This is a genomic window from Paenibacillus sp. XY044, from assembly GCF_002257645.1.
Classification (GTDB): Bacteria; Bacillota; Bacilli; order Paenibacillales; family Paenibacillaceae; genus Paenibacillus_AQ.
In genome coordinates this window covers 173014-287390 of the sequence record NZ_NQMO01000008.1, presented here as the reverse complement: position 1 = coordinate 287390, position 114377 = coordinate 173014, and the positions used below count along the sequence as shown (strand labels likewise).

Annotated in this window: 114 protein-coding genes, 5 tRNA genes and 2 other annotated features (2 of these 121 only partly in view); of the genes, 26 read left to right on the top strand and 93 right to left on the bottom strand. The window is 53.4% G+C overall.

The annotated features are described in order from the left end of the window. The 13 genes from rlmN to CJP46_RS27725 all read right to left on the bottom strand — a co-directional run. Positions 1-616: the 5' portion of a dual-specificity RNA methyltransferase RlmN gene (gene rlmN, locus CJP46_RS27785; RefSeq protein ID WP_094598958.1), read on the bottom strand. The gene continues 425 nt to the left of window position 1, outside the view; only the first 616 of its 1041 coding nucleotides appear in the window; it begins with the start codon at positions 614-616; the stop codon falls past the left edge of the window. A gap of 155 nt (positions 617-771) precedes the next feature. Further along, positions 772-2097: a 16S rRNA (cytosine(967)-C(5))-methyltransferase RsmB gene (gene rsmB, locus CJP46_RS27780; RefSeq protein WP_094598957.1), complete on the bottom strand. Its 1326-nt coding sequence runs from the start codon at positions 2095-2097 to the stop codon at positions 772-774. 56 nt (positions 2098-2153) lie between these two features. Next, complete coding sequence (gene fmt, locus CJP46_RS27775; RefSeq protein ID WP_094598868.1) at positions 2154-3086, bottom strand: methionyl-tRNA formyltransferase; 933 nt, start codon at positions 3084-3086, stop codon at positions 2154-2156. Between the two features lie 6 nt (positions 3087-3092). After that, entirely contained in the window at positions 3093-3575 is a 483-nt protein-coding gene (gene def / locus CJP46_RS27770; protein WP_094598867.1) for a peptide deformylase, read from the bottom strand. Between the two features lie 87 nt (positions 3576-3662). After that, positions 3663-6200, bottom strand: coding sequence for a primosomal protein N' (gene priA / locus CJP46_RS27765; protein ID WP_094598956.1), 2538 nt, complete (start codon positions 6198-6200; stop codon positions 3663-3665). Between the two features lie 5 nt (positions 6201-6205). Further along, the gene (coaBC, locus tag CJP46_RS27760; RefSeq protein ID WP_094598866.1) at positions 6206-7432 is read right to left on the bottom strand and encodes a bifunctional phosphopantothenoylcysteine decarboxylase/phosphopantothenate--cysteine ligase CoaBC; all 1227 of its coding nucleotides are present in this window, start codon (positions 7430-7432) and stop codon (positions 6206-6208) included. Between the two features lie 162 nt (positions 7433-7594). Then, on the bottom strand, positions 7595-7819 hold the full coding sequence (rpoZ, locus tag CJP46_RS27755) for a DNA-directed RNA polymerase subunit omega (RefSeq protein ID WP_094598865.1): 225 nt from the start codon (positions 7817-7819) through the stop codon (positions 7595-7597). 48 nt (positions 7820-7867) lie between these two features. Continuing rightward, the gene (gene gmk / locus CJP46_RS27750; RefSeq protein ID WP_094598864.1) at positions 7868-8440 is read right to left on the bottom strand and encodes a guanylate kinase; all 573 of its coding nucleotides are present in this window, start codon (positions 8438-8440) and stop codon (positions 7868-7870) included. Between the two features lie 16 nt (positions 8441-8456). After that, complete coding sequence (remA, locus tag CJP46_RS27745) at positions 8457-8717, bottom strand: extracellular matrix/biofilm regulator RemA (RefSeq protein ID WP_006209218.1); 261 nt, start codon at positions 8715-8717, stop codon at positions 8457-8459. A 56-nt stretch (positions 8718-8773) separates the two neighbouring features. Beyond that, the gene (locus tag CJP46_RS27740; RefSeq protein ID WP_094598863.1) at positions 8774-9670 is read right to left on the bottom strand and encodes a YicC/YloC family endoribonuclease; all 897 of its coding nucleotides are present in this window, start codon (positions 9668-9670) and stop codon (positions 8774-8776) included. 35 nt (positions 9671-9705) lie between these two features. After that, the gene (locus CJP46_RS27735) at positions 9706-11586 is read right to left on the bottom strand and encodes a bifunctional homocysteine S-methyltransferase/methylenetetrahydrofolate reductase (RefSeq protein WP_094598862.1); all 1881 of its coding nucleotides are present in this window, start codon (positions 11584-11586) and stop codon (positions 9706-9708) included. A 208-nt stretch (positions 11587-11794) separates the two neighbouring features. Further along, positions 11795-12634: a diaminopimelate epimerase gene (gene dapF / locus CJP46_RS27730; RefSeq protein ID WP_094598861.1), complete on the bottom strand. Its 840-nt coding sequence runs from the start codon at positions 12632-12634 to the stop codon at positions 11795-11797. 78 nt (positions 12635-12712) lie between these two features. Beyond that, positions 12713-15508 (bottom strand): calcium-translocating P-type ATPase, SERCA-type, encoded by a 2796-nt coding sequence (locus CJP46_RS27725; RefSeq protein ID WP_094598860.1) that lies wholly within the window; start codon positions 15506-15508, stop codon positions 12713-12715. 190 nt (positions 15509-15698) lie between these two features. On the opposite strand from CJP46_RS27725, the gene CJP46_RS27720 reads away from it, so the two are divergent. Then, a complete protein-coding gene (locus CJP46_RS27720; protein ID WP_094598859.1) occupies positions 15699-17456 on the top strand; it encodes an Rqc2 family fibronectin-binding protein in 1758 nt (585 codons plus the stop codon). 82 nt (positions 17457-17538) lie between these two features. On the opposite strand, the gene thrS is transcribed toward CJP46_RS27720, so the two are convergent. The 9 genes from thrS to CJP46_RS27675 all read right to left on the bottom strand — a co-directional run bounded on the left by thrS (position 17539) and on the right by CJP46_RS27675 (position 28622). Continuing rightward, the gene (gene thrS, locus CJP46_RS27715; RefSeq protein ID WP_094598858.1) at positions 17539-19467 is read right to left on the bottom strand and encodes a threonine--tRNA ligase; all 1929 of its coding nucleotides are present in this window, start codon (positions 19465-19467) and stop codon (positions 17539-17541) included. Positions 19468-19988: 521 nt separating this feature from the next. Continuing rightward, on the bottom strand, positions 19989-20849 hold the full coding sequence (locus CJP46_RS27710; RefSeq protein ID WP_373558042.1) for a PHP domain-containing protein: 861 nt from the start codon (positions 20847-20849) through the stop codon (positions 19989-19991). 63 nt (positions 20850-20912) lie between these two features. Then, complete coding sequence (locus CJP46_RS27705; RefSeq protein WP_094598856.1) at positions 20913-21818, bottom strand: selenium metabolism-associated LysR family transcriptional regulator; 906 nt, start codon at positions 21816-21818, stop codon at positions 20913-20915. Between the two features lie 171 nt (positions 21819-21989). Continuing rightward, a complete protein-coding gene (locus CJP46_RS27700) occupies positions 21990-22427 on the bottom strand; it encodes a hypothetical protein (protein ID WP_076169925.1) in 438 nt (145 codons plus the stop codon). 314 nt (positions 22428-22741) lie between these two features. Then, on the bottom strand, positions 22742-23005 hold the full coding sequence (locus CJP46_RS27695) for a YlbG family protein (protein ID WP_094598855.1): 264 nt from the start codon (positions 23003-23005) through the stop codon (positions 22742-22744). A 39-nt stretch (positions 23006-23044) separates the two neighbouring features. Then, positions 23045-23482, bottom strand: a complete 438-nt coding sequence (locus CJP46_RS27690; RefSeq protein WP_094598955.1) for a YlbF/YmcA family competence regulator — start codon at positions 23480-23482, stop codon at positions 23045-23047. 114 nt (positions 23483-23596) lie between these two features. Further along, positions 23597-25507 (bottom strand): helicase-associated domain-containing protein, encoded by a 1911-nt coding sequence (locus CJP46_RS27685; RefSeq protein WP_094598854.1) that lies wholly within the window; start codon positions 25505-25507, stop codon positions 23597-23599. Between the two features lie 2 nt (positions 25508-25509). Beyond that, a complete protein-coding gene (locus tag CJP46_RS27680; protein WP_094598853.1) occupies positions 25510-27264 on the bottom strand; it encodes a DNA repair helicase XPB in 1755 nt (584 codons plus the stop codon). A 182-nt stretch (positions 27265-27446) separates the two neighbouring features. Further along, entirely contained in the window at positions 27447-28622 is a 1176-nt protein-coding gene (locus CJP46_RS27675) for a M20 family metallopeptidase (RefSeq protein WP_094598852.1), read from the bottom strand. A 207-nt stretch (positions 28623-28829) separates the two neighbouring features. Between CJP46_RS27675 and CJP46_RS27670 the strand changes: the two genes are divergently transcribed. Beyond that, positions 28830-29177: a YugN family protein gene (locus CJP46_RS27670; RefSeq protein WP_094598851.1), complete on the top strand. Its 348-nt coding sequence runs from the start codon at positions 28830-28832 to the stop codon at positions 29175-29177. 11 nt (positions 29178-29188) lie between these two features. Beyond that, entirely contained in the window at positions 29189-30448 is a 1260-nt protein-coding gene (ftsW, locus tag CJP46_RS27665) for a putative lipid II flippase FtsW (RefSeq protein ID WP_094598850.1), read from the top strand. Between the two features lie 73 nt (positions 30449-30521). On the opposite strand, the gene CJP46_RS27660 is transcribed toward ftsW, so the two are convergent. After that, positions 30522-30908, bottom strand: a complete 387-nt coding sequence (locus tag CJP46_RS27660) for an Asp23/Gls24 family envelope stress response protein (RefSeq protein WP_094598849.1) — start codon at positions 30906-30908, stop codon at positions 30522-30524. 152 nt (positions 30909-31060) lie between these two features. On the opposite strand from CJP46_RS27660, the gene cax reads away from it, so the two are divergent. Beyond that, a complete protein-coding gene (gene cax, locus CJP46_RS27655; RefSeq protein WP_094598848.1) occupies positions 31061-32134 on the top strand; it encodes a calcium/proton exchanger in 1074 nt (357 codons plus the stop codon). A 225-nt stretch (positions 32135-32359) separates the two neighbouring features. Here the strand turns inward: cax and CJP46_RS27650 are convergent, their stop codons facing one another. From CJP46_RS27650 to CJP46_RS27630, 5 genes are all read right to left on the bottom strand, one after another. After that, the gene (locus tag CJP46_RS27650; RefSeq protein ID WP_076169917.1) at positions 32360-32650 is read right to left on the bottom strand and encodes an Fpa/YlaN family protein; all 291 of its coding nucleotides are present in this window, start codon (positions 32648-32650) and stop codon (positions 32360-32362) included. A 351-nt stretch (positions 32651-33001) separates the two neighbouring features. Then, positions 33002-33247 (bottom strand): HPr family phosphocarrier protein, encoded by a 246-nt coding sequence (locus tag CJP46_RS27645; RefSeq protein ID WP_094598847.1) that lies wholly within the window; start codon positions 33245-33247, stop codon positions 33002-33004. Positions 33248-33389: 142 nt separating this feature from the next. Next, entirely contained in the window at positions 33390-34505 is a 1116-nt protein-coding gene (locus CJP46_RS27640; RefSeq protein WP_094598846.1) for an aminopeptidase, read from the bottom strand. Positions 34506-34655: 150 nt separating this feature from the next. Then, the gene (locus CJP46_RS27635) at positions 34656-35477 is read right to left on the bottom strand and encodes a hypothetical protein (protein ID WP_143813041.1); all 822 of its coding nucleotides are present in this window, start codon (positions 35475-35477) and stop codon (positions 34656-34658) included. Positions 35478-35611: 134 nt separating this feature from the next. Beyond that, entirely contained in the window at positions 35612-37597 is a 1986-nt protein-coding gene (locus CJP46_RS27630) for a sensor domain-containing diguanylate cyclase (RefSeq protein WP_094598844.1), read from the bottom strand. Positions 37598-38074: 477 nt separating this feature from the next. On the opposite strand from CJP46_RS27630, the gene rpsD reads away from it, so the two are divergent. Continuing rightward, positions 38075-38674, top strand: coding sequence for a 30S ribosomal protein S4 (gene rpsD / locus CJP46_RS27625; protein ID WP_094598843.1), 600 nt, complete (start codon positions 38075-38077; stop codon positions 38672-38674). A gap of 164 nt (positions 38675-38838) precedes the next feature. On the opposite strand, the gene tyrS is transcribed toward rpsD, so the two are convergent. Beyond that, complete coding sequence (tyrS, locus tag CJP46_RS27620; protein ID WP_094598954.1) at positions 38839-40092, bottom strand: tyrosine--tRNA ligase; 1254 nt, start codon at positions 40090-40092, stop codon at positions 38839-38841. Between the two features lie 58 nt (positions 40093-40150). Next, positions 40151-40415 (bottom strand) — a binding site (T-box leader). Between the two features lie 148 nt (positions 40416-40563). Here tyrS and CJP46_RS27615 point away from each other — a divergent pair. Next, positions 40564-43680: a penicillin-binding protein 1A gene (locus CJP46_RS27615; RefSeq protein ID WP_094598842.1), complete on the top strand. Its 3117-nt coding sequence runs from the start codon at positions 40564-40566 to the stop codon at positions 43678-43680. Positions 43681-43840: 160 nt separating this feature from the next. On the opposite strand, the gene acsA is transcribed toward CJP46_RS27615, so the two are convergent. Then, positions 43841-45565: an acetate--CoA ligase gene (gene acsA / locus CJP46_RS27610; RefSeq protein ID WP_094598841.1), complete on the bottom strand. Its 1725-nt coding sequence runs from the start codon at positions 45563-45565 to the stop codon at positions 43841-43843. A gap of 283 nt (positions 45566-45848) precedes the next feature. Between acsA and CJP46_RS27605 the strand changes: the two genes are divergently transcribed. Continuing rightward, positions 45849-46481 carry a GNAT family N-acetyltransferase gene (locus CJP46_RS27605; protein ID WP_094598840.1) on the top strand — a complete coding sequence of 211 codons (633 nt, stop codon included), beginning with the start codon at positions 45849-45851 and terminating at the stop codon, positions 46479-46481. 176 nt (positions 46482-46657) lie between these two features. Here CJP46_RS27605 and CJP46_RS27600 read toward each other — a convergent pair whose 3' ends face one another. From CJP46_RS27600 to CJP46_RS27585, 4 genes are all read right to left on the bottom strand, one after another. Continuing rightward, the gene (locus CJP46_RS27600; RefSeq protein ID WP_094598839.1) at positions 46658-47356 is read right to left on the bottom strand and encodes a 5'-methylthioadenosine/adenosylhomocysteine nucleosidase; all 699 of its coding nucleotides are present in this window, start codon (positions 47354-47356) and stop codon (positions 46658-46660) included. A gap of 202 nt (positions 47357-47558) precedes the next feature. Then, entirely contained in the window at positions 47559-48572 is a 1014-nt protein-coding gene (ccpA, locus tag CJP46_RS27595; RefSeq protein ID WP_094598838.1) for a catabolite control protein A, read from the bottom strand. A 90-nt stretch (positions 48573-48662) separates the two neighbouring features. Beyond that, positions 48663-49010 (bottom strand): bacillithiol system redox-active protein YtxJ, encoded by a 348-nt coding sequence (ytxJ, locus tag CJP46_RS27590; protein ID WP_094598837.1) that lies wholly within the window; start codon positions 49008-49010, stop codon positions 48663-48665. Positions 49011-49122: 112 nt separating this feature from the next. Further along, positions 49123-49428, bottom strand: coding sequence for a hypothetical protein (locus tag CJP46_RS27585; protein ID WP_094598836.1), 306 nt, complete (start codon positions 49426-49428; stop codon positions 49123-49125). Positions 49429-49781: 353 nt separating this feature from the next. Here CJP46_RS27585 and CJP46_RS27580 point away from each other — a divergent pair, with 353 nt between their 5' ends. Further along, entirely contained in the window at positions 49782-50306 is a 525-nt protein-coding gene (locus CJP46_RS27580; protein WP_094598953.1) for a type 1 glutamine amidotransferase domain-containing protein, read from the top strand. A gap of 84 nt (positions 50307-50390) precedes the next feature. On the opposite strand, the gene ptsP is transcribed toward CJP46_RS27580, so the two are convergent. The 4 genes from ptsP to aroA all read right to left on the bottom strand — a co-directional run bounded on the left by ptsP (position 50391) and on the right by aroA (position 55975). Next, positions 50391-52169 carry a phosphoenolpyruvate--protein phosphotransferase gene (gene ptsP / locus CJP46_RS27575; protein WP_094598835.1) on the bottom strand — a complete coding sequence of 593 codons (1779 nt, stop codon included), beginning with the start codon at positions 52167-52169 and terminating at the stop codon, positions 50391-50393. Then, the gene (locus CJP46_RS27570) at positions 52166-54052 is read right to left on the bottom strand and encodes a glucose PTS transporter subunit IIA (protein ID WP_094598834.1); all 1887 of its coding nucleotides are present in this window, start codon (positions 54050-54052) and stop codon (positions 52166-52168) included. The genes ptsP and CJP46_RS27570 overlap by 4 nt, the downstream gene beginning before the upstream one ends. 130 nt (positions 54053-54182) lie before the next feature. After that, positions 54183-54626: a CoA-binding protein gene (locus tag CJP46_RS27565; protein ID WP_094598833.1), complete on the bottom strand. Its 444-nt coding sequence runs from the start codon at positions 54624-54626 to the stop codon at positions 54183-54185. 56 nt (positions 54627-54682) lie between these two features. After that, positions 54683-55975: a 3-phosphoshikimate 1-carboxyvinyltransferase gene (aroA, locus tag CJP46_RS27560; protein WP_094598832.1), complete on the bottom strand. Its 1293-nt coding sequence runs from the start codon at positions 55973-55975 to the stop codon at positions 54683-54685. A 93-nt stretch (positions 55976-56068) separates the two neighbouring features. On the opposite strand from aroA, the gene CJP46_RS27555 reads away from it, so the two are divergent. After that, a complete protein-coding gene (locus CJP46_RS27555) occupies positions 56069-56413 on the top strand; it encodes a rhodanese-like domain-containing protein (RefSeq protein ID WP_373558047.1) in 345 nt (114 codons plus the stop codon). Between the two features lie 190 nt (positions 56414-56603). On the opposite strand, the gene CJP46_RS27550 is transcribed toward CJP46_RS27555, so the two are convergent. Then, positions 56604-57119 carry a shikimate kinase gene (locus CJP46_RS27550; RefSeq protein ID WP_256992552.1) on the bottom strand — a complete coding sequence of 172 codons (516 nt, stop codon included), beginning with the start codon at positions 57117-57119 and terminating at the stop codon, positions 56604-56606. Positions 57120-57347: 228 nt separating this feature from the next. On the opposite strand from CJP46_RS27550, the gene CJP46_RS27545 reads away from it, so the two are divergent. Beyond that, entirely contained in the window at positions 57348-57641 is a 294-nt protein-coding gene (locus CJP46_RS27545; protein WP_256992551.1) for a hypothetical protein, read from the top strand. Here CJP46_RS27545 and gndA read toward each other — a convergent pair. Further along, positions 57632-59044, bottom strand: a complete 1413-nt coding sequence (gndA, locus tag CJP46_RS27540; RefSeq protein WP_094598829.1) for an NADP-dependent phosphogluconate dehydrogenase — start codon at positions 59042-59044, stop codon at positions 57632-57634. The two genes, CJP46_RS27545 and gndA, sit on opposite strands and share 10 nt — an antisense overlap. Before the next feature lie 181 nt (positions 59045-59225). Continuing rightward, the gene (locus tag CJP46_RS27535; RefSeq protein WP_094598828.1) at positions 59226-59822 is read right to left on the bottom strand and encodes a hypothetical protein; all 597 of its coding nucleotides are present in this window, start codon (positions 59820-59822) and stop codon (positions 59226-59228) included. A 306-nt stretch (positions 59823-60128) separates the two neighbouring features. On the opposite strand from CJP46_RS27535, the gene CJP46_RS27530 reads away from it, so the two are divergent. Beyond that, complete coding sequence (locus CJP46_RS27530; RefSeq protein WP_094598827.1) at positions 60129-60755, top strand: YktB family protein; 627 nt, start codon at positions 60129-60131, stop codon at positions 60753-60755. 80 nt (positions 60756-60835) lie between these two features. On the opposite strand, the gene CJP46_RS27525 is transcribed toward CJP46_RS27530, so the two are convergent. Further along, positions 60836-62119 carry an MFS transporter gene (locus tag CJP46_RS27525; protein WP_373558041.1) on the bottom strand — a complete coding sequence of 428 codons (1284 nt, stop codon included), beginning with the start codon at positions 62117-62119 and terminating at the stop codon, positions 60836-60838. A gap of 181 nt (positions 62120-62300) precedes the next feature. On the opposite strand from CJP46_RS27525, the gene CJP46_RS27520 reads away from it, so the two are divergent. Next, entirely contained in the window at positions 62301-63776 is a 1476-nt protein-coding gene (locus tag CJP46_RS27520; protein ID WP_094598826.1) for an aminotransferase class I/II-fold pyridoxal phosphate-dependent enzyme, read from the top strand. A gap of 95 nt (positions 63777-63871) precedes the next feature. Here the strand turns inward: CJP46_RS27520 and CJP46_RS27515 are convergent, their stop codons facing one another. Then, complete coding sequence (locus CJP46_RS27515) at positions 63872-64189, bottom strand: DUF1292 domain-containing protein (RefSeq protein WP_076169893.1); 318 nt, start codon at positions 64187-64189, stop codon at positions 63872-63874. Positions 64190-64282: 93 nt separating this feature from the next. Further along, entirely contained in the window at positions 64283-64834 is a 552-nt protein-coding gene (locus tag CJP46_RS27510; RefSeq protein WP_094598950.1) for a copper amine oxidase, read from the bottom strand. Here CJP46_RS27510 and CJP46_RS37450 point away from each other — a divergent pair. Both CJP46_RS37450 and CJP46_RS27500 read left to right on the top strand, forming a co-directional pair. Then, positions 64815-65345: a hypothetical protein gene (locus CJP46_RS37450; protein WP_179281358.1), complete on the top strand. Its 531-nt coding sequence runs from the start codon at positions 64815-64817 to the stop codon at positions 65343-65345. The genes CJP46_RS27510 and CJP46_RS37450 overlap by 20 nt on opposite strands. A gap of 4 nt (positions 65346-65349) precedes the next feature. Further along, a complete protein-coding gene (locus CJP46_RS27500; RefSeq protein WP_094598824.1) occupies positions 65350-66087 on the top strand; it encodes an MBL fold metallo-hydrolase in 738 nt (245 codons plus the stop codon). Between the two features lie 108 nt (positions 66088-66195). Here CJP46_RS27500 and CJP46_RS27495 read toward each other — a convergent pair whose 3' ends face one another. The 3 genes from CJP46_RS27495 to CJP46_RS27485 form a co-directional block, all read right to left on the bottom strand. Further along, positions 66196-66435 carry a DUF3892 domain-containing protein gene (locus CJP46_RS27495; RefSeq protein WP_094598823.1) on the bottom strand — a complete coding sequence of 80 codons (240 nt, stop codon included), beginning with the start codon at positions 66433-66435 and terminating at the stop codon, positions 66196-66198. A gap of 88 nt (positions 66436-66523) precedes the next feature. Then, positions 66524-66967 (bottom strand): GNAT family N-acetyltransferase, encoded by a 444-nt coding sequence (locus CJP46_RS27490; protein ID WP_094598822.1) that lies wholly within the window; start codon positions 66965-66967, stop codon positions 66524-66526. 276 nt (positions 66968-67243) lie between these two features. After that, the gene (locus CJP46_RS27485) at positions 67244-67435 is read right to left on the bottom strand and encodes a hypothetical protein (RefSeq protein WP_094598821.1); all 192 of its coding nucleotides are present in this window, start codon (positions 67433-67435) and stop codon (positions 67244-67246) included. A 161-nt stretch (positions 67436-67596) separates the two neighbouring features. On the opposite strand from CJP46_RS27485, the gene CJP46_RS27480 reads away from it, so the two are divergent. Next, positions 67597-67669, top strand: a tRNA-Val gene (locus tag CJP46_RS27480). A gap of 752 nt (positions 67670-68421) precedes the next feature. Here the strand turns inward: CJP46_RS27480 and CJP46_RS27470 are convergent. Then, positions 68422-68658, bottom strand: coding sequence for a hypothetical protein (locus CJP46_RS27470; protein WP_094598820.1), 237 nt, complete (start codon positions 68656-68658; stop codon positions 68422-68424). A gap of 211 nt (positions 68659-68869) precedes the next feature. After that, positions 68870-68986: a sporulation protein YjcZ gene (yjcZ, locus tag CJP46_RS36295; RefSeq protein ID WP_143813040.1), complete on the bottom strand. Its 117-nt coding sequence runs from the start codon at positions 68984-68986 to the stop codon at positions 68870-68872. Positions 68987-69534: 548 nt separating this feature from the next. Here yjcZ and CJP46_RS27465 point away from each other — a divergent pair. Further along, positions 69535-70101, top strand: a complete 567-nt coding sequence (locus CJP46_RS27465; RefSeq protein WP_094598819.1) for a TetR/AcrR family transcriptional regulator — start codon at positions 69535-69537, stop codon at positions 70099-70101. Between the two features lie 56 nt (positions 70102-70157). After that, positions 70158-70889, top strand: a complete 732-nt coding sequence (locus CJP46_RS27460; protein WP_094598818.1) for an SDR family oxidoreductase — start codon at positions 70158-70160, stop codon at positions 70887-70889. A 475-nt stretch (positions 70890-71364) separates the two neighbouring features. Here CJP46_RS27460 and CJP46_RS36290 read toward each other — a convergent pair whose 3' ends face one another. The 4 genes from CJP46_RS36290 to CJP46_RS27450 form a co-directional block, all read right to left on the bottom strand. Next, on the bottom strand, positions 71365-71481 hold the full coding sequence (locus CJP46_RS36290) for a sporulation protein YjcZ (RefSeq protein ID WP_143813029.1): 117 nt from the start codon (positions 71479-71481) through the stop codon (positions 71365-71367). Between the two features lie 185 nt (positions 71482-71666). Next, a complete protein-coding gene (locus tag CJP46_RS36890) occupies positions 71667-71786 on the bottom strand; it encodes a YjcZ family sporulation protein (RefSeq protein WP_218831059.1) in 120 nt (39 codons plus the stop codon). 540 nt (positions 71787-72326) lie between these two features. Then, positions 72327-72497 carry a hypothetical protein gene (locus tag CJP46_RS36700; RefSeq protein ID WP_179281357.1) on the bottom strand — a complete coding sequence of 57 codons (171 nt, stop codon included), beginning with the start codon at positions 72495-72497 and terminating at the stop codon, positions 72327-72329. Positions 72498-72780: 283 nt separating this feature from the next. Further along, the gene (locus CJP46_RS27450) at positions 72781-73095 is read right to left on the bottom strand and encodes a hypothetical protein (RefSeq protein ID WP_094598816.1); all 315 of its coding nucleotides are present in this window, start codon (positions 73093-73095) and stop codon (positions 72781-72783) included. A gap of 175 nt (positions 73096-73270) precedes the next feature. Here CJP46_RS27450 and CJP46_RS27445 point away from each other — a divergent pair, with 175 nt between their 5' ends. The 3 genes from CJP46_RS27445 (at position 73271) to CJP46_RS27435 (ending at position 74185) form a co-directional block, all read left to right on the top strand. Next, on the top strand, positions 73271-73450 hold the full coding sequence (locus CJP46_RS27445; protein WP_256992550.1) for a YjfB family protein: 180 nt from the start codon (positions 73271-73273) through the stop codon (positions 73448-73450). Positions 73451-73652: 202 nt separating this feature from the next. Further along, positions 73653-73847 carry a hypothetical protein gene (locus tag CJP46_RS27440; RefSeq protein WP_094598814.1) on the top strand — a complete coding sequence of 65 codons (195 nt, stop codon included), beginning with the start codon at positions 73653-73655 and terminating at the stop codon, positions 73845-73847. Positions 73848-74011: 164 nt separating this feature from the next. Beyond that, entirely contained in the window at positions 74012-74185 is a 174-nt protein-coding gene (locus CJP46_RS27435; protein WP_179281356.1) for a hypothetical protein, read from the top strand. A gap of 78 nt (positions 74186-74263) precedes the next feature. Here the strand turns inward: CJP46_RS27435 and CJP46_RS27430 are convergent, their stop codons facing one another. Continuing rightward, complete coding sequence (locus CJP46_RS27430; RefSeq protein WP_094598812.1) at positions 74264-75004, bottom strand: glycerophosphodiester phosphodiesterase; 741 nt, start codon at positions 75002-75004, stop codon at positions 74264-74266. Between the two features lie 172 nt (positions 75005-75176). Here CJP46_RS27430 and CJP46_RS27425 point away from each other — a divergent pair, with 172 nt between their 5' ends. Next, the gene (locus CJP46_RS27425) at positions 75177-75338 is read left to right on the top strand and encodes a mechanosensitive ion channel protein MscL (protein WP_094598811.1); all 162 of its coding nucleotides are present in this window, start codon (positions 75177-75179) and stop codon (positions 75336-75338) included. Between the two features lie 137 nt (positions 75339-75475). On the opposite strand, the gene CJP46_RS27420 is transcribed toward CJP46_RS27425, so the two are convergent. Beyond that, entirely contained in the window at positions 75476-75946 is a 471-nt protein-coding gene (locus CJP46_RS27420; RefSeq protein WP_094598810.1) for a hypothetical protein, read from the bottom strand. Positions 75947-76174: 228 nt separating this feature from the next. Here CJP46_RS27420 and CJP46_RS27415 point away from each other — a divergent pair, with 228 nt between their 5' ends. Continuing rightward, a complete protein-coding gene (locus tag CJP46_RS27415; RefSeq protein WP_094598809.1) occupies positions 76175-77257 on the top strand; it encodes an AI-2E family transporter in 1083 nt (360 codons plus the stop codon). 36 nt (positions 77258-77293) lie between these two features. On the opposite strand, the gene CJP46_RS27410 is transcribed toward CJP46_RS27415, so the two are convergent. The 7 genes from CJP46_RS27410 to CJP46_RS36695 form a co-directional block, all read right to left on the bottom strand. Beyond that, on the bottom strand, positions 77294-77704 hold the full coding sequence (locus CJP46_RS27410; protein WP_094598808.1) for a hypothetical protein: 411 nt from the start codon (positions 77702-77704) through the stop codon (positions 77294-77296). Positions 77705-77736: 32 nt separating this feature from the next. Then, positions 77737-78405 (bottom strand): uracil-DNA glycosylase, encoded by a 669-nt coding sequence (locus CJP46_RS27405; protein WP_094598949.1) that lies wholly within the window; start codon positions 78403-78405, stop codon positions 77737-77739. A 146-nt stretch (positions 78406-78551) separates the two neighbouring features. Then, positions 78552-78637, bottom strand: a tRNA-Leu gene (locus CJP46_RS27400). Positions 78638-78787: 150 nt separating this feature from the next. Beyond that, positions 78788-78873, bottom strand: a tRNA-Leu gene (locus CJP46_RS27395). A 22-nt stretch (positions 78874-78895) separates the two neighbouring features. Beyond that, a tRNA-Ile gene (locus tag CJP46_RS27390) sits at positions 78896-78972 on the bottom strand. A gap of 38 nt (positions 78973-79010) precedes the next feature. Further along, positions 79011-79087, bottom strand: a tRNA-Met gene (locus tag CJP46_RS27385). A 109-nt stretch (positions 79088-79196) separates the two neighbouring features. Next, positions 79197-79361, bottom strand: a complete 165-nt coding sequence (locus CJP46_RS36695; RefSeq protein ID WP_179281354.1) for a hypothetical protein — start codon at positions 79359-79361, stop codon at positions 79197-79199. Between the two features lie 210 nt (positions 79362-79571). Here CJP46_RS36695 and CJP46_RS27380 point away from each other — a divergent pair, with 210 nt between their 5' ends. Then, positions 79572-80438: a YitT family protein gene (locus CJP46_RS27380; RefSeq protein ID WP_094598807.1), complete on the top strand. Its 867-nt coding sequence runs from the start codon at positions 79572-79574 to the stop codon at positions 80436-80438. A gap of 135 nt (positions 80439-80573) precedes the next feature. On the opposite strand, the gene pyrE is transcribed toward CJP46_RS27380, so the two are convergent. From pyrE to CJP46_RS27330, 10 genes are all read right to left on the bottom strand, one after another. Then, positions 80574-81215: an orotate phosphoribosyltransferase gene (gene pyrE / locus CJP46_RS27375; RefSeq protein WP_094598806.1), complete on the bottom strand. Its 642-nt coding sequence runs from the start codon at positions 81213-81215 to the stop codon at positions 80574-80576. Continuing rightward, positions 81212-81949: an orotidine-5'-phosphate decarboxylase gene (gene pyrF, locus CJP46_RS27370; RefSeq protein WP_094598805.1), complete on the bottom strand. Its 738-nt coding sequence runs from the start codon at positions 81947-81949 to the stop codon at positions 81212-81214. The genes pyrE and pyrF overlap by 4 nt, the downstream gene beginning before the upstream one ends. A gap of 19 nt (positions 81950-81968) precedes the next feature. Then, entirely contained in the window at positions 81969-85181 is a 3213-nt protein-coding gene (carB, locus tag CJP46_RS27365) for a carbamoyl-phosphate synthase large subunit (RefSeq protein ID WP_094598804.1), read from the bottom strand. A 1-nt stretch (position 85182) separates the two neighbouring features. Continuing rightward, on the bottom strand, positions 85183-86313 hold the full coding sequence (locus CJP46_RS27360; RefSeq protein ID WP_094598803.1) for a carbamoyl phosphate synthase small subunit: 1131 nt from the start codon (positions 86311-86313) through the stop codon (positions 85183-85185). A gap of 151 nt (positions 86314-86464) precedes the next feature. Beyond that, positions 86465-87748, bottom strand: coding sequence for a dihydroorotase (locus tag CJP46_RS27355; protein ID WP_094598802.1), 1284 nt, complete (start codon positions 87746-87748; stop codon positions 86465-86467). Between the two features lie 111 nt (positions 87749-87859). Further along, positions 87860-88768 (bottom strand): aspartate carbamoyltransferase catalytic subunit, encoded by a 909-nt coding sequence (locus CJP46_RS27350; protein WP_094598801.1) that lies wholly within the window; start codon positions 88766-88768, stop codon positions 87860-87862. Between the two features lies 1 nt (position 88769). Then, positions 88770-89324, bottom strand: a complete 555-nt coding sequence (pyrR, locus tag CJP46_RS27345) for a bifunctional pyr operon transcriptional regulator/uracil phosphoribosyltransferase PyrR (protein ID WP_094598800.1) — start codon at positions 89322-89324, stop codon at positions 88770-88772. 393 nt (positions 89325-89717) lie between these two features. Then, positions 89718-89975: a twin-arginine translocase TatA/TatE family subunit gene (locus CJP46_RS27340; protein WP_094598799.1), complete on the bottom strand. Its 258-nt coding sequence runs from the start codon at positions 89973-89975 to the stop codon at positions 89718-89720. 85 nt (positions 89976-90060) lie between these two features. Beyond that, positions 90061-90828, bottom strand: a complete 768-nt coding sequence (gene tatC / locus CJP46_RS27335) for a twin-arginine translocase subunit TatC (RefSeq protein ID WP_094598798.1) — start codon at positions 90826-90828, stop codon at positions 90061-90063. 87 nt (positions 90829-90915) lie between these two features. Beyond that, positions 90916-91602 carry a helix-turn-helix domain-containing protein gene (locus CJP46_RS27330; RefSeq protein WP_094598797.1) on the bottom strand — a complete coding sequence of 229 codons (687 nt, stop codon included), beginning with the start codon at positions 91600-91602 and terminating at the stop codon, positions 90916-90918. Positions 91603-91770: 168 nt separating this feature from the next. Here CJP46_RS27330 and ytaF point away from each other — a divergent pair, with 168 nt between their 5' ends. Beyond that, a complete protein-coding gene (gene ytaF, locus CJP46_RS27325) occupies positions 91771-92382 on the top strand; it encodes a sporulation membrane protein YtaF (protein ID WP_094598796.1) in 612 nt (203 codons plus the stop codon). Positions 92383-92443: 61 nt separating this feature from the next. Here the strand turns inward: ytaF and CJP46_RS27320 are convergent, their stop codons facing one another. The 3 genes from CJP46_RS27320 to lspA all read right to left on the bottom strand — a co-directional run bounded on the left by CJP46_RS27320 (position 92444) and on the right by lspA (position 95247). Next, entirely contained in the window at positions 92444-93697 is a 1254-nt protein-coding gene (locus tag CJP46_RS27320) for an LL-diaminopimelate aminotransferase (protein WP_094598795.1), read from the bottom strand. Between the two features lie 96 nt (positions 93698-93793). Beyond that, the gene (locus CJP46_RS27315; protein ID WP_373558046.1) at positions 93794-94702 is read right to left on the bottom strand and encodes an RluA family pseudouridine synthase; all 909 of its coding nucleotides are present in this window, start codon (positions 94700-94702) and stop codon (positions 93794-93796) included. A 47-nt stretch (positions 94703-94749) separates the two neighbouring features. After that, positions 94750-95247: a signal peptidase II gene (lspA, locus tag CJP46_RS27310; protein WP_076170153.1), complete on the bottom strand. Its 498-nt coding sequence runs from the start codon at positions 95245-95247 to the stop codon at positions 94750-94752. A 232-nt stretch (positions 95248-95479) separates the two neighbouring features. On the opposite strand from lspA, the gene CJP46_RS27305 reads away from it, so the two are divergent. Continuing rightward, positions 95480-96217 carry a TraR/DksA C4-type zinc finger protein gene (locus tag CJP46_RS27305; protein WP_094598793.1) on the top strand — a complete coding sequence of 246 codons (738 nt, stop codon included), beginning with the start codon at positions 95480-95482 and terminating at the stop codon, positions 96215-96217. Here the strand turns inward: CJP46_RS27305 and CJP46_RS27300 are convergent. Beyond that, entirely contained in the window at positions 96214-96525 is a 312-nt protein-coding gene (locus CJP46_RS27300; protein ID WP_373558045.1) for a DUF5665 domain-containing protein, read from the bottom strand. The genes CJP46_RS27305 and CJP46_RS27300 overlap by 4 nt on opposite strands. 198 nt (positions 96526-96723) lie before the next feature. Then, on the bottom strand, positions 96724-99816 hold the full coding sequence (gene ileS / locus CJP46_RS27295; protein WP_094598948.1) for an isoleucine--tRNA ligase: 3093 nt from the start codon (positions 99814-99816) through the stop codon (positions 96724-96726). Positions 99817-99947: 131 nt separating this feature from the next. Here ileS and CJP46_RS37230 point away from each other — a divergent pair, with 131 nt between their 5' ends. Continuing rightward, on the top strand, positions 99948-100073 hold the full coding sequence (locus CJP46_RS37230; protein ID WP_256992549.1) for a hypothetical protein: 126 nt from the start codon (positions 99948-99950) through the stop codon (positions 100071-100073). A 334-nt stretch (positions 100074-100407) separates the two neighbouring features. Then, positions 100408-100703: a binding site (T-box leader), on the bottom strand. A 94-nt stretch (positions 100704-100797) separates the two neighbouring features. Here CJP46_RS37230 and CJP46_RS27290 read toward each other — a convergent pair. From CJP46_RS27290 to murG, 16 genes are all read right to left on the bottom strand, one after another. Continuing rightward, a complete protein-coding gene (locus CJP46_RS27290; RefSeq protein WP_076169866.1) occupies positions 100798-101289 on the bottom strand; it encodes a DivIVA domain-containing protein in 492 nt (163 codons plus the stop codon). Positions 101290-101437: 148 nt separating this feature from the next. Continuing rightward, positions 101438-102220, bottom strand: a complete 783-nt coding sequence (locus CJP46_RS27285) for a YlmH family RNA-binding protein (protein WP_094598791.1) — start codon at positions 102218-102220, stop codon at positions 101438-101440. A gap of 9 nt (positions 102221-102229) precedes the next feature. After that, a complete protein-coding gene (locus CJP46_RS27280; RefSeq protein WP_076169864.1) occupies positions 102230-102502 on the bottom strand; it encodes a YggT family protein in 273 nt (90 codons plus the stop codon). A gap of 7 nt (positions 102503-102509) precedes the next feature. Continuing rightward, positions 102510-102956, bottom strand: coding sequence for a cell division protein SepF (locus CJP46_RS27275; RefSeq protein WP_076169863.1), 447 nt, complete (start codon positions 102954-102956; stop codon positions 102510-102512). Next, positions 102956-103648, bottom strand: coding sequence for a YggS family pyridoxal phosphate-dependent enzyme (locus CJP46_RS27270; protein WP_094598790.1), 693 nt, complete (start codon positions 103646-103648; stop codon positions 102956-102958). The genes CJP46_RS27275 and CJP46_RS27270 overlap by 1 nt, the downstream gene beginning before the upstream one ends. Positions 103649-103655: 7 nt before the next feature. Then, positions 103656-104513, bottom strand: a complete 858-nt coding sequence (gene pgeF, locus CJP46_RS27265) for a peptidoglycan editing factor PgeF (RefSeq protein ID WP_373558044.1) — start codon at positions 104511-104513, stop codon at positions 103656-103658. A gap of 87 nt (positions 104514-104600) precedes the next feature. Further along, entirely contained in the window at positions 104601-104918 is a 318-nt protein-coding gene (locus CJP46_RS27260) for a YlmC/YmxH family sporulation protein (protein WP_094598946.1), read from the bottom strand. 260 nt (positions 104919-105178) lie between these two features. Further along, entirely contained in the window at positions 105179-105961 is a 783-nt protein-coding gene (gene sigG / locus CJP46_RS27255) for an RNA polymerase sporulation sigma factor SigG (RefSeq protein WP_076169861.1), read from the bottom strand. A 77-nt stretch (positions 105962-106038) separates the two neighbouring features. Continuing rightward, a complete protein-coding gene (gene sigE, locus CJP46_RS27250; protein WP_076169860.1) occupies positions 106039-106761 on the bottom strand; it encodes an RNA polymerase sporulation sigma factor SigE in 723 nt (240 codons plus the stop codon). 146 nt (positions 106762-106907) lie between these two features. After that, a complete protein-coding gene (spoIIGA, locus tag CJP46_RS27245) occupies positions 106908-107873 on the bottom strand; it encodes a sigma-E processing peptidase SpoIIGA (RefSeq protein WP_094598789.1) in 966 nt (321 codons plus the stop codon). Between the two features lie 476 nt (positions 107874-108349). Continuing rightward, positions 108350-109480 (bottom strand): cell division protein FtsZ, encoded by a 1131-nt coding sequence (ftsZ, locus tag CJP46_RS27240; protein ID WP_094598788.1) that lies wholly within the window; start codon positions 109478-109480, stop codon positions 108350-108352. 61 nt (positions 109481-109541) lie between these two features. Then, entirely contained in the window at positions 109542-110822 is a 1281-nt protein-coding gene (gene ftsA / locus CJP46_RS27235; protein WP_094598787.1) for a cell division protein FtsA, read from the bottom strand. A gap of 195 nt (positions 110823-111017) precedes the next feature. Next, on the bottom strand, positions 111018-111785 hold the full coding sequence (locus CJP46_RS27230) for a cell division protein FtsQ/DivIB (protein ID WP_094598786.1): 768 nt from the start codon (positions 111783-111785) through the stop codon (positions 111018-111020). 61 nt (positions 111786-111846) lie between these two features. Next, the gene (murA, locus tag CJP46_RS27225; protein ID WP_094598785.1) at positions 111847-113130 is read right to left on the bottom strand and encodes a UDP-N-acetylglucosamine 1-carboxyvinyltransferase; all 1284 of its coding nucleotides are present in this window, start codon (positions 113128-113130) and stop codon (positions 111847-111849) included. A gap of 16 nt (positions 113131-113146) precedes the next feature. Further along, on the bottom strand, positions 113147-114052 hold the full coding sequence (gene murB / locus CJP46_RS27220) for a UDP-N-acetylmuramate dehydrogenase (protein WP_094598784.1): 906 nt from the start codon (positions 114050-114052) through the stop codon (positions 113147-113149). A gap of 162 nt (positions 114053-114214) precedes the next feature. Then, positions 114215-114377 carry the 3' portion of an undecaprenyldiphospho-muramoylpentapeptide beta-N-acetylglucosaminyltransferase gene (murG, locus tag CJP46_RS27215; RefSeq protein ID WP_094598783.1) on the bottom strand. 947 nt of this gene lie beyond the right edge of the window, so the window shows 163 of its 1110 coding nt (coding positions 948-1110); its start codon lies beyond the right edge, outside the window — the gene reads right to left on this strand; it ends in the stop codon at positions 114215-114217.

Below are 114377 nucleotides of genomic sequence, written 5' to 3'. Positions count from 1 at the left end.
TCGCGAATTTATATATGTTCGGCACGATTCCGCTCGTGGAGACGGTAATATGCCGCTGCCCGATGTTCAGTCCTTTTTCATGAATCATGATGCGCAGGAACTTCATCGTCGCCTCATAGTTTTCAAAAGGCTCGCCAGAGCCCATGATGACGATGCTGCTGACGCGTTCCCCTTTCTCGTCCAGAATCTTCTGGGCCTGAACGACCTGGGCCACGATTTCCCCGGCCGTCAGGTTCCGCTTCAGACCGCCCAGCGTCGAGGCGCAGAAGGTGCAGCCGATGCGGCAGCCGACCTGGGTCGTTACGCAGATGCTGTTGCCGTAGCTATGCTTCATGATGACCGTTTCTATCGCATGGTCGTCATGCAGGCCGAACAGAAACTTGACGGTTCCGTCCTTGGATTCCAGCTTCGTAATTTCCTGCAGCGTCACAAACTGGAACTGATCGTCCAGCTTTTTGCGGAGCTCCTTGGAGAGGTTCGTCATTTCGTCAAAGCTGTTGACCCGTTTGACATAGAGCCAGTCAAAAATCTGGCCGGCGCGGAATGCGGGCTCGCTGTTTTCCTTCACCCATTCTTGCAGGTCTTCCAAATTCAAATCATATATAAAAGGTTTCATCTTCACCACACCTGTCTTTTTCATTCATATGCTTATTGTTTCTCATTCTTCCTATTTTAACACAAATAAAAGTAGCGGTAAAAGAGAAAACCCGCCAAGCTCGCGCCCGGCGGGTTACAGGAAGCAGCAGCTGCCCGTGCGGGCGATCCGCTAGTTTAGGAGAATCTCTGAATCCGTGCAATGTAAAATCCGTCGCTATGAAAATGCTGGGGCAAAATCTGTACGCCGCCGCCCCGCGGCAGTGCCGTTTCAAGCAGCCGTTCCCAGGCGGGAGACGTATCCGGGGCTATGCCGAACTCCGGATGGTTCCGCAGGAACCGCTCTACGTTCTCTTCGTTTTCCCTCGGCTCGATCGTACAGGTGCTGTATACGAGAATGCCGCCGGGCCGGAGCAGGGCCGACGCCGATTCCAGAAGCCGGTACTGCAGGGCGGCGATCTCCTCGATGTCTCCCGGGGTCTTGGCCCATTTCAGGTCCGGCTTCCGCCGGATGACGCCAAGGCCGGAGCATGGGGCATCCAGCAGGATGCGGTCGAAGGACGCCGCCGGATACCGCCCGGCCAGCTCCAGCGCATCGCCGGTCACCGGCTCGATCGCACCCAGCCCGAGCCGCTCCGCCTGCTCGCGGATCAGTTTCTGCTTGTGCTCGTGCAGATCGTTGGCGATGATCCGCCCCTCATCCCGCATCAGCTCGGCCATATGCGCCGTCTTGCCCCCGGGCGCGGCGCAGCAGTCGAGCACCCTCATGCCGGGCTCAGGGCCTACCGCATCCCCGACAAGCATCGAACTCTCGTCCTGCACGGACAGCTGTCCGTCCCGGTACCAGCCGGTCAGGGCCATGTTGCCCCCGCTGCGGACGAGAATACCTTCCGGCGTCAGCGGCGACGGCACGGCGTCCATGCCTTTCGCCTCCATCTCCCGGAGCAGGCCGTCGCGGCTGATCATCGTCGTGTTCACCCGAACGCTGACGGCGGGCGGCTCGTTGTTCGCCCGGCAAATCGCCTCGGCCGCCTCTTCCCCGTACTGCGCAATCCAGCGCTGAACCAGCCATTCGGGATGGGAGTGCTCCAGCCCGATCCGTTCGGCCGGTCCGAGGCTTTCCGGCAGGACAAGCTTGTCGGGGCTGCGCAGCACGCTGCGAAGCACGCCGTTCACCATGCCTGAAATGCCCTGGTGGCCGCGGCGCTTGGCCAAGTTCACGGCTTCATTAACGACGGCATGGGAAGGAATGCGGTCCAGATACATGATCTGGTACAGGCTGAGCCGCAGCAGGCTGCGAACCCACGGCTGCAGCTTGTTTACGCCTTTGCTGACAAAACGGTCCAGAAAATAGTCCAGCGTATTCATCCGGGAGATCGGACCGTACACGAGCTCGGTTGCAAGGCCGGCATCCTCCCTGGACAAGTTCGCGCGCTGCAGCGCAGCGTTCAGCTGCAGGTTGCTGTAGGCGCCTTCCTGCTCCACGCGCGTAAGAATATCCATCGCCAGCTCGCGCGCCGAGGGCTGACGGCTCTGCCGTTCATGGGTTCCGCGGCCGCTCACTTCAGCACCGTCCCGGGCGTCATGCTGGTTCCCCGGATAAACTGCCCGGCATCCATCGCCTTCTTGCCGCTCGGCTGGATTTCGGTCAGCCACAAGGCACCGTCCCCGGTTTTCACCTCAATGCCTTCCTGGGCAAGCTGAAGCACCGTTCCCGGAGCCGCTTCCTTGGAAGCCTTCTCTCCTTTGCGGGAAGCCCAAACCTTGAACACATCGTCGTTCCAGAACGTAAACGCCCCGGAGAAAGGCACCAGTCCGCGAATTTGATTGTAAATTTCGCGTGTGGACTTGCTCCAGTCGATTTTCTCGTCCTCACGCTTCAGATTCGGAGCATATGTAGCCTGCGAGTCATCCTGCACCGTCACCGGGACGCCGCCTTCCAGCAGCCTCGGCATCTGCTCCTTCAAGAGCACCGCCCCAGCGGCGCTCAGCTTCTCGAACAGCGTTCCCGAGGTATCCTCCTCGGTGATAGGAACCTCCGATTGGGCGATCATATCGCCTGTGTCCAAACCTTCGGCCATGTACATCAGCGTAATGCCCGTCACGGTCTCGCCATTGATGATGCAGCGCTGAATTGGCGCGCCGCCTCTGTATTTAGGCAGCAGCGAGCCATGAACATTGACGCAGCCCTTGGCCGGCAAATCCAGCACCGCTTTCGGCAAAATCTGCCCGTAAGCGGCCGTAACGATCAGGTCGGGCTTGTAGGCCGCAAGCTCGCTTACGGCCTCGGGATTGCGCATGCGCTGCGGCTGCAGCACCGGCAGACCGTGCTCAAGCGCCACTTCCTTGACCGGCGTCGGCATCAGCACCTTCTTCCGCCCCTGCGGACGGTCCGGCTGGGTGACGACGGCCACGACGTTGTAGCCCTCCTCAAGCAGCATGCGGAGACTGGGAACGGCAAACGCGGGCGTCCCCATAAAAACGATATTCATCAGGCATTACTCCTTTCCGGCGCGTTCCGGCGTATACTCATACACTCTTTCTGCAATGTCGGTAAACAGCACGCCGTCCAAATGATCGATTTCATGCTGAAAGCAGCGGGCAAGCAAACCAGTGCCCGTAATCGTCAATTCCTTGCCGTTCTCGTCCAGCCCTTTCACCGTAACCTGCTCGGCACGGCGCACGTCCCCGTTTAATCCAGGTATGCTCAGGCAGCCCTCAGGGCCGAACTGTTCGCCTTCCTTGGCTACGATTTCCGGATTGGCCATCTTGATCAAGCCGTGCTCATCGCCGACATCGACAACGATCAGCCTCTTCAAAATGCCGACCTGCGGCGCAGCAAGGCCGACGCCCTCCGCGTCGTACATCGTGTCCGCCATGTCATTCAGCAGCTTTTTGACGTTGGGGGTGATTTCTTTAACTTCTTTTGCGGTTTTATGCAAAACCTCATCCGGTTCTTTCACAATAATTCGGATCGCCATGCTGACACCTTCCTTATCGGGTTCAAATATTCATTGTTGGTTATTCATCCATGATTTCATATGATGCCGGTACGACGCTTGGAGCCGCTACATCAGCATTTGCGGGTCCACATCGATACTGATTTGAAGCTTCGGATTCTGGGCGGTATCCTCGAGTTGCTCGGCCGCTTCCCTGACCAGGCCGACAGCGTCGATGGCCCCACGCCATTTTATCATACATTGAAATCTGTATCTATTTTTTATCCGGGGCACAGGGGATGCCACGGGTCCCAGTACGTCAAAAGCGTCCGAGGTCAGCCGGTCCAGACTGCCGTACCAGCCCTTCTGCCGGGCTTTGCCCTGGAGGACGGACACCATGTTCTCCGCCATCCGGACGAGAAACGGCAGCTGCTCATGCGACAGCGTGACCAGAATAAGCCGGCAGTATGGCGGATAATGCAGGTTCCGCCGGTGCTTCAGCTCCTCCCGAACGAACGAATCGTAATCATGCCCGCTGGCGTGAATGATCGAATAATGATCCGGCGTATAAGACTGGATCATCACCTCGCCGGGCAGCTGATGGCGGCCGGCGCGGCCGGCGACCTGGGTCAGCAGCTGAAATGTCTTCTCGGCTGCGCGAAAATCCGGCAGGTTGAGTGCCGAATCGGCCGTAATGACGCCGACCAGCGTCACGTCTGGAAAATCGAGCCCTTTGGCCACCATCTGAGTGCCCAGCAGCACGTCCGCCTTCTTGTCCCGGAACTGCTTCAGCAGTTTTTCGTGCGATCCCTTCTCCGTCGTGGTATCCACGTCCATCCGGATCACCCGGATCCCGGGGAACAGCTTCGCGAGTTCCTCCTCGACGCGCTGCGTACCGGTGCCGAAATAGCGGATATGCTCGCTTCCGCAATCCGGGCACACGGACGGTGCCGGCTCGGCATAGCCGCAGTAATGGCAGCGGAGATTGTTCGATTTCTGATGATAGGTCAGCGAAATGTCGCATTCGGGACAGCCCGCCACGTAGCCGCAGCTGCGGCACATGACGAACGTGGAGTAGCCGCGCCGGTTGAGCAGCAGCACTGTCTGCTCCTTGCGTTCCAGCCGGGCTTGTAACGCTTGATGCAGCGCACGGCTGAACATGGAGCGGTTGCCTTCTTTTAATTCCTCCCGCATATCGATGATTTGTACTCCCGGCAGCTCGTTGCCAAGCGCCCGGGCTTTCATCTCAAGGAGCATCGGGGCGAACTCGTCGTTCGCCTGCGCTCTCGCGGCGTGGTAGCTTTCGAGCGAAGGCGTCGCCGAGCCCAGAATAACCGCAGCGCCGTGCTGCATCGCCCGCCGGACCGCCACGTCCCGGGCATGGTATTTCGGGCTTTCCTCCTGCTTGTACGAAGTCTCGTGCTCCTCGTCCATAATGATAAGCCCGATCTTGGCAAACGGCGCGAATACCGCCGATCTGGCGCCGATGGCAACGGCGGCCCTGCCTTCACGGATTTTGCGCCATTCGTCGTAGCGCTCCCCGCCCGAAAGGCGGCTGTGCATCACGGCGACCTGATCGCCAAAGCGCCCCTTGAACCGTTCCACCATCTGCGGCGTCAGCGAAATTTCCGGCACGAGCACGATCGCCTGCCGGCCCTGCGCGATGCAGCGCTGGATACTCTGCAGGTAGATTTCGGTCTTTCCGCTGCCCGTAACGCCATGCAGCAGGAACACCCCATGCTGCTTCAAATCAAGCACCGAGGTAATACGGTCATAAGCGTTCTGCTGCTCCGTGGTCAGCGGCAGCGGATCGCTTGGCTTAAACCAGCGTCCCCGGTAAGGATCCCTGAACGCTTCTTTATCCTCGATCGTAATGTAACCTTTATCCGCCAGACCTTTCACCGTTGCCGCGGACACCTGCAGCGTCGTCAGGACATCCTTCAGCGCAAGCGGAAGCATCTCTTTCATTTCCAAAATAAACTGCAGCACCTCACGCTGACGCTGCGCTTTCGGCGCAAACGATTCCAGGGCGGCGGCCGCTTCGTCGGGCGTAACCGCCAGATCCACCGCTTTCAGCGTTTTGATCTGCAGCTTGTCCTTAATCGACTGGTTTTCCTGCAGCACGCCCCGGCGCAGCAGCGATTTGATCACCGGCGCGCTGCCTTGAAACTGCCGGCTCAGCTGCTTAGAGGTTATTTCGCCCTTTTTTCCGACGAAATCGAGAATCGTCCGCTCGTCGCCGGAAGACTCGGGCTCCAGTTCGAACAAGCCGCCGGAATACAAGTCTTCAGACTCCCTCGGCTCCGAAGTTCCCAATGAGATGAACCGTTCGGCCTTGCCCTTAAGGGCTGTAGGCACCATCACCTGAAGCGCCGTAATCATCCGGCAGGCATACCTGCGGCTCATCCATCCGGCCAATTCCACCAGCTCTTCGGACAGCGGCGGAATGACGTCCAGCACTTCCTGGATGGCCTTAAGCTTCATGCCGGCAGCAGCCTGCTCCGGCTCAAGCCCGACAACGAATCCCTGGACCGTCCGGTGGCCGAACGGCACGCCGACCCGGCTTCCCACCTCGATCCATGCCCGCATGGATTCGGGAATGAGATAGTCAAAGGGACGGTCGGTATCACGCACCGGGACGTCGACGATCACCTTTGCCACACGCATTTCCATCAGGACAGAACCCCGTTCATCCGCGCCGCAGCGATCGTCAGCAGGCGCCGGGCGACTTCGTCTTTGGTCATTACGGGCATTTGTTCGACCAGTCCGCCGGCATCGTAAACCTGAACGATATTGGTATCCGATCTGAAGCCGGCTCCCTCCGCCGTCACGTCATTGGCCACGATCAGGTCGGCATTTTTCCGTTTTAGCTTATCCTTGGCGTACTTCTCCACATCATTCGTTTCGGCCGCGAAGCCGATCAAAAACTGCTTCGTTTTCACTTTGCCGAGCTCCTCCAGAATGTCCACCGTTTTGACGAGCTCGAGCGTCATCGTATCTCCGGACTTTTTCATTTTGCTGACGGCCGTTACCTTCGGACGGTAATCCGCGACGGCTGCCGCCTTGATGACCAGGTCGCTGTCCTCCCAATGCTCCAGCACCGCCCGGTACATATCCTCGGCTGACTGAACCTTCACCGCGTCTACGCCTGCTGGAGGCTCGACGTCAGTGTGGCCGTAGATGACATGCACGTCCGCGCCCATGTCTTTGGCGGCTTTGGCGATGGCAAATCCCATTTTTCCGGAAGAATCATTGGTGATATAACGTACCGGGTCGATCCGCTCGACCGTTCCGCCCGAGGTCACGATGACCTTTTTTCCGCGAAGCAGTCCCTGCCCCTGCACGGATTGTTTTTCAGCCGCAAAAAAGCGTTCCACCACCTGGACGATCGTTTCGGGTTCTTCCAGCCGTCCCTTGCCTACATAGCCGCAGGCAAGAAGCCCTTCGCCGGGCTCAATCATCATGACGCCCCTGGATTCGAGCAGACGCATGTTGGCTTGAACCGCCGGATGAGCATACATATGCACGTTCATGGCCGGTGCGAGCATGACAGGCGCTTCGGTGGCCAGCAGCGTCGTCGACAGCATGTCGTCCGCCAGGCCATGGGCCATTTTAGCGATCATATTGGCTGTAGCCGGGGCGATGAGCACCAGGTCGGCCTCGTCCGCCAAATGAATATGGGAAACGACGGATGGATCGCGTTCATCGAACGTGTCACTGTAAACCGGATTTTTGGACAGATTCTGAAAGGTCAGCTCCGTAATAAACTGCTTCGCCGATTCCGTCATGATCACGTGGACATCTGCGCCCTTTTGCACCAGCTTGCTGCACAGGCTGGCCGCCTTGAATGCCGCGATTCCCCCTGTAACGCCGAGCACGATGGTTTTGCCGGTTAACATACGATTTCCCCGCTTTCCGTTTATTTTATAGAGAAAAAAATACAACCTTGCGGTTGTATCTGGAAGACGTCTATACGTTCTTGCTGCAAACGAAATCAATGAGTTCTTGTTAAGACCTGCCGCATAACAGCAGAAAAAGCCCCGTCCCGGGAGGAACAGGCTTTACGCCTTTTCCTCATCCCGCTCGGCGACCGGTTCTGGAATGACGCGGATTATATCCCCGTAAATTTCCTCAAGCGCCACGCCCACGTATTTGTGGGATCTTGGATGTTTCAGTTCGGTCTTTGCGCCCTCGCGCAGCTGTCTCGCACGGCGGGAGGCCGCGACGACCAGCGAATATTTACTGTCGACTTTATTCATCATTTCATCGATCGATGGGTACAACACTTGGCGACACCTCTTTTTTTATTCTCATATGGCTGCTGTCTTCTTCGTTTATTTCCTGATTTTACAATGTTCGGCGATAATGATCGATTCTATTCGTTCGCAGGCGCAATCAATCTGATCGTTGACCACGGCATAGTCATAATGCTGCATCAAATTGATTTCGTCAACCGCCACCGTCATGCGGTGGTCGATCGTTGCCTGGTTCTCCGTACCGCGCCCGATAATCCGGTCCTTAAGTTCGTCCAGGGATGGCGGCAGCAGGAAAATAAATACCCCCTCGGGGAACTTCTGTTTGACCTGCAGGGCACCTTGTACTTCAATTTCCAAAATAATATCGTTTCCGCTCTCCAGCGTCTTCTCCACGAAATCACGCGGCGTTCCGTAATAGTTCCCCACGTACTCCGCATACTCCAGAAGCTGGTCATTCTGCATCATATCCAGAAACTGCTCACGGGTTTTGAAAAAATAATTGACCCCGTTCACTTCTCCCTGGCGCGGACTCCGTGTCGTCGCCGATACCGAATAGACCAAATCGGGAAGCTTTCCGCGCAGCGCGCTGCATACGGTCCCTTTTCCGACACCGGAAGGTCCTGACAATACAAACAATATTCCTTTTGACATATTACTCTCCATCTTGTTATTCGTCATTATCGTCATCTTTGCTGGACAGACGATGAGCCACGGTCTCCGGCTGCACCGCCGACAAGATGACATGGTCGCTATCCGTAATGATTACGGCGCGTGTCCTGCGTCCATAGGTAGCATCGATCAGCATGTGGCGATCTCTTGCTTCCTGAATAATTCGCTTAATAGGCGCCGATTCGGGGCTTACAATCGAAATGATACGGTTAGCCGATACGATGTTCCCGAAGCCGATGTTAATGAGTTTGATTGCCATAATCAGGTTCTTCCCCCTATTCATTTGACTCTTGCCTGTTTTCTGTCGAAATTGCCTTACTCTATATTGGCCAGTTGCTCTCTAATTTTTTCCAGCTCCGCTTTCATTTCGACAACACGGTTTACCAGAGTCAGATGATTGGCCTTGGATCCAATCGTATTGACTTCCCTGTTCATTTCCTGAATCAGAAAATCCAGTTTTCTTCCGACCGGTTCATCCGCACGAAGTAATCCTTTGCATTGCTCAAAATGGCTGTGCAGACGTATCAATTCCTCATCGATATTGCAGCGGTCTGCAAAAATAGCAATCTCCATGCCAAATTTATGTTCATCAAAGGCAAACGAACCGTCATTCAGTTCAGACAGCCTTTGTCTGAGCTTGTTGCGGTATTCTTCGACTACGCTGGGTGCCAGCTGTACCATTTCACCGTGGAGCTTCTCCAGTCGGTTCAGGCGCTGCTCCACATCACGGGCAAGGAAGCTTCCTTCGGAAGACCTCATCAGGGTGAGTCCTTCCATGGCCCGGACAAGACCCTCTTCAAGCACGCGTCCCCATTCTTCAGGGTCAGGCTCCTGAACCGTCCCGACTTCCTCGGGAGACAGAAACACGCCCGGCAGGGACAGCAGATCTCTTACCGTCAATTCGCCGTTCAGGCCGTGTCTCTCGGAAACCTCCCGCGCCGCCTCCATATAAGTATTGACGGCTTTATGATTTAACAAAACAGACGGAGCGTTATTCTCTTCCGCCTCCTTGTTAATAAAGACATCGATCCGGCCGCGCTTGACAAACCGCTGTACCGTTCTTCTCAAAGGGTCCTCAAAGCGTGTCCATTCACGCGGCAGGCGTATGACCACTTCGCAATATCGGTGGTTCACGGATTTCACTTCAATTTCCACTTTATACCCTCCGAAATGAAGGGCGGATTGACCGTAACCGGTCATGCTGAAAGACATCGGCACCACATCCATTACACTATTGTAATTGATAACTATCTGTGAAACAAGGGGGGCTGCTGGCGTCCGGATTTCTCCCATACATGGCTAATGAGCTGGGCGCTCATTTCATACAACATAAACGGTGTCATTAAGTAAATTCCGTTAAAATGCTCCATCGCCACATCGAGCAGCTCTTTGGCAATGGCAACCCCCATGGCTCTTCCTTCTTCGCCTTCCAGGCCGCTCATCCGGCTGCGAACTTCGTCCGAGAGCTGGATTCCCGGCACCTCATTGTGCAGGTACTCCGCATTTCGTCCGCTTGCCAGCGGCATGATGCCGAGGAAGATCGGAATATCGAGGTGGCTCGTCGCTTCCTTCAGCGCGCGGATCAGCTCAGGATCGTACACCGGCTGGGTCATGATATAGTCGGCGCCGGCAGCGATTTTACGCTCAAGCCGCAGCACGGCTTTGTCGAGATGCTTCCCGTGCGGGTTGAACGCCGCGCCGACGACGAAGTTCGCCGTTTGCTTGAGCGGCTTGCCGGAGAAGGCGATTCCCTCATTTAACTGCTTGATCATTCGTATAATTTCAAAAGAAGTCAAATCGTATACGGAGCTTGATCCCGGCAAATCTCCGAAGCGTGCGGGATCGCCCGTTACGGCCAGCACGTGGTCGATGCCAAGGGCGTCAAAGCCCATCAGGTGCGACTGTGTTCCGATCAGGTTGCGGTCCCGGCAGGCGATGTGCACGAGCGGGCGCAATCCGGTCTGCGCCTGCACCAAATGGCCCAGGGCCATGTTGCTCATCCGCGTGACCGCAAGCGAGTTGTCGGCGAGTGTCAGCGCGTCTGCCCCGGCATCCTTCAGCGCCTGCGCACCCTTCATAAATTTCGCAATATCCAAATCACGCGGAGGGTCCAGCTCCACGATCACGGTGTGGCGTTCTTTGACCAGGTCGACCAGGTTCGGTTTGCTGCCTTCGCCCTCTCCTTCACCTAAAGCGAGATGCTCATGGATTTCGATCGGGGCAGGTGCGATCGCAATCGGCTCGTACGTAATCGGCTGCGGCTTGTAATTCTGAAGCGCGGACGAAATAGCCTCGATATGGGCCGGCGTCGTCCCGCAGCAGCCGCCGATGATCCGGGCGCCGAGATCGGCAAATTTCACCGCCATCTGGCCGAAATAGTCCGGTTTGGCTCCGTATTGATATTCCCCATCCACATAATCGGCGACACCGGCATTCGGATACACCGACATCGGCACGGACAAATGGCCGCCGAGGGTCTTCATTGCGCTCATGATGCCGTTAGGACCCGTGCGGCAGTTAAAACCGATCACGTCCGCACCCTGCTGCTGCATCATCCGGAACGCTTCCGGCATCGTATAGCCGTCCAAGGTCCGCGCCACATCCTCAACCGCGAACTGGCAGATGACCGGCAGCGGACTGAGCTTGCGCACAATGGATAAGGCCAGATACATTTCTTCCACATCGTAGAAAGTTTCGAGCAGGATGCCGTCCACTCCTTCTTGAAGAAGGGCCTGGATCTGCTGCTCAAAATACTTTTTAAGCTCGGTCGTCGAGACGTTGGTCCGCTTGCCGCCGCGGATGGAACCGATGGCGCCGACCACATAGCCGGTAGGACCCGCTACTTCCCGCGCAATCCGGACACCCGCCCGGTTGATATCTTCTACCTTCGACTCCAGGCCGTATTTGGACAACTTGTCAAAGTTGGCCGAAAACGTATTGGTCTCAATGAGCTGAGCCCCCGCTTCTACATAACGCCGGTGAACATCTTTGATGACCTCCGGTGAGGTCAGGTTCAGTTCTTCATAGGAAATCCCCACGGGAAAGCCCATTTGATATAGAAAAGTGCCCATCGCTCCATCGCCGACCAGCACCTGTTGATCCCACGCTTGACGCAAATCCGGTTTCATTTTGGCTCCTCCACCCCGAAAAAGTAGTTTCACATTAATGTATCATAAATCGGCGCTTAAGATAAGTCATAGATTCCTCCAGTTATTTAACTAGAGTCGATCATAGCCCGCCGCTCCTTCCGGAACAGCAAAGCCCGGCAGATCCATATCAACCGATACGGTCCCCGGGCTATTGCGGTGTAAACGCAAGTTTTTCAAATCCTGGCGATTAGACGCCCTGGATGCTTCCCGTATACACGACAGCCGCCGGGCCAGTCATATATACATGGTTATCTTCCTCGCTCCACTCAATGAACAGGTCTCCGCCCTTCAGCCGGATCGACGCCGCCCGGTCGGTCAAACCGTTCAGCACGGAGGACACCAGCGTCGCGCAGGCCCCGGTTCCGCATGCCAGCGTCGGACCGGCGCCGCGCTCCCAGACGCGCATGTCCACGGTTCCGCGGTCCTTCACGGTCGCGAATTCGACGTTCACCTTTTTCGGGAATACCGGATGCACTTCCAGCTTCGGTCCCCAGGTGGCAAGGTCAAAGCTCACCGCATCGTCCACATAGATGACGCAGTGCGGGTTGCCCATCGATACCGCCGTAAACTGGAACTGCCGGCCGTCAGCCTCGATCGGTGCGTCCACAACCGGGTTCGCATCCATCGTCGTCGGTACGCTCAATCCGTCAAGCACGGGCTCGCCCATATCCACCGTAACGGTGGCGGCCAGGCCGTTTTCCACATGGATCGTTACCGGCTGCACGCCGGCTCCAAGCGTTTCGATCGTAATTTGCTCCCGGCTGACATAGCCATGGTCAAACACGTATTTTGCTACGCAGCGAATCGCGTTGCCGCACTGCTCCGCTTCCGAGCCGTCCGAGTTGATAATCCGCATGCGGAAATCCGCCTTCTCCGACGGCAAAATATATACCAGTCCGTCCGCCCCGATGCCGAAATAGCGGTCGCACCATTTCAAGGCGAGCTCTGCCGCGTTGTCCGGCAGAGCCTTCTCGCCGTAAATGACGATAAAATCGTTCCCGAGTCCGTGCATTTTCGTAAATTCCATGGATGGTGCCACTCCTTTGATATGCTAGCTTTTACTGTCCACTAGCATACCGCAAAAGACCGGGGCGTTCTATTGACTTTATGCAGAAATGTTTGTACTTTTCGCCACGAGGCGGCCGCTTCCCCGCCGCTTGTTGCGTCTTCCGCCCCATACGCTGCCGATGCCCATCAGGAAGGTCGGCACGCCGGCGCCGACGATCGCAATACACCATTCGCGGAAACCGAGCGGCATAGTTTTGAAGATCGGCTGCATCGGCTCGATGTACATGACGCCGAGCATGAGGATAACCGAGGACAGCACCGCCAGCACCAGGTACTTGTTTTGCAACGGATTGCGGTGGAAAATCGAACGGGAGCTTCGGCAGTCGAATACGTGAATAAGCTGGGCCAAGACGAGCGTGGCGAATGCCACGGATTGGGCTTTGGTGATCTGGGCGGCATTGTGCGGATCCACGCGCAGGGTGAGCCAGAACGCGCCGAGCGTGCACAAGCCGATCAAGAAGCCGCGGCTGATAATCTTCCATCCCAGTCGGCGGGCGAATATATTTTCCTTGGCGCCGCGCGGCTTGTGCTCCATGAGATCTTTCTCCGGCTGATCCACGCCCAGAGCCATCGCCGGCAGACCGTCGGTCACGAGGTTGACCCACAGAATCTGGATCGGCAGCAGCGGAAGCGGCAGGGCGAGCATCATCGCAAAGAACATCGTCAAAATTTCGCCGACATTGGAGGCAAGCAAGTACCGGATGAATTTGCGGATATTTTCATAGATGCTCCGGCCTTCCTCGATCGCCGCTACGATCGTCGAGAAGTTGTCGTCGCTGAGGACGAGCGCCGATGCTTCCTTGGTGACGTCGGTGCCGGTAATGCCCATGGCTATACCGATATCGGACGCCTTGATGGCCGGCGCATCGTTGACGCCGTCGCCGGTCATGGCGACGACATGGCCTTTGCGCTGCAGCGATTTGACGATCCGGAGCTTATGCTCAGGCGACACGCGCGAGTACACGTACACGTTGTCCACCTTCGTATCGAGCTCCTGGTCGTCGATCCGCGACAGCTCCTGGCCGGTCATGGCCACGCCTCCGCGCGGCATAATGCCGAGCTGCTGGGCGATCGCCTCGGCGGTCGTACCGTGGTCGCCGGTGATCATCACCGTCTTGATGCCCGCGCGGCGGCAGGTGCTGATCGCATCACGCACTTCGCGGCGAGGCGGATCGATCATGCCGGCCAGACCGACGAAGACGAGCTGGCTCTCGGCGTCCGCTTCACTGTCCATGGAATCATGCGGACGCAGGTCGCGGTATGCCGTCCCCAGCACGCGAAGCGCGGAGGTGGCCATCTCCTCGTTGGCGGCAAGCACCTTCTGCCGGAGCGTGCCAGTAAATGGAACCACATTGCCTTCCCACATAATATAAGTGCACTGGTTCAACAGCACGTCGGGCGCACCCTTGGTGCACAGTATTTTGCCGCCCTGGTGGTTCACCACGACCGACATCAGCTTGCGCTCGGAATCAAACGGGAATTCCTTATCCCGCTGGTATAGCGCCGACAAGGACTGCGTCGTCATCCCCATCTTGGAAGCGAGGGTGATAAGCGCCCCTTCGGTCGGATCTCCCTTCAGCTCCCACACCGGGCCCTGGGGCTCCTCCTTGCCTTTGCGCTTGCCGCGGGAATCCGGAGCGTTCGTCTCGTAAATTTCCGCATTGTTGCACAACGCGCTGATCTGGAGCAGCCTGCGCAGCCCCTGATCGTTCTTCAAGTCGACCGGCTTCTTCTCCTCGAGGATTTGTCCGGTCGGCGCGTATCCGTCCCCGGTGACCTCCAGGCTTCTCCCCCCGACCCATACGCGGGTTACGGTCATTTTGTTCTGTGTCAGCGTTCCGGTTTTGTCGGAGCAGATGACGGAAGCGCAGCCCAGCGTTTCGACCGACGGCAGTTTGCGTACAATCGCCTTCCGCTTGATCATCCGCTGCACACCGAGCGCCAGCGCGACGGTGACGATCGCAGGCAGTCCTTCAGGGATGGCCGCTACTGCCAGGCTCACACCGGCCAGGAACATGCCGACGGCAGGCTGTCCATGCAAAATTCCGGCAACGACGACCATAACCGTAAGTGCCAACGACAGTAAAATGAGCATTTTGCCAAGCTGTTCAAGGCGGTGCTGCAGCGGCGTTTCCTGCGAGTCCGTATTTTGGATCAGATCGGCGATTTTGCCCATTTCCGTTTCCATTCCGGTGCGGACGACGATGCCTTTGGCGGTTCCCCGCGTCATCATGGTCCCCATGAAACCCGTGTTCTTCTGGTCGCCTAGGGGCACGTCCGCTTCTTGAATAGCCTGTGCATGCTTGCCTACCGGCACCGATTCCCCGGTCAGCGCGGATTCTTCAATGTAACAGCTGCTCGTTTCCAGCCATCGGACATCCGCAGGCACCCGGTCTCCGCTTTCCAGCTGGACGACGTCCCCGGGGACGAGCATTTTGGCCGGCAATTGAACTACCTTGCCTCCCCGAATGACCTTCGCTCCTGGAGCGGACAGCTGCTTCAGCGCGCGCAGGGAGCGTTCCGCCTTGAACTCCTGAATGAAGCCGAGGACTCCGTTCAGCAGAATGATGGCGATAATGGTGATGGCGTCCAGGTATTCGCCGAGGAGGCCCGAGACCAGCGTCGCCCCCATCAGCACCAGCACCATGAAATCTTTAAATTGGTTCAAAAATAACACCAAAGGAGAAATACGCTTTCCTTCCGAAAGCTCGTTCCATCCGTTCTTCTTCCGTCTTTCCTCCGCCTCTTCTTCCGAAAGACCCTGATGCGGGTGAACGCCAAGGACTTGCTGCAGTTCGTCCACGTTCATCTGATGCCATTTTTTTTGTTCCATAGCTTCCCTTTCCCTCCCGGTCTTTATGCGCTGCGGGTATTCAACAGCTTTTCCACCTGCTCTATCGTAAATGTATTCGGACAGGGCCTAAAATATCACAAGCCCGGCCTCTTAAGTTTTTGGCCAAACTATGGCATCATAGAATGGAGGCAATCGTAACCAAGTACAGCGTAAAGATGGGAGATACACTATGGCATTAGACGGAATCGTAACGCGGGCCCTTGTCCATGAGCTGCAGAGCCTTCAGGGCGCCCGCATCAGTAAAATATACCAGCCCAATGATCACGACCTGCTCTTTCATCTTCGAACCCGGGAGGGCAACGCCAAGCTGCTGCTGTCGGCCAATCCGACGTATCCGCGGGCGCACTTCACCGAGCGCAGCTTTCTGAATCCGCAGGAGGCGCCCATGTTCTGCATGCTGATGCGCAAGCACTGCGAAGGGGGCATTATCGAAGACATCCGGCAGGTGGGGATGGAGCGGATCATTTATATCGCGGTCAGGCAGCGGGATGAGCTGGGGGACGTTTCCTCGAAGCAGCTCATTATCGAACTGATGGGCCGGCACAGCAACATTATTTTGTCAGACCCGGCGAGCGGGACCATGCTGGACGGCATCCATCATGTCACTCCGAGCATCAGCAGCTACCGGGTCGTCATGCCGGGCTTTTCCTATACGGAGCCTCCGCAGCAGCACAAGCTCAATCCCCTTGAGGTTTCAAGTGAGCAATTCGCGAAGAAATATACGGAGTCGGCGGATGCCGAACCGATTTCGTGGATCGTGGATACGTTCAGCGGCGTGAGCCCGCTGGTTGCGCAGGAAATCGTCCATCGAGCCGGCCTGCAGGCTCACTCGGAAGGAGAACCCGATCTTGGTGAAGCACGGCGCATCGCATTGTGGTCCGCCTTTTCCGGACTGATGGACAATGTCAGGCAGCAGGCGTTCCAACCGATGTCAGGCGCGAATGCCAAAGGAAAAATGGTGTTCTCCGCCATCGATCTGACGATGATCCAGGAAGAGGTCAAGCGCTATGAATCCATCAGCACCTGCATGGAGGATTATTACGGCGAAAAAGCCGAGCGCGACACCGTCAAGCAAAAGACGAGCGATCTGCTTCGTTTCCTGCACAATGAACGCGCCAAAAACATTAAAAAGCTGGACCACCTGCACGCCGACCTGGAGGAAGCAGCCGATGCAGACCAGTACCGGATTTACGGCGAGCTGCTGTTTGCCTCCCTGCATACGATTGCGAAAGGGGACAAAGAGGCGGTCCTGACCAACTTCTACGACGAAGACCAGAAGGACGTGGCGATTCCACTGGACCCTCTGCTTGGCCCTAGCGATAACGCCCAGCGGTATTTCAAGAAATATAATAAGTACAAAAACAGTCTGGCCGTCATCGATGAGCAGCTAGCCAAAACGCAAGAAGAAATCCGCTACATGGACGATCTGCTTCAGCAGCTTGCCCATGCATCCCTGAACGATATCGATGAAATCCGCGAGGAGCTTGTTCAGCAGGGATATCTCCGCGACCGCAGCAAAAAAACGCGCAAGAAGAAGAAAAACGACCGTCCGACACTCCATGTGTTCACATCGTCTGAGGGCGTCGAGATTTACGTCGGCAAAAACAACCTGCAAAACGAGTACGTGACCAACAAATTGGCCAGCGGAAGCGATACGTGGCTGCACACTAAAGATATTCCCGGTTCCCACGTCGTCATTCGCAGCAGCCAGTTCGGGGACCAGACCCTGGAGGAAGCCGCCCAACTGGCCGCTTACTTCAGCCAGGCTAAGGAATCCAGCAGCGTACCGGTCGACTGTACCCTGATCCGTCACGTGCACAAACCGAACGGCGCCAAACCGGGCTTTGTCATTTATGATCACCAGCGGACCCTAATCGTTACGCCCGACGCGGAACTGATCAAGTCGCTTCCTAGCGTCATTAAATAGAGCGTCTATTCAATAAAAAAAGCTGTATCCTCCGTTCTTATGAACGGGTGGGATACAGCCTTCTTTTTGCTGTCAGCCTGCCTTATTTTCCTGTATATTTATCCCGGATTTCCCGGTTTAAGCGCTCGATGATGTCCGGCAGCTGCTGCATGCCCAGATCCCCTTCGCCACGCTTGCGGACTGCGGCTGCACCCGCCTCCTGCTCGCTCTTGCCGACGACGAGCACGTACGGTACTTTTTCCAGCTCGGCTTCGCGGATTTTATAGCCCAGCTTCTCGTTTTTGGCACTGACCTCAACCCGAATGCCCGCTTTCGCAAGGGACTGCTTAACCTGATAAGCATAATCCAGATCGTTTTCGGAAACCGGGACGACCTTGGCCTGGACCGACGCCAGCCACAACGGAAAAGCTCCCGAGTAGTGCTCCGTTATAATGCCGATAAAACGGTCGATGGAGCCGTATACGGCGCGATGAATGACGACCGGGCGATGCTTCTGGTTGTATTCACCGACATAGCTGAGACCGAACTTCTCCGGCATTTGAAAATCGAGCTGGATCGTCCCGCACTGCCAGCTGCGCTTCAGGGCATCGAGAATATGAAAATCGATTTTCGGTCCGTAGAAAGCTCCGTCCCCCTCGTTCAGGCGGTATTCGATCCCACGCCGTTCCAGCACGCTGCGCAGCGACTGCTCCGCCTGCTCCCACAGCTCATCCGAGCCCATGGAATCCTCCGGCCGCGTCGACAGTTCAATCCGGTACGAGAAGCCGAATATGGCGTACATGTGGTCGATCAGATCGATGACGCCGGCGATTTCCTCCTCGATTTGGTCAGGTCTGACAAACAGGTGAGCGTCATCCTGGCAAAACGTCCGCACGCGCATCATGCCGCTCAGCGCTCCCGAATACTCGTGGCGGTGAACTTGTCCGAACTCGGCCAGCCGGATCGGAAGCTCGCGGTATGAGCGAAGGTCGCTTTTGAAAATCAGCATATGTCCTGGGCAGTTCATCGGCTTCAGCGCATATTCCGTCTCGTCCACCTGGGTAAAGTACATGTTGTCCTTGTAGTGATCCCAGTGCCCGGATTCCTCCCACATCCGCTTGTTCATCATAAGCGGGGTGCGCACCTCTTCATATCCTCTTGTGGCATGCAGCTCGCGCTCCAGCTTCTCCAGCTCGTTCCGGATGATCATGCCTTTAGGAAGGTAAAACGGCATGCCCGGCGCTTCCTCCGAGAACATGAACAGTCCCTGTTCCTTGCCCAGCTTGCGATGGTCGCGCTTCTTCGCTTCCTCGAGCATGTGAAGATGCTCGTCAAGCTGCGCCTTCTTGGGGAAGGCGGTGCCGTAAATCCGCTGCAGCATTTTGTTGTCCGAGTTTCCGCGCCAATAGGCTCCGGCCACGCTCAGCAGCTTGAACGCCTTGATTTTCCCCGTGGAAGGAAGATGCGGCCCTCTGCACAAGTCCACAAACTCTCCCTGCTCGTAAATCGAAATTTCGGCATCTTCGGGCAGGTCCCGAATAAGCTCGAGCTTTAGCGGCTCCTGCAGCTGCGCGAACAGATCCAGCGCTTCCTTCCGGCTGACCGCCTTCCGCCGAATCGGCAGATCCTCCTCCGCGATCCGCTTCATTTCCCGTTCGATCCGGGACAAATCATCGCTCGTCAGCGGGCTTGGAAGGTCCATATCGTAATAAAAGCCGTCCTCGATAACCGGGCCGATCCCCAGCTTGACGGATGATGCTCCGAATAAACGCTTCACGGCCTGCGCCAATAGATGCGCCGTGCTGTGCCGGTACACCTCGATCCCCTCCGGACTGTCCACCGTCACGATTTCAATGCTGCAGTCCTGTTCGACCGGCGTACTGAGATCCACCAGGATCCCGTCGATTTTACCTGCTGCGGCATTTTTCCCGAGGCTGCTGCTGATCGCTTCGGCGATTCTCTCCAACCGGACGCCTTGCTCGAATGCTCTTACCGAGCCGTCCGGCAGCTTGACTTGTATTTCCTTGTTCATGTTCTTCCCTCCGTCAATTTCGGTCTACTTGGTGAACGCAAAAAAACGCATCTCATCCCAAGGGACGAGTGCGTTCAGCTCGTGGTTCCACCCTAATTCGACCTGCATCCGACGGTTCGATCCGAACACGTACATCTGCAAAGCCCTTATTAAGAATCCGCTATCGGGGATTAACCGGTTCCTTCTACTGCCGAGACTTGGGGCCGCAGGTTCGAAGGGACGGCTGCAAAGGGGTAATTTCTGAACCGGTGTCAGGAGAAGCTTGCACCACTCACCTCTCTCTCTGGGCAGTCCTGGATCGAAATCATGTCTTTGGTCATCGCCTGATTAATTTATGCTTGTTGCTTGGTTCAACATTGTAGCACGGCCAGAAAGCACGGCGCAAGCCCAATCTTCCAATTTTTCAAAAAAAGGATGGGAATGATCAAGACTTGGATCTCTTTCGAACCATTCGATTGAAGTCTACATGTGGATTGCAGCTTTAATCAATAAATGTAGCCTGGATCAGCGGCCAGCCTGTTTTATTTTGTTCCTTGCCGGAGCTGTTCCAATACGGTAACCGGGATCGTACGGCTGCCGATATCCCCATGGAATATGACGCCCTGCCGTTCCCCGTGAAAATCGGATCCCGCCGTGACGATCAGCCCATGCTGCCTAGCCATCTTCTGGTACCGTTCCTCGTCGGCCGGGCCGTGATCGGAATGGTATACTTCGATTCCGGCAGGTTTCGCTTCCTGCAAAATCCGCTCCACCAGCGCATCATCACCGTAGATCCCCGGATGGGCCAGCACCGGCGTCCCGCCGGCTTCCCGGACCCATGCGCAGGCATCCGCCGGCGTAATCCGCGGAACAGATACATAGGCAGGCGCATCCTCGCCCAAATAGCGGTTAAAGGCGTCCCGCATGTCCGAGGCATATCCCTTCTTGACCAATACGTCGGCCATATGCGGCCGCCCGATGCTCTCATCCGGCTTCAGTTCGCGCCCCAGCCCGGCAATGACTTCCTCAAGCGTAATGGAAATTCCAAGCTCCTGCAGCTTGGTGATCATCTGATCGTTGCGCCGTTCCCGGGTTTGTCTCAGCTCGGCCAGATGGTTCAAAAACGGATCATTCGTAATGTCGATATAATATCCTAGTACATGAATATCTTTGCCGCCGGCACGCGTGCTGATCTCAACGCCGGGAACGACCGTAATGCCGAGCCGCTGCCCGGCTTCCAATGCTTCCGGAATGCCCCCCACGGTATCATGGTCGGTTATCGCCACGGCCGCGAGTCCCTTCTCATGAGCAATTCGAACGTTCTCCGCCGGCGGCTGCATACCGTCGGAAGCCGTCGTATGCGTATGCAGGTCGCAGCTATTCTGATCTTTGGACATGTCCATTCCTCCTCTAATTGGTTCAGCGTTCTTCGCAGCAGCTTATTCTTTATAACTGGCTGGCTAACCTTATCCCTCCTGCCGTTCCTGCTGCTGTTTGAGAAAGTTCAGAAAGGTCACGGCAGACAGCGGGAGCAGGGTGGACTTCAAATGAATGGCATAAAACTGCCGCTTAAATTCGGCGTCCCGGATCGGAATGATTCTAACCAAATTCAATGCGGTTTCATGCTTGACCGAAGCCGGCGACAGCATCGTGATGCCGAATCCGGCCTCGACGGCGGATTTCACCGCCCCCGTGCTCCCCAGCTCCATCGCGGTCTGCAGGGTTTGTGGATCGATCCCCTTATGGATCAGAACGCTTTCCATGACCTGGCGCGTGCCCGAACCTTTTTCCCGTAGCACGAACGGATAGGCAAGCACTTCCTCCAGCTCGACCGAATCCCGTTCCGCCAGCGGATGGCCGATGGGCACGATCAGCTTCAGCTCGTCCTGCATGACAGGATCAATGACCATATCCGGATGATGGATCGTCGCCTCGATCAGACCGAAATTCAGCTGATGCTTCGTAATCTCTTCGATGATCTGCGTGGTGTTCATCACTTTCATCATGATGCTGATGTGCGGATACTGCTGCCCAAACGGTCCGAGCAGCCGCGGCAGGAAGTATTCACCGATCGTGAGGCTGGAACCGAGCTGAAGCCGGTCCTGCAGCATATGGGTATGCGATGCCATCGCATTGTCCGTTTCCTTGACCAGGGCGATGCTTTTTGCCGCATACGGCAAAAGGGTGATTCCCGCTTCGGTCAGCTCGATCTTCTTGGTGGAGCGGATCAGCAGGCGTGTCCCGAAATATTCCTCCAGGGACTGAATTTGCATCGTAACGGCCGGCTGGGTCATATGCAGAGCGCTGGCCGCCGCCGAGAAGCTCCCGCGATCCGCCACGGTATAAAAAATGTGGAGCTGGTGAAAATTCATGGCATGCTCTCCCCCTCGTCGTTCTTATATTGTATCCGATTCGGCCGTGAACCACCAACGCGGAGCAACATTTCCGCTGCGGGATAAGTCTGTTGCAGCCGGAACATGATTCAACAAAAATGAGCATGGCTTCCCGGAGAGGGAATCCATGCTCACGCTTACAAAACGCGGTTATTTCCGCTTGCGAGTATTTTTAATCAACGTCATTCTCCGTGAATGGCGCAGCCATGAATAATAGGACTTCAAGTCCCTCAGCTCAATCGTCTCCGACATCTTGCCCAGGAACGTCACGATAATCATCTTGTGCAGCGGATTTCCGCTGATGTCGGTTTCCCCTTCGATTTCCGCAAATTCCGCGACGACGACAAGATCCTCGTCAATCAGGTAAACGTCCTTCTCATTCCGGTAGTAGGGAGCGATCCGGCCCTGCTTCAGGCACTCCCACATCCATGCGGCTATATCATCAATACTATGGATATCACTATGAATCCGGTCGTTGTACCTTGTCTTCGCATGATGGGTAATGACGATGTCGGCCACCCGCTTATCCCCTAAGGTCACAAAAAAAGGTTCATAGGTGCTCCATCTTTCCATTCCTTTGTCGCGCATGGACTATCACTCTCCACTACATAGGACTTTGTATCTATGTATTTATGCCTATTATATTACATCATTACCACGTTCTTCACAAGCTCCAAACTACGTATTCCCGGCATATTTTCATATATATAAAGGATAATCGACGCATCTGCCTCACAACGTCCTATGCCAGCCGGTTTTTTCTGGCGGATTTACAAGCTCCGTCGGCACTGATGCCGTATCCTCTGATCTAAAAAAAGAAGCAGCCAAATCCGGCTGCTTCCTGACTATACGATGACCTTCCAGGTGGGATTAAAACTTATGACAGGCAGATGAACCTCCTACTACAAGCCATAAAATCTGGTCTTATCCGGTACGTCGCTCGAATATTCCGTTTTGATCTCGTTTCGGTAGGAGCGTTCAATTTTACGCACATAGGAAAGGCGCCGGATATTTTTGGCTACTTCCTCGGCCCGGTCCGCATTCACATACATGACGACATAGTGCATCCGGCGAGATATATAGTGAACGGTCCCGTACTTCTCCAAATTCCGCGCTGCCTTAATATCGCTTACCCAAATGATATACCCCGTCCGCTCTGCAAACATCATTTTCCCACCTCACTTATACTTGAGCCTTCTATATTTTTATCCGCCGCAGGAGCATTTACCCCCGCCGCCGCAACCCCTCGGATGCGGATCGTTGCTCGGTACCTTGATCGTTTCCGAAACGGAAAAAGCGATCATTTCTGACATTTGGTGCAGCATGTCATCCAGATTCTGCTCGGCCAGCTTGAAGCGTCTCACTTCCTCGAACTGTTCCAGCTGGTTCTCCACGCCCTTGACCTCATCCTTCGCACTGTGGTAGTTCGGATGAAAATGGCCGAAACGCTGGGTCTCTTCAAAGAGGTCCTTCTTCTTCGCCAGAAGCCGGACAAGCTCCTGTATGGCCGGATTATTGTTAACCTGCTGCTTCCAATATAAATAATCGGACACCTCAACCGACTGATTGATCAAATCGCCTAATTCATAGGCGTTCATCAGTACGGCTGCCATGTCGACCGTGTTGATCTCTGATACGCTCATGAACTTCATCCCAATTCTATAAGAATGTTCCCTCCAAACTGGAGTAGACTCTTTTATCATATCATAACCTTTGGCCCATAAGAAGAGGTTTGAATGCACTTCCTGCTGCGATCATCAGGTGAAAGAAGGCACAATCAGCCGGATTTGCTCCCAATCCCCCGGCGAGAGTAGGGTCTCTTCAACACCGTCCCGTTCCGAATTCATGAGGGTTCCTTCCACGGCCCAGGGGTGGTTCCGAACCGCCCGCGGTATGAATTCCAAACGGTTTCCATCGCGGGAAATCAGCACTCTGGTTTGCCATTCTACCGCCTGCTCCATAATGTGCTGTGACGTCGTACCGTGGTAATTCCGGAAGTCCTGGGTCCACATCTTCGGGACCTGCCCATATCCGGGGAACAAGGACTCCGGCTCCGGAATATCCGGATCCGGCTCGAAATAATAGATATTCCGGCCGCTGTACACCAGACCGCCGGCAGCGTTTATCTCGGTTTGGCGTAACCTTTCTTCATGGCGCCGATGTTCCGCGCGGTCCGAAGCGGAATGATGGATCAGCGGATATGCGGAAACCGCCCCGCCGGATCCGGCGACGGCCTTTAAGGGTGAGAGGCCTGACGACTCCAATATTTTCCGGACTTCCGCTACCGCGTCCCGGTTCATGAGAAAATGCTTCGGTCCAATGCGCTGCAAATGGGATTTCAGCTTCGGATGCGCTTCGATCCGATCCCCATCCTCTTCGGCCGAACACGACAGCAGCATGGCTTCCTCAAAACGGGTCCGGCCGATTTCCCGGCCCCATTGCTCCAAAGCGAGCCTAACGTTCTCCGGAACGCCGCCGCTTGAGAATGTGTCCAGCAGCTCCGTCATTTCGGCCACACCCATGCCGTTCTCCACCGCACGGGCCGTGCTGCCGCGGGTCAAACGATATACCGACATCCTTTCGCTCTGCACCCGTTCCGAGCAGGCCAGCAGCTTCCATCGGATGCGGTACGACACATCCGGCGGGACGATCACGTCAAAATCCGGCTGAACATAGAAGCGCCCGTCTTCCACCTCCTCGGGATCTTCTCCGCCCGAAACCAGCACGGTGGCCGGATCCACGGTCCACCGGAAACAGCAGCGCCCGCTGCCGTCCTCACCGGCTTCGCCCCAGCCAAATCCCGCCATCGCTGTCATCCATGCCCGGGCGCCGGTTTCCGAAGCGGGTCGGGTGAGCATGTCTTCCCGCTCCATCCAATCCAGCATGTCCGCCATGTCGTACCAAACGCCTTGTTGGAAGGAAGGATGGCAAAGAAGGTGCCGGAAATGCTGCAGCGCCGGGCTGTTCAGGCCGTATCGCTCCAATGCCGCCGGGAGCAGCACCCCGTTCATCTCCCGCTCAGACAGGCTCAGCCACTCGCCGAGCCTATCCTCTTCGAGGAGAATGCCCTGGCTCTCTTTCACCGCAAGGCCGAGGCACAGCATCAAGTCGAGCAGCACAGCAGCCGCAATCGAATAGGTTTCGGCATGCGCGTACTGGAGCTGGAGTGCTGCGAGGTCGGAATCTTTCAGGTGCACAGCCTCCAGCAGCTTCTGCGTATTTTTTTTATGGACCGTTCCTTTCGCCGTAAGAGGAAGCCCGTGCTCGGCGGCAGCCGCAAGCGCATGCAGCAGGTCCAGGGCGAGGCCCGGCTTGGCTTCGCTAATCATAAGCACATTCGAATCCGGAACGGCTTCCGCTTCGGGTGTAAAGAACTGACGGTACAGCAGGCCCAGACTTTCCAGTGGAATATAGTAGAGTTTTTCTCCCCAAGCTTTTTTCACCGCTTGGATGAGGCCTGCTCTTCTCAAACGGATAAAAGACAGCTGGAGCTCCGCACCGCTTCGGCTGCTGCTCGTCACCGCGGTCCGGACGTCATCACTGAACGGCTGGCCGGCAAACCGGACGATCAGCCGCCTAAGCAGCTCGGCATCCTCCGGAGCCAATGTCCGCAGGATAGACCGGAAGGCTGACTCCTGCGGCAGGTCTTCGTTCATTTCTGTACTCATGATCAGGATGAAGCCTCCTTTTTGGCTGGAATGGCCCGGTCCCCGTCCGGGCGGGAAGTTAACTCATGACCGGACTCACGGCTAAACAGCCCGGGATCCGAATCATACCGCACGGAATATTCGTAACCCTGTTCGACCAGGAAAAGTTGGCGCCGGATGGCAAACTCCTCTTCTTTGCTATCCTGGGACACCAAGGCGTAAAAATACGCCCGGTTGTTTCCGGCTTTAGGCCGCAAAATCCGCCCCAAACGCTGGGCCTCCTCCTGCCTGGATCCGAAACTGCCCGAAATTTCAATTGCCACGGAAGCGTCCGGCAGGTCGACGGCGAAGTTGGCTACCTTGGAAACGGCCAGCACTCTTGTTTCTCCCCGTCTAAAAGACTCATAGAGCCTTCCCCTGTCCTTGTGCGCCATTCGCCCCGAAATCAGCGGAACGCCCAGCGACTCGGATAGTTGCTTCAGCTGATCAATATATTGGCCAATAATGAGGACGCTCTCTTCCGGATGCTTGTCCAGCAGCCTTCGGACGACCTCCAGCTTGCCGGGATTTTCGGCGGCGATCCGGAATTTCTCCTTCCCTTCCGCGTATGCGTAGGCTTCGCGCAGTTCGGACGCCATCGCCACCCGGACCTCGGTGCATTCGACGCGCGCAATCCACCCCATCGACTCTAGCTCTTTCCAGGGCATTTCGTAGCGCTTCGGACCGATCAGCGAAAAAACATCCTGCTCGCAGCCGTCCTCCCGCACCAGCGTAGCGGTCAGCCCGAGGCGGCGGGTCGCCTGGATATCGGCCGTCGCCCGGAACACCGGAGCCGGCAGCAGATGCACCTCATCATAAATGATGAGTCCCCAGTTGCGCTCGTTAAACAGGCGCATATGCTCAAACTCATCCTCTTTGGACCGGCGATGCGTCAGGATTTGATAGGTGGCAACCGTGACCGGGCGCACCTCCTTCTTTTGCCCCGTATACTCCCCGATCTGGGAAGAATCCAGCGTCGTCTTGTCCGTCAGCTCCGCAATCCACTGCCCGACGGAGGTTGCATTCGAAGTCAGAATCAGACACTCGCACTCATGCTTTTCCAGCACGCCGAGCCCGATGACGGTTTTCCCGGCGCCGCAGGGGAGAACCAGCACCCCGCTGCCCCCGCTGCCGGCCACCCCTTCAAAAGCGTCTGCCGCCGCCTGCTGGTAGTCCCTGAGTGCAAAAGAGCCGCCCTGCGTTCTCCAGCCGATCTGCAGCGGCTGCCCCTCATGGTAGCCGGCCAAGTCCAGGATGGGATATCCCAGCCGCGTCAGCTCCTGCTTGATCCGTCCGCGGCGCAGGGCATCAAGCTCCGCCTGGCCCGGAGTCACGCGCCGCAGCCCGCTGGCCTGAACGGCGGGTATCGCCAGCACTTCATCCAGCAGCTGCGGATCGGAGGAGGTCAGGCTGAGCTTCCCGGCTTCCGCCTTCCCGGCCTCGATCCGGAGCTTCCCGTATCTGCCCACCAGGCTGCGGATGTCCCGGGTCAGCGAGGAGGGAACCTCCCATCTGGAGACCGACGCCAGCGCGTCGACGATCTCTCCGGCGGTCCATCCCAACGAGGCGGCATTCCACAGCGATAACGGAGTAATCCGGTACGTATGAAACGCAGAAGGACTCTTGACCAGCTCTGCAAAATGGGCCAGCTTCCCGCGGGCTTCCTCAAACCCCGGGTGTCCGCATTCCAGCAGGATGGTCCGGTCCCGCTGCACGATGCACGCTTTTGTATCGCTCATCAAATCCCCTTCTTTCTGTTCGAGTTCTTCTTCCAGGCTGCAAACATATGAAAAAGTTCATCTCCTAGAGCGGAAATGAACTTTTCCTCTGCCATTTCAAGTTTTTCCCACCGTCCGCCAAAACATTCGTGCAACTAAACCTTCCGGCCGATGAATCGGGAGACTCATCCTATCAAGCCTGCCTATTCCCAGTCCTGATACGATTGAGTCATCGTCACCAGCAGCTTGGCTGCGCTCAGCATGGCCGACTCGTCAAAGTCAAACCTTGGGTGATGATGCGGATAGACGGCCTGAAGCTCTTCATTACCTGCTCCCACGAACATAAAGCACCCGGGAATTTCCTGCAAATAATAAGCGAAATCCTCGGCAGGCATAATCTTCTCGCAGCGCTGCACCTTGGAGTCACCGAACACCTTCGGCGCTTCGGAGAAAAATCTCTCCGTCTCCGCCTCATCGTTCACAAGCGGCGGGTACCCCATCAAATATTGAATTTTCGACTCGGCTCCGTACGTCTGCGCCGTAAGCCGGGTCATTTCTTCGATCCGTCCGCGGATATATTGGCGCGTCTCGTCGTCAAACGTCCGTACGGTTCCGGTAATCCGGCACGATTCGGCGATGACGTTCTGCGCGCTTCCCCCCTGGATCGTTCCGATCGTAACGACCGCCGGCCGTAGTGGGTTCACCGAGCGGCTGACGATGCTCTGCAGCTGCATGACCAGCGCCGATCCGGCCACTACGCTGTCCACCGTCACATGCGGCATGCCCCCGTGACCGCCCTTGCCGATGATATCGATAAAGAACTCATCCGCCGCGGCCATCATCGGCCCCGGTGTGCTGGCCGCGGTTCCTGCCGGGAACGGCGTCCATAAGTGCACGCCATATACCACGTCGGCCCCATCCAGAACGCCCGCCTCAATCATCCCCTTGGCACCGCCCGGGCATACCTCCTCAGCCGGCTGGAATACGAACCGGATCTCTCCGGGCAGATCCTCCTTCCGGGCGCTGAAATACGAAGCAACTGCCAGCAGGATCGACGTATGACCGTCGTGACCGCAAGCATGCATGACACCAGGCACTTCGGAAGAATAGTCACACGACTTTTCATCCTGAATCGGAAGCGCGTCCATGTCCGCCCGCAGAACGACCGTCTTCCCCGGCTTGCTTCCTTTTAATACGCCGACCACTCCATATCCGCCGCCGAACCGCGTCCGCACGTCGATCCCCAGCTCCCGCAGCCTGTCAGCCACGAACGCGGACGTCTGCTCCTCATGGTAAGACAGCTCCGGATGCCGGTGCAGATACCGCCTCCACTCCACCATTTGCGGCTCCAGCTTGCTCAGCAATGCCTCTTCTCTCATATGTATCCGTCCTCTCGCCATAGAATGGAAGTTAAGTTGCTGATATGTCATCCCACATCGCGGTGGTTGAACCCTTTTTTCTATTGTAGCAGAAACGCCTCGGATGGGGTATCGCCCCAATATTGCCAAGGCTTGCACAAGTGTTTAAAACATAATATCATGAGTAAAGAACTTTACAGGCAACCAATAGAGGAGGATTTAGTAACCATGATTTTTGAAAATACAGGACTCGACGGCATCAAAGCCGACTTGGCATTTATGGACGAAGTAGCCGATAAAGTAGGCTTTGTCCGTTGGCAGTGGGAATACTATCGCGCTACATATGACTATAAAATCGAAGATAATAACACCAAATCGGAATACTTCGTACGGATCAACACGCGTGCGGTAGAAGGAAAGCTGGAAAAGCCGGACACTGTGCTGCAAATTGAAGCCGTGTATATGGGCAAGGCAACCTTCCCTCACGGGCTGGAATACGAATCTCCGGTTCCGTCGTCCATCTTAGGGATTGCAACCAAGAAGCTCCAGCAGTTTAAAGCCGCTCTGGAAGCCTAAGCAGGTCTCTTATGAGAGAAGAAAAACCCCAACAATCCAAGAGAGGGACGCCGGATTTCCAACTGCTCATCCTCACCTTGCTGTTGGTTGGTTTTGGGCTGGTCATGGTATTCAGCGCCAGTTCGAGCTTGGCCATCGCTAGCAAGGATTTTCACTATGACTCGCTGTATTTTACGAAAAGACAGTTCATGTGGGCCGCGCTGGGCACGATCGCAATGTTCGTCGCGATGAACATTCCTTACACCAAGTACAAAAAGCTGTTTGCCCCGCTGTTTATCGTGACAGTCATCATGCTAGTGCTGGTTCTTCTGGTCGGATCAGTCAGAAACGGCGCCCGAAGCTGGTTCGGCGTCGGATCTCTCGGCATCCAGCCGACGGAAATCGCGAAGATCGCGATCATTCTGTACCTATCTGCTTTGATCAGTAAAAAAGGGGAGCGCTTCCGCGACCTGCGGACAGGCTATATCCCGGTTATGGTCATCGTCGGCTTTGTCGCCGGGCTCATCATGATGCAGCCGGACCTCGGCTCCTGCCTCATTCTGGTGGCCACGAGCGCCCTGATCATCTATGCCGGCGGCGCGAGCCTCAAGCATATGATAGGGTCAGCCCTGCTGCTGATCCTGGGTGCGAGCCTCGTGCTCGGAGCCAACGCCCTGATCAAGTCGGTATCCCATAGCGGGGATCAGACGGTACAATCGAGCAACTATAAGCTCGGCCGGATTAACGCCTTCTTGGACCCGTTCAAGGATCCGCAGGGGGAGGGCTACAATCTGCTGCAGTCGCTGACTGCCATCGGTGAAGGGCAAATGACCGGAGCCGGCTTCGGTAAAAGCGTTCAGAAGCTTCATTATTTGCCCAACCCCTATAACGACTTCATCTTCTCCGTCATCGGCGAAGAGTTCGGGTTTATCGGAACGTCGATCTTCCTGATCGTCTATATCTACTTCATCTGGCGCGGCATTATTATCGCGCTGAGGTGCCCCGACCCGTTCGGAACGCTTGTCGGCATCGGAATCATGGGCTTGATCGCCATCCAGGCGTTCATCAATATCGGGGGCGTCACCCAGACGATTCCGCTTACCGGGGTAACCCTGCCGTTTATCAGTTACGGCGGCACTTCCCTTCTGATTATGATGGCCAGCATGGGCATCATGCTCAGCATCTCGCGGATCAGCAGCCTTCCAGCGAAGCATGAGCAGGTGAAGTCGGTAACCGTCAAGAAACCGTCGGTCGCCGTCTCCACCCGCAATCAGACACGCCGCTTTAACTGACCCTTCGAGGGTACTAAAAAAGACTAGAGGACGTTTACGTCCACTAGTCTTTTTTTCTTCTAGTCATGCGGCTTTATTTGGTGCGCATTGGCACCTCTTCGATCATGTCATCCTTGAAGGCGACGCCTTCCACTTTTACGTTAACTTCGACCACACGCAGACCGGTCATGCTTTCGACGGCTTCGCGCACGTTTTGTTGAAGCATGCGGGATACTTCGTGAATCGGGGTTTCATACAGCACGATGATCCGCAGGTCGATGGCCGCTTCAAGCTGCCCAACCTCCACCGTGACACCCTTCTGCACGTTTTTTCCGCTCAGGCGCTTGGCCCATCCTTCCGACAAACCACCCGACATGGCTGCGATCCCTGGTGTTTCAAGTGCTGCCAATCCGGCGATTTTCGCTACGACATCATCTGCAATCCGTATGGTTCCATTCTCTAGTTGGAGTTGTTCCGACATGCTCCATCCTCCTTTACATCCATTATCCGTTATTGTAAATCCTAACAGGCCCAAAAAGCAAATTCCGGGCCCCGCCGATTTGTTTACAACGATATGCAATTTGGGTATATTGAATAAGAATCGAACTTACATATGGCAAGAGGTGTCAAAAATTGAAAAAATGGATCAGCCCCATCCTGCTTATCGCCTTCTTTATTCTTAGTGCTGTGGGACATTTCGCAGGCTGGGATGCAACGCTGCAGTTCATTCTGTCCGCGATATCCGTCGTCTTTGTCGCCGGATTTTTGGGCAAAGCGACGGAGAGCGTATCGCATTATGCCGGGCAGCGTCTTGGCGGCTTTTTGAACGCCACCTTCGGTAACGCGGCGGAGCTGATTATCGCAATCTTTCTGGTCAAGGAAGGCCTGTTCGACATGGTCAAAGCCAGTTTGACCGGTTCGGTGATCGGGAACTTGCTTCTGGTCCTGGGACTCAGCATTTTTGCCGGAGGACTGAAGTTTAAAGTTCAGAGCTTTAACGTATCGCTGGCCGGAATGAACGGCTCGCTGATGCTGGTTGCGGTGATCGCTTTGATTGTGCCTGCGGTATTTCTGCGCAGTCATTCTATTACCGGGAGCGATACCCAGCTGCTGAGCCTGATTGTGGCTTGTATCCTGATCGTGGCTTACCTCGCTTGGCTTGTCTTCTCGATGATTACGCACAAGAAATATTTGGCGGATGTCACCGACGATGAGGACGAAGAACTGCCGCATGAACGCGAGCCTGAATGGTCCAAAGGGAAATCGGTCCTGTATCTCCTTCTGGCGACCGTTATGGTAGCTTTCGTGAGTGAATGGCTGGTAGATACGCTGGAGACCTTCACGACGCGATTCGGGCTTAGTGAGCTGTTTGTAGGTGCATTCCTCGTGGCCATTATCGGCAACGCGGCGGAGCACAGTGCGGCCGTCATGCTGGCCATGAAGAACAAGATCGGCGCAGCGGTTGAAATCGCCGTAGGCAGCAGCCTGCAGATCGCCTTGTTCGTCGCTCCTGTGCTCATTTTGGTCAGTTATTTCTTCGGGCCCACCACGATGGACCTGGTGTTTACGACCATTGAGCTGCTCGCGATCGGCGTGTCGGTATTTATCGCCAAATCCATCATCCAGGATGGTAAAACGAACTGGTATGAAGGTCTGCTGCTGCTTGTCGTTTACGTCATTCTCGGCGTATCGTTTTTCTTGGTATAGACAGCAGACAGCGAGACAAAGTTCCTTGTGTTCCAGAGCAGGCAGGGTAACGACAAAAAAGGCATGTTCTCCAGCGGAGAGCATGCCTTTTTATACGTATAAATTTATAAATCTCGGGACCTCCGAAGTGAAGGCCAAGCTGCAACTGCTCATCATCGATTGACACGGGATCCGGTCGCCTGAACCCTGCATCTTATGTAAGCCTGCTTGCGACAGGCTGATGATTTATGCTTCCCTGTTGTTCAGGGCTTCATAGAGGTTGGCCAGATTCTTCTCCAGCTCACTGACCAGCTGTTTGCCTGTAAGTTCGGGCACAAGACCGGCGCGTACGGCAAAATCAACCTCACGTGAAAATCCGTACATCTGGGTGTCCAGCACTTCCTCATAGAGAGGGCAATAGCGTGTGGCCAGATTCTCCATTTGTACTTCAATAAGCTTCTCTATTTTCTCTGCATCATCTTTCAGCAGATTAATCGCCTTAATATTCAACTGCTCCTGCAGCTCAGATGAAGTCATGCATCTTCCCCCCTATGTCCAAAATCCTACATTTACACCCTTGTATTCTATTCTTAATATTAGACGAAATTGAACACCAATACAAGAACCTGGCCCAGAAAAACGTCCCTGGGAAGCCTAGGGAGGGGGAAATTCCGGTCCATCGTCCGCAAAGACCCCGGTTTTATGCCAAGCTCAGCAGTAGGAGACTCTAAGGGGAAGGCTGACGGCGGTGAAGGTTCTAAAATAACCCCACAAAGTGAGGGTTGGGCTTCGATGCTATCTCAGATGCGGGGACCCCGGAAAATATAAATTTTAAGCTTTAAAAAAAGCGCCCTTACTGTTGCCAGCAGGAGCGCTCTTCTTCATCCATTACTCAGAGACCACGTTGACGTTCAGGCCGTGTTTGGCAAACACTTCCTTCATCGCCGCTTTAGCCTCGTCCGCATCCGGTCCATGAACATGAAGCTCATAGCTTTGGCTGCTTACAAGCGTCGTAAACAAACCGAGGATACTTTTGACATCGATGTACTTGTTCTCCGCTTGAAGTACGATCGAAGAGGTAAATTGGCTTGCCGTTTGGGCGATTTCCACAACAGCTGCGTTGTTACTGGACATAGGATCCCTCCGTAGCTTTTGATATCAAGTATACTATGATTTTACCACTTTTATGATACATTGAATCCGCTTTCTCGCGCAAGGAATTTCTGAAAGGCGCTTGGCCGAGATATAACAGATCCGGTTTCTAATGCAGTTATTCCTACTTCAAATTCTCTGGGTTCAACCCCTGCAGTTCCGGAATGACGAAAATGCCGTCTTTGCGGATCAGCACGTCGTCGAAGTAAATTTCCCCGCCGCCGTAGTCTTCACGCTGAATCAGCACGATGTCCCAGTGGATGGATGAACGGTTGCCGTTATCCGTTACTTCATAGGCTTGACCCGGGGTAAAGTGGATGCTTCCGGCAATTTTTTCGTCGAACAGAATGTCCTTCATCGGGTGTAAAATGTACGGGTTAAACCCGATCGCGAATTCGCCGATATAGCGCGCCCCTTCATCCGAGTCCAAAATGTTGTTCAGGCGCTTGGTATCGTTGCTCGTCGCTTCCACGATTTTTCCATCCTTGAAGGTAAACTTGATATTTTCGAACGAGATGCCGTTATATACCGTGCCGGTGTTGTAGCTGATCGTGCCGTTGACGGAATCGCGCACCGGTGCGCTGTAAACCTCGCCGTCCGGAATGTTTTTCTCGCCAGCGCATTTTTCGGCGCCGATCCCCTTAATAGAAAAGCTGAGGTCGGTGCCCGGACCGACGATGCGGACCTTGTCCGTCTTTCTCATCAGCTCGGCAAGTGGATCCTGCGCCTTGTCCATCTTGGCGTAATCGAGGTTGCATACGTCAAAATAGAAGTCCTCAAAAGCTTCCGTGCTCATATTGGCCAACTGGGCCATGCTTGGGTTCGGATAACGCAGTACCACCCATTTGGTGTGGTTTACGCGCTGTCCGCTATGTACCGGATGATTGTAAAGCGAATTGAACAGTTTCACCTTTTCGTCAGGGACGTCGGCCAGATCATTGACGTTCTCTCCGGCGCGGATGCCGATATAGCAGTCCATCTGCTTCATCCGGTTCAAGTCGATGTCCGCCCAAGTCTTGAGCATTTCTTCCGTCGCGTTCATCAGCATCGTACGCTGCACGGATTTGTCGGTAATTTGCACGAACGGGCGTCCTCCCCGCTTGCCGACTTCATCAATGACGGCCTTCAGCAGGTTGCGCTCCGAGCCGATCATCTCGACAAGGACGTTCTCCCCCGGCTGTACGTTCACGGAATAACCGACCAGGTTTTCCGCCAGTTTTTGGATTCTAGGATCACGCATTACTTATTTCCTCCCCTTGACATAACCTCTATGCTATTTATTTGAACAAAGGTTAATTCATTCAGACTTATTGTAGCACGCATGGCAAGTCCCGTCAGCATGGAGCTGCGGGAGCAGGCGTAAAAACCGATGCCCACCGGTATGATGGGGCTACGGCTGGAATGAAACATCGTTCACCATCGACTCCCGTGTCTTTGCGCCGTTCAGGTTGATATAGTCGATTGCGCTCTCCGAGGTCAAACGAACCGGAAATCCCGACTTGCGGTTAATCGTCAAATGATAGACCGTGCTTACCTGGGCGTCGTTCAGCATTTGCCGCAGCTGCTTGTCCCCTTGACTCCAGAGACTCTGCAGCTTCTGCTTTTCCCGGGACTGTGCACGGGTATATCCGGGCTGCTTGCGGAGACCCTCCATCTCTGACTCGAGCTGCTTCGCCAAAAAACTTTTCGCGCTCGAGCTTTCCAATTCGATCCGCAGCACTTTGGTCCCCCGGGCGCCACTGGACTCTACTTTGATGTTTTTGGGAAGATCATGTATGCCGTCCAGCTGCTGCAGAGGGTTAAACCGGGTTAACGAAGGAGAGGTATCCTCGGGATCCGCTTCGCTCGACAGCCTCACCCATCCCCCGTCCTGCCTGCGGAAATTCGTCACCTTCACGGTTTTCCCGGTGATTCCCCTTGCCTGGAGTCCCTTGGCGTTAACCGCCTCTTGGGTAGGGATCACGCTCTCCATGGTGAGCTGGTCGTGGCCCGTGAGCCTGCCGGTGTAAGCAAAATTCTGCGCCTGCCCCTGATCCTGCGCACGCACCGCAGCCTGACCAATAAATGAGAACGAGTCTTTGCCGGCCAGTCCGGTAATCGTCTGGGAAAACCATTCCTCCGGCGATTTCGAGTCCTGAAACATGCCGCAGCCTGTCAAACCGCCGCATAGGCTAAGCAGCAGCAAGGCGGGAAGTACCATTTTTTTTATCATGGAATACTGCCTTTCCGGACGGAATGAACCAAGGTTCATTCTCCTGACATAGGTCCTTTTTGCTTATAGGCTGTCCCCCGCCTGACCAGTTCATGCAAAAATAAGGCGCCCCCACTCGAAAGTGAGGCCGCCCTTTACATATCGTTCACGTCTTCCATTTGAATCTGGTTGCGTCCGCTGTTCTTTGCCCTGTAGAGGGCCATATCCGCTCTGTAGAACAAGCTGTCTACACTCACCTGTGGATCCGTCCAGCACCATTCAGCGATTCCGCTTGAAATTGTAACGGGGGGGCTCGTCTCCCGGGCGACCCGGCTTCGGATCACTTCAGCGACTTTGACCGCCTGGTGCACCCCCAGCTGCGGCAGATACACGGCCAGCTCCTCCCCGCCCCAGCGTGCAGGCACATCTTCCTCCCGAATGGAGGATTTCACGATATCGCTGACCTGCCGAAGGATATCGTCACCTTTCTGATGACCGTATGTATCGTTAACCTGTTTGAATTCATCAATGTCCACCACGATCAGGGACCCGCAAAAATCGCTCACTTGATACTGCTGAATCATCTTGTCGAGGTAGTGGCGGGCGTACATGTCGGTCAGCATGTCCCGGTTGGCCATCCGTCTCAGCTCAGCGTGAAGCAGCGCATTGCTCACTGAAAGGCCGATGTGGCTGGACAAGGTTTGCAGAAGCCGATAATTATCATAGGAAAAATAATGAGGATTGCGGTGCGTCAGCAGAATGGCCCCCATCACCTTGCCGTTTACCGTCAGCGGTGAAGCGATGAGGGATTGCGAATGCGTGACATCCATCAGCTTCGAGGGGACCTTGCCGCTCAGCGAATAGTCCGAAAGAATGACAGGTTCCTTTTTATGAAATACATGTCCGCCAAAGCCGTACTCCGCATCAAAGGACGGGGCAAGACCAGGAACGTTGGACGCCATCACCTCCAGAACGCCTCGTTCCTCATTGTACTGCAAGAAGCAGCAGTAATCCGCCTGGAAAATATCCAGCATCTCCTCGCTGGCAAACTTGTAAATATCCCCAAGCTTGAGGCTCTGGTTCAGCCGCTGGGTCAATTCGTTAATGAGGCGCAGCTCATGAATCAGCAGGTTCGACTGCTCGTAGAGCTTCGCATTTTCAAAAGCATTCCCCGCCGTGTCGACCACCATGCCGATCAGCTGCAGGTCCAGATCTTCCTGAAGCTCCCTGGACATCACCAGATGAAGCACCCCATAGACGCCCTGCTTGCCGCCGAGCGGTATGGCGATTTCGACCTGGTTCTCCATCCCCCCGTCCCTGCAGTCCTGCATCATGAGCCTTCCATCCATAAAAGACCTGACGCAGATATCCTCGCCCCAGGGATGAAAGACGAGCGGCTTCACCCGCGGATTGCGGCTCTGATGGTCCTGGGACATAAGCAGTCTCGCGCGGATGGTGGGGTACAGAACTTCGAGGCTGTCCAATACCTCTGTCAGCACGGTATCCACATCGATCTGGTCATGCATCCGCTGCATGATTTGAAACAGAATGGACCGGCGGTTAGCCTCCCGTTCCGTACTTTCCTGCGCCTTCAGAATGTCCGACACAAGGGCGAACTTAAAACTTTTGTACAGGCAAGAACGATAGTGGAGCGCCATGGCGGCAACGGTGTCCCGGGCTCCTTCACCAAAAAGGTGCGCGGGAATTCCACAGACCAGAAGGCAGACCAGCGCGTGCTCCCGGCGAGTAAACACCGGAATAACCGTAGTAACCCAGGAGCTATGGCGATCCGCCGGATCATCGGGAAGGATCCAGAACTGTTCCCCGGACTCCAGGCAACGGCCGATCTCTCCCGCCAAACCGTTGAAAGGCTCCGCAAGAAGAGCTTCATCGCCATCGATCCACCGCCCCTGAAAATTCGTTACAGCCCACAAGGCTTGTCCACTCAGCGGCAGTGTCTGCGCTTCGGCCCGCCAATTAAAAAAAGCTCCTTGGATCACGTGATCCACATAGGGCAAATCATGAACGGACAAGTCGATCTCCTGCAGCCAGGAAGTAGCCGACTCCGAAGGAAACGCCAGATCGGCATTCGTCTGAAAAAGGCTTTGATGCTTCGTTGTTTCTCGTTGGTGTTCTGACATAGACAGGCGCTCCTTTACACCGTGCCAAAGGGTGTCTTTCACGGCACCATAAAATCGCAATCAATATACATTGTCACCCTTGCAATATGAAAAAGTCCGCTATAAAGTCGGGTCATGTCGGATGTGTTATAATAAACATTCTACTCTGTTCCAAGCAATTTTGCACTCATATTTCAGATATTCGTCCTACTTTTTTAGGACTATAGCCCTATCGACAAAATTAGACTTTTCCAGCACATTGTCAGGCCTTGACTTTTACCTACTCTATAATATAAAATCTATTGTTGAAAAAGACTGCAATATAGTCTTGATTTGGGCGTAACGTTGTGTCACCCTCACGTCATTTGTTGCTGATAGGACAGCGGCTGAACTTTCCCGTCAGTTGTGCGGTTCGCTATAGAACGCACAGGTAAACAAATACGGCGCAAATAGAGCCCTACTGTAAATTATTCGAACAATAAAGGAGTCTACTATAACATGGCACGTTACACAGGTCCAAAGTTTAAATTGAGCCGTCGTCTGGGAATTTCCCTGAGCGGTACTGGTAAAGAATTGAAACGCCCTTTTCCTCCGGGACAACACGGTCCTAACCAACGGAGAAAAATGAGCAACTACGGTATGCAGCTCCAAGAAAAACAAAAATTGCGCCACATGTACGGTTTGGGTGAAAAGCAATTCCGCACGCTGTTCGACAGAGCGCAAAAAATGCAGGGTATTGCCGGTGAAAACTTCATGTTCTTGCTGGAAAGCCGCTTGGACAACCTCGTTTACCGTCTTGGTTTCGCTAACTCCCGTGCAGGAGCGCGCCAATTGGTCGCTCACGGTCACGTGACTGTTAACGGCAAGAAAGTAAACGTTGCTTCCTACCAAGTTATCACAGGCGACGTAATCAGTCTTCGCGAAAGAAGCCGCAGCCTCTCTTCTATTAAAGAAGCGCTGGAGAACCGTTCGCATCTGCCAGGCTACCTGGAATACAACGATGGAGCTTTGGAAGGTAAATACATCCGTTTCCCAGAGCGCGCCGAACTTTCCCAAGACATCGACGAAAGACAAATCGTCGAATTCTACAACCGTTAATATTTCGCTGCAACCAAGCCTGGAACGTTATGTTCCGGGCTTTTTTGTTATTATGAAAAAATAGGACTGACTGGCAGCCCTATTTTTTGCGGTCATGCACATGGCTTCATTAATCCATGCAATCTTCTTAAACACATCAAGCTTCTATAGAATATCCACGGCTTCTATACGATCCGGAGCTTGGCGAATTTGCGTTTCCCCGCTTGAACGATATCGCCGTCCCGGACCGTGACATCCGCATTCGGGTCTTCGATTTTAACTTCATTCAGCTTGACCGCCCCCTGCTGTATGCTCCTTCTGGCCTCGCTGTTGGAAACCGCAAATCCCAGGAGGGTCAGCAGCCGGACCAACCGAATAGCCCCTCCCTGCAGCTCGTCTTCGGGAATATCGCGCAGCTCAATTTCCTCGGGAAGCGCACGCTGCTGAAAGACGGTAACGAAATGCCGCCGGGCCGCCTCGGCTGCCTCCCGCCCATGGTACATCCGGACAAAGGCAGCCGCCAAGCTCATTTTGGCATCCCGCGGGTGGAGGCTCCCGCCGCTCAAATCTTCACTCAGAACCTCAAGCTCCTCATTCGTCATATCCGTGGCCAGCTCATAGTATTTCACCATCAGCTCATCCGGCACCGACATCGTTTTGCCGAACATTTCGTTCGGGGTGTCATCGATCCCGATATAGTTGCCGAGGCTTTTGCTCATCTTCTGTATCCCATCCAGCCCTTCCAAGAGCGGAAGCGTGATCGCCACCTGTGGTTCTGCCCCGTATTCCTTTTGCAGGGTGCGGCCCATCATGAGGTTAAATGTCTGATCCGTACCGCCGAGCTCGATGTCGGTCTCCAGCGACACTGAATCCATCCCTTGCATCAGCGGATAGAAAAACTCGTGAATACTGATCGGGAGTCCGCCGGCGTAGCGTTTGGAGAAGTCGTCGCGCTCCAGCATCCGGGCCACCGTCACTTTGGAACCCAGCCCGATCACATCGGCAAAGGTCATCGGACCGAGCCATTCGGAGTTGTAATATACCTTCGTCTTGTCTGGGCTTAATATTTTGAACACCTGCTTCTGGTACGTTTCCGCATTCCGCTTCACGTCCTCTTCCGTCAGCTGCCTGCGGGTTTCCGACTTCCCCGTCGGGTCGCCGATCCGGCCCGTGAAATCCCCGATGATCAGCTGCACCTCATGTCCCAGCTCCTGGAACTGCCGCAGCTTGTGCAGGACGACGGTGTGGCCCACATGAATGTCCGGAGCCGACGGATCAAGACCCAGCTTCACCTTGAGCGGCCGTCCTTGCACAACCGACCGGATTACTTTTCGCTCCAGCTCCTCTTCAGGTAAAATATCGACCGTTCCCCGCTTGATGACGGCCAGTTGGCGTTCAACCTCTTCCTTCTGGTCCGGCATGAGCTTTTCCCAATTCATCGTCATCAACCTTTCCACCATCCGTTTAGTAAGTACAGCAAAAAGGCTCCTTCATGTCCCAAGGGACGAGAAGGAGCCTGCTCGCGTTACCACCCTAATTAAAGCAGCGTTTTAGGGACAATGCCCTTCCATCCACTGCTTTCACTTCATTACGGATAACGGACTGTCAGTCCGGTGCCAGACTACTGGCGCGTCCTGGTGACGCGCGTTCCTCGGGACGGCTCAAGACGGTAATTCAAAGGGGCAGGCTGCCGGTTCGCACCATCCACCGGCTCTCTGATCAGCGCATGCACCCTTCTACTGATGTCTTTCTTTGCCTTTTCACGATATGTGCTTTTTGGATTAACCATATTTATACCACACAACCGAAAAAAGTCAATCGTTTCCACCCTTTCAGCCACGATTCGATCTCTGCATTCAAAATACGCAATTTATGCTATAATAGTTCCGTTAAAAGGAGGATAGCCACGAATGGTTGAAGATAACAAACAAAAGCCGGAAGGGCAGACCGCTCCGAAAAAACGGTCCTACGGCCGCATTATCGGCCTTACCGCGATGTGGATGCTGGTCGTTATCGTAATGGGAGTGCTGTTCGCCGGCGGCACGGCAGCCGGATACCTCACTTCCATCGTGAAGGATGATCCGGTCCGTTCCAGGGCATTGATTGACCAGAAGATGAGCGAGAACTCCATTACGGGATTCGCCTACTTCCGTGACGGCACCCCCATCGGGCAGCTTCGGACCGATGAGGACAGACGCCCCGTGGAGTATAAACAGATTCCGTCCATCGTCATCGACGCCGTCGTATCGATTGAGGACAACAACTTTTTTACACATAAGGGTGTGGACGTCAATGGCACGCTCCGTGCCGTCAAGCAGAAGCTTCTGCACGAATCCGTGCAGACCGGCGGAAGCACGCTCACCCAGCAGCTGGCCAGACGCGTATTCCTGAATCTGGACAAAACGGAAGACCGGAAGTTCAAGGAAATTCTGCTCTCCCTCCGGCTGGAACGATTTATGACCAAAGAAGAAATTATAACGGCATATTTAAACAAGGTTCCTTTCGGGAACGGATCCAGCGGCTATAACCTGTACGGTATTCAGGCCGCAGCCAAAGGCATTTTTAATATTAGTGATCTCAGCAAATTGAACATCGCCGAGGCGGCTTATTTGGCCGGTCTGCCTCAGCTGCCTTCCAGATATTCGGCATTTAACGGCAAAGGCGAATTTAACGAAGCCAACTTTAATCGCGCCATCGACCGGCAGCATCTGGTGCTCCGGCGGATGCTGGAGGAGAACAAAATCACGGAAGCGCAGTACAAGGAAGCGCTGGCTTTCGACATCCACAAGCAGCTGGCTCCCCATGTGGAGAAGGCTTACGCCACCTTCCCTTATCTGATGATGGAAACGGAGCGCCAAGGCGCCCAGATCATCATGCAGCTCAATGAGCAGGCGGAAGGCAAGACTCCAGGAGACGATGCGAAGCAGGACAGCGACCTGCTTGAAGAAGCCCGGCAGCAGCTCAGCACGGGCGGGTATCGAATCTACACCACGATCGATAAGAAGGTGTACAATTCGATGCATAAAATCGCTGAGGATGACAGCAATTTCTCCCCTGACAGCACAACCAAGGGGGCCGAGCAAACGGCGGCCATGATGATCGACAACAAGACCGGCGCCATTCTCGGCATGATTGAAGGCCGTGATTTCAACAAAGAACAAATGAACTATGCCACCCAGATGATCCGCCAGCCGGGATCGACGATGAAGCCCATCGCGGCATACCTGCCGGCGATTGAATCCGGGGCCGTTCAGCCGGCAAGCGTGGTTGACGATTCGCCGATCATTTTGCCGGACGGACAGAAAGGGTATCATATTCCCAAAAACTCAACTACGGGATATAAAGGATTGATGACGGCGCGCTCCGCGCTCAACAATTCCGTGAATACAGTCGCGCTGAAACTGTACAATAACGTTGTCGGAATCCAGAACGCCTGGAGCTTTGCCAAGAAGCTCGGGATCACCACCCTGGAACCGCGGGACTATACCGCGAGGACCGGCGTGTTGGGCGGTCTCATTCGCGGCGTGACGGTTGAAGAGCTGACCAATGCCTACAGCTCCATTGCCAACAACGGCCAGTTTAACGATGCCTACATGATCGAGAAAATTACCGATTCCAAGGGCAACATCGTCTATCAGCACGAAGCCAAGCCGGTGCAGGCTTATTCCAAGCAAACGGCTTATCTGATGACCGACATGCTGCGGACCGTCATCACTGAAGGAACCGGCGATGTCGTCCGTAAAAATTACAAGCATTTTAAGAACGTGCCGATCGTCGGCAAGACGGGAACAACCCAGAATTACGGCGACGTCTGGTTTATGGGCTACTCCCCTGACGTGACGCTTGGGGTCTGGGCAGGCTACAAGGAACAAAAGAACACGCTGACCACCAAGGCGGCGAAGAAACGCGCTCAGTCGATCTGGACCCTCGTCATGAACGAGGTCATCGACCGGGAGCCCGAGCTGTTCAAGACTTCGAAGTTTGATAAACCGGACGGCATCGTGACCAAGACGGTGTCCGCCTACAGCGGCAAGCTGCCGACATCGCTGACGGACCGGTTCGTGACCGACATTTTCAACAGCAAGTTCGTTCCGACGGAAAGCGACGATGGCATCGCCAAAGAGAAGTACATTACCTACAATGGCGTAAACTATATCCCGCAGGATGGTACGCCGGACGACATGCTCAAAGAGAAGGTCGTCGTCAAACGGGAACAACCGATTTCCGAGCTGATCAAGGAGCTGGAAAACGCGTTCGCCAAAATGAAAGGCGGCCACAATGCGCTGTCTTACTACATCCCTAAAGATGCCAGCACCGACATGCCGACCAAGATCGATCCGCGCGTAGATGACGGCGCCGCACCGGCTGCCCCTTCAAACGCTTCGATCTCGTGGAACGGCAGCAAGGCGGTGATCTCCTTCAGTCCTACCGGACAATCCGATGTCGTCGGATACCGGCTGTACCGTTCGGATAATGGAGGTTCACACCGCAGGCAGGCCAGCCTCATCGTCGGAGACGGGTCATCCTTTACCAGCGCCGCGAGCGGCGGATCCAGCTTCTATGTCACGGCCGTAGACGTGGCCGGCAAAGAATCCGCACCGAGCATGACGGTCGGTCTGGGCGGCGGATTGACCAATATTATCGGAGGTACGGACGATCCGACTGGGGAACAAGGACAAAATGGCGGGCAGGACAATCCGGACGGTTCCGTAACGCCTGGAGATACGTCAGGTACGGAACAAGCGCCACAGGCCGCTCCAGCCGCTCCTAGCGGGCTTACGATGGCCGCTACGGAGACCGGGATCCAATTCCAATGGGCCGCGGCAGGAGCCCAGGAGATGGTCACGGAGTACGATGTTTACTACAGCGCGAATCCAAATGGGCCGTATGTCAAATTAGGCACCAGCTCGGAGCCTGCCTTATCGTACTCAACTTCGACACCGATCAAAGGTTACTTCTTCGTATCTGCGGTAAACAGCGCAGGCGAATCGCCTAAATCGCCTGGCGCCTATTTTGAGAAAAAGTAATCGACCTGGCAGCAGCTAAACATCAAGAGAGGCAATCCCGAGCATGGGATTGCCTCTCTAATTGTATAGAGATAGTTTTGCTCAGAGAACCGAACAAATAAAAAACAGCCGGCCTCAGGGGTGACCTGATGCCGGCTGTTCCTTGTTCAGTATTCTACGCTTAGTCTTCAATCGTGGACAAATCGCCCGTTGGGAGGTTTAACTCCCATGCTTTCAATACGCGCCGCATAATTTTGCCGGAACGTGTCTTCGGCAGTTTATCCTTGAACTCAATCTCGCGCGGTGCGGCATGAGCCGACAATCCCTCTTTGACAAAGCGGTAGATTTCGTCCTTAAGCTCCTGCGACTCGGTGTAGCCTTCGCGAAGCGAAATAAACGCCTTGATGATTTCGCCTCTCGTCGCATCCGGCTTGCCGATGACACCGGCTTCCGCAACCGCCGGATGCTCGACGAGCTTGCTCTCGACCTCAAACGGTCCGATCCGCTCGCCGGACGAGTTGATCACATCGTCGATCCGGCCTTGGAACCAGAAGTAACCTTCTTCGTCCATGTATGCCGAGTCCCCGGAAATATACCAGCCCGAAATTCTGAAATACTCCTGATACTTCGTCGGATTGTTCCAAATCTGGTTCATCATCGACGGCCAAGGGGCCTTGATGGCCAGGTTACCCATCGTATAAGGCGCCACTTCCTTGCCGTTATCATCCAGGATAGCGGCCTCGATACCCGGAAGCGGACGTCCCATGGAGCCCGGCTTGATGTCCATAGAAGGATAGTTACAGATCAGCTGCCCGCCCGTTTCGGTCATCCACCATGTGTCGTGGATGCGCTGTCCGTAGACCTTCTCGCCCCAACGAACGACTTCGGGGTTCAACGGCTCGCCCACAGACAGAACGTGGCGGAGGCTGCTGAGGTTAAATTGGGAGATCACATCGCCCCCGGCCCCCATCAGCATCCGGAAAGCGGTCGGCGCGCTGTACCACACCGTTACTTTGTATTTATCAATCGTGCCATACCAATCCTGCGGGCTAAATCGTCCGCCGCGGATTACATTGGTCACCCCGTTCAGCCATGGGGCAAAAATGCCGTACGACGTTCCCGTGACCCAGCCCGGGTCAGCCGTACACCAGTATATATCGTCTTCCCGAAGATCGAGGACGATCCGGCCTGTGTAGTAATGCTGAATCATCGCATTCTGAACATGGTATACGCCTTTCGGCTTGCCGGTGGAACCGGAAGTATAATGAATGATCAATCCGTCGCTGCGGTCCAGCCATTCGATCTGCAGATCCGCCGACGCTTCGCTCATTTCCTGTTTATAATCAATAATGCTGTCGTCCGTTTGCACATTGTCGCCAACGACGAAAATATGTTTCAAATCGGGAAGCTCATCCTTCTTGACGCGTCCAAGCAATTGCGGCGTCGTAATCAGGGCGACTGCTCCGCTGTCTTCGAGACGGTCCTTAACGGCCGTTTCCATAAATGCTTCAAAGAGCGGTCCGACGACAGCCCCCACTTTTAGAATCCCCATGAGGGAGAAATACAGCTCCGGACTCCGCGGCATAAAAATAAACACCCGGTCCCCTTTGCCGACTCCGTATTTGCGCAGCACGTTGCCGAATTTGTCGGATTGCTCCTTCATCTCTGCAAAGGTATAAGACTCGTCGCGGGAAGCATCGCTGTACAGGAGCGCCGTCTTCGATCCGCGTCCTTCCGCCACATGGCGGTCAATTGCCTCGTAAGCCATATTTACCTTGCCTGTGTCATACCAGGTGAAATGTTTCTCCACATCTTCCCATTGAAACTCGGAACGAGCCTGTTCATAATCGCCCATATTGGATGATGAAACCACGCTCGGCAAGATTTCGTTGTGAATTTGATCCATACTTTCATCCTCCCTCTGTTCTCCCATGTTAGGGCAGCGCTTACAATCTTGTATGAGTTCATGCCAATAGATTGACACCATACACTTCATGACTTGATTACGAGAGTTTTGAATGATTGCTGAAAGGGTATAGCATACAGGTTAAGCAGTTGCGAACACAGCAAAAAAATGTGACTAATTTATGTCAGAAATATTATAGCACAGGATGTATGCCCCTGCCATTCCCTTTTCATTTATTTGTTTTTTTGCTATAAGTAGGTTAGAAGCAGAAAGGAGCGTCCAGATGGAACACCTCAAACTGTATCATGTCCATCCGCTGTCCCGCGAGGACCGCTGCCTGATTGTCGAAGGTCCCGTTCCCCCGGAAAGGCTCGCTGAGCTTACGATGCATCCGGATCTTGACGCTTTCCGCCGGCCGGCCGAGCAGCACAAGGCGTTAATAGAAATCGCCGGCCTTACGGAAGGGAGAATCATCATTACCCGGGAAGAAAACATGATCGTGGGCTACGTCACCTTCCACTACCCGGACGAGCAGGAACGCTGGTCACAGGGCCATATGGCCGATCTGATCGAGCTGGGGGCGATTGAGGTGGCCAATAGCTACCGTTCCCTGGGGCTCGGCCAGAGAATGATCACAACCGCCTTTGAAGGCGGACAGATGGAGCCCTATATCGTTTTTACGACCGAATACTATTGGCATTGGGACCTCAAATCCAGCGGCCTCAGCGTATGGGACTATCGCAAAATGATGGAGCGGCTGATGAAAGTCGTGGACATGGTATGGTACGCCACTGACGATCCGGAGATCTGTTCCCATCCGGCCAACTGCCTCATGGTCCGGATCGGCCGGGACGTTCCGCTGTCCTCCAAGGAACAGTTTGACCGGATCCGGTTCCAGCAGCGATTTATGTATTGAGAATATAACGAAAGTTCAGGCGATTGCCTGTCGATTTGACGGACGAGCCGAAAAAATCCCCAGTCTCTAGAAAGGGCGCCGAATCGAGCCACTTATCGCGCGGTTCCATTCTCCCTACCCGAGACCGGGGATTTTCAAGTACGTATCATTCCTATCGGTGCGACCCGAGCCGCTGACTATAAGCGCTGCACCATGTAATCCAGAATCGCATGAGAGCGGCGGGACGACGCTACCGTAAACTCGGCAAAATTGGCATGAGCCGACCCGTCGGCCTTGTCGGACATCGACCGGATCACGACAAACGGCACTCCGTTCATATAGCAGGCCTGGGCTACGGCGGAACCTTCCATTTCGACGCATGCCCCGTCCATATGTTCATAGAACCAGGACACCTGATCGACGCTTGCGATAAACTGGTCCCCCGAAAGAACCCGGCCCACTTTGCAGTTCACCTCTCCGAGCGTCTGGCAAGCATCCTGCGCCAAAGCAATGAGGCCCGTATCGGCCTTGAACTCCGATACTTCCTGATAAGGAATGACGCCCCGTGCGTATCCGAGCGGGCTGACATCCATATCATGCTGCACGCAGTCCGACGAAATAACGATGTCGCCGATGTTCAGATCCGGATGAACGGCCCCGGCCACGCCGGTAAACAGCACTTTGCCGACGCCAAACTGGTCGATCAAAATTTGTGTCGTTACCGCTGCATTGACTTTCCCCACTCCGGATTTGCAGACGATAACCGGCTTGCCCCTGTATGTACCCCGAACATATTTGACGCCCGCTTTGGTGACTGTCTCTGCTTCTTCCATCCCTGCAAGAAGCAGTTCCACTTCCTCATCCATGGCTCCAATGATTCCTATCATTTCTGGCATGTCATCTCCAATCCTTTCAAGCGGTCCATTCTCGTTGATGCTTTTTGTAAAAATAGGATTCCGGACAATAAGCTCTTTTCGCTATGAAAACAACAAACGCATGGCTGCAACAAACACTTAGTAGCTGTACATCCCAAAAAAAGCTCCCGAAAGGAGCTTTTTTCACGAATATTCAACCTTTTTCATATTTGGGTATGTCTATTTATTCCTCGTTCACATGACTTACGGAGAGCCGCAAAATCGTTTCATGAGGAAGAATGACCCGAGGGTTGTCCACATTTTCTTTCTTCATCAGCTTCGTCAAGAGACGCATAGCTACAGCGCCCAAGTCATACATCGGCTGCGCCACGGTCGTCAGCAGCGGACGAACCATCGAGGCCATGCGGATGTTATCCACACTGATGATCGAGAAATCATCGGGAACTTTCAGCCCTTCGTCTTGGATACTGTGAATGGCGCCGATCGCCATTTCGTCGGTGGCCGCAAAGATCGCCGTTGGCTTCTTCTTGAGCCCGAGGAAATACTTCATCGCTTCCACGCCAGACTCGTAACGATAATTACCGATGCGAACCAGGTCTTCCTGGTATTCGATGCCGGCTGCTTCCAGTGCTCTCTTGTAACCTTGGAAACGGGCATAGCCGTTCGCCGGATCCTGGAGCGTTCCGCTGATCATCGCAATGTCACGGTGGCCGTGACGAATCAGGGTATTCACCGCGTCAAAGGCAGCCGCCTCATGATCGATATCCACGGAAGGATAAATTCCATTCTCGTCGCGCGTCGCGCAGAGCACGATCGGCACGGCCGAAGTCTGGAAGGCTTGAATATGCTCGTCCGTTACGGTTCCGCCCATGAAGAGCAGCCCGTCCACCTGCTTCTCAAGCAGCGTGTTGATGACGCGAATTTCCTTGTCTTTTCTCTTGTCAGCGTTACACAAAATGATATTGTAGTGGTACATGTTGGCGATATCTTCAATACCCCGGGCGATCTCCGCAAAAATGGAGTTGGATATGTCCGGAATCACGACACCCACGGTTGTCGTTTTCTTGCTGGCAAGTCCTCTTGCCACCGCGTTCGGACGATATCCTAAACGTTCAATTGCTTCATATACTTTCTTCCGGGTCTGAGGCTTCACGTTGGGATTGTTGTTGACAACCCGCGATACCGTGGCCATCGATACGCCTGCTTCACGCGCCACATCGTAAATGGTTACCGTCAAATTCCTTCTCTCCATTGCAAATAAATTTTCATTCGTCAACCCATTAAACTCAATGATACGACAAAATTTTGCATTGTGCAATGATAACACTTACAGCTGTTGCAAATGCTCCTTGATCACTTCAGAGGTAATATGATAATGAGACGTATGCCAGATGGGCGCCTGATTTTGCACCAGAATAACTTGAGGCGATTCATGCTGCACCCCAAGACGATCCGCAGCTTCCATCGATACCGGACGGTCTTCGACAACATGGATCAGACCATACTGTACGGCTTCATTCGGCTGATCTTCCAAGTAAGACATCATTTCCCGATACGCACCGGCACTGATCGGGCATCGTGTACTGTGCTTAAACAGCAGCAGAGGCTTATCTGTGGAGGCTTCCAATGCGGATTGCAGCTGATCGCTAGTAGTCAGTTTAGTCATTGTCGCCATTTGATATACATCCCCTTCATTCGATTCAAATCCTTATTCTATCGTATCAAAAAGCTCGTGAAAAATCCAACATACCTAGCGAAAAACCCGAAAAAATGCAGTAAAACGTAAATTAGGCGTAAAATTGGTTCAATTCAGGCAGCATCGCCGACAGCTGGGACAGACGCTGCCGGATATCTTCGACCCATTCGTGATCCTCTGTTTGTTCGGCAAAGCCGTATAAGTCCAGAAGCAGGTTGATGCGATCCCTCACCTCGGATTCGATCTGTACCTCCAGGTCGTCACGGGACAGACTGTCGGGACGCAGGAATACCTCGCGAACCATCCCTGCCAGTTCGTGATGGTCTGCCAAAGAAAAGCTTCGACGGGAAGGACGCTCTCCGAGCATCTCGACGCAATTCTTCAGCACCGGTCTCATGCAGGGCAGCAGCTCATAATTCGAACAATCGTCACAAGCTAGAACCGGAACATGCCGTATGATTACATTACGGGTATACATCACTGTGCGAAGGTCAAGTCTCAGGACTTGCCCGCATTTACATTTTGATCCCATATTTCCACCCCATATATCTTTCACATCTTTATATAGTCATTGTAAAAATAGTTGTTCCCCAATCGTATTCGCCTCTCCAGCGCTTGATTCCTTCCTCTAACCCCCACCTGTTTTATTTACCAAACGGCCCATCCCTTTCTTGTAAAGCATGATTGTTCTATTCATTTTTGTTACACTGGAAACATAGGGACATTTACTCAGGAGGGAGCATGCTGAACATGAGATTAACGGGTAAAAAGGTCATCGCGCTTGTCGATGATCAGTTTGAAGACTTGGAGCTGTGGTATCCCGTGTACCGGGTAAGGGAAGAAGGCGCCGAGGTGCACTTGGTGGGGGACAAAAAGGGACATACCTACATCGGCAAATATGGTGTCCCCGCCGTTTCGGACTATTCGTTTGATGAAGTGGACAGCCGGGATTACGCCGGCATTTTGGTGCCGGGAGGCTGGGCGCCCGACAAGCTGCGCCGCTATGGGAAGGTGCTGCAGCTGGTGCGGGAAATGCACGAGGACCGCAAGCCGATCGGCCAAATCTGCCATGCGGGCTGGGTGCTGGTCTCGGCTAAAATATTGCAAGGGGTCACCGTGACCTCCACACCCGGCATCCGGGACGACATGGAGAACGCCGGCGCGATCTGGAAAGACGAGGCGGTCGTCACGGACGGACATATCGTGTCCGCCCGCCGTCCGCCGGATCTTCCGCCTTATGGCAAAGCCTTCTGCGATGCGCTTGCAGGCCAATAGGCAGCAGGGCAAAGAAAAGAGCCTGACCGTCCACTTGGTGGATCGGCCGGCTCCTTTTTTGTATCTTTGCGCTATGGCAGGCAATCAGGAAGCGTTGCTGCCCTTTTCGCCCCGAGGCTGATTCACGCTCTCGTTTTTCGCACAGGCAGGCTCGGCAAAATCGGTCAGCAGGCGTTCGATTTCAACGCTGCTCTTCATCTGGTAGCATGTCTGGGCAATCCGTTTCGCTTCGGAAGCCGTCGTATTTAATACCCGGTGCTTCAGCTTCAGCAGCGACTGGATCGACATGCTCAGGTGGTCCACGCCCAGCTCCAGCCAGATCGGAACCGAGCGTTCATCGCCGGCCATTTCGCCGCACACGCTGACGGGAATGCCCGCCCGATGCGCCGCTTCCACCGTCGTGCGCAGCATCCGCAGGATCGCCGGATGGAAGGGATGATACATATGGGCGATCTGCTCGTTCATCCGGTCTACGGCCAGCACGTACTGCACGAGATCGTTGGTGCCGATGCTGAAGAAGTTGCATTCTTCCGCGAGCAGATCCGCGATAATGACCGCGGCGGGAATCTCGATCATGATGCCGACCGGAATGTCCTTATCATAAGCGATACCTCTCTCGTCCAGATCGGCCATCGCCCGGCGCAGCACCTCGTTGGCTTGTCTGATTTCGTCGACTGATGAAATCATCGGGTACATAATTTTCACACTGCCGAACGCGCTCGCCCGAAGAATTGCGGTCAGCTGCGTCTGAAAAAGCTCCTGGCGGTCGAGGCTGATTCGAATTGCCCGGTAACCTAGAACAGGGTTATCCTCATCCGGCAGCGCAAAATAATCCAGCTGCTTGTCGCCGCCGATGTCGAGCGTGCGGATCACGGCGCCAAGCTCACCCACCTGCTGGGCTACCTGGCGGTACACCTCAAACTGTTCCTCTTCACTAGGAAACGTGCTGCGGTCCATGTACAGAAATTCCGTCCGGAACAGCCCTACGCCATTGGCGCCGTATTTCATGGCCGTTTCCACTTCTTTGGCCGAGCTGATGTTCGCGGCAAGGTGAAGCTCGCAGCCATCCTTCGTAATTGCCTCGACGGCGGCCAGCAGCTCCAGCTGCTCTTTTTTCGCCAGCTGGCGCTCCCGGACCCGTACATATTCTTCCACGAGCTGTTCGTCCGGGTTGAGATGCAGCGCCCCGGCGTCCCCGTCGATGACCAGCAAATCTCCGGTCTGGATCGGATCCTTCAGCTTGTTCTCCAGCCCTGCGACGAGCGGAATACCGAGGGCCCGCGCCATAATGGCCGAATGGGATGTCTTCCCGCCGACCATCGTCACGATGCCGAGCACGTGGGAAGGATTCAAATGCGCCAGCTGGGACGGAGACAGCTCCTTGGCCACGAGGATATACGGCTGGGTATCCGCGGGCAGCGTAATTTCCGGCGCGCCGAGCAGATGCTTGAGCAGGCGGTTGCCGACATCCTTAATGTCCATCGCCCGCTCTTTCATGTATTCGTCGTCCAGCAGGTCGAACATCGTGACGAAATGATCGATCGCCTCTTTTACCGCGACCTCGGCCGCTTTATACTGACGCTCGATGACGCCCTGGATTTCATTCATAAACACCGGATCGTCCAGGATGGCCAAATGAGCGTCAAAGATGCTCGATTCCTCTTCCCCCACCATATCCCTGAATTCGTTTTTTATAAACTCGATCTCATTTTTGGAGGTGCGTATCCCCTCATACAGCCGTTCAAATTCGTTGGCCAGATCTACTGCGTCGATCCCGGTCTCGGGCAGGTCCCATTCCCAGTTCGGCAGTACAAATGCTTTTCCAATCGCTACCCCGGCAGATGCACCGATGCCTTGTATCATGATTCCAAACCTCCAACATTTCTGTCGTGTAATACTACGGACATAACCGACGTCTGTCCCTTCTTGACGGCTTTGAACGGAGCGAAGCTCCATGACTTAACGCGGTCCGGGTTGGTGATCACCATCGGCGTGGCAAGCGATGAAGCATGACTTCGGATATAGTTGATATCAAATTTAACCAGCAGCTGGCCGGGCTCGACCGTGTCTCCCTCCTGAACGACCGCGGTAAAATGCCCGCCCTTGAGCTGGGACGTATCGATGCCGATATGAAGCAGCACCTCGAGCCCTTCCGGCGTCGAAATCCCGATGGCATGCATCGTCGGGTACAAGTGCATGATTGTCCCAAATACCGGAGACACCAATTCCCCTTTATCCGGCATGAACGCCACACCATCTCCCACCAGCTTGGCGGCGAAAATATGATCGGGCACCTCTTCGATCGGGATCATTTTCCCTTGGACCGGCGCACTGAACAGCACCTGCGGCAAGTCCCGGTGGAGCAGTTTGTTCACTTCCTCGCGGATCAGCTCCGAATAGGTGCCGAACACCACTTGGACGTTGCCTCCGCCGAGCTTGATCAGACCCGCGGAGCCAAGCAGCTTCAGCGCGTTGCTGTCGATCATGCGATCGTTCTTGACCGTCAGCCGAAGCCGGGTAATGCAGGATTCCACCTGCACGATATTGTCCTTGCCTCCGAGCGCTTCCAGAATGAGCGGCGCCTGATAAGGGATGTTGCCTGCCCAGTCTTCCAGCGTCGAGCCTTCCTCGCGGCCCGGCGTCGGAATCTGAAACCGCCGAATGGCCCAGCGGAACAAAAAATAGTACACGAGGCCGTATCCGAGGCCGATCGGAATGAGCAGAAGCGCATTATGCGACAGATGGAAGTTCAGCAGGTAATCGATCGCACCTGCGGAATAGGAAAAGCCGTGATGAATATCGAGCGCATACGTAATCCACATTGCGATCCCCGACAGAATCGAATGCAGGATGAACAAATAAGGCGCTGCAAACAAAAAGGCAAACTCGATCTGTTCCGACACCCCTGTCAAAAAGCAGACCAGCGCTGCCGTCAAAAACGTCTTTTTAACCTTCGGCTTCAGGTCTTCCCGCGCCTCCTGGATGATCGCCAAGGCGATGCCCGGCAGTGCGAACATCATAATGGGGAACAGTCCGGCCATGAACGTGCCGGCGGTCGGATCCCCTGCAAAATAACGCGGCAGATCCCCCTGCACAATGCTGCCTGACGGGGTTTTGTAGGTTCCCAGCTGGAACCAGAAAATATTGTTGAGCAAATGGTGCAGGCCGAAAGCCGTCAGGATCCGGTACAAAATGCCGTATAAAAACAGACCGAATCCGCCCATGTGGGCCATGATCATGGTGAGCTCGTTCAGCACCTTCTGCAGCAGCGGAGCGATAAAAACCATCACCCAGGAAAACAGGGCGGAGAACAGCCCCATAAACAAAAGCACGAAGCGCGAGCCGCCAAAAAACTGGACTACCTCCGGCAGCTTGATATGTTTATAACGGTTATAGGCAGAACCCGCGATCATGCCGAAAATGATGCCGATCAGCGTGGAAGGCTGAATGCCTCCATTGCCCATATGCCTCGTAATCTGATCATAGATAAACATCCCGGCCAGAGCCCCAAGGCCAGCTGGTCCCGCCTGGTTCGCCAGTCCCCAGGCAACGCCTACCGCAAACAAATACGGGAGGAAATAAAAAATACCCTGTCCTGCCCAAGTGCACACCTCTGCGACGCCCGGCAGCCCCCAGGCTGCCCATGGCAGACTGCCGACACACAGCAGTATGGCGGCCGACGGCAGAACCATCGTAGGCAGCATCACTGCTCTGCCGAGCTGCTGCAGCGATCCAAGCCAGTTCAAGACATGCACTCTCCTCTCAACACACACATATTTAAAATGGTACGCGTTGTTCAACTTTTTGTCAAAAAGAAAAAAGGACCTGCAGATCGCTCTGCACGGCCCTTTCTTAAACTCCTATTCGCTGACGGCATTATCCGTTCTTTTGGCCGGAACGGTCCGGCCGGGTTACGGAGTCCTCCACCTTGATGCAGCGGTCCATAATGACCCTCATGCCGTTCTCTTCGCCGATGCTGGCGGCTTCATCATTGACGATGCCGAGCTGCAGCCACAGCACCCGCGCGCCGATGTCGGCAGCCTCTCTGGCGACGTCCGCACAGTATTCGCTGCGCCGGAACACGTTGACGATATCGACTGGTTCGGGAATGTCTTTCAGCGATGCGTAGACGGTTTCGCCAAGGATGGTCCCCTGAACGGTCGGGTTCACGGGAATGATCCGGTAGCCGCGCAGCTGCATTGCTTCCGCAATCATGTAAGAAGTGCGGTCCGGCTTGTCGGACAGGCCGACTACCGCAATGTTGCCGGCCTGCTCCAAAATTTTCTTGATTTCTTCCCGGGTCGGATTTTCGAATGACATCGTTCATCCCGCCTTTGCTCTTTTTTCCTAAAGATCGGATTACCTGCACTTATGAGTTACTTTACCCATTCCACCTGGGCGCCAAGCGCCTTCATATGGTCGAAGAATTGTGGATAGGATTTGGCGACATGGTGCGCGTCCTTGATCCGCAGCGGCTGCTTGGAACGCAAACCGACGATGGTCAGCGCCATAATGACCCGATGGTCGTAATGGGCGTTGATCTCTACGCCTCCCTCGACCCCTTCCGGCCGCCCGTGCACGATGATCTCCGCCTGGCGTTCCTCCACGTTCGCCCCGGCTTTGCGAAGCTCAGCCAAGTAATCGGTGATGCGGTCGCACTCCTTGTAGCGAAGGTTCTCCACGTTATAGAAACGGGAGGTGCCTTCCGCAAACACGGCGGCAGCCACCATGGCCAGCACGGCATCCGTGGCGGCGTCCCCGTCGAACTCGACGGCCTTGAGCTTGCCGTTGCCGCGGACATGGACTTCGTCGTTCTCATGCGTCAGGGGAGCCTGCATCATCTGAAGCACGTCGACGACGGCGCGCTCACCCTGCTTGCTCTGTACCGGCAGGCGCTTGACCAGCACGTCCGATTCCGTGACCGCCGCCGCAGCCAGCACTGCCGCCGATCCGGGATAGTCTCCCTGCACGGTGTAGGTTTTCGCCAGATAGGACTGGTTGCCGGGAACGCGGAAATGCGTATAGTCGTCGCTGGCGTGAATGACGATCCCCGCCTGCTCCAGCACTTCCAGCGTCTGCCCGATGACGACTTTGGATTTCAGATCACCCGTCACTTCAATCTCGCTGTCTTCCGCCAGCAGCGGCGTCAGGAACAGCAGAGAGCTCAGGTACTGCGAGCTAACCTCGCCCGATACCGTAATTCGGCCGCCTTTCGCCTGCCCGCCGCGGATGGTGATCGGCAGGCGTCCGTTGTTGTGCTCGACCTGCACGCCGATTTGCGTAAGCGCGGTGATCAGGTCGTCATGCGGGCGCTTGCCCAGCGAGTCCGGATACGTGTTGACGAACGTCACGTCCTCGCAGAGGGCTGCGGTTCCCATCAGGAAGCGCAGCACCGCGCCGGCATTGCCGACGTTCAGCTCCTTCACCTCACGCGGATGCTTGCCAAAGCCTGTGATGACGGCCTTTTCATCGTCTTCGACGAGCGTGGCGCCGAGGTCCTGGATGCAGCGGCGCATCGCGTCGCTGTCCTCACTGTGAGCCGGGAAGTATACCGTGCTCGTTCCTTCGGCCAGCGCTGCCACGAGCAGGTAGCGGGTAGTATAGTTTTTGGATGAGAGAGCTCCGATTTCCCCGCTCAGCCGGGGAGTCGGATGTACGATCATGTCCATGTGTAATCTCCTTTGCAACTAGTCGGTAGTATGGCTCTTCCCGCGGATCTGTCCTGATTGACAGCCGATTTACTGCTTGGTTATCATAAGGTGATGAACCAGTATGATTACAGTCGAAAAGAGGTTTTAATATTGTCAACGATTCGTGAAATAGAGCCGTCCGAGCTGAGACGCCGCCTGCTTGCCGGCGAATCCCTGCAAATGATCGACGTCCGCGAAGACGAGGAAGTGGCCCAGGGCATGATCAGCGGCGCCAAGCATATCCCGCTGGGCGAAATTCCCGCCCGTCTGGACGAAATCCCGAAAGACGGCGAAGTCATCATGATCTGCCGCAGCGGAGGCCGCAGCATGCGCGCCTGTCAGTACCTGTCGCAGCACGGCATCGACTGCGTCAACATGGTCGGCGGCATGCTTCAATGGAACGAAGAAGAAGTGTAAAATATCCCCACAAAGTGGAGCCATGACTTGGATGTTTATCCAGATACTTTGCGGGGACCCCGAATCACATCCCCACGAAGTGGAGCTATGGCTCCGGCGCCCGTCCGGTTACTTGACCGGACCGCGACATAAGCTACTGAACAGCAGCTTGACCCCGGTCAGGCTGCTGTTGTTTTTCACAGAGATAAGCTTAGACGCGGTAATGCGCTAAAATTGCACGCGCGACTTCTTCCGCCGAAAGGCCCGACGTGTTTACCGTGCAATGGGCAAAGCGATACGCGTCTCTCCGCTCCTCAAGCAGCTTCTTCACCCGCTCCTCCGCATTGCCCGCGAGCAGCGGCCGGTTTTGGTCCCCCTGGACCCTAGCGATAATATGCTCCGCTTCCGCCGTGAGCGCCACGACCAAGCCGCCCTGCAGCATAAGCTCGCAGTTGTCCGGGCGAAGCACCGCGCCGCCTCCCGTGGCGACGATCACTCCCTCCCCGGAGGCTAGCACCTGCCGCAGCGTCTCGTTCTCAAGCTCGCGGAAATGCGGCTCGCCATGCCGTTCGAAAATCTCCGGAATCGGCAGGCCGGCCATCTCCACGACGGCGGCATCCAGATCGATCAGCCTGTACCCGAGCTCCGCGGCCAGCAGATCGCCGACGGTAGACTTCCCCGTGCCCATCATACCGATCAGGATAATATTTTGTTTAGTCCGGTTCAATAGAACACCCCTTTTTTGCACTTGCTGCTGCCCATGCCGTTACTTGCTTCATATCATAACACAGGCCAAAAACTTTCGACAATGCCGTCCTTCTCCCGCTTCTTCCGAGTCTATTTACAGGAACTCTATCATATAGATAGATCGACTTGATAACCAGTAGAATATGAGGAGTGGTTGGAAGGAGCCATGCATGAATCCCACGGTCCTTTGCTAGGAAGCCCCAAACGGTTGGATCAAATCTTCGATCCCAAGCACATTTTGTGCCGGGACGATCTGCTCTGGGTGCTTCATTACGTCCAAAAAAAAGTGGCCCAGAAAGATCCAGCCCTGCTGGAGCTTCCCACGCCACGTCTGATGCGCAATTTTCAATATTTCGGCGAGGCCGCCGTCCTGCTTCTCAGCAGATCATCCGCCCAGGGGCTCGACAACGAAAGGATTCGCGTCTGCCTCCTGGAGGCCATGCACGGTCTTGTCCAAGACAGCGAAACCGAGGCGGCGCCCCGCAGGAACGATTACTCCTGAATCCAGTTGTGGTGGAAGACGCCTTCCTTGTCCACGCGCTTGAACGTGTGGGCCCCGAAGTAATCGCGCTGCGCCTGAAGCAGGTTCGCCGGCAGCCGCTCCGTGCGGTAGCTGTCGAAATATGCCAGGGCGCTGGCAAAGCCGGGAACCGGAACGCCATGAGCCACGGCCGTGGCTACCGTCGTGCGCCAAGCCTCCTGGTAGTTCTCGATGATGTCCTTGAAGAACGGATCCAGAAGCAGGTTTTTGAGGCCTGGATCTTTTTCGTAGGCATCGGTGATGTTCTGCAGGAAGCGGGAGCGGATGATGCAGCCGCCGCGCCAAATTTTCGCCAGGTTGCCGTACTGCAGATCCCAGCCGTACTCGTCGGAAGCGACGCGCAGCTGCGCGAAGCCTTGGGCGTAGGATACGATTTTACTTGCAAACAGCGCCTTGCGGACGTTCTCGATAAACTCGGCTTTATCCCCTTGGAACGGCGCTTTTTTCGGGCCGCTCAAAATTTTGCTCGCTTCTACGCGTTCTTCCTTCATGGCTGACAGGAAGCGGGAGAACACGGACTCCGTAATCATGGACAGCGGAACGCCCAAATCCAGCGAGCTCTGGCTTGTCCATTTACCCGTACCTTTTTGCCCGGCGGCGTCCAAAATAACGTCCACCATCGGTTTGCCCGTCTCCGGATCCTTTTGCGCGAAAATATCGGCCGTGATCTCGATCAGGTAGCTGTCGAGCTCGCCTTTGTTCCAGTCGGAGAAAATTTCATGCAGCTCTTCTGCGCTCAAATCCAGCGTGTCCTTCAGAAGCTGGTAAGCCTCGCAGATCAGCTGCATGTCGCCGTATTCGATGCCGTTATGCACCATTTTTACGTAATGTCCGGCACCGTCCGGTCCGATATATGTACAGCAAGGCTCCCCGTTCACTTTGGCGGAAATCGCCGTCAGAATCGGTTCTACCAGTTCGTAGGCGCTTCTTTGTCCCCCTGGCATAATGGAAGGTCCCTTCAGAGCCCCCTCTTCCCCGCCGGATACGCCTGTCCCGATAAAGCGCAGCCCTTTGGCTTCCAGCTCAGCACTGCGGCGCTGTGTATCCGGGAAGTAAGCGTTGCCCCCGTCGATGATGATGTCCCCTTCGTCTAAATGAGGCACCAGCTGCTCGATCGTGGCGTCGGTCGCCTTGCCGGCTTGTACCATAATTAAAATTTTTCGCGGTGTTTCCAGCGAGTTCACAAATTCTTCAATCGAGAAAGCCCCCGTCAGATTCTTTCCTTCGGCTTCCTTCAAAAGATCATGCGTTTTTTCTGGAGAGCGGTTAAACACGGAAACGGTGAAGCCTCTGCTCTCAATGTTGAGTGCCAAATTTTTGCCCATGACAGCAAGGCCGATGACACCAATTTGTTGTTTCGACATATGTTTTTTCTCCATTCTTTGCGATTTTTTGATGAAAATTTTAGAACAAGCCTATTTTAACGTGTTTACGCGTGAAAGTGAAGTCCGGGTTCGGCAGGCAGCTGCCCGTGATAAAACACCCCGCAGCGCATCCGAGGTGTTTATGAACGATCTTCCATTCTATTGTAGTACAAAAGGTAAGTTACCATTCAAGCATCATTAAATCCTTTGACAGGGCGGCGAGCTTCTCCTTGCACTTCTCCGCTTTTTCGGCATCTCCGGCCCGCATCGCCTCGTACAGGCGCTCCAGCTCGTCGTCCAGCTCAAGCCTCAGGAGCTGCAGCCGCAAGTCACCTTCCTTGGAGAAATACATCTTGGAAATTTCCTGCTCCGTCATATAAGGACCCTTCTGATACAATACTTTTTGCTGATAGCCTGAAATTTCGACAAGCCGGATCACCTCGCCGAACAGAATGCTCTCGATCAGAATCTGGCGGTCCTTGAACCGCTTGACGATCGCGTGACCGCGCGTATCCTCGATCAGCTTCTCCATCCATTCCGCCAGCTTGGCGTCCCGGATCGTGTAATCCCCAACCATCTTATAACCGTTTTTCGTCCGGTTAAACCGCAGCTTGACGAGTTTGCGTCCCGTTCGGACGGAGATGATGAACAGGGTTTCGTTTTCGCTCCAGTACAACGAATAGCCGTCTTGAATCAAATCCTTGATCAGGTCCTGAATATGCCGCCGGTTAAACCGAAGCTCCAAATTGCAGTATTCCACTTCATAGCTCTTGTTCACGGCACTCCCTCCTTCAAAATTGGACCGCCTTTGGCTTTTTCCTTGTTCCGCTTCTTGAAACCGGCGGGCCGGAATCGGCCGGTGATTCTTCAGCTTCGTTATCAAGCTGATGGCTAAACAGCTTTGCTATATTTTATACTTTATCCTATGTAACGGTAACTTGGTTTATTGACTATTTTTACCCGGCAGGGTGCAGCATCAAACTGGAATACCCGGCCCGAAGCCCCGCCATTTAAAGATCCGCCGCGGATTATGGTATAATGGGACAAAAATTCAACACGCATTTGGATAGAGGAGGCAGCAAGGATGCCGTTTGCAGGATTTAACGCGCAGGATTTTGAAGTGTTTGACGTGGAGGGACTGGAGCCCAGAATGGAAGCGCTTATTGAACGGGTTCGTCCCAAACTTGAAATATTAGGCAGTGAAATCGTTCCGTTCTTGTCCGCGCTCTGCGGAGAGGAAATGTTCGTTCACGTGGCCAAGCATGCCCGCCGTACCGTGAACCCGCCGAACGATACCTGGGTGGCTTGGGCAGCGAACAAACGCGGCTATAAGGCACTCCCCCATTTTCAGGTGGGTATGTTCGGCACGCATCTGTTTATCATTTTTGCGATCATCTACGAGAGCACGAACAAGACGGTATTCGCCGAGCATTTGGAAGCTAAGAAGGGAAGCGCCGCCGTCAAGAAGCTCCCGAAAACGTTCTATTGGTCGATGGACCATATGGACCCTGGCTTCACCCCGCAGTTTGAGATGACGGCCGCAGACTTTGCCAAGATAGCGGACAAGCTGAAGAACGTCAAAAAATCCGAGGTGCTGTGCGGACTCCGGATTGAAAAAGGGGACCCTGTGCTCCGGGACGGAGACAAGCTGGTTTCCGTCATTCACTCCACCTTTGAACAGCTGCTTCCGCTGTATAAAATGGCGTTTTAATCGCCGCCCCCGGTACAGACAACATAAAAGGATAGAGCAGCCGGCACGCATGTGCGCTGACGCTCTATCCTTTTTGTTTGTCACAGCTCCTCGGCCCGCTTCTTGCGCGACAAAACGAGGTGAATCACAAACAGCAGGGCCATGACGATGCTGCTGGCGACAAAAGGCACCGAGTGGCCGAGCCGGTCCCACAGCTGCCCCGAGACGATCGGCCCGACAACCATGCCCGAGCCTTGGAGCGTGAGGAAGAAACCCCAAACCGCTCCCCGCTCGCCCTTCGGCACATGGGTCGACACGAAGGTATTCCAGGCCGGCAGGATCATGGCGTAGCTGATGCCGACCACGCCTACGATGGCGAACACGACCGGAAGCGAACGCGCCGCCGAGAAAATGCAGAGGGAAACCGCGGCCAGCAGAAACCCGGCATTTAAAAAGGGGGTGGTTCCGAACCGGTCGACCAGCTTCCCGCACGGAATAATCGCCAGCACCGTAATGCCCCCGCCTGCGATCAGCAGCATGCTGTACAAATTCGGCGAAAAGTGCAGCTCATTCTGAACGTACAGCGTGATCACCGGGCTCAGCAGTCCGATGACGAAGGATTGAAGAAAAAGCGCCGGAAATACCATCCAGCTAACCTTCAGGTTATGCCTGATTTCGTACAGCGTCTTCCGGATGCTGGCGAATAGATGCTTCACTTTGCCCAGCAGCTGGGGAAAGATTCCGCTCTGGCCCTCCGCCCTTCCTGCCGTACCCTGCCCGACAGCCTTAACCCTTCCCGGGAGGAGCAGCGCAACCAGAACCACGATGATGCAGCAGCCGATAAGTATGAAAAATAACGTCTGATAGTTTCTATTCGTACGGTCCATCAAAAAGTTCATAATGACCGGTCCTGAGCCGGTTCCGCCAAGCGAAGCGATTTCGAGCATGCCGATCATCTGTCCGCTGCTGCCCCTCGGACCTGAAATGGCCGTGGTCCCGGTCATGGCGCAGGGCCACAGCGGCGAGGTGCCGACCCCAAGAATAAAGCAGGCCAGCGACAGCCAGCCCGCGCCGGAGGAGAAGGCAATCATCCCGACCGCGATGATAGTCAACGCCAGCGCCCCTGTCAGCGTTCTGCGGTACCCCAGCCGTTCAGCGATCCAGCCCGCCGGGCTCCGGAACAGATTATCCCCGATATATTGAAGCGAAAAGGCGAGACCGATCGTATGGGCGCCAAGACCGAGCGAATTTTTCATATAAACCGGTAAAATGGCCACCAGAAGCGACCCTTTCATAAACTCCACAAGAAATAGAATTGTAAGCAGCCCGATGAAAAAAGGCGAAATCAGCCGGCGGGCTGCCGCCGCTCCCGTCATTTGCGACACGCGTTTCACCACTTCCCTATTTTGGTATGGGGCGAATCCTTCCAACAGTATGGTCTATACTAATAGTGTACCCCATATGGGGGTGAGATTTTCACAGGGTTAAAAAGCTGCTTGCATTCGCCCCCCGATTTGCTATACTGAGCTTTGTAATTTTAACAGATGAAAGGTTGTGACAGCATACATGGACCATAGCCGTACCCCTTTATTTACAGCACTCAGACAGCACGCGGCAAAAAATCCCGTTCAGTTCCATATTCCCGGCCACAAAAAGGGAATGGGGACCGATACCGAATTCAGAGAATTTATCGGCGATAACGCCCTCTCTATAGATCTGATCAATATTGCCCCGTTGGACGACCTTCACCAGCCGACCGGCGTCATCGAGGAAGCCCAGACGCTGGCCGCGGACGCCTTCGGCGCCGATTACACGTATTTCAGCGTACAGGGAACCAGCGGCGCGATCATGACCATGATTCTGACGATGTGCTCTCCCGGCGACAAAATCATCGTTCCCCGGAACGTACATAAGTCGATCATGTCCGCGATTATTTTTTCCGGCGCCAAGCCCGTCTTCGTCTCGCCGGCACGCGATGAGAATTTGGGGATCGACCACGGCATTACCGTGCGCTCCGTGCAGCGCGCCCTGGACCGTCATCCGGATGCCAAAGCGGTTCTCGTCATTAATCCGACGTACTTCGGTGTCTCCGCCAATCTGAAGGAAATCGTGGACCTCGCCCACAGCCGGCATGTGCCCGTCCTCGTGGACGAAGCCCACGGCGTACTGACCCATTTCCATCCGGAGCTGCCGATGTCGGCCATGGATGCCGGAGCGGATATGGCCGCGACGAGCGTGCATAAGCTGGGCGGCTCCATGACGCAGAGCTCCGTGCTGAACCTGAACACGAAGAACGGCTATGTCAATCCGCAGCGCGTGCAGACGATCATCAGTATGCTGACCACGACGTCAACTTCGTATATTTTGCTCGCCTCGCTGGATACTTCCAGACGGAACCTGGCGCTGAACGGATATGCCATGGCCCAAAGCGCCATCGACATGGCGCAGTCCGCCCGGAAGCAAATCAACGAAATCGAAGGTCTCTACTGCTTCGGCAAGGAAATCCTTGGCGGGGAAGCGACTTACGATTATGATCCGACCAAGCTGACCATCCATGTCCGTCACCTGGGCATCACCGGTTACGAGACCGAAAACTGGCTCCGCGAGAAGTATAATATCGAAGTGGAGCTCAGCGACATGTACAACATCCTGTGCCTTATTACGCCGGGCGACAACGAGGAGACCATCTCCATCCTGGTGAACGCGCTCCGCGAGCTGGCGCAGACCTACTATAATGTAAACACGGCCAACGAGCTCGTCGTTAAAATTCCGGAAATTCCGCAGCTGTCCCTCATTCCGAGAGACGCCTTTTACGGGGATACGGAAGTCATTCCGTTCAAGGAATCGGCCGGACGCATCATTGCCGAGTTCATTTATGTGTATCCGCCGGGCATCCCCATTCTTCTTCCGGGCGAGGTCATCTCTCAGGATAATATCGACTACATCGTCGACCATGTGGACGTCGGGCTGCCGGTAAAAGGACCGGAAGACCGGTATATCCAAAACGTCAAGGTCATTGTGGAAACCGATCCGATTTTCTAATACGTGCGGCTGCTTGCCGCCTGCACCAAAAAAACCCCCGATGCCGCTTCGCTGCGGTTCGGGGGTTTCTTGCTTAGGGCTTTCGCCTTGACGGATTACTCTTGGTCCAACTGGGCAACCAGCTCGTTATAAGCGGCTTCCACCTTGTTCCATTCTTCTTCGTCTTCAATATTGTAAAGCATCATTTCTTCGTCTTCTTCCTCGACGCGAAGGATGATGCCGTCCGCTTCAGGATTTTCACGTTCCAGCAGCAGTGCATAGACGTTCTCGCCCACATCGAATGTTTCGACAAGAACCATTTCCACGTCTTTGCCGTTCTCGTCTGTCAGCGTCAGAACAAATTCCTCATGCTCGTGATCATGGTCATGATCATGATTGCAGGCTTCACCGTGTTCATGCTTGTGATCGCTCATTTTTACAAAAACCTCACTTATGGTTGGAATGGATCATACCACCGTATCGTATCACGTCCGCATGATCTGGTCAATTTATCCTCCCGCTTGAAATCAGTTCAGCGCGGTAATCACTTTTTGCGACACGAGGACGTAATCGCTGCTCTTGGTGGCTTTAATATAGAACCCCACTTTATATTTGCCTGCACTGCTGAAATCATACGTAAAATCGTAGGTACGGAACCAGAAATTATCCTTCTGGCTGCCGCTCACGTCCTGGGACTGGATATCCTTGACCTTCCCCGAAGGGTCCGTAATGGCCACTTTTACGCTCGCCACATCGTCCGATAGACTGTCCACCTGGCAGAATACGTTGAACTTGAGTTTTCCTTTATTGACATTGCCGAAAACGGTATCTCCATTAAACAGAAATATATGTACGTTTGGCTTAATGAATTCAACCTTGTTCGTATCTGAATTAAATTTTACAACCCCGTCAAACTCCCGGATGGGGACATAGGTTTTACCGTCGATAATATAACCGCCGTCCTGGATTTCTTTGCCGTTCATCCACACTCTGACCTTCTGGGTAATTGAATCCGCAAACACCGAGCCTCCCATCAGGGAAAAGGCGAACACGCATACCATGACTTTCTTCCAATTCATCTTCTTCATTTCCCTCCATTTCCATCGTGATGTTGTATGTATATACGAAAAGTACAAACGCAAGTTGCGCTGTCAACGCGGGCAAAACTCACATTTTTTCCCCAAGGCAATGGAAATCTATTCCAGGAGTGCAAAAAAAAGCCCCACATGGTGGGACTCGGGCTCGATTCATAAATCAGTTCCTTGTTTCGGTCATTATTTCTTGGTTAAAATGCAGGGCACCCCTTTGCCGACCGCACCCGGTACTCTCATCCGTGCAGCATACGCCATTCCCCGGGCACAGGGTGTTTTACAGGCCTCACATACGTCGGAGGTAACGAGCCTCATGCCGCGGATGACCTTTTCTCCTTTGGGTGCCGGTTTTTTGCTTTTTCCCTTCGCCATGACAAAACCCCATTTCGCGCGTTTACAGCATACTATGGGGGTAGATGGAAATTGGGAACTGTGGTGTATAATGAAAGAAGAAAAAACGAACGGCATGCTCGGCGTGCCGGTTTTCACAGGAGGATAAACCGATGAGCTTGCAGCTTCAAATGCTGGGGACAGGCAGCGCCTTTGCCAAAAAGTATTTCAACAATAATGCTCTGCTCGGGGACGGGTCTTTCACCTTGCTGATCGACTGCGGAATTACGGCGCCCCTCGCCCTTCACCAACTGGGCAAAACGTTTAACGACTTGGATGCCGTGCTAATCACCCATATCCATGGCGATCATGTCGGCGGTCTGGAGGAGCTTGCCTTCCAAATGAAATATGCGTTTCACCGCAAAATGAAGCTTTATATCGCGGAGTCTTTGCGTGAGGTGCTGTGGGAGCACACACTCAAAGGCGGTCTGTCCCAGCCCGGCGAGATCACCTGCCTTGAGGACGCCTTTGACGTACATACGCTTCAGCCGGGGGTTCCCTGCCGCTTGTCGGAGCATATCGAGCTGGAGCTGATACCGAACCGCCACATTCCGGGCAAGGACAGTTTCTCCCTCTATATTAACGGCCGGATTTTCTACAGCGCGGACATGACGTTCGACCCCAGGCTGCTGGACAAGCTCGTGCGGGATCGCGGCTGTGATACGATCTTCCATGAGTGCCAGCTGGAAGGGCCGGGAGAGGTGCATACGACGCTCAGCGAGCTGCTCTCGCTGCCGGAGCCTGTCCGGCGCATGACCCGCTTGATGCACTATGCCGATAACAAAGACGAATTTGTAGGAAAAACCGGAGAAATGTCCTTCCTGGAGCAAGGACAGGTATATTCGCTATAGCCCTTGCGGATGAATCCGAACATAAGCAAAAAAAGAAAACAGCCGGCTGCAGAAAGAATAAACTTTACTGCAGCCGGCTGTTTATTATGAAAACACCAAGCGCGCCTCTTATTCGAAGATCGGCAGATTATCGAGATTATTCGATGGATCGCCGTCGGCGTCCCCGCGGATGTACATCTCCCCGTCACGGCCTTTAAAGACGTTTACGCCCGCAATAGCGCCAGCCTTCACTTCCTGCAGCGCCTGCTCGTAATCAAGCACCCGGCCCGACGACGTTTGAAAAGCCGTTAAGTCGCCGTCACCGTTCTTTTGCACTGCGATAAATTGTTCCCTTCCCGGGTTTCCCATCGATATCCACTCCTTAAGTTGTGATGATACACCAAGGTGACATATGGATACCATTCCCTAGAAACAGGGATTTATGCGAAAATGAAGCCTACAGCGTTTTCTTCATGCGGACATGCGGGATGCCGGCGTCATCGAACGGCTCCTTGGAAATAACCTCGTAGCCCTGTTTGGCATAGAACTGTTCAGCCTGGCACTGCGCGTCCAAAATGGAATAGGCCAGCCCGAGTTCCCTCGCCCGCTCTTCCATTGCCATCAGCAGGATGCGGCCAAACCCATGGCTGCGAAGCTCGAGGCGAACGGCGATTCTCTGCATCTTCGCGGTGTCGCTGTTATAAAAAATGATCCGGCCGGTGGCCACATACTGATCCTTGTCCTGAATGAGAATATGATGAACATTCTCGCTGATCACATCGTATTCGTCGATCTCCAGATCGGCGGGTACGTTTTGTTCTTTGACGAATACCTCCTGGCGGATGTCCAGCGCATGCTTCAGCAGCTCGGGGGTCGTCACGTATACTATTTCTGCAGGCATCGGTTACCCTCTCTTTCACGCGATCATGATAAAAGACATAGCTGAATCATTATACAAAAAAATGATTTTCCTGTATAGTTGACTCATGAGAGCTCTATGGAAGGGAGACCATGGATTGTTATGGGCATGACCATCGCGCTGATCGTCATTCTATCGGCCATCTTGATCTATTCATTCATTTATGTCATCCAAAAAGGATACTCGCGCAAATGGGATGATGAATAAAAACATAGGGCCAGTGCAGTCGGAGCACGGGCCCTATGTTTTTTAGGGGAATCAGGGCGGCGTAATGGGGCCCTTGGAATACATATCCTCGCTGACCGATTTGCCGTACACATCCACCATAATCGGCGAATCAGCCATCGTGGAGTCAGACTCGATCGGCTCCCGCGCATCCGAAAGCTCACCCACGGTGGAGCATCCGGCAAGCAGCAGGCACAACCCTGCCGCGAGCACTTTACTCGGCATACCGCGAACACTCCTTCTGTATCGATATACTTTAGTTTTCGCCCGATTGAAGTGCTCCTAATCATGGGACGGCAAAGAAATTGTTCAGACCATTTACGTGAATAAAAAAAGATTGACAGCTAACTACTTCACTGTTAATATATTAGATATCTGATTTATACGATCTGCTAGCTCAGCTGGGAGAGCACCATCTTGACAGGGTGGGGGTCAGTGGTTCGAGCCCACTGCAGATCATCTATAGAAAACCCTTGAAGCCTTATGCTTCAAGGGTTTTCTTTTTGTTCACCAGCAAATACATTTTTACTTAGTTGGGGGCCATTTGGGGTCCACTTAAAAAGTCACTGAAAACTGGCATATACTCTGTCCGATTTAATTATGTAATCCAACGACTCATATGCAGCCTTCCTTTTCCCATCCTCCCAGACTTTCCATTAACGTATATTCTTAGCTCATAAACGCCAATATCCGCATCATTAAAATTAGTTGTAACTAGGATGTTCTCCTTTAACCGCTTTTCTTCAATAACAATGAAAACTTCGGAATTAGGAAACACGACCCTGACCGCCCCATTCGGCATTATTAGACCAGATCGAAGCGCCCAGCTTCGACAGCGTGATGACCAAACTCAATTTACCACCATTATCCCTTTTTATGAAAATAACTTTCTTCTATATGAAAGAATTTACGGCTTGCTCGATATCAAATCGTATTTTTCATAATGTTCACTCCCAAATGGTGTAATGTGTACATATATAAAGTATAAAACAAACATTTGTCGCCGGTCGGACGCATGGCAAAAGGTTATTAACTGGTCGTATGCTGAGGTATTTATCACTGGATATCGTAAAGAGGAATTTGGCTGGCTTACTGCTGTTCTAGATTGGTCCGGCAAGCTCCGGCCAACTGGAATCATTGAGCACGGTCCTGGTCCGAAGGAAAAATTATATGGGTCAAAAAAATCTCCTCGTAGTGAGGAGATCGTCACATTAGATTAGAGCAATCGCGAGCAGCGTGAACAGGCTTAACGTCAAAATGGTGTTGCGTGCCCTGAATCCGAAGGGGAAGAAAGCGGAGGTCGTTACAGGTCCGTCTCTTCGATCTGTCTCCAAGTACACGTTATCACGATCCACTCTTACGATTCTTCCTTCGTGAACACAACCGTCTCTTGTAACAATGCGGACTCTCCGGTTCATGTATCGCGTGCAGCTATAATAGGCTTCCATCTCATCGCCCTTTCTTTGACAAACCATCATATGAACGCGTTGGACAACAGGTCACGGCAGTTATACCATCTACAATGAACTAGATCGAAGTTTACCGATAGTAATGATAGATTCCGCTAGTTTACGAAATTTTGAGAAAAGGACTTTAAAGAGCACTTTAAAACCCTTAAAAAAGATTCAGGAATAAAATTAAACCTTTCATGTTATTTGTTTAGAAAAAGAAAGATCCAGTTATGATAACCAGCAATATGAAAAGAACTAAGATAGCTGCAGTACTGGTACCAAGACCACCATGACCATAACCTGTTCCGCCTACAACTTCACTCATCTCATTCTACCTCCTTTGATTTAGAGTACATTGTATTTTATGTATTAGGTAGGATTAGGTAAGGGCAAAGAGGTATACACGGAACCCCAATTTATGAAAGTGCATAAATTCCCAACCACAGATGTAGGTAGGATTCTAAACGAATTGATGAGCGAACCCTACCTTAAAAACAAAGTAAAAGGCTCCCCGCAAAATGCAGGCGAGCCTTTTTCCGATACTTTCGGATCACAATGGCGCGTCCGTATATGTTGTAATGATATTACAACAGTCATGTTGATTAACCACTAAATGGTAGCAAAAGAGTCGTCAACTCGGTAAAATGTTTGTACCCCTAGAAACCAACTGTCCAAAGAAAATAAATGTTGGACTAAAAAGACTGCCACATCCCATTAAGCTAAACGGGAAGTCCATTTCCGTTAATATAACAAAGGGGTGAAACACGGTATAGCTCGGGAATTGCTCTTTGTCCATCGCCATAATGACTTGACTAGGATAGAGGAATATTTTATGCTTGGTTGGTCAACCAAATATGTTAGAAGGGAGAAAGTATGATTACAGAGCCGCTAAATAATCGGGATCTCATTATCGCCAAGACGCATGATCTGTTGATTGAGTGTGGTATTAAAAATACTTCGATGAAACGTGTTGCACAAGCTGCTGGTGTCGCACCAGGCTTGATTCATTATTATTTCAAAAGCAAGGAAGAGCTTATTTTGGCTGTGCTGGAGGAAGCTAAGGGCCAATGCCTTCAGGATTGGGATGAAATTCTCCAGCAAGCAAAGGACAACCGGCAAATCGAACACGTTTTAAAGTTGGGTAAGGAACGGTTATTTGCGGATTTAGAGCTTTACCGGCTACGGTTCGAACTTTATTCCAACGGTCTAAATAATTCGAACCTCAAGTCGCATGTGAATGCACTATTACAGGAAGAACAACGAAAAATTGCCGAACTCTCCACTCATCTTGTCAGAAAAGAAGGCGTTAATCACGAAGCTATCGCAGCTACTTTGACCGCCGCGTTTGATGGGCTGGCTCTGCGCAAACTGACTGACGAGAGCTTCGATTTGGATGCGGCGTATGAAACATTAAGTGAAATGTATCTTTCGTTCACTTAATGCTTCATTTTTTATAATTATTGGTTGGTCGACCAAACACTATGGAGGAATAATAAATGGATACACTACATGAAAAAAAAGTCGTGATTGTTGGAGGTAGTTCAGGTATTGGATTGGCAACTGCCGGTCACTTACTTGAAGCAGGGGCTAGGGTTGTTATTGCTGGACGATCTCAGACAAAGCTAGACCTTGCGCGAGAACGCTTCGCTCATTATGGTGAGAATGTAGAGGATTATGTTCTGGATATGATGGATGAACAGCAGGTAAAACAATTTTTCAAACAGCGGATCAAGCAGTTCGATCATCTCGTGATTAGCGCTTCAGAAACTTCCTTGGTCGATTTTAAAGAGTCCCAGATGCAAACCGTGAAGGAATTATTCGCCAGCAAATTTTTCGGTCCCTACCAGTTGGTTAAACATGCAGCGCCTTGGCTATCGAACGAAGGCTCGGTTACGCTGTTTTCGGGAGCGGCAGCATTCAAGCCGGCCAAAGAAACGGTGGTTCTCGGCTCGGTGAATGCGGCGGTTACCTTTTTGGGTCAAGCTCTGGCACTCGAGCTCTCTCCTATTCGGGTCAACGTGGTTTCTCCAGGCACTATCGACACACCAGCTCACAGCAGTATGGACGTTACTACCCGCAATCAGTTTTTCCAACATGTGGCCTCTGGTCTCCCTATAAATCGGATCGGGACCGCTGAGGATGTCGCCGAAAGTGTGCTCTATCTCATCCGTAACGGATTTAGCACGGGCAGCGTTTTGCATGTGGATGGAGGGCAATCCATTGTGTAGTTAAGGATAAAAGAGAATAGCGAAGTAATCGACTTTGAACTGATCGAGGAGGCAACGAATCCGGCGATTGGACACTGGCAAGAGATATTCCGTATGCCCGACAGGATTCATAGTTTTCCCGATTTACGTGACGGGAATGAAGCTATTCATACATCCGTACAATGTATCATATGAATTAATCAGGATTGGGTATGAGCAAAGCGGTATATAGATAATGGCTCATTCCACGTTTGTAGGATGAGCCATAATTGAAGTTCTACGAATGAGCGGAGTGCTAAACCCTCTACATATTTATGATTACAGGATAATTAGAATATCCCATCCTACAGATACGGGATGGGATATTTCGGACGGATGTAAATAGAGAAGTGCAAGTAATCGCGGCGGCAAATCAATATATGCAGAGGTTATTCAAAATGCTCCAAAAACAATTAAACCCTGCCAGCACAAGCTGACAGGGTTTAATGATGTTCACTTAGAAAAAGAAAGATTTAGTTATGATAACCAGCAAGATGAATAGGACTAAGATAGCTGCAGTGCTGGTACCAAGACCACCATAACCATAACCTGCTCCGCCTACAACTTCACTCATGAGTAAGCCCTCCTTTAGTTAAGAGTACATCATATCTTATGGATAAATGAGCATTTGGGAAGGGCAAACTTCTCAAGGGCAAACACTCATTTTTTACGTTTCGGACTATAAATTAGAATGAATCAAAAAAACAACCCTGCCAGCTGATAGCCAACAGGGTTTTCGTCACTACTCGTTCCCATTCTTTATCTCCAACAAAATGCCGACAAGATAATTACCAACAGAATAAAAAGCACAAGGATAGCACCAACATTGTTATGCAAGCCGTATCCGTAACCTACGCCACCAACAACACCATCGCTCATACATGTACCTCCTTTGCCAGAAGTTAATAACACAATATGTATGTTCCATTATTTGGTATAGGTAAACACACCTGATATGTGATTTTTTTTCTTCTTGGAGTTCTTTTTATTAACTCTAAGGGTGCCCCTTGTTTTGTTTTCAAACAGAACAAAATGCTTTCAAAATAATTACTAACAGAATAAAGAGCACCAAGATACCACCTATATTATTAGGGCAGCACCCATATCCAATACTTCTGACGAAGCTCATGATAGCCCCCCCACTTAGGCGCTTGTGTATTTTAAAATTTTTCCCTAATGAAAATGCCCGCTTCGAAAGCGGGCTGCACCTTAATTCATCAAAGAGATTTCATGAGCTACTATACTATATGCCCCTATAGATAATTGGTTCTTACATACAACAAAAAACATAATCAACAGGGTCTTCATCATTCCTGACTCTTGTCCTTATCAGGAAGACTATGCTCGCCTCCGGATTGCTCACGAGACACCTAGAGTCCGTAGTTCTACTTGCTATTCATTGGCATTCGCCCACCTGGTTCAAATCAATCCGTTTTTTACGCTACGATCGAACAGGCCCAGGTTGTTAAGGATTTGAATGCACAACAGCTCTGCCTGTGATTTGTCGTTAGAAGTCTTGATAGCGCCTACGGCCATGGCCGCCTCAAGCGCCTTGTGAGCCCATACTGGCGGCGTTTGATTGCCGCTCATATTTATGCGTTTCTCCAGCTCCTCGATCCGTTTCTCAAGATCCTCAATCCTTGCGTCACAGTATGAGGTCCCTCCTTTAGAAGATGAAACAGATAACAACTTTGATTCTATCCTTATTGCTATCCAACGACGAATCGGGCATGCCCACCTTTGGGATCAGTGGTCCGAGCCCACTGCAGATCATCGATTAAAGAACCTTGAGTTCTTATGGATCAAGGTTTTTTTGTTATTTTCACAGTATACTGGAGAGTTGTTGGCCCCCGAGCACCGTTAAGATGATCATCTATTTTGTTCCCATCTGGACCTTCGCCGTGTTTGCGAAAGAAACCGTTACATACGATATCTCAGGTTTCACATTTTCCAACAAAGGTGGGGTAACCAAATGGGTAAATTTTTCCATGACCATGATCACCGTCGTAACTGTCATGTACGCAGACCAAAACCGGTCGTCCTTAAAAAAGAGATCAAGAAAACCATTTTCATCAAAGTCGACTGGGAGCCTGTAATCAAAAAGGTCCACAAAGAAAAACATGTGTCCTGCCATAAGATTCACAAGAATCGCCACCACTTCAAAAAGCGCCACCATAGAGACTGCCACTGTCGCGACCACTTCCGTGGAGACATGATGTATTAATTCCGGATCTTTCGGATGACATCAAGCATGTTCCCCCTGATCACCGCCCAGGAACCTCGGTTCCTGGGCGGCATTATTTTATAAAACACACCGAAAATCCGATAACATAGATGTTACCCATTTTACATAGAGGAGGCATATGATGGATATCCCTGCTTTATCGATGGCCATGAGCCAGTCCCGGCTTGCCCAAAATGTGAGCATCCAGGTGCTCAAAATCGCAAAGGATCAAGCCTCACAGGACGGTCAGTCCCTGGTCAAAATGCTGGACAGCAGCGCCGTACCCCATTTAGGAAATCGTCTAGATGTCCGGATTTAGAACATGCTTTCTTTTCTGCCCCTCCAGACGGAGGGCTTTTTTTCTTTTTCAGCGGAAAAGTTCAAATGAAATTCAAATTTTAGGTCCATATCCCCACCAATCAAACACCTGTTCTCTATCCATTAAACGAAAATTATCTTATGATAAAGATAGTTATTGATACAAAAGTCTTACCCGTTTGTGGAGACAGGAGAATAGTCTCATGGAAAAGGAAATCGAAATGGCGATCCGCCGCGGCCACCATTTATTCGTTCAAAATTTGGAAGGTGAATCTATTACCGGGATCCCCGAGAAATCAGAAGATCCGGGCACATTAAAAATGCGGACTGTATACGGTTCCATGTGGATTCCGCTGGACGAAGTCGGCCACTTGTCATGTCTCATTCATATCCGTTAGTATTCGCTGCCCTTCCGGGGCAGCTTTATTTTTTATATAAAGATGAACGATCCGGATCGTACGGCGCAGGAAAAGTGGTTCATCGCCTCTCAGAACGGTTTATCCTTACATATAAGGAACACACTATGGAAGTACCGACGATTTTACGGGAAGGACGTGTCGCGATGAATAAGCCGAACGAAGAAGATCGTTTCCCCGGGGTTGACCCCATTCCGGATCCCGATCATGAAACGCCGTCATCTACGGACATGATTGAAGATGTCCTGGAAGAAGGATCCCGGGAAGTAAAGGAAGGTAAGCATAAATCGAGCGGGGATTCGCCAGACCACCAGGGTTGACGCGTTCCCCCATCGTTCTCGAGACGATTACGGGCACAAAATAACCCGATGCCGCCCTGGCATCGGGTTATCTGTGTTTTAAGAGCGCACCGAAGCGCTCAGCAGCGCAGCCAGCTTATCCGGGTAGTCGGTGATGATACCGGCTGCCCCGGCATCGATGAGCCGCTGCATCTCCTTCTCTTCGTTGACCGTCCATGGATGGTATACCTTTCCTGCCGCCTTTGCTCCCACTACAAATTCAGGCAGGACCGCAAAATGGTAGGCATGCAGGGCATCTGCCTGAACGCTGCGGGCGTACTCCCACGGCTCATACAGTCCCTCCATGTATAGAATGCCGGTACGAATTTCAGGCGCGAGCTGCTTGCAAAGCAGCAGGGAATAATGATTGAAGCTTGAGATGACGATCCGTTCGCTCATGTTATAGCGTCTTACCATGTCGATGACCTTCTCTTCAAGCCCTGCATACGGTACCTTGGTATTTTTCAACTCGATGTTGATGACGGTCCCGGTGTTCTGAACCAGTTCCAGCAGCTCTTCCAGCAGCGGAAGGCGCTCCTCAGCAAAATCAGGATGGAACCAGCTTCCGGCATCCAGCTTGCGCAGCTCTTCTAAGTCATGATCTTGGACCCACCCACTCCCGTTTGTGGTCCGTGACAGTGTTTCGTCGTGAATCAGGATGAGCCGGCCGTCCCTGGACAACTGAACATCGGTTTCAATCCCCGTGGCTCCCAGCTCCAAACTGCGGGCAAAAGCGGCTATCGTATTTTCAGGACATACCGCTGATGCGCCCCGGTGGGCGAAATTAATAATAGAATCCAACTCTTTCAACCTCCCGACTGGTTTTCTCACAAACCTTGCCAACCTATCGTACCCGTCTTATGTAATGCGAGTATAAACCGTAGAGTTTACAAACCGCTCCATCCAAATTGATTCCTCTCTGATGGTTGTATTTTATCATGGATTTATCACGCATATAAGGAGGTATTCATGGATGATCGTATTTGACGTCATCGTTCACGGAGAAGTCAAAGAAACCATCTGGCCGGTCAGCCAGCGGCTGCAGCATATCCTCGCCTACGTCACCGAAGAAGCCAAGATCCTCAGCAAGAAATACGGAACAGCCGTCAACTTAAGCCGCAGAATCATTTATTGACCGAAAGGGGATCGGTACTCGATCGCCTTTTTTTATTAGATATTAGTCAGTATAAGCTTCAGAGACTCGGGCTTCCTTATATCGCAAGAAAAACTACCGTTAAATACGTTCCGGCTTCTTTGAAATTACGTCATCGATTATTTCGTCTCGACGCATTTATGGTCCTCAAGAACATGCTGCGCCTCGATGCTTCGCTCCTTGCTGCACTCTACGATGACCATAAAGTTCCCCTGAATAAGCAGCTTCTCATAGTTCTCTGCATCCTGTACAGGGACCCCGATCCCCACCAGGCTGACCACCAGTCCGTCATTCTTCCCTCCGACTTCCGCTCCCCCGAGTTTGGCCGCTGCCGGTCCCGATGCCCAGGTGATTTGATCCCGCATCGTCAGGCTGGAGGTTAGATCCCGGATTTCGCCGAATAATCCGCTGGTGCCATGCCTGGATACAGGTTCTTTCAAGCCGGTATCCCGGCATATGATAGATAGCTGTCTCTTGTCAAGGGCAAGCAGCGAAACATCCTTTTTGTCAAAACGACGCTCCCAAAGCGCGCTGATCGCCAGCGCCGCATCCTGCCTCGTCCGGAACAATGCGATCACGAGTTGTTTCATACCCAATCCCTCCCAGGTTAAATATCTGTATGTAAATAGGTAAACTTCCGCACGCGCAAAAAAACATCCCGGCCAGATATAACGCCAGGATGTTCAAACTAAACTGTGAAGTCTTCTGGGGCAATGGCAGCAGCTCCCTGAATCATTCTCCTCACATTTGGTTAATGGGTTGTAAAAGAGGAAACGGGCCGTTTCATAGGCTGGTTCATGAGAGCTGGGGGGATTTGGTTGCTGCAGAGCAAATATTTTCGTACATGTCTGGGAATTATCGCGGCGCTTTTGATTATCTATTTAGGCGCCAAAGTAAAATTTATTTTCAATCCGATCGTGCTGCTGTTCCGGCTGCTCCTGGTCCCGGTCATGCTGGCCGGTTTTATGTATTATTTGCTGAGGCCCATTGTGAATTACTTGGAGAAGCACCGCTGGAAAAGATCGCTATCGATCCTGTTGATCTATCTCGTGTTTGTAGGCCTGATCGCCCTGTTCTCGGTGCTGGTATGGCCAACCCTGCGCGAGCAGCTGATCACTTTTGCGGACAACGCGCCTTATTTCGTGGAAGATTTGCAGAAGCAGTTTGATGCTCTTCAGAAAAACAGTTTTTTCGGCAAAGCGCTGCCAAGCGAGTCGGAAATCTATGCCCGAGTGAGTGAATACCTTAATGGGCTGATTATGGCCGTTACGAATTCGATTTCCAATTTTATATCCGTCGTATCGAACGTCGTGGTCATTATCGCTACCGTTCCGATCGTGCTGTACTACATGCTGAAAGAGAGCAGCAAGCTTCCGCCTAAAATTTTGCATATGCTGCCGCGGAAATACCGGAAGGATGGTAAGGAAGTACTGCGTGAAATCGATACGGCGCTCAGCAATTTCATCGTCGGCAGGGTTGTGCTGAACCTCATTCTCGGCGTCTTGATGTACATCGGCTTTCTCATTATCGGGCTACCGTACTCTCTCCTGCTCGCGCTGATATCGATCGTGCTGAACCTGATTCCTTATGTCGGAGCGATCATCGCCGCCATTCCGGTGGTCATCATCGGTTTCATCGACTCGCCGTCCGTTGCCATATGGTCCCTCGTCGTCATCATCATCTCCCAACAAATTCAGGATAATTTGTTGACCCCGATTATCTACGGCAAGCAGCTGGATATTCACCCGATGACGGCGATCGTCCTGCTGCTGATCGGCGGGGACGTATCCGGGATTGTCGGTGTTATTCTGGCCATCCCCGTCTATATGATCGCCAAGATCATTATCGTCCGGGTGTATGCGCTGTTTTTGGCGGAAAAGGTAGATGAAATGAAAGAATAAACATGCTATGAAGCAAAACCGCGTTTAGCGGATGACTCAAAGGATGCCCCGCAATGACCGGACGACGCACGTGCACTCCGCTTTCCGAAATGTGCGGCCGTCCGACAGGGTCAGCGTCTCCACATTATGCGAGCTCAGGGTGGCCCTGTATGCTTCCAGGCGGTCATTCCGCCAGATCATGACCTCAGATCCGAACAACACGGCGTTATCATACTGCCGCTTATGCTTTAGGGTATATCCAACCGAATGAGGCGCGGCGTCAGGGGCATTTTTCCCATCGGGAAGGAGCCGGATTGTACAAACCTCGCCAAACGGCAGCTTCATGTCGTGTGGACCGAGCACGAGATATTCGTTATGTTCATCCCACTTGCGAAGCGTCCCTTTGACCCGGGAATGCAGCTTGTCATTACACATAATGGTGACCCGCCTGCCGATCCATTCCTTCATGGCCCCTTCGCCTCCTTTCGCATTTAAAATGACTATCTGTCAGGAATCGCCCAATCGACCGGTTCGATCCCATGGGATATCAGAAACGCGTTGGCCTTGGAAAACGGCCTGCTTCCAAAAAATCCACGGTGCACCGACAGCGGACTCGGGTGAACCGACTGGATCACCAGATGCTTTTTCCGGTTGATAAAAGCTCCTTTTTTCTGCGCATGGCTTCCCCACAGAATGAAAACAACCGGCTTGTCCCGCTCATTCAGCTTCTCAATGACAGCATCGGTAAATCGCTCCCATCCTAATCCTTTATGCGAGTTTGCCTCTCCATCCCGGACGGTCAGGACTGTATTGAGCAGCAGCACTCCTTGCTCGGCCCAATGCACCAGCGTCCCATGGTTTGGAATCGGCACTCCCAGATCGCTGTGCAGCTCTTTGTAAATGTTTACCAGGGACGGCGGAATCCGCACGCCGGGTTCGACCGAAAAGCTGAGTCCGTGGGCCTGCCCGGGTCCGTGATAAGGGTCCTGTCCCAAAATCACCACTTTGGTATCTTGGTATGGGGTCAGCTTGAGCGCTTTGAAAAGGTCCTCTTTCGGCGGGTACACTTTGTGAAGCTTGTATTCTCTAGCCAGCTTATAGCGAAGTTCCTGAAAATAGTCCTTATCGGTCTCTTCCTTCAGCTGCTCGTCCCAATCATTATTAAATATCATGAAGCATTTCTCCTCTCTCGTAAATATATAAACCTATTTTAAAAGAAAAACATCTATCCACGCACAACCATCTTCTTTTAGCTAAAAAAATAAGCCGGCCCCGATCCGGACCAGCTTACCCTGTTCAACTTGTTTCAACCAAATGCCGAGAACCGGGCTCGAACCGGTACGGTAGTCACCTACCGCAGGATTTTAAGTCCTGTGCGTCTGCCAATTCCGCCATCCCGGCTTGTCCATCACTTTTGTGACGACAAAAATTAATATAGCATGTTTTGCCTATACCGGCAATCCTTTTATTCCCATTGCTCTTACCGGCCATGGATTAAAAAAGCCGGCTCAGTCAAAGACTGAACCGGCTTCCTGCGATTGTTCGCCTGTATGCCGAGGACCGGGCTCGAACCGGTACGGTAGTCACCTACCGCAGGATTTTAAGTCCTGTGCGTCTGCCTATTCCGCCACCCCGGCATGCTGCTTACGATTGCTTATATGGTGGGCCCTGAGGGACTCGAACCCCCGACCAGTCGGTTATGAGCCGACCGCTCTAACCAACTGAGCTAAGGGCCCTGATCAAGTATATACCGTACAGATAATGGCTGTTAAATTGGTTGCGGGGGCAGGATTTGAACCTGCGGCCTTCGGGTTATGAGCCCGACGAGCTACCGGACTGCTCCACCCCGCGTCATTAACCATATCAAATAGCGACAAGAATTAATATACAGCATATGTACCCACTGCGTCAAGTATTTATTTATGGAATTGTCGTTAGGACACGCTGAAAGCCTGCCACGTCACGGCAAGAAGCGGACGCCGTATCTGCCTCTCCGTGAACGGAATATTTCAACGATCCGCGGCTCTTCATAGCCGTAAATCCAGCTGTCCTGCTCCAGTCGTTTGGCCAGGCACCCTGCCTGAAATTTTGTCCGGTAAAGCTTACTGAAATACACCCATCGCATTGCCGCTGCCTTCCTTTCATAGATGAGCTGTTTTGATGCCTATTGTTACCGCAAACGCCAGGGTTCATTCATGAGCAGCAGAAATATCAGCTAGCAAAATGTCGAAAACGTTCGAAAAAAAGCGAGATTGCTTTGTGCTCAGCGAAAAAATCGTTTATACTGATAACTAAGTTGTTTAACATTTTAATTTTCAAGAAAGTGGGAATGTCCATGGCAAAAGCGCATAAAAAACTGTCTTTTATGGATCTGCTCAAAAAATTTGTTTTCATCACGGTGGGGGCCGTTCTCATGGCCGTCGCGCTCGAAGTATTTCTCGTTCCCAATGAAATAATCGACGGAGGCATCACCGGGATTTCGATCGTCCTATCCAAAGTTACGGCTTTCCCGCTCGGTATTTTCCTGTTCATTATCAACCTTCCGTTTTTATTTCTGGGCTATAAGCAAATCGGAAAAACGTTTGCTTTCTCCACCCTTTACGGCATCGCCGTCATGTCTGTGACTACACAGCTTCTGCATCACGTAAGCCCTTTTACCAATGAGAAAATATTGGCGGTCCTGTTCGGCGGGCTTATTCTGGGCCTCGGGGTCGGACTCGTCATCCGTTACGGCGGATCGCTGGACGGAACCGAAATTGTCGCGATTTTGTTATCCAAAAAGCTGCGCATGCCGGTCGGCCAGATCATCATGATCATGAACGTGTTCATTTTCATTGTCGCCGGATTCGTTTTCGGTTGGGACTCCGCGATGTATTCCATATTTACATACTATATGGCCTCCAAAGTGATGGATATCGTGGTCGAGGGCTTGAACGAATCCAAGTCGGTTACCATCATTTCGAACGAATACGAGGAAATTTCCCAAACGATCCAGGATCGCCTGGGACGCAGCACGACCTTCATGTACGCCAGAGGCGGTTACTCGAAGGAAGACACTCAAGTGATCTATTGCGTCGTCACCCGGCTCGAGCTGGCGAAGCTGAAGGCGCTCGTGCAGGAGATCGATCCCAAAGCCTTTATTGCCATTGAGCATGTGTCCGATGTTCTCGGCGGCAATTTTGAGAAAAACGCCATCCACTAATCACGAATGAATCGAAAGCTGAAGACGGGATGGTCCATAACCAATGTAAACAACTTAAAAAGGCAGCCCTGGGGGCTGCCTTTGCTGTATCATGATAAAACCATTTCAGAAAAGTTCACTTAAGCGTCGCTCAACTTAGTTGCCAAAGGAAGACGGGTCTTCTCTCCACGCTTTGAGCGCTTCGACATCCTCCTGCTGAATGGCTCCCTTCTCCAGGGCAACCTCCATCAGTGCGGTGTAGTTGGACAACGTTTGCAGCGGAATACCTGCTTCGGCAAAAGCTTGTACCCCTTTATCGAGCTGATAGCTGAAAATGGCGAGCACGGATAGCGGCTCGGCACCCGCTTCTTTCACGGCCACTGCCGCTTTGAGCGAGCTGCCGCCGGTCGAGATCAAGTCTTCGATGACGACGACTTTTTGCCCCGGCTTAATGATGCCCTCGATCAGGTTCTCCTTGCCATGCCCCTTCGCCTTATCGCGGATATAGGCCATCGGCAGATTCAGCTTCTGGGCTACCCATGCCGCATGAGGGATACCGGCTGTCGCCGTTCCCGCAATGACTTCCGCGTCCGGATACTGCGCCCGGATGATCGCGGCGAACGATTCAGCGATAAGCTCCCGGATTTCCGGATAGGACATCGTCAGACGGTTATCGCAGTAGATGGGCGACTTGATGCCCGAGGTCCAAGTAAACGGTTGTTTCGGCCGGAGCGCGACCGCTCCGATCTCAAGCAAGTGGGATGCGATACGTGCTGGAATTTCTGCTAGGGTAGTCAAGCTTCGATCATCTCCTTGATAATGTGTTCGGCAGCTTCACACGGGTTTTCCACCGCTGTAATCGGGCGTCCAACGACGATGTAATGGCTGCCTTGGCGAATGGCCTCGCCCGGCGTCAGGACACGGGATTGGTCCCCGATTGCGGAGCCCGCAGGCCGGATACCCGGCGTAACGGTAATAAACTTGTGGCCGCAAGCCTCGCGGATCAGCGCCGATTCTTGGGCTGAGGCGACGACGCCGCCCAGTCCAGCCGCCTGCGTCAGCTTGGCGTAGTGGATCACCGCTTCTTGGACACTGCCTTGAATTCCGATCTCGCTGTTGAGCGTCTCCTGGCTGGTGCTGGTCAGTTGGGTAACCGCGATGATCACCGGCTTGCGCAGCCCCGGATCGGCCGCAAGGGCGGATTCGGCTCCATCAAGCGCCGCCTTCATCATCGCCGAGCCCCCGGCGGCATGGACGTTAAACATGTCCACACCAAGGCGGGTGATGCTCTCTGCGCCACCCCTTACCGTGTTGGGTATGTCATGCATCTTCAAATCAAGAAATACGCTATAGCCTTTCGACTTCAATTCCCGCACAAAGGCAGGCCCTGCAGCATAATACAGCTGCATGCCCACCTTCAAGTAGCAGGGAATTCCTTCGAGCTCGCGGACCAGCGCGGATGCCGCCTCGGCATCCGGGTAGTCCAGGGCCACGATCAAGCGGCCCGCCATTTCTTTAAACTTGTCACTCATGCTTCGAATCGCCCCCTTCTCAGTTCGCAAAAGCCGGCATAGCCTGCGAAGAGAAGTTCAGCGTATCCAGCATATTCATCAGCGCTCTGACCGTATCCAGCGAGGTCATGCAGACCACGCCGTTCTCCACCGCTTCCCGGCGGATGCGGAATCCGTCACGCTGCGGCGTTTTCCCTTTGGTCAGGGTGTTGAACACGAACTGTGCTTCGCCATTGCGGATCAAATCCAGGATGTTCGGTGTGCCGTCGCTGAGCTTTTGCACGGTCGTAACGTTTAATCCAGCTTCGTTCAATGCCTGAGCCGTGCCTCCGGTTGCATAGATCTTGTAACCAAGGCGCTTGTAGCCCTTCATGAGCTCCACGGCTTCTTCCTTATCCTTGTCGGCCACTGTGACGATGATCGCTCCCGATGCAGGAATCTTCATGCCTGCGCCGATCAAGCCTTTGTACAGTGCCTTTGCGTACTGCAGGTCGCGCCCCATGACTTCGCCGGTCGATTTCATTTCCGGTCCGAGCGTCGGCTCGACTCTGCGCAGCTTCGCGAAGGAGAATACCGGCACTTTCACCGAAACATAGTCGCTTTCCGGCCAGAGGCCATCCTGGTATCCAGCATCCTTCAGCTTGCGGCCGAGGATCGCCTGCGTTGCCAGGTTCGCCATCGGAATCGTCGTTACTTTGCTCAGGAACGGTACCGTCCGGGAAGAGCGCGGGTTCACCTCGATGACATACACTTCGTCGTTGTAGATGACGAACTGGATGTTCACCAGGCCGATCGTTTTCAGTTCCTTCGCGATCCGCGTTGTGATAGACACGATCTTCTCCTTGAGGTGCTCTTCCAAGTGCTGCGGAGGATATACCGCGATGGAGTCGCCGGAGTGCACGCCCGCGCGCTCGATATGCTCCATGATGCCCGGGATGACCACGGTTTCGCCGTCGCAGATCGCGTCGACCTCCACCTCTTTGCCGAGCATGTAGCGGTCGATCAGGACCGGATGCTCCGGATTGATCTTCACAGCCTGCTCCATGTAGCTCAACAGCTCGTCATCGGAGTAGACGATTTCCATCGCGCGTCCGCCAAGGACGTAGGATGGACGGACCAGCACCGGATAGCCGAGCGATTGGGCCGTTTCAACGGCTTCGTCGACCGATGTGACCGTGCTGCCCTTCGGCTGGGCGATTTGAAGTCTCGAGAGCAGCGCCTCGAACTTCTTGCGGTCCTCCGCTTCGTCGATGCTTTCGAGGCTGGTGCCGAGAATGTTCACGCCGGCTCTGCTCAGCGGTCCGGCCAGGTTGATGGCTGTTTGGCCGCCGAACTGCACGATGACGCCGATCGGCTTCTCCTGCTCGATAACATTCATGACATCCTCGAAGAACAGAGGCTCAAAGTACAAGCGATCCGACGTGTTAAAGTCCGTGGATACCGTTTCCGGGTTGTTGTTGATGATGACCGCTTCGTATCCGGCCTTCTGAATGGCCCACACGGCGTGTACGGTCGAGTAGTCGAACTCGATGCCTTGGCCGATCCGGATCGGTCCGGAGCCCAGCACGACCACTTTCTCCTTATTGGACGGCGTGACTTCGTTCTCCGTCTCGTAGGTCGAGTAGTAGTAAGGCGTTGTCGCTTCAAATTCAGCCGCGCAGGTGTCGACCATTTTATAGACCGGACGCAGTCCGTTCGAGAGGCGGAATTCGCGTACTTCTGCCTCGGTGGTCAGGCTTCCGGCCGTGCTCTGGCTGCGGATCTCGGCAATCGACCGGTCGGTAAAGCCGCGGCGTTTCGCTTGGTACAACATATCATAAGACAGCGTTTCTTCCTGAAGCTGCGCTTCGAATGCGATCAGCCCCTGGATTTTATCGAGGAACCACCAGTCGATCTTGGTCAGGTCCTGAATGTCCTGCAGCTCGTAACCGCGGCGGAACGCTTCCGCGATCAGGAAGAGCCGCTCGTCGTCTGCCTTGACGAGACGCTCGCGGAGTACTTCCTCGCTCAGCTCCTCGGTGCCTTTCAGATAGAAGCGGTGCACTCCGATTTCCAGGGAGCGGATCGCTTTATGGATCGATTCTTCGAACGTGCGGCCGATGGCCATCACTTCGCCGGTCGCTTTCATTTGCGTGCCCAGCTTGCGGTTCGCCTGCACGAATTTATCGAACGGCCAGCGCGGGATTTTGCTGACGATGTAATCCAGCGTCGGCTCGAAGCAGGCGTAAGTCTGCCCGGTAACCGGGTTCACGATTTCGTCCAGGGTGTAGCCGAGGGCGATCTTCGCGGCCATCTTGGCGATCGGGTACCCGGTCGCTTTGGAGGCGAGCGCCGACGAGCGGCTGACGCGAGGGTTTACCTCGATGACATAGTACTGGTAGCTGTGCGGATCCAGGGCGAACTGCACGTTGCATCCGCCTTCGATGTTCAGCGCGCGGATAATTTTCAGCGACGCCGATCTCAGCATTTGGTATTCACGGTCCGAGAGCGTCTGGGACGGAGCCACGACGATGCTGTCCCCGGTGTGTACGCCGACCGGATCAAAGTTCTCCATGTTACATACGACGATGCAGTTGTCGTTGGCATCGCGCATCACTTCGTATTCGACTTCCTTCATGCCGGCGATGCTCTTCTCGATCAGACACTGGCCGATCGGGCTGTAGCGGATGCCGGAGCTCACCGTCTCGCGCAGCTCTTCTTCGGTCGCGCAGATGCCGCCGCCCGTACCGCCAAGCGTGTACGCCGGACGGACGATCAGCGGGTAGCCGATCTCCGCGGCGAAGTCGAGCGCTTCTTGCAGTGAAGTGACGATCGTGCTTTCCGGCACCGGCTGTTCCAACTCGCGCATCAGTTCGCGGAACAGGTCGCGGTCTTCGGCTTTTTCGATCGAATGGAGCTGGGTTCCAAGCAATTTGACGTTTTCCTGCTCAAGCACGCCGGCTCTCGCCAGTTCCACCGCCATGTTGAGGCCGGTCTGGCCGCCGAGCGTCGGCAGCAGTCCGTCCGGACGCTCCTGGCGGATGACCTGTGTTACAAAGTCCAGGGTGATCGGCTCGATGTATACTTTGTCCGCCGTGTTGGTATCGGTCATGATGGTCGCCGGGTTGCTGTTGATCAGGACAACCTCGACGCCTTCCTCTTTCAGTGCTTCGCATGCCTGCGTGCCTGCGTAGTCGAACTCAGCCGCCTGGCCGATGACGATCGGTCCAGAACCGATAACGAGGATTTTCTTAAGCTGTTTATTGATAGGCATATTATCGTGCTCCTTTCACGGCTGCAGCCAGTTCCGCTTGGCGCGGTTTTGCGGGTTTTTGCTGTTTATGGTCGGCTATCATTTTTAAGAACTGGTCAAACAAATAGCTGTTGTCGTAAGGGCCAGGGGCCGCTTCCGGATGGTACTGTACGGTAAAGGCCGGGTACTTCTTGTGCTTGAGTCCTTCAACCGTCTTGTCGTTGTTGTTGATATGTGTAACCTCGAGCTCCGTGCCGGCAACGGAGTCATCCTTTACCGTATAGCCATGGTTCTGCGAGGTAATATAGCAGCGGTTGGTCGCGAGATCCTTCACCGGATGGTTGCCGCCGCGATGGCCGAATTTCAGCTTCTCCGTATCGGCGCCGCAAGCCAGGGCGAACAGCTGGTGACCCAGGCAGATGCCGAAGATCGGATATTCGCCAAGCAGATCTTTGATCGTCTGGATCGCATGCGGTACATCTTTAGGATCCCCCGGCCCGTTGGACAGCTGGATGCCGTCCGGATTCAGCCGGCGGATTTCCTCAGCCGTCGTGTCATGCGGAACGACTACCACGTCGCAGCCGCGGGAAGTCAGCTCGCGCAAAATACCGCTCTTGGCGCCGTAGTCGATGAGCACGATCCGCTCTCTCGCACCCGGGCTGTTGTAAGTATGCTTCGTGGACACGCGCGCTACCTGATCGGTCATCAGCGTGCTCGCGGCAAGACGCTCTCTCAGTTCCTCGACGGACTGAGCGGAAGTCGTCAGAATCCCCTTCATCGTGCCGTGGCTGCGAATGAGACGGGTCAGCATGCGTGTATCGATGTCACTGATGCCGACGATGCCGTATTCCTTCAGCAGCGTATCCACGCTGTATTCGGCGCGCCAGTTGCTCGGCACCGTTTCGTGGCGTCGTACGACAAAACCGTGCACATACGGCGCAACCGACTCAAAATCGTCGCGCGTAATGCCGTAGTTGCCGATCAGCGGGAACGTCATCGTTACGATTTGCCCGCAGTACGACGGGTCCGACAGCACCTCCTGGTATCCCGTAATCCCTGTATTAAACACGACTTCGCCCGTCGTTTCACCTTCTGCTCCGAAAGCACTGCCTGTAAACAGCGTTCCGTCCTCCAACAGCAATCTTGCCTGCATCCCACTCACTCCTCTGTCAAATTACGTAAAGTTAGTATTCTGTATTGATTGAACTAAAGATTTACGCCCTATAAAATTTCATTTCTTTAGTTCATTCTATCTATATCTGTTTCTTCTTTTATTAAAGCGATCCGGACCGGCATATCCGGTCTTAGGCTTCAAACACCACTTTGCCGTCCACCCAGGTTTTTACCGGCCAGCCCTTCAGCTTCCACCCGGTAAACGGCGTATTCCGTCCCTTCGAGGCAAACTCTTCCGGATTCACTGCTTTTTCGGTCTCCAGATCAATCATCGCCAGGTCGGCGGGAGCGCCTTCCTCAAGCCGTCCGGTGTTCAAACCGAACACCCGGGCCGGTTCGGAGGTCATTCGCTCGACCAGCATGCCCAGATCCCATTTGCCTGTCGCCACGAATTTGGTATACAAGAGCGGGAAGGCCGTCTCGAAGCCTACGATGCCAAACGGTGCCATTTCCATGCCTTTGGCTTTCTCTTCAGCCGCATGCGGCGCATGGTCGGTCACGATGATGTCGAGCGTTCCGTCCAGCAGCCCATCGATGCAGGCTTCCACGTCCCGCGGCGAGCGCAGCGGCGGATTCATTTTCCAGTTGGCGTCAAGCCCCGGAATGTCTTCATCCGACAGCAGCAGATGGTGCGGGCACACCTCAGCGGTGACATGAATGCCGACTTCTTTGGCCTGGCGGATCAGCCGAACCGACTGCTCCGTGCTGACATGGCACACATGGTAGTGCACGCCCGTCGCTTCCGCCAGCAGGATGTCGCGCCCCACATGAATCGCTTCCGACTCGTTCGGGATGCCGATCAGTCCGTGCTGCTCGGCAAACTTGCCTTCCGTCACGGATCCCCCCTCGACCAGGGAATTCTCTTCACAGTGCGCGATCACCGGCATGTTCAGCTCTTTTGCCCGGTACATGGCGTCTTTCATCATCTTAGCGTTCTGTACGCCGACGCCGTCGTCGGTGAAGCCGACCGCTCCCGCCTCTTTGAGCGCCGCAAAATCCGTCAGCTCCCGTCCGAGCTCCCGCACTGTAATCGCGGCATAAGGCAGCACCTTCACGATTCCAGCCTCACGGGCTTTCTCCAGCACCAGCCGGACCGTGTCCGGATTGTCGGTTACCGGCTTCGTGTTCGGCATGCAGGCGATGGTCGTAAAGCCGCCATTGGCTGCCGAGCGGCTGCCAGTCTCGATCGTTTCCTTATGTTCAAATCCGGGTTCACGCAGATGGACATGCATATCGATCAAGCCCGGCGTAACCAGTTTGCCGGCAGCGTCCGTCACTTCCGCCCCTTCGGGAGCGCTCCAGCCGGCATCCGGTTCCACCAAAGTTTTAATGATGCCGTCCTCGATGACGATATGCTTGCTTACCTGTTTCCCTTGTTCGTTCAGTACGCTTGCGTTCGTTATGATTTGTATCATGAGTACCTCCGGTCGTTGATTGGCACAGTGGCTTCCAATCTATTGTATAATATTAATTCACTTTTGTGTATATTTATTAATAAAATTCGTTCAAGCCTATATAGACCTTGATTATTTCATCGCCCGTTCCATGACAGCCATGCGGATCGGAACGCCGTTGCTCATTTGCGGGAAGATCGCCGACTGTTCGCTCTCGACGACCGCATCGTCGATCTCCACGTTCCGGTTAACCGGAGCAGGGTGCATAATCAATGTATGCTTGGACAATTTGGAAGCCCGCTCCTCCGTCAAACCGTACTGCGCTCTGTATTCCTCCGCCGATTTCAGCATGCCGGTCGCATGGCGCTCAAGCTGAACCCTCAGCATCATGACCACGTCCGAGCGGAGCGCCTCTTCCATCGTAACGAATTTGGCAAACGGCTCAAGCTCCGGTGCCGTCATGTTGTGCGGCGCGCAGAATTTGACTTCGGCCCCGAACTTGCGCAGCGCCCATAGGTCCGACCGGGCCACCCTGCTGTGCAGAATGTCCCCGATGATCGACACCGTCAGGCCCTGAAGGCTGCCGAACCGTTTCTTCATCGTGTACAGGTCGAGCAGCGCCTGCGTCGGATGCTCATTATTACCGTCCCCTGCATTGATGAGCGGAACCGAGATTTTGCTGGACAGCTCCTGCAGCACCCCAGCCGGCTTCAGCCGGATGACACCTGCGTCGATCCCCATCGATTCCAGCGTTCTTACGGTGTCGTATATCGATTCGCCCTTTTCCACGCTTGAGGCTGCCGCCGTAAAGTTGAGCACCTGTGCGCCTAAGCGTTTCTCGGCCATTTCGAAGGAAAAGCGCGTCCGCGTGCTGTTTTCAAAGAACATGTTGGCCACGAACTTGGAGGCCAGAACCGGTACCAGCTTTTCTTGCTGGGCTTCCCAATACGCGGCCCGGTTCAGGATCGATTCGATCTCGTCGCGGCCCAGATCCTTCAGTCCGAGCAAGCTCCGGTCCTTCAGCTGCGTCATCGTCAGCATGTTATTTCTCCTCCCGGTTTTGAATAATCGTCACTTCGTCCTTGCCGTCTGTTTCCGTGAGGGCGACTTCAATTTGCTCGGACCTTGCCGTCGGAACGTTCTTGCCGATATAATCCGGCCGGATCGGCAGCTCCCGGTGTCCCCGGTCCGCCAGTACTGCCAGCTGAATCATCTGCGGCCGTCCGCAGTCCATCAGGGCGTCCATTGCGGCGCGGATCGTCCGGCCCGTATACAGCACGTCGTCGAACAAAATCACTTTTTTATCATGAATATCGAATTTATCCAAGCCGATGTTGGCTTCTGTCAGGGAAGCTTCACTGTCTTTCTGGTCGTCCCGGTACCGGGTGACGTCAACGGCGCCCCATTGAACCGGGGTACCTTCGATTTCGAGAATTTTGCCGGCGATGCGCTGGGCCAGAAATTCTCCCCGGGTTTTGATCCCGATGAACACACAATTTTCAATCCCCTTGTTCCTCTCCAGTATTTCGTGTGCAATCCTTGTCAGTGCACGGCGGATCGCCGTTTCATCCATAATGACATGCACCTCGTTGCTCATGCTCCACACTCCTTCTTCCGTCTTAAAGGGATTTGTTTGCCAGACCCGTGGATTCCCCATAAAATGAGGTTTTGTTGCAATGCCTACTCAGGTACTTTGAGAGAGCAAGATAACAAAAAACTCCTTGCCCGTAGGCAAGGAGTTAGAAGCCATCAGCATTTGCTGATAGACATAGAGATTCTCTGGGCGGCTTGAAGCAGACAGTATGCTGCCGCGAAGTGAACCTCAGTTCACGTTACCTTGCCAGTCTCACGGGACTGATTTAAAGGTGCTTATTCAGATGGAATGAACGGAAGTTACGTTGCTTCAGGATCAATCCATTCAACTACAAAAGATTATGACAGACTGATCGTCTGTTGTCAACCGAGCTTAGCCTTCCCGATCCGTGGAATTTTATTCCGGCAAACGCTGGGATGCGGCAGATTCCGTCCGAACGGCTTGAGGCTGCTGCTCCGGCTCTATCTCAGACACCTGCTCCGGTCTGCGCTTCTGTCGCGGCGAGTCCCCCATAATGTCGCTCATTTCGTTTTTAAATTCCCGCAGCATACGTCCGGCTGACCGGCCCAATCCGGGCAGCTTGTTCGGTCCGAATAACAGCAGCGCAAGCACGGCCAGCAGAATGAATCCCGGCAAACCAATATCGCTTAACATAATGTAGATTGCCCTCCTTTAAACCATTTTATAAACCAGCCGATCCATATGATTTCAGCATATGTAAGTGCCGGGTCGAACCCGCTTATGCTGAACCGTAATTCATCCGATCCTTGGTACCCGCATCCAGCTTTACTTGCTTGCGGTGCACCAGCTTGGACATCAGAACGCTGATTTCGTACAGCAGAATAAACGGCACCGACACCGAAATATGCGAAAAAAACTCAGGCGGAGAAATCATGCATGCGATGAAGACCAGCACCATGTACGAGACCTTGCGCATTTTTCCCAGCAGTCCCGGGTTGATGACACGCAGCCTTGTCAGCAGCATAACGAGCACCGGCAGCTCAAAAGCGAGCGACACCGGAACCACGATATTGGTCAAAAATGTAAAGTACTGCGAAATGCCGTACGTCTCTACCAATCCCAGGTTTTTGGTCATGTTCGTCGTAAAGCGGAACGCCATCGGGAACACGACAAAATAGGCAAACGCAAACCCGACAAGCAGCAGCACGAACGCAGCAGGAACATACTTTAGCGCCGCTCTTTGCTCGCTTTTACGCAGTCCCTTTTTGGCAAATGCCCAAATTTGCAGCATCGTAAAAGGAACCGCTACGACCAGCGACAGGGCGGCGGCAATGTACATATACATGCGTACGCCTTCCCACGGGCTGAACGCGTTCCATTCGACCAGCGAGGCCGGCGGCCTGCCCTTCAAGAAGTGAAGCACGTCTCCCACCACGAACATCGCCGCGATCATTGAAACCAAAAACGCGCCCAAAATCCAAAAAAGGCGCTTGCGCAATTCGCCTAAATGTTCGACATACGAATCCCATTTCCAATGTTTAAACAGAGCTGCTCAACTCCCACTTTGGGCATTTGTTGTCAAATACAATCGCCCTTATTGCTATGTCCACTTTACCATGTTTGGCCGCAAAAATCATGGACTTGTTTCCATTTCCTTCAGCCGTTCCAGTACCAGCCGCACTGCCAGCGCATCGTCTATATACCCAAGCGGAAAACTGTAATCCGGGATAATGTCGGCGGATAATACAAAATAGAGCAGGCCGCTCCCGATCACCGTCTTCATATTGGCGGGAACATCCGGTTCATGATAGCGGGCGTACAAATCATTCAGCTGCTGGATATAAAATCCGGCGCTCTGCAGCTGTTCAAGCTTCTCCGGAAACCGATCGGTAATCAGCTCGCTGCCTTCCCGGGTCTCCGCATATTCTTCGTACTTCGCCAGCTCCTGCCGGACCCGTTCCGTGATGTCCCGCATATCCAGGCCCAGCCTGTCAAACACGCGCAGCAGTTCCTGCTCCATAGTGCCTGCGCTGCCTGTACCTGTATCTGCCTGTTCTGCAACCTTCTGCTGCATACTGCCGTCAATCGGATACCCCGCGGCTGATAACAGTACCTCCATCGGTATGCCCAGGTGGAGTGCGAAATGCTGCAGATGCTCCAGCCGTGCCTGCTGTTTTCCGTTGACAATTCTTGATATCGTTGCGGTATCCATTCCCGTCAACGCGCTAAGGCCGCGCATGGAAAGCGACTGCTGTTTAAGTGCCGCCTTTATGATATTTGCCAATTTCGCATGGGACGCCGGATTCTGCCCTGAGACCATAAGCCTCACTCCCTTCCTGCCTTGAAAATGGATTCGTTTCGCTTAAGTCAACAACGCACACTCGCTGCCGAACCCTTGTTGACAATATCTCAACAAATTGGCCCATCCCCGTCACTTTTTCTCAACAGCCCCATATGATGTATTACCTCAATTAAAGGAGCTGACATCATGGATCTGGCTGTTTGGATTCCGGCGATTTCCATCGCGCTTGCCGCCAATCTCGATAATGCGGGCGTCGGCGTGGCCTATGGTGTAAGAAATATAAAAATACCGGCATTGGCGGGTATCGTCATCGCGTTTATCGGATTTTTGCTGACCTGGATCGGCGGGATCTCCGGAAAAGTGCTGTCCGCCTGGCTGCCGCCCTCCGTGTGCAATATCGTCGGCATGGTCATCCTCGTGACGATCGGAACCTGGGTCATCATTCAGCCGCTGCTGCAGGAGCAATTGGCCCGGCATTCAGACCGGCGGAACTGGCTCACCCGGATCCTGCAAAATCCCGAAACCGCCGACATTAACGCGTCCAAATCGGTCGATTTCAAGGAATCGATCGTGCTCGGCATCGCGCTGTCGGTCAATAACCTGGCGGGCGGCTTCGACGCCGGGATTACCCATATCGGCATTTGGGAAACGTCGATTTTGTCAGGCATCTTCAGCTTTGCCAGCGTGGGCCTCTGCTCTCTCATCGGCCGAAAAATCGCCGGGGAACGCCTAGGCAAAAGCGCCAGCCTCCTTGCCGGCCTTATTCTCATCTTTATCGGACTTCATCAGGTGATATAACGCTGCGGCGAAAAAAAAAGATCCGCCCTGCATGTCAGGGCGGATCTTGCTGTACATTCCATTAAAATTCGAATTCCACGTCGCTCAGGCGGTTTTTAATTTCAGCGATGACACGCTTCTCGTCTTCTTGTCCTTTGGATTCGAAAGTGACGGAGAAACGGACAAAGCTTCCGGCATCATCCCAAGGCACGGTAGAGATCAGCTTCTCACGGATCAAGTATTGGGAGAAGTCCTCGCCGGAATTGAAGCGGACTCCGCCTTTGATGCCCTTAGGCGCTTCCACATAGAGGAAGAAAGAGCCTTTCGGTTTCTCGGCTTGGAAGCCCAGCTCGTTCAGCGCGGCTACCAGCATATCGTGGCGGCGGGAATATTTCTCCGCAATCTTCTCCGTAATTTCCGGATGGGCCAAACCGTAAGCGGCCGCTTTCTGAATAGCGATAAACTGGCCGGAATCGTTGTTGTCCTTCACGTCGCCGAAGGCTTTCACGACGAGCGGGTTACCGGCAACAAAGCCGATCCGCCAGCCGGTCATGTTGTAGGATTTGGACAACGAGTGCAGCTCGACGCCAACGTCCTTCGCGCCTGGAATCGACAGGAAGCTCAGCGGCTTCAATCCGTCATAAGTCAGGGCTGCATAAGGTGCGTCATGTACGACGACGATGTTGTACTTCTTCGCCCATTCCACCACTTCGGTGAAAAACTCGACCGTGGCACTTGCACCCGTCGGGTTATTCGGATAGTTGAGGTAAAGCAGTTTGGCGCGGCGCGCAATGTCTTCCGGAATGCTCTTCAGATCCGGCAGGAAGTTGTTTTCCTTCTTCAGCTCAACAGTGTACACTTCCCCGCCGAGGTATTTCGTGTGGGTTCCCAGAACCGGATAACCCGGCACGGTGATGATGGTCACGTCGCCCGGATTGATGAACACCGACGGAAGCATCGCCAGGGCCGGCTTTGAGCCGATGGAGTGCAGCACTTCCGTCTGCGGGTCGATGCCGTCTACGTTAAAGACTTCCTTCAAGTATTGGGCTGCCGCTTCCTTAAATTCAGGAATCCCGTTATCCGCATAGCCGCGGTTCTCCGGCTTGGCCGCTTCTTCCGCAAGCTTGGCCACAATGCCGGCGTCGGCCATCTCGTCCGGCTCGCCTACGCCAAGGTCGATCAGCTCCACATCCGGGAAGTCCTTTTTGGCTTGGGCTTTGGCCCGCTTAATTTTTTCAAATTTATAGATGGCTGTGTCTTTACCATAATTGGAACCGCCGATCCGGTTCGCAAAGCTGTTCTGAATGTACGTTTGCTGGTAATGTTCGATACTCATGTATTCTATTCATCTCCTACTTCAATTTCTACACCCCTAAATATGAAGGAATCCATGGCAGAATGCCATGGATTAATTATCGTATGATTTGTACTTTCAACGGCTGCGCAGCGATGTCAGCAGGTCTTCCATATCGCCTGGAATGGGCGCTGAGAACTCCATGTATTCGCCGCTTGCCGGATGGATGAACCCCAGCACGCCGGCGTGCAGTGCCTGTCCGTTCATTTTGATGCCTTTGCTTCGGCCATATACCGGATCCCCCACAAGCGGGTGGCCGATAAACTTCATGTGCACCCGGATTTGGTGAGTCCGCCCGGTTTCGAGTTGAAGCTCCAGCAAGGTGTAATCGCCAAAGCGCTCCTTGACCGTAAAATGGGTAACGGCGTGCTTGCTGTTCCTCTCCGTCACGGTGTACATTTTGCGATCGACCGCATCGCGCCCGATGGGAGCGTCTATCGTTCCTTGATCATGGCTGACATTGCCGTGGACAAGGGCATAATAACGCCGGTTCACGCTGTGGGCTTTCAGTTGGGCGGCCAATGAGGCGTGGGCCATATCGTTCTTTGCGGCCATGATCAAGCCGGATGTGTCCTTATCGATCCGGTGAACGATACCCGGACGCAGCTCCCCGTTAATGCCGGACAAATCCTTACAGTGATACATCAGCGCATTAACCAACGTTCCCGAGGCGTGCCCAGGAGCCGGATGAACGACCAATCCACGCGGTTTGTTCACCACGATGACATCCTTGTCCTCGAAGGCGACATTCAGAGGAATATCCTCCGGGGCGATCTCGACGACGGCCGGTTCCGGGACGGTCACTTCCAGGCGGTCGCCTGCCGACAGCTTATAGTTGGCTTTGACCGGTTGACCGTTCACAAGTACATGGCCTGCGCCAATCCAGAGCTGGACCTGGGATCGGGAAATTTCCTCTTCCCACGATTCCGTAATATATTTATCGATGCGTTCTTTGGCATGGACAGGATCTACGATCCATTCCCTGATATCCGCACTCTCCGGGTACTCCCCCGCTCCGGATGTTTGTTCTTCGATCAAACCGGTTCATTCCCTTCATTGCTCTTGTTGTTCGATTCGGTTCGGTTCATATCCATCAGCGAATCCAGTATAATGAGCGCCACCCCGATTACGATGCAGGAGTCGGCCACATTAAAAATCGGAAACGTATAGCTGCCGAAATTGAATTGTAAAAAGTCCACCACTTCGCCGTTCAGCGCCCGGTCGAGAAAGTTGCCGATCGCCCCTCCGAGGACGAGGCTCAGCGCTACCGGGAGCAGCTTGCGAGAAGACGATTTTCTTACCCGGTTCATATACCAGATAATCGCAACGACCACGACGATGGTTATGACGATAAAAAACCAGCGCTGGTTGGGAAGAATACCGAAGGCTGCACCCGTGTTCCGATGGGAGGTAATCAGAAAAAAGTTGCCAATCACCGGAATTTCCTCTGCCAATTCCAATCGGGTGGCAATTAAATACTTGGCGCCCTGATCCACCAAAAACACGATTAAAGCGATTAAGTAGTACACCACAGCCATTTGTCACTCCGTTCTTATTCATTAGGCCTGTCCGCGCGACCCGCGTACAGCCTTTCACGTCATGTAAAGACTTGTTTATTGTAGCATAGGGCGCCGGAAACCGTCCATAAACGGGGAATGGCGAAAACAATTTCCTTCTGTAAAACAGGCTTATTCCGCACATTCTAGATATGAAAAGAAATCGTCTTTATCGTTTTGTTGATCCAAAGCGGAAAGGGGCTTGATCATGCAGCATCTCACACAATCACAGCTGGATCATTTGCACAATATGCTCAAGGAACAGCAGGAATCCATCCGCCGAAAGGATGACAGCAACGAGCATTACGGCCTGGAAGATTCCATGCGCGACCAGACCGGCGAGCTGTCGAACATCGACAACCATCCCGGCGATGTGGCTACCGAGCTTTACTCCAGGGAAGTCGATTTAACGCTGCAGGACCATGACGATCATCACATGGACCGCATTGAAATGGCGCTGGACCGATTCCAGCAGGGAACCTATGGCATCTGCGAGGAATGTGGGAAGCCGATCCCGTACGAGCGGCTGGAAGCCGTTCCGACGACGTCCTTTTGCAAAGAGCATTCGCCCAAGCAGCATGTTTCGGATTACCGCCCGGTCGAAGAGGAATTTCTGTTGCCTCCTTTTGGCCGGACGAGCTTGGACGAACGCGATGACCAGAACGGTTTCGATGGCGAGGACGCATGGCAGATCGTTGAAAATTTTGGTACTTCCACCAGCCCGGCCTTTGCCGAGGACCGGGAAGTCCACAGCTACAACGAGCTCGAAATCGAAGCTTCCGACGAGTTGGAGGGCTGCGTAGAGCCATATGAAGCTTTTGTCGCCACCGACATTTACGGGAATCAGATCGAGTTTGTACGCAACCAGGAGTACCGGAAGTATATGGACCATGGCGAAGGCGTCAGCATGGACCAACTCGGCGAAGAGGACGAAGGGTTCATTTAATACGTCTTCAGCTCAAGCTGGCGCTGGACGATCCGGACGATATCGGCAATATAATCTCCGATAATCGGAAGATTGAGTGCTCCCAGCACCTGCAGCACATAAATAATCGTTGCGGCAAAAAAGGTGAACCCGATGGCGACCCCAACGCCGCGCGCCGCACCGGACAGCAGGTTCAACAAAATCAACCGGATGGGTCTGTGCAGAAGCTGTGTATATTCCGCTATCCGGGCCTGCTCCAATTCCTCGGCAATCCGCACAGTCAAGCGGTACACGACGTTCAGCTTCTCCTCTTCCGATTCGGGAAGCATGCTCTTCTTATTCGCCATCTCTGCAATCTCCTCTCGGATCAGCGCGGTATCCATAAGTTCCAATGAACAACAAACGAGCCGAAGCCGGCGCGAAAATGGTCTTCCATTTTCGCACGGGCCAGAAGGCTCGTTTGTTCGTTTGTTGTGCTATTATGTGCCAAAGCAGCGACTGCCATTCAATGGCGATGAAAAGGCAGGTTATCCGGTGATGCGGATGCCCAGCGTTTTGCCGGCGAGATCAACGCGCTCCATGTCGGCTTCACTGTCGAACCCAAGCTCGTTTACCAGCACGTTTTCCCGGAGTACATGCTCAAACGCCCGGATGGCTGCCGTCAATTCCTCATCTGCATCAAGAACCAGCGTGACGCGTTTTTCGATCGGCAGGTCAAGCTTCTTGCGGTAGTCCTGAACGGCACGCACCACTTCGCGGACCCAGCCTTCCTGTTCCAGTTCAGGCGTGATTTCCGTATTGAGGGCGACGGTGATGCCATAGCCCGATGCCGATGCGAATCCGGATTTGGCCTGCTTCTCGACGAGCAGTTCTTCTGCAGTAACCTGCAGCTCTTCCCCATCCGGCGATGTGACGTTCAGGCTGCCGGTATTGACGACGTTCCGGGTATCTTCCGGACTCATTGCTTTCAGGAAGCCCTGCAGGAACCCAATATTTTTACCGTATTTCTTGCCGGCGACCTTCAGGTTCATCTTCAGCGTAAAGTCGACGAATCCGCTGTCGCTCGTCTCTACGACGATGTTCTTCACATTGATTTCTTCCTTGATGATATCCTCGTAACCGGCCACATCAAAATCACGGTCTAGAGACACAATCAGCTCGGACAAAGGCTGGCGGGTTTTGATTCCCGTTTCGTTCCGCACGTTGCGGGCGAGCTCGACGACCTGGCGGGCGGTTTCCATATCTTCCTCAAGCGCCTTATCGATCAGAGCTTCATCGGCAGCCGGATAATCGGTCAGATGAACGCTTTCTCCGCCGGTCAGGTTCGTGTAGATATCCTCCGATAGCAGCGGCGTATACGGCGCCATCAGTTGGGCCAGCGTAACCAGCACGTGTGTAAGCGTGCCGTAAGCGGCCAGTTTGTCTTCTCCAAGTCCGCTGCCCCAGAAGCGGTCGCGCGAACGGCGGATGTACCAGTTGCTCAGCTCGTCGACGAATCCTTCGATGGCCTTGGCCGAGTTCAGGAAGTCGTTGCTTTCCAGCGCTTTGTCCACCAGCAGGATCAGGCTGTTCAGGCGGGACAGGATCCAGCGGTCCAGCTTGTTTTCCGATGGCTGGTACGGATGCTCGGCCGGGTTGTATCCGTCGATGTTCGCATACAGCGTCAGGAACGCATGCGTATTGACCAGCGTGTCGATCACTTTGGATTTGGCTTCGCCGACAATGCCTTTGGAGAAGCGTTTGCTGTTCCAAGGCGCGCTGTCCGAAAGAAGCGCCCAGCGGAACGCGTCGGTGCCGTATTCGTTGATGATATCCCAAGGGTCGATGACGTTGCCTTTGGATTTAGACATTTTCTGGCCGTTTTCGTCCAGGATATGTCCCGTGGCGATGACCGATTTGTAAGGCGCAACGCCTTTAAACAGGGTCGATACGGCCAGCAAGCTGTAGAACCAGCCGCGGGTCTGGTCGATCCCTTCGCAGATCATGTCCGCAGGGAACTGCTCTTCGAAAGTTTCCACGTTCTCAAACGGATAGTGATGCTGCGCGAACGGCATCGAGCCGCTGTCGAACCAGACGTCGATCACTTCAGACGTCCGCTCCATTACACCGCCTTCGCAGTGCGGACAGCGCACTTTGACTTCATCGACGTAAGGCTTATGCAGCTCCAGATCGTCGCTGATTTCGCCGACCGCCTGCGCCTTCAGCTCCGCAAAGCTGTGCGGCGAAAATTCTCCCTTACAGGAATCGCAGACCCAAACGTTCAGCGGCGTTCCCCAATAGCGGTTACGGCTGATATTCCAGTCCACCAGCTCTTCCAGGAACTTGCCGAAGCGTCCGTCGCGGACATGTCCCGGATACCAGGTAACGCCATTGTTGTTGGCGATCAGCTGATCCTTGACAGCTGTCGTTTCGATAAACCAGCTCTCCATTGCATAATAGAGAAGCGGAGACTTACAGCGCCAGCAGAACGGATAACTGTGCTCATATTTTTCCTTGCTGTACAGCGTTCCTTTTTCCGACAGCATCTTCACGATGTCCAGATCGCAATCTTTTACGAAGCGTCCGGCGAAGTCGGTAACCTCATCGGTGTAGCGTCCCTGGGCGTTCACCACGCTCACAAAGCTAATGCCGTTTTCCCGGCAGGTTTTGTAGTCGTCTTCCCCGTGGGCTGGCGCCATGTGCACGATCCCCGTACCGCTCGAATCGGTGACAAAGGATGCGCCGACGATGATGTTGCCTTTTTCCGGCTTGAAGTAAGTAAACGGCGGCGTGTAGCTCTGTCCGACAAATTCGGAACCTTTGTGCGTGGACAAAACCGTATAGTCGCCTTTCATCACGTCTTCAACCAGGTTTTTGGCGACGATGTAGACGCCGTCTTCCTGCTGGACGCGGGCATATTCCATATCCGGATTCATGGCCAGCGCCACGTGGGACGGGAGCGTCCAAGGCGTGGTCGTCCAAGCCAATACGTAATCGCCGCTGTCATGCAGTTTGAATTTGGCCGTGGCGCTCAAATCCTTGACGTCCTCGTAGCCCTGCGCCACTTCGTGGGAGCTGAGCGTCGTCTGGCAGCAAGGGCAGTACGGGCTGACGCGGTGTCCGCGGTACAGTAGCCCTTTGCCGTGAATCGTGGACAGGATGTTCCACACGCTTTCGATGTAGTTGTTCTCCAGCGTGATATACGGATGATCCAGATCCGTCCAGTACCCGATCGCTTCGGTCAGCTCTCTCCACTGCTTCTCATATTCAAACACGCTGTCCTTACATTTCTTCACAAACTCTTCTATGCCGTATTTCTCGATATCCTGCTTGCCGGAAATACCGAGCTGCTTCTCCACGCCGAGCTCCACCGGCAGACCGTGGGTGTCCCAGCCGGCTTTGCGCACGACACGGTAGCCCTTCATCGTTTTGTAACGCGGCACAAAATCCTTGATGACCCGTCCCAGCACGTGCCCGATATGCGGAGCCCCGTTAGCTGTCGGCGGTCCTTCGAAGAAAACGAAGTTCGGCTTGCCCGAACGGTTATCGATGGATTTCTTGAAGGTGCCTTCTTCATTCCATTTTTTTAGGATGCGCTGATCTCTCGTGCGCGCTTTTTCTTTGACATCGACCTTATGCATGATTATCCAACCTTTCGTAATCTTTAAAAGATTTCCCATCTCCCTAAATCCCAGAACCTTCCCATCTCCCTAAATCCCTCTTCGTAAGAGGGACCCCGAGGGCCCCGCCCTCTGGACACCCGGAAACCTCCGTGGCGCATCATTTGGAGCGGGCTTATTTCTGCTTGAGCGTATCCACGCTTGCCGCCCTTCTTCCTTTGCTCCGCAAAGTGAAGATGGGCACGCTTGACGTTGGTGTTACCTTGCTGCGGGCTTAATTAGATATTCTACATACTTCCCATCATTCCCAGTCCACAAATGCCCCTATCGCCAAATTGTCCTCACAATCCCTGCACACAGCCTGCGCATGTGCCCCGGGGTCGAGCGGGTGCGAAGCCTCGTAAGACCCGTCTCGCATGAGAGGTTCCGAAGGCGGTCCCCCAAAGGGGCAGACGGAGAAGAACCGGGCATCTCGCCCACCATCGCATCAAAACTCCAAACTAGCTCCGTCCTCGGAGACTTTCGGGTGTCCAGAGGGTAGAACCCTCTGGGGTCCCCCTTAGGATAAGGGGGATTTAGGGGGATCCGAAAAAAACAAATAAGCCTCATCCCCAAAGGGACGAGGCTTCTGCTCGCGTGACCACCCTAATTCCATTCTTTCAAAAATCGTCCTTGAACCGCAAGGTGCAAGCACATTCCTCAAAGAATGACTCCTCAGTCCATGCCAAGCTTCCGGCATGGAGCCGATATAACGTTCGGCGGCCCGGTTCGGCTTACACACGCAAACTTGCGTTTCAGCCTCACTTCTCAGGGAGGATCTTCGGCTTCGGTCTGAACATTGGCTTTCAGCAAACGCCAACTCTCTGGGGAACAAATCCCAAGCTTACTTATCCCGTCATCGAATTCATATTTCGTATCAGGTCTAGAACCCAACCAATTGCAAAAAACCGATATGAATATATTTATATTCCTTTTTCACGCAAAAGTCAACCAAGCAGAAGCCTAGTATACTTCGTTCGCTTCGCGTGTCTCCCGGGTTTCCAGCGCTTCCCATCCATCCTGGCTGAGCAGCTCGAGCTGGGCTTCCACCAGCGTCCGGAAACGGGTACGGTAAATCGAGGCTTGTTTCTTCAGCTCTTCGACTTCCATGGCGATCTTGCGGGCCTTGGACAAGGATTCATTAATGATGCGGTCAGCATTCTTCTCCGATTCCTTGATGATGAGCTGAGCTTCCTTCTTCGCATTGTTCTTCACTTCATCCGCAGCTTCCTGCGCAACAATGATCGTCTTGGACAGCGTCTCCTCGATGTTCACGAAATGATCGAGTCTTTCCTGCAATGAGGCCAGCTGACCCTGAAGTTCCTTGTTCTCACGGATCACGCTCTCGTAATCCTTAATGACTTGGTCGAGAAACTCGTTCACTTCATCTTCGTCGTAACCCCGGATTCGGCGGGCAAACTCCTTGTTATGTATATCCAGTGGTGTTAATGGCATTGATGCGCACCTCCTAAAATGTACAGGTTTCCCTGTCAACGAGCGGTCCTGATGGGCCTCACCCAAATGTATCGGTCAAAAGTTACGATATCTTTAATATTCTTGGATAAATCATTTCGACAGGAAAAGGACAATTCCTGCTGTAGGTCTACACAAATTTCCCTATTTTTACGCGCTGGCGTCCTTTTTTCGTCATCGTACCCGCCTCGATCACTTTAAACCGCCCGAACCCCTGCACCGAGACGAGGTCCCCTTCTTTCAACAGATAGGAAGGATCCTCGACCACTTTCCAGTTGACGCGGCACCGGCCGGCCCGGATAGGGAGCACCACTTTGGTCCGGCTGATGCGGTAGGCATCTGAAGCAATACCATCCAAACGCAAAGAAGCGACCGTAAAATCCTGCAGCTCCAGCTCTACCTGGCTTGTCCGCAGTTGTTCGATCGGCAAAATTTCGCGCAGCACGTGGATCCGGTGCACCTGTGTTAAGTTCATGTCGAGAAACGTACTGATCTCTTCGCAAACCACGGTATGGCATCCATCCTCAAGCACATGGATATCTCCGATTTTGCTTCGTTTTACACCGAGTCCCAGAATGGAGCCCATGTAATCGCCATGCTCCAGCGACAAAAATTTTTGATCCCCGGAGTAGATGCTGAGCACCTTGAGTCCCATGTCCTCTTGGCTTAAATCCCGGTAATCGGGAGCCACCAGCGCCCGGCAGCGCTCCGCTCCCTCATATCCGCCGTCCAGGCGCACCTGAACGTCGGGATGGCGGTTCACCAGCGACTGCAAAATAAAAGCCTGCCGCGGGTCCAAAAAATCGGTAAGCTTGACTTCGTGATATTCCCCGGCGTGAACGACCCATTCCCATGCCCGATCCACAAACTCGCGTTCATCCGGGTGAAAGTGTTCATAGATGTCCATTTTCATCTCAGTCACCTAAAACAATAGTGAAAAAATAATGAACCGCAATCCCTGCATAGCGAACTGGAGCACGAACAGAGCGACGATCGGGGAAATATCCAGCATGCCGAAAATCGGCGGGATAATTTTGCGGAAAGGGGACAGGTATGGCTCCACGAGCTTGCCAAGCAGCTCGCCGATAAAGCTCTCACGAATGTTCGGAAGCCATGACATAAGAACATAGATGATGATCATGTAGAAGTAGATGTTAAAGAGCAGCGTTAAAATCGTATCAATGTTTTGGGCCAAACTTGGCTCACCTCATTCTGTTGTAATCATGTTCCTCGGATAACAACTCCGAAATGGCACCCTGAATCTCGACCGTATCAGGTGTGCACAAAAAGATGTTATGGCCGATCTTGGAAATACCGCCGTTTAGGGCATAAACCGTCCCACTGAGAAAATCGATAATGCGGAGCGCCTGGTCCGAACGGACCCGCTGCAGATTGACAACCACCGTGCGGTGCGCGCGCAGATGGTCGGCAATGGCCTGAGCTTCGTCATACGAATGCGGCTCATGCAAAATGACTTTTACATTTTTCTGGGAGTGAATGCTGACCACATTGTTGGTTCTAGTATTTCTACGTGTTTCAATGCTCGGGGTTTCAACTTCTTCTTCCTCCACCGGCAGCTGCTCTCGTTCTACGACTTCCTCCTGCTCTTGTAATCCCAAAAAAGACATAAACTTGTTCATCACGCTCATCATTCCCCTTCCTGTTTACCTACTAGAATCGAGCCCAAACGAATCCAGGTGGCTCCTTCTTCAATGGCCACTTCGAAATCGTTGGACATTCCCATGGAAAGATCGATTAATGGCTCTCGCGTAATTGCCTGCCGGTTTATGTCGTCTCTCAGCTCCCGAAGCCCGCGAAAGACGGGCCGGGTATCCTCCGCATCCCCTTCAAAGGGGGCCATGGTCATCAAGCCGGCGACCTTGATATGAGGAAATTGATGAAGTTCTTTCAAAAAAGGGACGGCCTGCTCCGGTTTCAAACCGTATTTGGTATCTTCTCCAGAAATGTTAACCTGAACAAAGGTTTTAATTTCCAGATTACGGGCTGACGCCACCTTCTCAAGCTCTTTGGCTAATGATAGCCGGTCCAGCGAATGTATATATTCGAATTTGCCTGCCACGTCTTTGACTTTGTTGGTCTGCAGATGTCCAATAAAATGCCAGATTCCACGGGAACCAAGCGCATTCCATTTCTCCTCGGCGTTCTGCCAGCGATTTTCGCCGATATGTGTCAAACCGCTGTCCAGCACTCTTCCCGTCATGGCTGTCGACACGTATTTGGTGACAGCAATCACATTGACGTCTTCCGTGGATCTACCGCTGCGAAGGCAGGCTTCCTCGATGCGCATGTTGACTTCTCTAATCCGTTCTTCCAATGTCAAGGAAGATTCACCCCTTCTCTAAAAGCCCGATCCAACTCGCCATGCGTCCTGTCGTTCCGCCGTCTTTTCTGTAGGAAAAGAACAAATCGTTGCGACAGCTCGTACACCATGATGTACATTCGATATGAGTCGGCAATATTCCTGCTTTCATCATAATCTGTCGATTTAATTCTTTCAAGTTCAGCATGGATTTGCCTTCAGGTTTGGCGATGTAAAAATCGGCAGGGGAGTACTGTTCATTACCCAGGAAATTCCTGGCCAAATCGTGCACTTGACTCATCACTTTGTCATCTACCTCGTAACAGCAGGAGCCTATAGACGGACCGATCGCGGCGCGTATCTCCTCAGGCTGGCTGCCATATACCTCCCCCATCTTCTCCACCATGGCCGAGGCAATCCGGGCCACGGTCCCTTTCCAGCCGGCATGAGCCAGTCCGACAGCCTGATGGACAGGATCGTAAAAATAAAGCGGCACGCAGTCCGCATAAAACGACGTCAACAGTACCCCAGGCACGTTCGTCAGAAGCCCGTCCGTATCCTGGAATCCCGATTCCCTGTTCCGACTGCCCCGTCCGCGGCCCTCGGCCGTTACCACTGCGATGTCCGCCCGGTGGACTTGTTCCCCGCACGTCCAGTCATCCAGTGTAAAACCCAGCTCTTCCGCGACCATCAAGCGGTTGGACACCACCGTCTCCGGCCGGTCGCCCACATGAAAGGCGGTGTTAAGCGTATCGTAAGGCGCGCTTCCCGCGCCGCCATGCCGTCCGGTAAATCCGGCGCTGATGCCGTTCCATTCACGAACCCACGGCTCCAGCATAAATAACGAGGGGCGCGAATCGCCCTCTTTTAACTTGAACGGTTCCAATTTCAATCACCTCAACCTCCAGTGTACCACATGGACACGGCTTGCATAAAACCCAAATGGGGTCTTTGACAAGGATGGCCCCTTCCCTTATATATCGCGGTAGCCGCGGCGGTCGGCCTGCTCCGTTCTTTCTCTGTAGGCAGCGGAATCCTTCTCGTCCTGGAGCGTTCGCAGTTCCTCCATCTTGACGAGGACTACATCCGATCCGATTTTGACAATGTTGCTCCATGGAATGATCAGGTCGCTGCCGCCCCCGAACAGCCCCCTGAATTTACTGTAGCTTGGAACGACGATCGCTTCGATCCGGCCCTGGCGAAGGTCGAGCTCCAGATCGCTGATTTGCCCCAGCCTTTTGCCGTCCACGATATTAATGACATCCTTTGTTTGAAAATCGGATATCTTCATGTTCCTATCCACCGCCCAACGTTCTGGATTCACGTGTTCCTCTCCTTTAGCAGTCTATTCATCAGACTCGTTCAATATATATGATTAATATATGCCGGCGCCGGGCAAAATGCCCATGTTTTGAAGCGAAATCCCCACGCAAAGTCAGCCTTATCATGATGATTTGGAAGTACTTTGGAGGTGGGCGGCATTTCAAATCCAAAACCAGACAAAAAAAAGACGGCCCGTAACGCCGGACCGTCTTGCTTCACTTCATCTATTCACGATTTCACGTGCTTTTGCATTTGCTGGATAGCCGATTTTTCAAGACGTGATACTTGGGCTTGGGAAATGCCGATTTCGTCGGCGACTTCCATTTGGGTTTTGCCTTCGAAGAAACGCATCGACAAAATCATTTTCTCTCGCTGTCCCAGTCTTTGCATCGCTTCACGCAGCGCGATCTCCTCAATCCAGGAGACGTCCTTGTTCTTGTCGTCGCTGATCTGGTCCATCACGTAAATCGGGTCGCCGCCGTCATGATAGATCGGCTCGAACAGGGACACCGGGTCCTGGATGGCATCCAGCGCGAAGACGACGTCCTCTTTGGGGACGTTCAGCACTTCCGAAATTTCGAAAATCGTCGGTTCCCTTGAGTTTTGATTCGTTAAGGAATCACGAACCTGCAGCGCTTTGTACGCAATATCCCGCAGCGACCGGGATACGCGGATCGGGTTGTTGTCCCGCAGATACCTGCGAATCTCCCCGATGATCATTGGCACCGCATAGGTTGAGAATTTCACATTTTGTGACAAATCAAAATTATCAATGGCCTTCATTAGTCCGATACAGCCCACCTGAAACAAATCGTCGACAAACTCCCCCCGATTGTTGAATCGCTGGATGACGCTGAGCACCAGTCTCAGGTTGCCGTTCACCAGCTTTTCTCTGGCTGTACGTTCGTTGTTTTGCTGTAAGTCATGGAACAGCTCCCGCATTTCCACATTGGTCAGCACGGGCAGCTTCGAAGTATCCACACCGCAGATTTCGACTTTGTTTCGGGTCATGATGATATACCTCCCAAGGAGAAACTAATGTACATTATCTCCCTGGTGGGTCATTTTATTCCTGATAAAAATTTTGCCTAAACCATTTTGTTGAACTCTTTGCGCAGCCGCTTGATGATACGCTTTTCAAGTCTGGAAATGTAGGATTGGGAAATGCCGAGCATATCCGCCACATCCTTTTGCGTCTTTTCCTCGCCGTCTTGAAGACCAAAGCGCAGCTCCATAATGGTTCTTTCCCGGTCTGTCAGCTTGTCGAGCGCCTTGTGCAGAAGCTTGCGGTCGACTTGCTCTTCAATGTTCCGGTATATCGTATCATTCTCGGTTCCGAGCACATCGGAAAGCAGCAGCTCGTTCCCATCCCAGTCGATATTGAGCGGTTCGTCAAAGGAGACCTCGCTCCGTATTTTGCTGTTCCGCCGCAGATACATCAAAATTTCGTTCTCGATACAGCGGGAGGCATACGTGGCCAGCTTAATTTTTTTCTCTGGGTCAAACGTGTTGACCGCCTTGATCAGACCGATCGCCCCGATGGACACCAGGTCTTCGATGTTGATGCCCGTGTTCTCGAACTTGCGTGCGATGTACACGACGAGGCGCAAATTGCGCTCGATCAGCATCGCCCGTATAGCCGCATCTCCGGTGGACAGCCGCTGAAGCAAATATTCTTCCTCTTCGCGTGTCAGGGGAGGAGGGAGAGCCTCGCTGCCGCCTATGTAATAGATTTCTTCGCTTTTGAGTCCCAAGAGAAACAGGAATCTGTAATACTGCAGCTGCGCCACCAATCTCCATTTCACACGCATAATTGATCCTCCTATACGTTTTCCAAAGGAAAACGATCTTCGTAAGCATAGGCTTTAGTTTTCCGAAGGAAAACGATCTTCGTAAGCATAAGCTTTAGTCTTCCGCAGGAAAACGATCTTCGTAAACTTCGGATGTTTCCCTGTGGTCAAAGGTTACCCGCCGTTTCCAATGGCTCCGCATTGGGATTCTGGGCATCATTCTCAACCAGCTTCGGATGAATAATGGTCCGGTATGAACGGTCGCCAGACAGCTGTCCGCCGTCCAGGCCGATGAGCACCTTTCTGGAATGATAGACGCCGTCGCCGATTCGGATCTCCACCGCGTCGGGCTTGATCGCCAGCATGAACGAGGCGCTCCGGTTTACCCCCCGGTAGGGGACGAGACGAAGCCGGTCCTGCCACGCATAATCTTTGGTCTCCAGCTCCATCACCAGTTTGTCCGGTTCTCCATCGGCCAGCCTTTCGCTCCATCCCGGAGGCAGACGGTCCTCCCATAGGGAAGCTTCCATGACCATCACCGGCGTCCTCGTCAGCGGATCGCTCAGCTGATTGCCCGTATCCAGCAGTCCCCTGCAGGTTACCCGGTGGCCGCCGATCTCGACGGTAACCTCGCCCATAAATACAGAACGGCTTTCCAGCTGCTTCCGGGTCGAGTGAACCATTTTGAACCACAACAGCATGCCAAACACCCCAATGAAGGTAAACCAGAACCCGATCTTCAGCTCAAACGACATGCCGCCGGAAGCCGTGAACCAAATCCCGTTAAAAATCTCTCCCGAATTTTGCAGCAAATAATGTATTCCGATGATCCCCCCGGCCGCCGCAAAATTGATAATATAAAAGGCCCCCATATTCCGGATATAGTTTTGAAGACTTCCAAATCCGAAAGTTATCCATAACATCAGCAGGGATAAACCCAGCTTGACCATAAAGGTATACATAAACGAGAGCTGCGGCACAAACATCATGACGACGTACAGGGCACCGATCACTGCCGCCACAATCAATCTCCACCACGGGGGTTTCAGCTTCCGCATCCAGGCCGTAAGCCAGAGCAGCGCACCGTCGATCAGCAGATTCGTGATGAATATCAAATCAATATACACAACCAGTGCTTATCACCTGCCTGACGCCTTGACATGTTTATGGAATATTGAATCCATAACGCATAAACGAACCGCCGATATTCTCTTAAGCATTTTTTGGGAGATGTGATTAGTATAAAAACAATACCGTTCAAAGTCTGTCTAAAATTGGAGGGGGTTCCTCAACTTTTTTTGTCGAGTTCCGTTCTTTTATAGAGGAAGATTCGGAGGAAAAGAAGCCAAACCCGCAGTCGGCATGGGATTCGACACTCGCATTCTATCATCGATTTCTTATACGGATTCGATTGGTTCGGGTTTACTGCCAGATTATAAATTCTGTCAAAGAGGAACGTTCGGACGGGGTATATTACACAGATGGAAGAACACGTTCAAGCCGAGGTTTTCAGGAACGATGTGCAATTTCAAATGAACTCCCCTTTTACTCAAAAAAACACCCGCATTTCCGAAGAAATGCGGGTGTTTGACGAATGGCCTAGCCATCCTTAGTCGTTATTGTTCTGACGGGAACGATTCCGCAGGAACGTTGGAATGTCCAGTTGATCGCTGCTTGTCTGCTGATTCCCGAACGGACGCAGGTTGTTCGTGGTGTTGCTGCGCGATTCCGCCGGTTCCGAAGGCGCTGGTGTTCCTTGCTTGCGCAGCTGAGGCTGCTGCACAGGACGGTTCTCAAATCCGGTCGCAATGACCGTTACCTTGATTTCATCCTTCATGCTCTCTTCAATAATTGCGCCGAAGATCATATTGACTTCCGGATCGGATGCCGAGGTGACGATCTCTGCCGCTTCGTTGACTTCATACAGCGACAAATTGGTTCCCCCGGTAATATTCATAATAACGCCGAGCGCTCCCTCAATCGAAGTCTCAAGGAGCGGACTCATAATCGCTTTGCGTGCCGCTTCAGACGCGCGGTTCTCGCCTGTCGCCAGGCCAATACCCATCAGCGCTGATCCGCGCTCGGTCATAATGGTCTTCACGTCTGCAAAGTCGAGGTTGATCAGACCCGGAACCTTGATCAAGTCGGAAATGCCCTGAACGGCTTGGCGAAGCACGTTATCCGCTTCGCGGAACGCTTCCAGCATCGGGGTCTTCTTGTCCACGATTTCCAACAGGCGGTCATTTGGAATGACGATCAGGGTATCGACCTTTTCTTTCAACGCTTCGATGCCGAGCTCCGCCTGGGTGGAACGCTTGCGCCCTTCGAACGTAAACGGCCGTGTCACCACACCGACTGTCAGCGCGCCGCATTCCTTGGCGATTTCCGCGATGACGGGTGCTGCACCGGTTCCGGTCCCTCCGCCCATCCCCGCAGTAACGAAGACCATGTCTGCTCCCTTCAGCGTATTCATGATCAAATCGCGGGATTCTTCGGCTGCTTTCTTGCCGACTTCTGGATTTGCGCCTGCACCCAATCCACGGGTCAACTTGTCCCCGACTTGCAGTTTATGTTCCGATTTGGCCATATGCAATGCTTGGGCGTCTGTGTTCACCGTAATGAATTCCACGCCCTGCACGCCATTCTCGATCATCCGGTTTACAGCGTTGCTGCCGCCGCCGCCCACACCGATTACTTTAATCTGAGCCATGCTCTCCATTTCAAAATCAAATTCCAACATATTTCCCCATCTCCCCCTCATTGTGCATGGATGGCCCGTCCACGTTATATGGAAAACCTGCTTAGATGAATTCGCTGAACATTTTCTTCAACCGTTCAATGATACCCGGATTCTGTGCTGATTCCGAGTTGGTAGCAGGATTCGCTTTCGGTCGGTTCACTGTTTTCTTCACATTGCTGGTAGTGGCACTCGCCGTGTTGTTGGTGCTGCGTACGCGAATGTTGCGGATCACGTTGTGCAGTACCCCCACGCCGCTCGTATAGCCGGGATCTCTGACCCCGATATAATCAGGCACGGCGATTCGGACCGAAGCCGCCAGCTCGCCCTGTGCCACCTGAAGCACACCAGGCATGGAAACAGTTCCGCCTGTAAGAATATAACCTCCAGGCAGCTCGCTGTAACCAAGCCGCTTCACTTCTTCGCGGATCAGGTGAAAAATTTCCTGTACCCGGGGCTCGACAATGGACGCCAAATCCTCCTGGGTAAACTCCTTCTCCACATTGCTTCCGATGCGGACCACCTTGAAGGTTACGTCCGGAGCGGCGTCGGCCATTAAAGCACAGCCGTATTTCAGTTTTACTTTCTCGGCCTGGTCGGTCAGCGTCCGTAATCCGTAAGCGATATCGTTGGTTACGAATTCCCCGCCGATCGGCAGAGAGGATGTTGCTGCGATACTTCCCGCCTCAAACACGGCAATGGTCGTTGAGCCCGCTCCGATGTCAACCAGAACGGATCCCATCGTCTTCTCATCCTTGGACAGAGCCAACTGGCCCGCTCCCAAAGACATCAGGACCAAATCCTTGATCTTGAGTCCTGCCTTCTCCACACAGCGCAAAAGATTATGTATGGCTGTCTTAGCGCCGGTAATAATGATGGCTTCCACTTCCAAGCGGACACCGATCATGCCGCGCGGGTCATGAATTCCCTCCAGCCCGTCTACAACGTATTGTTTGGCAACTACATCAATAATTTCCCGGTCCGGCGGAAGAGCGACAACTTCAGCGGCCTTGAGCACGCGTTCGATGTCTTCCTCGCCGATTTCCCGATCCTCATTCGATACCGCCACAACACCGTGGCTTGATTGAAGTCCGATAGTATTCCCCGAAATGCCGACATAGACCTCCGATATTTGAATACCGACCATACGCTCCGCGTGGTCAACGGCACTGCGGATGGATTGTACAGTCTGGTCAATATCTACGATTGCACCCTTACGAATTCCTTCCGAGTCGGCAGATCCAACTCCAATAATATTAAAGGTTCCATTATTAACTTCCCCAATAATAGCACGAACTTTGGATGTACCGATGTCCAAACTAACAATGATGTCATTGTTGCTCAACCGTGGCACCTCCTGTTTTTATAAAATAACTGCGTAAAAAGACACTCAACTTTACATATTCAACATACATGATTCTTTCCCTCTTTTTTCTACAAATTTTTCAATTGCCAATCTTTGTTACGAATCTCTTCAAAATCAGAAGAAAAAAGAGGGAGATTTCATACTTGTCCGTAATTATTATTGTAGCATTTTTTACTATTCATGAGTAGTGGCATTTTGGCTGGCGTTTTCATCACCGGATGGTTGGAAAGGAACGTACGAATCAGCCTCTAGCATCGTGATGACTCCCGGCTCTTCCGTTTCAATGACCTGGTTAAGATACTCGACCTTGTCTTTTAATAGTGAGATGGCCGTAACGACCTCAAAACGCGAGCGGGTATACAGCTTGATCCGGTCCGGGAAAGATTCGGTCGGCGACGGGATGATCTCCGAGATGTCCGAAGTCAGCTCATTCGGAATTTGGCCCAGCACCTTGCACAGCGCGGCTTTGTTCGGATCGGACGCATTCCACTTCGTCAGGATCGGCTTCTCCACCGCGATTCCGGTATTATTTACCGAGACCGTCGCGCCGCTGGAGAGGATTGCCTGCAAATCCCCCTCCGCCGCAAGCTCGTAAGCCACGGTAGGATACTCTTCGATCGCAACGTTAATTACGCCCGGAAATTGCTTGTCCACCGTCGCCTTTTGGATCGATTTCACCTTGAGCAGGCTGCTCTCCACCTTGGATGGCGATACGCCGAAGAACTGGCTGCCGATCTGCAGGCCGCTGGCCTTCAGCAGCTCGTTCTTGTTCGTAAACGTATTGCCCTTGAAATGAACCTCCGTGACCTGACTCATCGTCGAACGAAAGAACAGAACGGTTAGGATTACGATAAATAGCAGCAGCAGGATCCAAATAATTCTTTTGCTGGCTTTTCTTTTGGGCTTGTCCTCTTTTAAAACAGGAATTTGAGCGTTAGGCATAGGATACTCTCCATAAAATGCCTCTTATCCCCTTCAACTGGCGAAGGGGATAAGCATGGCGTTAATTAGCTAAATCAAGCGGTTTGGGTACCGGCGTAAACCGGTGTATGTCCGCTCCGAGTTTTTGGAACAGCATTTCGATATGATCATAGCCGCGGTCGATATGATGTACCTGCTCCACCACCGTTTTCCCCTGCGCGGCAAGACCGGCAATAACCAGCGCCGCACCAGCCCGCAGGTCAGTAGCTTCAACAGTCGCTCCGTATAGGCGCTGAACTCCGCGGATAAAAGCGCTATTCAGGTCGATCGTAATATCCGCGCCCATACGGGTCAGCTCGTCAACATGCTTGAACCTGCCTTCAAATACCGTCTCTTTCATGACGCTGAAACCGTCGGCTAACGACAGCAGCACCATGACCTGGGACTGCAAGTCGGTGGGAAAGGACGGATACGGTGATGTTACGATCCGTTCCACCGCTTTGGGGCGGCTCATGCAGCTTACGCTCATTATATCATTGAGAATACTGATTTGAACACCAGCGCGCTTCAGTACGTGGATAAGCGAAGACAAGTGCGCGGGATTGCAGTGCGTCAAGGTTACATTCCCCCGCGTTGCCGCCGCGGCAATCATGACGGTTCCGGCCACGATCCGGTCTGGGATGATATCATAAGTGCATGGGGTCAGCTCCTGAACCCCTTGAATCGTGATCGTATCCGTACCCGCTCCGATAATGCTGGCTCCCATCCTGTTTAAGAAGTTGGCCAAATCCTGAATTTCCGGTTCACGCGCAGCGTTCGAGATCGTGGTCGTTCCACTGGCGGTGGCCGCGGCCATCATAATGTTTTCGGTTGCCCCGACGCTTGGGAAATCCAAATGGATGTCGGCACCGGTTAATTTGCGCGCCCTGCAAATAATCTGCTGATCCCTCTCCTCGATTTCCGCGCCAAGCTCCTGAAGTCCCCGCAGATGAAGGTCGATTTTCCGTTCGCCAATCGCACATCCGCCCGGCTGATAAACGGCAACCTCGCCGAACCTGGCCAGAAGGGGACCCATCAGAAATATGGAGGAACGCATTTGCCCCATTAAATCTTCCGGCACATGAAACGAATTGGCGGACGATGTATCCACGGTGACCGTCTCCTGCTCATGCAGCGTCTTGCAGCCGATCCTTTCGAGAATGCCCAGCATCACATCAATGTCCAGCAGCCGGGGGACATTATTCAGCCGAACTTCGCCTGCGGCCAGCAAGCTTGCTGCCAAAATCGGCAATGCGGCATTTTTTGCTCCATGGATACGTATGGTTCCTGATAGGGCTTTGCCACCCTCAATCACCAATTTGTCCAATGTATCACCTCCGAGTTTACCGCTCACCAACCGCATACACTTCCGGCATCAGTTCAATGCCGTATTCAGTTTGAATCGTCTCCTGAATGTGATGCATTAATGTGAGCACGTCCTCTGCTGTCGCTTGACCGGTGTTTACAATGAAATTGGCGTGCTGCATGGACACTTCTGCCCCTCCTATCCGTTTGCCCTTCAAACCGGCGTGTTCCACCAGCCTTGCGGCATGATCGCCTGGAGGATTTCGGAATACGCTCCCCGCACAGGCCATCTGCAGCGGTTGGGTGCAGCGCCGGTATTCTTTGAAGGCGGCCATCGCTTCCGCAATTTGCTTGCGGTCTCCCGGCCGCAGTTCAAACACGGCTTTCGCTACTATCCCTTTACGCTCATGAAGGATGGAGTGACGGTAGGCAAAGGCCATCTCTTTTGCAGTGTAAGTCACCAATTCTCCTGTATCCAGTACAATCTCAGCGGACTTGAATATGCGTGACACATCAGACCCGTGGGCCCCGGCGTTCATGAACACGGCACCGCCTACGCTTCCGGGTATCCCTCCCGCAAACTCGAGGCCCGTTAAACCCTCTTTTCCGGCCAGGACACTAAGCTTTACGAGGGAGAAGCCTCCTCCGGCGGTAACCAGGTTTCCCTGAAAACGGGCGCGATCGAGCTCCCCGCCCAGTTTGATCACGACGCCGCGAAAGCCTTTGTCCGCAATGAGCAGGTTGGAGCCGCGGCCGATCTGCAGCCAGGGGATGTGATTCGTATGAAGCAGGGAAATCAGCTGTACCAGCTGCTCCACGCTGCCCGGAATGATAAGCGCGTCGGCAGGACCGCCGATTTTCCAGGTAGTGTAGCACTCCAGGGGTTCATTCCAGCGAATCGTTCCGACATGGGCTTCGGACAGTAGGGACTTCCACTGCTGCATCGCAAAGCATCCTCCTTTATTCGTAAGCGGGAAAGAAGCGGTTTTCTTGACCGGTACATTTCGGCCGATCACAGAACCCTGCCGGTATTCCATGGGTGATTGTCACGATTATAGAGTATCTTATGTAGTACATAACGCGTGTGTGACAATCGCCCACGTCTTTCACCGGCCCCTCGACAGACGCTGCATTTCCTCCACGATGACCTTAGCCGAATCCGGTTTGCCCAAGCTCTGGGAACTTGCGGACATTTCCTGCTGCAAATTGTAATTCATCATAATATCCTCAATGGACTCATAGAGCCGCTTGCCCGTCAGTTCCTTCTCC

What these genes read in the sequence shown, in the direction of transcription:
- gmk (WP_094598864.1), bottom strand. Translation starts at nt 8,440, where the DNA reads ATGTCAAAAGGAATATTGTTTGTATTGTCAGGACCTTCCGGTGTCGGA.
- ileS (WP_094598948.1), bottom strand. Translation starts at nt 99,816, where the DNA reads ATGCATAAGGTCGATGTCAAAGAAAAAGCGCGCACGAGAGATCAGCGC.
- priA (WP_094598956.1), bottom strand. Translation starts at nt 6,200, where the DNA reads ATGCGTGTGGCAAAGGTGATCGTCGACGTCCCGGTGCGTGATACCGAC.
- CJP46_RS27630 (WP_094598844.1), bottom strand. Translation starts at nt 37,597, where the DNA reads ATGTCAGAACACCAACGAGAAACAACGAAGCATCAAAGCCTTTTTCAG.
- CJP46_RS27680 (WP_094598853.1), bottom strand. Translation starts at nt 27,264, where the DNA reads ATGAGCGATACAAAAGCGTGCATCGTGCAGCGGGACCGGACCATCCTG.
- CJP46_RS27670 (WP_094598851.1), top strand. Translation starts at nt 28,830, where the DNA reads ATGATTTTTGAAAATACAGGACTCGACGGCATCAAAGCCGACTTGGCA.
- CJP46_RS27275 (WP_076169863.1), bottom strand. Translation starts at nt 102,956, where the DNA reads ATGAGCGTGATGAACAAGTTTATGTCTTTTTTGGGATTACAAGAGCAG.
- CJP46_RS27640 (WP_094598846.1), bottom strand. Translation starts at nt 34,505, where the DNA reads ATGCGTGATCCTAGAATCCAAAAACTGGCGGAAAACCTGGTCGGTTAT.
- rpsD (WP_094598843.1), top strand. Translation starts at nt 38,075, where the DNA reads ATGGCACGTTACACAGGTCCAAAGTTTAAATTGAGCCGTCGTCTGGGA.
- CJP46_RS27645 (WP_094598847.1), bottom strand. Translation starts at nt 33,247, where the DNA reads ATGTCCAGTAACAACGCAGCTGTTGTGGAAATCGCCCAAACGGCAAGC.
- CJP46_RS27230 (WP_094598786.1), bottom strand. Translation starts at nt 111,785, where the DNA reads ATGCCTAACGCTCAAATTCCTGTTTTAAAAGAGGACAAGCCCAAAAGA.
- CJP46_RS27700 (WP_076169925.1), bottom strand. Translation starts at nt 22,427, where the DNA reads ATGCGCGACAAAGGAATGGAAAGATGGAGCACCTATGAACCTTTTTTT.
- aroA (WP_094598832.1), bottom strand. Translation starts at nt 55,975, where the DNA reads ATGGACATGATCGTACATCCGACTCCCCGGCTGAGCGGGGAAATCGGA.
- CJP46_RS27445 (WP_256992550.1), top strand. Translation starts at nt 73,271, where the DNA reads ATGATGGATATCCCTGCTTTATCGATGGCCATGAGCCAGTCCCGGCTT.
- CJP46_RS27440 (WP_094598814.1), top strand. Translation starts at nt 73,653, where the DNA reads ATGGAAAAGGAAATCGAAATGGCGATCCGCCGCGGCCACCATTTATTC.
- pyrR (WP_094598800.1), bottom strand. Translation starts at nt 89,324, where the DNA reads ATGAGCAACGAGGTGCATGTCATTATGGATGAAACGGCGATCCGCCGT.
- CJP46_RS36700 (WP_179281357.1), bottom strand. Translation starts at nt 72,497, where the DNA reads ATGAGCGGCAATCAAACGCCGCCAGTATGGGCTCACAAGGCGCTTGAG.
- CJP46_RS27690 (WP_094598955.1), bottom strand. Translation starts at nt 23,482, where the DNA reads ATGAGCGTATCAGAGATCAACACGGTCGACATGGCAGCCGTACTGATG.
- CJP46_RS27740 (WP_094598863.1), bottom strand. Translation starts at nt 9,670, where the DNA reads ATGTCTTTCAGCATGACCGGTTACGGTCAATCCGCCCTTCATTTCGGA.
- CJP46_RS27500 (WP_094598824.1), top strand. Translation starts at nt 65,350, where the DNA reads ATGAGCTTGCAGCTTCAAATGCTGGGGACAGGCAGCGCCTTTGCCAAA.
- ftsW (WP_094598850.1), top strand. Translation starts at nt 29,189, where the DNA reads ATGAGAGAAGAAAAACCCCAACAATCCAAGAGAGGGACGCCGGATTTC.
- CJP46_RS27300 (WP_373558045.1), bottom strand. Translation starts at nt 96,525, where the DNA reads ATGCTTCCCGAATCGGAAGAGGAGAAGCTGAACGTCGTGTACCGCTTG.
- CJP46_RS27460 (WP_094598818.1), top strand. Translation starts at nt 70,158, where the DNA reads ATGGATACACTACATGAAAAAAAAGTCGTGATTGTTGGAGGTAGTTCA.
- CJP46_RS36890 (WP_218831059.1), bottom strand. Translation starts at nt 71,786, where the DNA reads ATGAGCGATGGTGTTGTTGGTGGCGTAGGTTACGGATACGGCTTGCAT.
- CJP46_RS27585 (WP_094598836.1), bottom strand. Translation starts at nt 49,428, where the DNA reads ATGAGACCGGTGCTGAAGAATTGCGTCGAGATGCTCGGAGAGCGTCCT.
- CJP46_RS27355 (WP_094598802.1), bottom strand. Translation starts at nt 87,748, where the DNA reads ATGATACAAATCATAACGAACGCAAGCGTACTGAACGAACAAGGGAAA.
- CJP46_RS27485 (WP_094598821.1), bottom strand. Translation starts at nt 67,435, where the DNA reads ATGCCGAGTAAAGTGCTCGCGGCAGGGTTGTGCCTGCTGCTTGCCGGA.
- gndA (WP_094598829.1), bottom strand. Translation starts at nt 59,044, where the DNA reads ATGTCGAAACAACAAATTGGTGTCATCGGCCTTGCTGTCATGGGCAAA.
- CJP46_RS27380 (WP_094598807.1), top strand. Translation starts at nt 79,572, where the DNA reads ATGGCAAAAGCGCATAAAAAACTGTCTTTTATGGATCTGCTCAAAAAA.
- CJP46_RS27350 (WP_094598801.1), bottom strand. Translation starts at nt 88,768, where the DNA reads ATGCTGACGATGACGCAGCTGAAGGACCGGAGCTTGCTCGGACTGAAG.
- CJP46_RS27360 (WP_094598803.1), bottom strand. Translation starts at nt 86,313, where the DNA reads ATGCAGGCAAGATTGCTGTTGGAGGACGGAACGCTGTTTACAGGCAGT.
- fmt (WP_094598868.1), bottom strand. Translation starts at nt 3,086, where the DNA reads ATGAATATCGTTTTTATGGGGACGCCCGCGTTTGCCGTTCCCAGTCTC.
- sigG (WP_076169861.1), bottom strand. Translation starts at nt 105,961, where the DNA reads ATGACCCGAAACAAAGTCGAAATCTGCGGTGTGGATACTTCGAAGCTG.
- CJP46_RS27515 (WP_076169893.1), bottom strand. Translation starts at nt 64,189, where the DNA reads ATGAGCGATCACAAGCATGAACACGGTGAAGCCTGCAATCATGATCAT.
- coaBC (WP_094598866.1), bottom strand. Translation starts at nt 7,432, where the DNA reads ATGTTAACCGGCAAAACCATCGTGCTCGGCGTTACAGGGGGAATCGCG.
- ptsP (WP_094598835.1), bottom strand. Translation starts at nt 52,169, where the DNA reads ATGATACAAGGCATCGGTGCATCTGCCGGGGTAGCGATTGGAAAAGCA.
- CJP46_RS27285 (WP_094598791.1), bottom strand. Translation starts at nt 102,220, where the DNA reads ATGAAAATGGACATCTATGAACACTTTCACCCGGATGAACGCGAGTTT.
- pyrF (WP_094598805.1), bottom strand. Translation starts at nt 81,949, where the DNA reads ATGAGTGACAAGTTTAAAGAAATGGCGGGCCGCTTGATCGTGGCCCTG.
- CJP46_RS27580 (WP_094598953.1), top strand. Translation starts at nt 49,782, where the DNA reads ATGAGATTAACGGGTAAAAAGGTCATCGCGCTTGTCGATGATCAGTTT.
- CJP46_RS27600 (WP_094598839.1), bottom strand. Translation starts at nt 47,356, where the DNA reads ATGCCAGAAATGATAGGAATCATTGGAGCCATGGATGAGGAAGTGGAA.
- CJP46_RS36695 (WP_179281354.1), bottom strand. Translation starts at nt 79,361, where the DNA reads ATGCGATGGGTGTATTTCAGTAAGCTTTACCGGACAAAATTTCAGGCA.
- sigE (WP_076169860.1), bottom strand. Translation starts at nt 106,761, where the DNA reads ATGCGTGTGAAATGGAGATTGGTGGCGCAGCTGCAGTATTACAGATTC.
- CJP46_RS27695 (WP_094598855.1), bottom strand. Translation starts at nt 23,005, where the DNA reads ATGTTTGCAGAGCGGACGGGGTATATCATTTGGGTAAGCGATATTAAG.
- CJP46_RS27705 (WP_094598856.1), bottom strand. Translation starts at nt 21,818, where the DNA reads ATGAATTTTCACCAGCTCCACATTTTTTATACCGTGGCGGATCGCGGG.
- CJP46_RS27605 (WP_094598840.1), top strand. Translation starts at nt 45,849, where the DNA reads ATGGAACACCTCAAACTGTATCATGTCCATCCGCTGTCCCGCGAGGAC.
- CJP46_RS27330 (WP_094598797.1), bottom strand. Translation starts at nt 91,602, where the DNA reads ATGGTCTCAGGGCAGAATCCGGCGTCCCATGCGAAATTGGCAAATATC.
- tyrS (WP_094598954.1), bottom strand. Translation starts at nt 40,092, where the DNA reads ATGAATTGGGAAAAGCTCATGCCGGACCAGAAGGAAGAGGTTGAACGC.
- CJP46_RS27305 (WP_094598793.1), top strand. Translation starts at nt 95,480, where the DNA reads ATGCAGCATCTCACACAATCACAGCTGGATCATTTGCACAATATGCTC.
- CJP46_RS27675 (WP_094598852.1), bottom strand. Translation starts at nt 28,622, where the DNA reads ATGAGAGAAGAGGCATTGCTGAGCAAGCTGGAGCCGCAAATGGTGGAG.
- CJP46_RS27555 (WP_373558047.1), top strand. Translation starts at nt 56,069, where the DNA reads ATGAACCAGTATGATTACAGTCGAAAAGAGGTTTTAATATTGTCAACG.
- CJP46_RS27510 (WP_094598950.1), bottom strand. Translation starts at nt 64,834, where the DNA reads ATGAATTGGAAGAAAGTCATGGTATGCGTGTTCGCCTTTTCCCTGATG.
- CJP46_RS27565 (WP_094598833.1), bottom strand. Translation starts at nt 54,626, where the DNA reads ATGTCATTCGAAAATCCGACCCGGGAAGAAATCAAGAAAATTTTGGAG.
- carB (WP_094598804.1), bottom strand. Translation starts at nt 85,181, where the DNA reads ATGCCTATCAATAAACAGCTTAAGAAAATCCTCGTTATCGGTTCTGGA.
- yjcZ (WP_143813040.1), bottom strand. Translation starts at nt 68,986, where the DNA reads ATGAGTGAAGTTGTAGGCGGAACAGGTTATGGTCATGGTGGTCTTGGT.
- CJP46_RS27650 (WP_076169917.1), bottom strand. Translation starts at nt 32,650, where the DNA reads ATGACTTCATCTGAGCTGCAGGAGCAGTTGAATATTAAGGCGATTAAT.
- CJP46_RS27530 (WP_094598827.1), top strand. Translation starts at nt 60,129, where the DNA reads ATGCCGTTTGCAGGATTTAACGCGCAGGATTTTGAAGTGTTTGACGTG.
- CJP46_RS36290 (WP_143813029.1), bottom strand. Translation starts at nt 71,481, where the DNA reads ATGAGTGAAGTTGTAGGCGGAGCAGGTTATGGTTATGGTGGTCTTGGT.
- CJP46_RS27735 (WP_094598862.1), bottom strand. Translation starts at nt 11,586, where the DNA reads ATGAAACCGGATTTGCGTCAAGCGTGGGATCAACAGGTGCTGGTCGGC.
- dapF (WP_094598861.1), bottom strand. Translation starts at nt 12,634, where the DNA reads ATGGAATTTACGAAAATGCACGGACTCGGGAACGATTTTATCGTCATT.
- CJP46_RS27290 (WP_076169866.1), bottom strand. Translation starts at nt 101,289, where the DNA reads ATGCCATTAACACCACTGGATATACATAACAAGGAGTTTGCCCGCCGA.
- CJP46_RS27710 (WP_373558042.1), bottom strand. Translation starts at nt 20,849, where the DNA reads ATGGACATGTCCAAAGATCAGAATAGCTGCGACCTGCATACGCATACG.
- CJP46_RS27465 (WP_094598819.1), top strand. Translation starts at nt 69,535, where the DNA reads ATGATTACAGAGCCGCTAAATAATCGGGATCTCATTATCGCCAAGACG.
- CJP46_RS27615 (WP_094598842.1), top strand. Translation starts at nt 40,564, where the DNA reads ATGGTTGAAGATAACAAACAAAAGCCGGAAGGGCAGACCGCTCCGAAA.
- CJP46_RS27725 (WP_094598860.1), bottom strand. Translation starts at nt 15,508, where the DNA reads ATGGAACAAAAAAAATGGCATCAGATGAACGTGGACGAACTGCAGCAA.
- CJP46_RS27635 (WP_143813041.1), bottom strand. Translation starts at nt 35,477, where the DNA reads ATGATAAAAAAAATGGTACTTCCCGCCTTGCTGCTGCTTAGCCTATGC.
- murB (WP_094598784.1), bottom strand. Translation starts at nt 114,052, where the DNA reads ATGCAGCAGTGGAAGTCCCTACTGTCCGAAGCCCATGTCGGAACGATT.
- ytaF (WP_094598796.1), top strand. Translation starts at nt 91,771, where the DNA reads ATGGATCTGGCTGTTTGGATTCCGGCGATTTCCATCGCGCTTGCCGCC.
- CJP46_RS27520 (WP_094598826.1), top strand. Translation starts at nt 62,301, where the DNA reads ATGGACCATAGCCGTACCCCTTTATTTACAGCACTCAGACAGCACGCG.
- def (WP_094598867.1), bottom strand. Translation starts at nt 3,575, where the DNA reads ATGGCGATCCGAATTATTGTGAAAGAACCGGATGAGGTTTTGCATAAA.
- CJP46_RS27435 (WP_179281356.1), top strand. Translation starts at nt 74,012, where the DNA reads ATGAATAAGCCGAACGAAGAAGATCGTTTCCCCGGGGTTGACCCCATT.
- CJP46_RS27685 (WP_094598854.1), bottom strand. Translation starts at nt 25,507, where the DNA reads ATGAGTACAGAAATGAACGAAGACCTGCCGCAGGAGTCAGCCTTCCGG.
- ftsZ (WP_094598788.1), bottom strand. Translation starts at nt 109,480, where the DNA reads ATGTTGGAATTTGATTTTGAAATGGAGAGCATGGCTCAGATTAAAGTA.
- CJP46_RS27320 (WP_094598795.1), bottom strand. Translation starts at nt 93,697, where the DNA reads ATGAGTATCGAACATTACCAGCAAACGTACATTCAGAACAGCTTTGCG.
- ytxJ (WP_094598837.1), bottom strand. Translation starts at nt 49,010, where the DNA reads ATGGCGACAATGACTAAACTGACTACTAGCGATCAGCTGCAATCCGCA.
- CJP46_RS27340 (WP_094598799.1), bottom strand. Translation starts at nt 89,975, where the DNA reads ATGTTAAGCGATATTGGTTTGCCGGGATTCATTCTGCTGGCCGTGCTT.
- CJP46_RS27410 (WP_094598808.1), bottom strand. Translation starts at nt 77,704, where the DNA reads ATGAAGGAATGGATCGGCAGGCGGGTCACCATTATGTGTAATGACAAG.
- thrS (WP_094598858.1), bottom strand. Translation starts at nt 19,467, where the DNA reads ATGAACAAGGAAATACAAGTCAAGCTGCCGGACGGCTCGGTAAGAGCA.
- CJP46_RS27470 (WP_094598820.1), bottom strand. Translation starts at nt 68,658, where the DNA reads ATGGAAGCCTATTATAGCTGCACGCGATACATGAACCGGAGAGTCCGC.
- CJP46_RS27260 (WP_094598946.1), bottom strand. Translation starts at nt 104,918, where the DNA reads ATGAAGATATCCGATTTTCAAACAAAGGATGTCATTAATATCGTGGAC.
- CJP46_RS27720 (WP_094598859.1), top strand. Translation starts at nt 15,699, where the DNA reads ATGGCATTAGACGGAATCGTAACGCGGGCCCTTGTCCATGAGCTGCAG.
- CJP46_RS27425 (WP_094598811.1), top strand. Translation starts at nt 75,177, where the DNA reads ATGATCGTATTTGACGTCATCGTTCACGGAGAAGTCAAAGAAACCATC.
- CJP46_RS27490 (WP_094598822.1), bottom strand. Translation starts at nt 66,967, where the DNA reads ATGCCTGCAGAAATAGTATACGTGACGACCCCCGAGCTGCTGAAGCAT.
- CJP46_RS37450 (WP_179281358.1), top strand. Translation starts at nt 64,815, where the DNA reads ATGACTTTCTTCCAATTCATCTTCTTCATTTCCCTCCATTTCCATCGT.
- CJP46_RS27420 (WP_094598810.1), bottom strand. Translation starts at nt 75,946, where the DNA reads ATGAAACAACTCGTGATCGCATTGTTCCGGACGAGGCAGGATGCGGCG.
- CJP46_RS27495 (WP_094598823.1), bottom strand. Translation starts at nt 66,435, where the DNA reads ATGGGAAACCCGGGAAGGGAACAATTTATCGCAGTGCAAAAGAACGGT.
- CJP46_RS27660 (WP_094598849.1), bottom strand. Translation starts at nt 30,908, where the DNA reads ATGTCGGAACAACTCCAACTAGAGAATGGAACCATACGGATTGCAGAT.
- remA (WP_006209218.1), bottom strand. Translation starts at nt 8,717, where the DNA reads ATGGCAATCAAACTCATTAACATCGGCTTCGGGAACATCGTATCGGCT.
- acsA (WP_094598841.1), bottom strand. Translation starts at nt 45,565, where the DNA reads ATGGATCAAATTCACAACGAAATCTTGCCGAGCGTGGTTTCATCATCC.
- rsmB (WP_094598957.1), bottom strand. Translation starts at nt 2,097, where the DNA reads ATGGATATTCTTACGCGCGTGGAGCAGGAAGGCGCCTACAGCAACCTG.